General features: G+C 63.2%; 107 protein-coding genes (1 of these 107 only partly in view). 56 read left to right on the plus strand and 51 right to left on the minus strand.

Annotated features, from left to right (window positions below):
* Positions 1 to 171: 171 nt before the first annotated feature.
* Both CAF92_RS13830 and CAF92_RS13835 read right to left on the minus strand, forming a co-directional pair.
* Positions 172 to 1302 carry a methyltransferase gene (locus tag CAF92_RS13830; RefSeq protein WP_046616357.1) on the minus strand — a complete coding sequence of 377 codons (1131 nt, stop codon included), beginning with the start codon at positions 1300 to 1302 and terminating at the stop codon, positions 172 to 174.
* Between the two features lie 96 nt (positions 1303 to 1398).
* Positions 1399 to 2106 carry an autoinducer binding domain-containing protein gene (locus CAF92_RS13835; RefSeq protein ID WP_085601150.1) on the minus strand — a complete coding sequence of 236 codons (708 nt, stop codon included), beginning with the start codon at positions 2104 to 2106 and terminating at the stop codon, positions 1399 to 1401.
* Between the two features lie 212 nt (positions 2107 to 2318).
* On the opposite strand from CAF92_RS13835, the gene CAF92_RS13840 reads away from it, so the two are divergent.
* On the plus strand, positions 2319 to 3095 hold the full coding sequence (locus CAF92_RS13840) for a ferredoxin--NADP reductase (RefSeq protein WP_046616355.1): 777 nt from the start codon (positions 2319 to 2321) through the stop codon (positions 3093 to 3095).
* A 60-nt stretch (positions 3096 to 3155) separates the two neighbouring features.
* Here CAF92_RS13840 and mscL read toward each other — a convergent pair whose 3' ends face one another.
* Complete coding sequence (gene mscL, locus CAF92_RS13845; RefSeq protein WP_085601151.1) at positions 3156 to 3575, minus strand: large-conductance mechanosensitive channel protein MscL; 420 nt, start codon at positions 3573 to 3575, stop codon at positions 3156 to 3158.
* Between the two features lie 176 nt (positions 3576 to 3751).
* Between mscL and radA the strand changes: the two genes are divergently transcribed.
* A complete protein-coding gene (gene radA / locus CAF92_RS13850; RefSeq protein ID WP_085601152.1) occupies positions 3752 to 5122 on the plus strand; it encodes a DNA repair protein RadA in 1371 nt (456 codons plus the stop codon).
* Between the two features lie 176 nt (positions 5123 to 5298).
* Here radA and CAF92_RS13855 read toward each other — a convergent pair whose 3' ends face one another.
* Both CAF92_RS13855 and CAF92_RS13860 read right to left on the minus strand, forming a co-directional pair.
* The gene (locus CAF92_RS13855; RefSeq protein WP_046616352.1) at positions 5299 to 6816 is read right to left on the minus strand and encodes a nucleobase:cation symporter-2 family protein; all 1518 of its coding nucleotides are present in this window, start codon (positions 6814 to 6816) and stop codon (positions 5299 to 5301) included.
* Positions 6817 to 7079: 263 nt separating this feature from the next.
* Entirely contained in the window at positions 7080 to 7442 is a 363-nt protein-coding gene (locus CAF92_RS13860) for a PilZ domain-containing protein (protein WP_085601153.1), read from the minus strand.
* A gap of 178 nt (positions 7443 to 7620) precedes the next feature.
* Here CAF92_RS13860 and CAF92_RS13865 point away from each other — a divergent pair, with 178 nt between their 5' ends.
* The 3 genes from CAF92_RS13865 (at position 7621) to yjiA (ending at position 11022) form a co-directional block, all read left to right on the plus strand.
* The gene (locus CAF92_RS13865) at positions 7621 to 9687 is read left to right on the plus strand and encodes a carbon starvation CstA family protein (RefSeq protein WP_024087740.1); all 2067 of its coding nucleotides are present in this window, start codon (positions 7621 to 7623) and stop codon (positions 9685 to 9687) included.
* Between the two features lie 13 nt (positions 9688 to 9700).
* Positions 9701 to 9898: a YbdD/YjiX family protein gene (locus CAF92_RS13870; protein WP_013974210.1), complete on the plus strand. Its 198-nt coding sequence runs from the start codon at positions 9701 to 9703 to the stop codon at positions 9896 to 9898.
* Between the two features lie 146 nt (positions 9899 to 10044).
* Positions 10045 to 11022 (plus strand): GTPase, encoded by a 978-nt coding sequence (gene yjiA / locus CAF92_RS13875; RefSeq protein WP_046616385.1) that lies wholly within the window; start codon positions 10045 to 10047, stop codon positions 11020 to 11022.
* On the opposite strand, the gene CAF92_RS13880 is transcribed toward yjiA, so the two are convergent.
* Positions 10982 to 12469 (minus strand): methylenetetrahydrofolate reductase C-terminal domain-containing protein, encoded by a 1488-nt coding sequence (locus tag CAF92_RS13880; RefSeq protein ID WP_085601154.1) that lies wholly within the window; start codon positions 12467 to 12469, stop codon positions 10982 to 10984. The genes yjiA and CAF92_RS13880 overlap by 41 nt on opposite strands.
* 334 nt (positions 12470 to 12803) lie before the next feature.
* Between CAF92_RS13880 and metE the strand changes: the two genes are divergently transcribed.
* The gene (gene metE, locus CAF92_RS13885; protein WP_085601155.1) at positions 12804 to 15095 is read left to right on the plus strand and encodes a 5-methyltetrahydropteroyltriglutamate--homocysteine S-methyltransferase; all 2292 of its coding nucleotides are present in this window, start codon (positions 12804 to 12806) and stop codon (positions 15093 to 15095) included.
* A gap of 136 nt (positions 15096 to 15231) precedes the next feature.
* On the opposite strand, the gene CAF92_RS13890 is transcribed toward metE, so the two are convergent.
* Positions 15232 to 16410: an acetyl-CoA C-acetyltransferase gene (locus CAF92_RS13890; protein WP_046616348.1), complete on the minus strand. Its 1179-nt coding sequence runs from the start codon at positions 16408 to 16410 to the stop codon at positions 15232 to 15234.
* A gap of 176 nt (positions 16411 to 16586) precedes the next feature.
* Between CAF92_RS13890 and CAF92_RS13895 the strand changes: the two genes are divergently transcribed.
* Positions 16587 to 16853: a PepSY domain-containing protein gene (locus CAF92_RS13895; protein ID WP_046616347.1), complete on the plus strand. Its 267-nt coding sequence runs from the start codon at positions 16587 to 16589 to the stop codon at positions 16851 to 16853.
* On the plus strand, positions 16850 to 17383 hold the full coding sequence (locus tag CAF92_RS13900; protein WP_085601156.1) for a cytochrome b/b6 domain-containing protein: 534 nt from the start codon (positions 16850 to 16852) through the stop codon (positions 17381 to 17383). The genes CAF92_RS13895 and CAF92_RS13900 overlap by 4 nt, the downstream gene beginning before the upstream one ends.
* Positions 17384 to 17501: 118 nt before the next feature.
* Here the strand turns inward: CAF92_RS13900 and CAF92_RS13905 are convergent, their stop codons facing one another.
* The 4 genes from CAF92_RS13905 to CAF92_RS13920 are packed head-to-tail and all read right to left on the minus strand — an operon-like array spanning position 17502 to position 21636.
* A complete protein-coding gene (locus tag CAF92_RS13905) occupies positions 17502 to 18611 on the minus strand; it encodes an agmatine/peptidylarginine deiminase (RefSeq protein ID WP_085601157.1) in 1110 nt (369 codons plus the stop codon).
* Between the two features lie 3 nt (positions 18612 to 18614).
* Entirely contained in the window at positions 18615 to 19700 is a 1086-nt protein-coding gene (locus CAF92_RS13910; RefSeq protein WP_085601158.1) for an extracellular solute-binding protein, read from the minus strand.
* A 2-nt stretch (positions 19701 to 19702) separates the two neighbouring features.
* Positions 19703 to 20599, minus strand: a complete 897-nt coding sequence (aguB, locus tag CAF92_RS13915; protein ID WP_085601159.1) for an N-carbamoylputrescine amidase — start codon at positions 20597 to 20599, stop codon at positions 19703 to 19705.
* A complete protein-coding gene (locus CAF92_RS13920) occupies positions 20596 to 21636 on the minus strand; it encodes an agmatine/peptidylarginine deiminase (protein WP_085601160.1) in 1041 nt (346 codons plus the stop codon). The genes aguB and CAF92_RS13920 overlap by 4 nt, the downstream gene beginning before the upstream one ends.
* Before the next feature lie 135 nt (positions 21637 to 21771).
* Here CAF92_RS13920 and CAF92_RS13925 point away from each other — a divergent pair, with 135 nt between their 5' ends.
* The 3 genes from CAF92_RS13925 (at position 21772) to CAF92_RS13935 (ending at position 25109) form a co-directional block, all read left to right on the plus strand.
* On the plus strand, positions 21772 to 22632 hold the full coding sequence (locus CAF92_RS13925) for a LysR substrate-binding domain-containing protein (protein ID WP_085601161.1): 861 nt from the start codon (positions 21772 to 21774) through the stop codon (positions 22630 to 22632).
* A 251-nt stretch (positions 22633 to 22883) separates the two neighbouring features.
* On the plus strand, positions 22884 to 24095 hold the full coding sequence (gene fabV / locus CAF92_RS13930) for an enoyl-ACP reductase FabV (protein ID WP_046616345.1): 1212 nt from the start codon (positions 22884 to 22886) through the stop codon (positions 24093 to 24095).
* Between the two features lie 105 nt (positions 24096 to 24200).
* A complete protein-coding gene (locus CAF92_RS13935) occupies positions 24201 to 25109 on the plus strand; it encodes an alpha/beta fold hydrolase (RefSeq protein WP_085601162.1) in 909 nt (302 codons plus the stop codon).
* Between the two features lie 125 nt (positions 25110 to 25234).
* Here CAF92_RS13935 and CAF92_RS13940 read toward each other — a convergent pair whose 3' ends face one another.
* From CAF92_RS13940 to CAF92_RS13955, 4 genes are read right to left on the minus strand one after another with little or no spacing between them, the layout of a single operon-like run.
* Positions 25235 to 25576, minus strand: a complete 342-nt coding sequence (locus tag CAF92_RS13940) for a HopJ type III effector protein (RefSeq protein WP_085601163.1) — start codon at positions 25574 to 25576, stop codon at positions 25235 to 25237.
* A complete protein-coding gene (locus CAF92_RS13945; RefSeq protein ID WP_003260708.1) occupies positions 25569 to 25865 on the minus strand; it encodes a DUF1244 domain-containing protein in 297 nt (98 codons plus the stop codon). Before CAF92_RS13945 ends, CAF92_RS13940 begins: the two co-directional genes overlap by 8 nt.
* Before the next feature lie 9 nt (positions 25866 to 25874).
* Positions 25875 to 26612 carry a dihydromonapterin reductase gene (gene folM, locus CAF92_RS13950; protein WP_085601164.1) on the minus strand — a complete coding sequence of 246 codons (738 nt, stop codon included), beginning with the start codon at positions 26610 to 26612 and terminating at the stop codon, positions 25875 to 25877.
* 33 nt (positions 26613 to 26645) lie between these two features.
* The gene (locus CAF92_RS13955) at positions 26646 to 27206 is read right to left on the minus strand and encodes an antibiotic biosynthesis monooxygenase (RefSeq protein WP_046616342.1); all 561 of its coding nucleotides are present in this window, start codon (positions 27204 to 27206) and stop codon (positions 26646 to 26648) included.
* A 218-nt stretch (positions 27207 to 27424) separates the two neighbouring features.
* On the opposite strand from CAF92_RS13955, the gene CAF92_RS13960 reads away from it, so the two are divergent.
* Positions 27425 to 28360, plus strand: a complete 936-nt coding sequence (locus CAF92_RS13960; protein WP_085601165.1) for a MerR family transcriptional regulator — start codon at positions 27425 to 27427, stop codon at positions 28358 to 28360.
* On the opposite strand, the gene CAF92_RS13965 is transcribed toward CAF92_RS13960, so the two are convergent.
* Both CAF92_RS13965 and CAF92_RS13970 read right to left on the minus strand, forming a co-directional pair.
* On the minus strand, positions 28345 to 28962 hold the full coding sequence (locus CAF92_RS13965; RefSeq protein WP_046616340.1) for a hypothetical protein: 618 nt from the start codon (positions 28960 to 28962) through the stop codon (positions 28345 to 28347). The two genes, CAF92_RS13960 and CAF92_RS13965, sit on opposite strands and share 16 nt — an antisense overlap.
* Positions 28963 to 29018: 56 nt before the next feature.
* Positions 29019 to 29447, minus strand: coding sequence for a PAS domain S-box protein (locus CAF92_RS13970; protein ID WP_046616339.1), 429 nt, complete (start codon positions 29445 to 29447; stop codon positions 29019 to 29021).
* A gap of 128 nt (positions 29448 to 29575) precedes the next feature.
* Between CAF92_RS13970 and CAF92_RS13975 the strand changes: the two genes are divergently transcribed.
* Complete coding sequence (locus CAF92_RS13975) at positions 29576 to 30031, plus strand: flavodoxin (RefSeq protein WP_046616338.1); 456 nt, start codon at positions 29576 to 29578, stop codon at positions 30029 to 30031.
* Between the two features lie 127 nt (positions 30032 to 30158).
* On the opposite strand, the gene CAF92_RS13980 is transcribed toward CAF92_RS13975, so the two are convergent.
* Complete coding sequence (locus CAF92_RS13980; protein ID WP_085601166.1) at positions 30159 to 31055, minus strand: LysR family transcriptional regulator; 897 nt, start codon at positions 31053 to 31055, stop codon at positions 30159 to 30161.
* A 97-nt stretch (positions 31056 to 31152) separates the two neighbouring features.
* On the opposite strand from CAF92_RS13980, the gene CAF92_RS13985 reads away from it, so the two are divergent.
* The 4 genes from CAF92_RS13985 (at position 31153) to CAF92_RS14000 (ending at position 34433) form a co-directional block, all read left to right on the plus strand.
* Entirely contained in the window at positions 31153 to 31539 is a 387-nt protein-coding gene (locus CAF92_RS13985) for a CidA/LrgA family protein (RefSeq protein ID WP_085601167.1), read from the plus strand.
* Positions 31529 to 32215, plus strand: coding sequence for an LrgB family protein (locus CAF92_RS13990; RefSeq protein ID WP_046616335.1), 687 nt, complete (start codon positions 31529 to 31531; stop codon positions 32213 to 32215). The genes CAF92_RS13985 and CAF92_RS13990 overlap by 11 nt, the downstream gene beginning before the upstream one ends.
* A gap of 176 nt (positions 32216 to 32391) precedes the next feature.
* On the plus strand, positions 32392 to 33297 hold the full coding sequence (locus CAF92_RS13995; RefSeq protein ID WP_046616334.1) for an alpha/beta fold hydrolase: 906 nt from the start codon (positions 32392 to 32394) through the stop codon (positions 33295 to 33297).
* Between the two features lie 221 nt (positions 33298 to 33518).
* Complete coding sequence (locus tag CAF92_RS14000; RefSeq protein ID WP_046616333.1) at positions 33519 to 34433, plus strand: SDR family oxidoreductase; 915 nt, start codon at positions 33519 to 33521, stop codon at positions 34431 to 34433.
* 251 nt (positions 34434 to 34684) lie between these two features.
* Here the strand turns inward: CAF92_RS14000 and CAF92_RS14005 are convergent, their stop codons facing one another.
* Complete coding sequence (locus CAF92_RS14005) at positions 34685 to 35467, minus strand: IclR family transcriptional regulator (RefSeq protein ID WP_046616332.1); 783 nt, start codon at positions 35465 to 35467, stop codon at positions 34685 to 34687.
* A gap of 174 nt (positions 35468 to 35641) precedes the next feature.
* Between CAF92_RS14005 and hmgA the strand changes: the two genes are divergently transcribed.
* Genes hmgA through maiA form a run of 3 tightly spaced genes read left to right on the plus strand, consistent with a single transcriptional unit; the run spans position 35642 to position 38883 of the window.
* Complete coding sequence (gene hmgA / locus CAF92_RS14010; protein ID WP_085601168.1) at positions 35642 to 36943, plus strand: homogentisate 1,2-dioxygenase; 1302 nt, start codon at positions 35642 to 35644, stop codon at positions 36941 to 36943.
* Positions 36944 to 36946: 3 nt separating this feature from the next.
* Positions 36947 to 38239 (plus strand): fumarylacetoacetase, encoded by a 1293-nt coding sequence (gene fahA, locus CAF92_RS14015; RefSeq protein WP_085601169.1) that lies wholly within the window; start codon positions 36947 to 36949, stop codon positions 38237 to 38239.
* 11 nt (positions 38240 to 38250) lie between these two features.
* Positions 38251 to 38883, plus strand: coding sequence for a maleylacetoacetate isomerase (maiA, locus tag CAF92_RS14020; protein ID WP_085601170.1), 633 nt, complete (start codon positions 38251 to 38253; stop codon positions 38881 to 38883).
* Here maiA and CAF92_RS14025 read toward each other — a convergent pair.
* On the minus strand, positions 38877 to 39683 hold the full coding sequence (locus CAF92_RS14025; RefSeq protein ID WP_085601171.1) for a SirB1 family protein: 807 nt from the start codon (positions 39681 to 39683) through the stop codon (positions 38877 to 38879). The two genes, maiA and CAF92_RS14025, sit on opposite strands and share 7 nt — an antisense overlap.
* Positions 39684 to 39806: 123 nt before the next feature.
* Here CAF92_RS14025 and CAF92_RS14030 point away from each other — a divergent pair, with 123 nt between their 5' ends.
* Positions 39807 to 40826: a Glu/Leu/Phe/Val dehydrogenase dimerization domain-containing protein gene (locus CAF92_RS14030; protein WP_046616327.1), complete on the plus strand. Its 1020-nt coding sequence runs from the start codon at positions 39807 to 39809 to the stop codon at positions 40824 to 40826.
* 238 nt (positions 40827 to 41064) lie between these two features.
* Here CAF92_RS14030 and CAF92_RS14035 read toward each other — a convergent pair whose 3' ends face one another.
* The 3 genes from CAF92_RS14035 to CAF92_RS14050 form a co-directional block, all read right to left on the minus strand.
* The gene (locus CAF92_RS14035; RefSeq protein ID WP_016497959.1) at positions 41065 to 41328 is read right to left on the minus strand and encodes a YebG family protein; all 264 of its coding nucleotides are present in this window, start codon (positions 41326 to 41328) and stop codon (positions 41065 to 41067) included.
* Between the two features lie 110 nt (positions 41329 to 41438).
* Complete coding sequence (locus CAF92_RS14040) at positions 41439 to 41702, minus strand: DUF3077 domain-containing protein (protein ID WP_063913369.1); 264 nt, start codon at positions 41700 to 41702, stop codon at positions 41439 to 41441.
* Positions 41703 to 41858: 156 nt separating this feature from the next.
* Positions 41859 to 42101, minus strand: a complete 243-nt coding sequence (locus tag CAF92_RS14050; RefSeq protein WP_085601173.1) for a hypothetical protein — start codon at positions 42099 to 42101, stop codon at positions 41859 to 41861.
* Positions 42102 to 42548: 447 nt separating this feature from the next.
* Here CAF92_RS14050 and CAF92_RS14055 point away from each other — a divergent pair, with 447 nt between their 5' ends.
* Complete coding sequence (locus CAF92_RS14055) at positions 42549 to 43019, plus strand: phosphate-starvation-inducible protein PsiE (protein ID WP_046616326.1); 471 nt, start codon at positions 42549 to 42551, stop codon at positions 43017 to 43019.
* A gap of 3 nt (positions 43020 to 43022) precedes the next feature.
* Here the strand turns inward: CAF92_RS14055 and CAF92_RS14060 are convergent, their stop codons facing one another.
* The gene (locus CAF92_RS14060) at positions 43023 to 43313 is read right to left on the minus strand and encodes a DUF3509 domain-containing protein (protein WP_085601174.1); all 291 of its coding nucleotides are present in this window, start codon (positions 43311 to 43313) and stop codon (positions 43023 to 43025) included.
* A gap of 120 nt (positions 43314 to 43433) precedes the next feature.
* Entirely contained in the window at positions 43434 to 43781 is a 348-nt protein-coding gene (locus CAF92_RS14065; protein WP_003260689.1) for an HPF/RaiA family ribosome-associated protein, read from the minus strand.
* A gap of 233 nt (positions 43782 to 44014) precedes the next feature.
* Between CAF92_RS14065 and CAF92_RS14070 the strand changes: the two genes are divergently transcribed.
* The 6 genes from CAF92_RS14070 (at position 44015) to CAF92_RS14095 (ending at position 50389) form a co-directional block, all read left to right on the plus strand.
* Positions 44015 to 44320 carry a DUF3649 domain-containing protein gene (locus CAF92_RS14070; RefSeq protein ID WP_085601175.1) on the plus strand — a complete coding sequence of 102 codons (306 nt, stop codon included), beginning with the start codon at positions 44015 to 44017 and terminating at the stop codon, positions 44318 to 44320.
* A complete protein-coding gene (locus tag CAF92_RS14075) occupies positions 44317 to 45894 on the plus strand; it encodes a PepSY domain-containing protein (protein ID WP_085601176.1) in 1578 nt (525 codons plus the stop codon). The genes CAF92_RS14070 and CAF92_RS14075 overlap by 4 nt, the downstream gene beginning before the upstream one ends.
* Positions 45894 to 46220 (plus strand): DUF3325 domain-containing protein, encoded by a 327-nt coding sequence (locus CAF92_RS14080; protein ID WP_046616323.1) that lies wholly within the window; start codon positions 45894 to 45896, stop codon positions 46218 to 46220. The genes CAF92_RS14075 and CAF92_RS14080 overlap by 1 nt, the downstream gene beginning before the upstream one ends.
* Positions 46221 to 46242: 22 nt before the next feature.
* A complete protein-coding gene (locus tag CAF92_RS14085; RefSeq protein WP_178081793.1) occupies positions 46243 to 46800 on the plus strand; it encodes an RNA polymerase sigma factor in 558 nt (185 codons plus the stop codon).
* Positions 46797 to 47780, plus strand: a complete 984-nt coding sequence (locus CAF92_RS14090) for a FecR domain-containing protein (RefSeq protein WP_085601178.1) — start codon at positions 46797 to 46799, stop codon at positions 47778 to 47780. The genes CAF92_RS14085 and CAF92_RS14090 overlap by 4 nt, the downstream gene beginning before the upstream one ends.
* A 218-nt stretch (positions 47781 to 47998) precedes the next feature.
* Complete coding sequence (locus CAF92_RS14095; protein ID WP_085601179.1) at positions 47999 to 50389, plus strand: TonB-dependent receptor; 2391 nt, start codon at positions 47999 to 48001, stop codon at positions 50387 to 50389.
* 90 nt (positions 50390 to 50479) lie between these two features.
* Here CAF92_RS14095 and CAF92_RS14100 read toward each other — a convergent pair whose 3' ends face one another.
* Complete coding sequence (locus CAF92_RS14100) at positions 50480 to 51355, minus strand: helix-turn-helix domain-containing protein (protein WP_085601180.1); 876 nt, start codon at positions 51353 to 51355, stop codon at positions 50480 to 50482.
* Positions 51356 to 51557: 202 nt separating this feature from the next.
* On the opposite strand from CAF92_RS14100, the gene CAF92_RS14105 reads away from it, so the two are divergent.
* Positions 51558 to 52460, plus strand: a complete 903-nt coding sequence (locus CAF92_RS14105; protein WP_085601181.1) for a DMT family transporter — start codon at positions 51558 to 51560, stop codon at positions 52458 to 52460.
* Between the two features lie 134 nt (positions 52461 to 52594).
* Here the strand turns inward: CAF92_RS14105 and CAF92_RS14110 are convergent, their stop codons facing one another.
* Together CAF92_RS14110 and CAF92_RS14115 are read right to left on the minus strand one after the other, a co-directional pair.
* Positions 52595 to 53569, minus strand: a complete 975-nt coding sequence (locus CAF92_RS14110; RefSeq protein WP_085601182.1) for a D-glycerate dehydrogenase — start codon at positions 53567 to 53569, stop codon at positions 52595 to 52597.
* Positions 53570 to 53748: 179 nt separating this feature from the next.
* Positions 53749 to 54696: a LysR family transcriptional regulator gene (locus CAF92_RS14115; protein ID WP_085601183.1), complete on the minus strand. Its 948-nt coding sequence runs from the start codon at positions 54694 to 54696 to the stop codon at positions 53749 to 53751.
* Between the two features lie 191 nt (positions 54697 to 54887).
* Between CAF92_RS14115 and CAF92_RS14120 the strand changes: the two genes are divergently transcribed.
* From CAF92_RS14120 to CAF92_RS14135, 4 genes are read left to right on the plus strand one after another with little or no spacing between them, the layout of a single operon-like run.
* Positions 54888 to 56417 (plus strand): efflux transporter outer membrane subunit, encoded by a 1530-nt coding sequence (locus CAF92_RS14120; RefSeq protein WP_085601184.1) that lies wholly within the window; start codon positions 54888 to 54890, stop codon positions 56415 to 56417.
* Positions 56414 to 58591: an FUSC family protein gene (locus CAF92_RS14125; RefSeq protein ID WP_085601185.1), complete on the plus strand. Its 2178-nt coding sequence runs from the start codon at positions 56414 to 56416 to the stop codon at positions 58589 to 58591. Before CAF92_RS14120 ends, CAF92_RS14125 begins: the two co-directional genes overlap by 4 nt.
* Positions 58592 to 58595: 4 nt before the next feature.
* Positions 58596 to 58796, plus strand: a complete 201-nt coding sequence (locus CAF92_RS14130; protein ID WP_008097766.1) for a DUF1656 domain-containing protein — start codon at positions 58596 to 58598, stop codon at positions 58794 to 58796.
* Positions 58797 to 58806: 10 nt separating this feature from the next.
* Positions 58807 to 59667 (plus strand): HlyD family secretion protein, encoded by an 861-nt coding sequence (locus CAF92_RS14135; RefSeq protein WP_085601186.1) that lies wholly within the window; start codon positions 58807 to 58809, stop codon positions 59665 to 59667.
* Between the two features lie 67 nt (positions 59668 to 59734).
* Here the strand turns inward: CAF92_RS14135 and CAF92_RS14140 are convergent, their stop codons facing one another.
* Positions 59735 to 60187, minus strand: a complete 453-nt coding sequence (locus CAF92_RS14140; protein WP_046617098.1) for a universal stress protein — start codon at positions 60185 to 60187, stop codon at positions 59735 to 59737.
* 272 nt (positions 60188 to 60459) lie between these two features.
* On the opposite strand from CAF92_RS14140, the gene CAF92_RS14145 reads away from it, so the two are divergent.
* The 5 genes from CAF92_RS14145 to CAF92_RS14165 all read left to right on the plus strand — a co-directional run bounded on the left by CAF92_RS14145 (position 60460) and on the right by CAF92_RS14165 (position 66634).
* A complete protein-coding gene (locus CAF92_RS14145; protein WP_046617099.1) occupies positions 60460 to 61368 on the plus strand; it encodes a LysR family transcriptional regulator in 909 nt (302 codons plus the stop codon).
* A gap of 236 nt (positions 61369 to 61604) precedes the next feature.
* Positions 61605 to 63146, plus strand: coding sequence for an MFS transporter (locus tag CAF92_RS14150; RefSeq protein ID WP_085601187.1), 1542 nt, complete (start codon positions 61605 to 61607; stop codon positions 63144 to 63146).
* 28 nt (positions 63147 to 63174) lie between these two features.
* Positions 63175 to 64236 carry an HlyD family secretion protein gene (locus tag CAF92_RS14155; RefSeq protein WP_046617101.1) on the plus strand — a complete coding sequence of 354 codons (1062 nt, stop codon included), beginning with the start codon at positions 63175 to 63177 and terminating at the stop codon, positions 64234 to 64236.
* Entirely contained in the window at positions 64233 to 65684 is a 1452-nt protein-coding gene (locus tag CAF92_RS14160) for an efflux transporter outer membrane subunit (protein WP_085601188.1), read from the plus strand. Before CAF92_RS14155 ends, CAF92_RS14160 begins: the two co-directional genes overlap by 4 nt.
* A 155-nt stretch (positions 65685 to 65839) precedes the next feature.
* Positions 65840 to 66634, plus strand: coding sequence for an SDR family NAD(P)-dependent oxidoreductase (locus CAF92_RS14165; protein WP_085601189.1), 795 nt, complete (start codon positions 65840 to 65842; stop codon positions 66632 to 66634).
* 130 nt (positions 66635 to 66764) lie between these two features.
* On the opposite strand, the gene CAF92_RS14170 is transcribed toward CAF92_RS14165, so the two are convergent.
* Positions 66765 to 67577, minus strand: coding sequence for an SDR family oxidoreductase (locus CAF92_RS14170; RefSeq protein ID WP_085601190.1), 813 nt, complete (start codon positions 67575 to 67577; stop codon positions 66765 to 66767).
* Positions 67578 to 67728: 151 nt separating this feature from the next.
* Positions 67729 to 68193 (minus strand): multidrug transporter, encoded by a 465-nt coding sequence (locus CAF92_RS14175; RefSeq protein WP_085601224.1) that lies wholly within the window; start codon positions 68191 to 68193, stop codon positions 67729 to 67731.
* A 227-nt stretch (positions 68194 to 68420) separates the two neighbouring features.
* Between CAF92_RS14175 and CAF92_RS14180 the strand changes: the two genes are divergently transcribed.
* Complete coding sequence (locus CAF92_RS14180) at positions 68421 to 69578, plus strand: hypothetical protein (RefSeq protein WP_143516132.1); 1158 nt, start codon at positions 68421 to 68423, stop codon at positions 69576 to 69578.
* Positions 69579 to 69658: 80 nt separating this feature from the next.
* On the opposite strand, the gene CAF92_RS14185 is transcribed toward CAF92_RS14180, so the two are convergent.
* From CAF92_RS14185 to yaaA, 13 genes are all read right to left on the minus strand, one after another.
* Positions 69659 to 71113: a mannose-1-phosphate guanylyltransferase/mannose-6-phosphate isomerase gene (locus CAF92_RS14185; protein ID WP_046617045.1), complete on the minus strand. Its 1455-nt coding sequence runs from the start codon at positions 71111 to 71113 to the stop codon at positions 69659 to 69661.
* A gap of 35 nt (positions 71114 to 71148) precedes the next feature.
* Positions 71149 to 71796 (minus strand): alginate O-acetyltransferase AlgF, encoded by a 648-nt coding sequence (locus tag CAF92_RS14190; RefSeq protein ID WP_046617046.1) that lies wholly within the window; start codon positions 71794 to 71796, stop codon positions 71149 to 71151.
* A gap of 16 nt (positions 71797 to 71812) precedes the next feature.
* Positions 71813 to 72970: an alginate O-acetyltransferase gene (locus CAF92_RS14195; protein ID WP_046617047.1), complete on the minus strand. Its 1158-nt coding sequence runs from the start codon at positions 72968 to 72970 to the stop codon at positions 71813 to 71815.
* Positions 72971 to 72980: 10 nt separating this feature from the next.
* Positions 72981 to 74438 carry an MBOAT family protein gene (locus CAF92_RS14200; RefSeq protein ID WP_046617048.1) on the minus strand — a complete coding sequence of 486 codons (1458 nt, stop codon included), beginning with the start codon at positions 74436 to 74438 and terminating at the stop codon, positions 72981 to 72983.
* Positions 74439 to 74574: 136 nt separating this feature from the next.
* Entirely contained in the window at positions 74575 to 75678 is a 1104-nt protein-coding gene (locus CAF92_RS14205; protein WP_046617049.1) for a mannuronate-specific alginate lyase, read from the minus strand.
* A 7-nt stretch (positions 75679 to 75685) separates the two neighbouring features.
* Positions 75686 to 77128, minus strand: a complete 1443-nt coding sequence (locus tag CAF92_RS14210; RefSeq protein WP_085601192.1) for an alginate O-acetyltransferase — start codon at positions 77126 to 77128, stop codon at positions 75686 to 75688.
* A gap of 13 nt (positions 77129 to 77141) precedes the next feature.
* Positions 77142 to 78701 (minus strand): mannuronan 5-epimerase AlgG, encoded by a 1560-nt coding sequence (algG, locus tag CAF92_RS14215; RefSeq protein ID WP_085601193.1) that lies wholly within the window; start codon positions 78699 to 78701, stop codon positions 77142 to 77144.
* Between the two features lie 22 nt (positions 78702 to 78723).
* A complete protein-coding gene (locus tag CAF92_RS14220) occupies positions 78724 to 80202 on the minus strand; it encodes an alginate export family protein (protein ID WP_046617052.1) in 1479 nt (492 codons plus the stop codon).
* Complete coding sequence (gene algK / locus CAF92_RS14225) at positions 80199 to 81626, minus strand: alginate biosynthesis TPR repeat lipoprotein AlgK (RefSeq protein WP_046617053.1); 1428 nt, start codon at positions 81624 to 81626, stop codon at positions 80199 to 80201. The genes CAF92_RS14220 and algK overlap by 4 nt, the downstream gene beginning before the upstream one ends.
* Positions 81627 to 81638: 12 nt before the next feature.
* Positions 81639 to 82805: an alginate biosynthesis protein Alg44 gene (locus tag CAF92_RS14230; RefSeq protein ID WP_046617054.1), complete on the minus strand. Its 1167-nt coding sequence runs from the start codon at positions 82803 to 82805 to the stop codon at positions 81639 to 81641.
* Positions 82806 to 82841: 36 nt separating this feature from the next.
* Entirely contained in the window at positions 82842 to 84323 is a 1482-nt protein-coding gene (locus CAF92_RS14235) for a glycosyltransferase family 2 protein (protein ID WP_046617055.1), read from the minus strand.
* A 73-nt stretch (positions 84324 to 84396) separates the two neighbouring features.
* Positions 84397 to 85713: a nucleotide sugar dehydrogenase gene (locus CAF92_RS14240; protein WP_003257136.1), complete on the minus strand. Its 1317-nt coding sequence runs from the start codon at positions 85711 to 85713 to the stop codon at positions 84397 to 84399.
* Positions 85714 to 86580: 867 nt separating this feature from the next.
* On the minus strand, positions 86581 to 87360 hold the full coding sequence (gene yaaA, locus CAF92_RS14245; RefSeq protein WP_085601194.1) for a peroxide stress protein YaaA: 780 nt from the start codon (positions 87358 to 87360) through the stop codon (positions 86581 to 86583).
* A 137-nt stretch (positions 87361 to 87497) separates the two neighbouring features.
* Here yaaA and CAF92_RS14250 point away from each other — a divergent pair, with 137 nt between their 5' ends.
* The 5 genes from CAF92_RS14250 to moaE all read left to right on the plus strand — a co-directional run bounded on the left by CAF92_RS14250 (position 87498) and on the right by moaE (position 91688).
* The gene (locus CAF92_RS14250; protein WP_085601195.1) at positions 87498 to 88628 is read left to right on the plus strand and encodes a polysaccharide deacetylase family protein; all 1131 of its coding nucleotides are present in this window, start codon (positions 87498 to 87500) and stop codon (positions 88626 to 88628) included.
* Positions 88629 to 88993: 365 nt separating this feature from the next.
* Positions 88994 to 90388 carry a PhoH family protein gene (locus CAF92_RS14255; RefSeq protein ID WP_046617058.1) on the plus strand — a complete coding sequence of 465 codons (1395 nt, stop codon included), beginning with the start codon at positions 88994 to 88996 and terminating at the stop codon, positions 90386 to 90388.
* A 135-nt stretch (positions 90389 to 90523) separates the two neighbouring features.
* Complete coding sequence (gene moaC / locus CAF92_RS14260; RefSeq protein ID WP_003251775.1) at positions 90524 to 90994, plus strand: cyclic pyranopterin monophosphate synthase MoaC; 471 nt, start codon at positions 90524 to 90526, stop codon at positions 90992 to 90994.
* Complete coding sequence (gene moaD, locus CAF92_RS14265) at positions 90994 to 91239, plus strand: molybdopterin converting factor subunit 1 (protein WP_085601196.1); 246 nt, start codon at positions 90994 to 90996, stop codon at positions 91237 to 91239. Before moaC ends, moaD begins: the two co-directional genes overlap by 1 nt.
* Positions 91240 to 91241: 2 nt before the next feature.
* Entirely contained in the window at positions 91242 to 91688 is a 447-nt protein-coding gene (moaE, locus tag CAF92_RS14270; RefSeq protein ID WP_013974144.1) for a molybdopterin synthase catalytic subunit MoaE, read from the plus strand.
* Positions 91689 to 91825: 137 nt separating this feature from the next.
* Here the strand turns inward: moaE and rhlB are convergent, their stop codons facing one another.
* Both rhlB and CAF92_RS14280 read right to left on the minus strand, forming a co-directional pair.
* On the minus strand, positions 91826 to 93289 hold the full coding sequence (gene rhlB / locus CAF92_RS14275) for an ATP-dependent RNA helicase RhlB (protein ID WP_046616496.1): 1464 nt from the start codon (positions 93287 to 93289) through the stop codon (positions 91826 to 91828).
* A gap of 101 nt (positions 93290 to 93390) precedes the next feature.
* On the minus strand, positions 93391 to 94047 hold the full coding sequence (locus CAF92_RS14280; RefSeq protein WP_046616497.1) for an alpha/beta hydrolase: 657 nt from the start codon (positions 94045 to 94047) through the stop codon (positions 93391 to 93393).
* 331 nt (positions 94048 to 94378) lie between these two features.
* Here CAF92_RS14280 and CAF92_RS14285 point away from each other — a divergent pair, with 331 nt between their 5' ends.
* The 4 genes from CAF92_RS14285 to CAF92_RS14300 all read left to right on the plus strand — a co-directional run bounded on the left by CAF92_RS14285 (position 94379) and on the right by CAF92_RS14300 (position 98536).
* Positions 94379 to 95407 (plus strand): amino acid ABC transporter substrate-binding protein, encoded by a 1029-nt coding sequence (locus CAF92_RS14285; protein ID WP_046616498.1) that lies wholly within the window; start codon positions 94379 to 94381, stop codon positions 95405 to 95407.
* Positions 95408 to 95474: 67 nt separating this feature from the next.
* Positions 95475 to 96653 carry an amino acid ABC transporter permease gene (locus tag CAF92_RS14290; RefSeq protein WP_085601197.1) on the plus strand — a complete coding sequence of 393 codons (1179 nt, stop codon included), beginning with the start codon at positions 95475 to 95477 and terminating at the stop codon, positions 96651 to 96653.
* Positions 96654 to 96663: 10 nt separating this feature from the next.
* Positions 96664 to 97761, plus strand: coding sequence for an amino acid ABC transporter permease (locus tag CAF92_RS14295; RefSeq protein WP_046616500.1), 1098 nt, complete (start codon positions 96664 to 96666; stop codon positions 97759 to 97761).
* A 10-nt stretch (positions 97762 to 97771) separates the two neighbouring features.
* Entirely contained in the window at positions 97772 to 98536 is a 765-nt protein-coding gene (locus CAF92_RS14300; RefSeq protein WP_003251792.1) for an amino acid ABC transporter ATP-binding protein, read from the plus strand.
* Between the two features lie 124 nt (positions 98537 to 98660).
* On the opposite strand, the gene algW is transcribed toward CAF92_RS14300, so the two are convergent.
* Entirely contained in the window at positions 98661 to 99821 is a 1161-nt protein-coding gene (gene algW / locus CAF92_RS14305) for a Do family serine endopeptidase AlgW (protein ID WP_046616502.1), read from the minus strand.
* A gap of 168 nt (positions 99822 to 99989) precedes the next feature.
* Between algW and CAF92_RS14310 the strand changes: the two genes are divergently transcribed.
* The 4 genes from CAF92_RS14310 to CAF92_RS14325 all read left to right on the plus strand — a co-directional run bounded on the left by CAF92_RS14310 (position 99990) and on the right by CAF92_RS14325 (position 104354).
* Positions 99990 to 100748: a Nif3-like dinuclear metal center hexameric protein gene (locus CAF92_RS14310; protein WP_085601198.1), complete on the plus strand. Its 759-nt coding sequence runs from the start codon at positions 99990 to 99992 to the stop codon at positions 100746 to 100748.
* Positions 100749 to 100987: 239 nt separating this feature from the next.
* Entirely contained in the window at positions 100988 to 101905 is a 918-nt protein-coding gene (gene cysD / locus CAF92_RS14315; RefSeq protein WP_013974136.1) for a sulfate adenylyltransferase subunit CysD, read from the plus strand.
* Between the two features lie 15 nt (positions 101906 to 101920).
* Positions 101921 to 103822 (plus strand): sulfate adenylyltransferase subunit CysN, encoded by a 1902-nt coding sequence (cysN, locus tag CAF92_RS14320; RefSeq protein ID WP_046616504.1) that lies wholly within the window; start codon positions 101921 to 101923, stop codon positions 103820 to 103822.
* Positions 103823 to 103979: 157 nt separating this feature from the next.
* Positions 103980 to 104354, plus strand: coding sequence for a tail fiber domain-containing protein (locus CAF92_RS14325; protein WP_256573750.1), 375 nt, complete (start codon positions 103980 to 103982; stop codon positions 104352 to 104354).
* A gap of 169 nt (positions 104355 to 104523) precedes the next feature.
* On the opposite strand, the gene CAF92_RS14330 is transcribed toward CAF92_RS14325, so the two are convergent.
* On the minus strand, positions 104524 to 105003 hold the full coding sequence (locus CAF92_RS14330; protein WP_016498026.1) for an Lrp/AsnC family transcriptional regulator: 480 nt from the start codon (positions 105001 to 105003) through the stop codon (positions 104524 to 104526).
* 127 nt (positions 105004 to 105130) lie between these two features.
* Between CAF92_RS14330 and CAF92_RS14335 the strand changes: the two genes are divergently transcribed.
* The gene (locus CAF92_RS14335) at positions 105131 to 106327 is read left to right on the plus strand and encodes a methionine gamma-lyase (RefSeq protein ID WP_085601200.1); all 1197 of its coding nucleotides are present in this window, start codon (positions 105131 to 105133) and stop codon (positions 106325 to 106327) included.
* 144 nt (positions 106328 to 106471) lie between these two features.
* Here the strand turns inward: CAF92_RS14335 and CAF92_RS14340 are convergent, their stop codons facing one another.
* Positions 106472 to 106909: a YhcB family protein gene (locus CAF92_RS14340; RefSeq protein WP_025340565.1), complete on the minus strand. Its 438-nt coding sequence runs from the start codon at positions 106907 to 106909 to the stop codon at positions 106472 to 106474.
* A gap of 135 nt (positions 106910 to 107044) precedes the next feature.
* Between CAF92_RS14340 and CAF92_RS14345 the strand changes: the two genes are divergently transcribed.
* From CAF92_RS14345 to zapE, 3 genes are all read left to right on the plus strand, one after another.
* A complete protein-coding gene (locus CAF92_RS14345) occupies positions 107045 to 107680 on the plus strand; it encodes an alpha/beta hydrolase (protein WP_085601201.1) in 636 nt (211 codons plus the stop codon).
* 25 nt (positions 107681 to 107705) lie between these two features.
* Positions 107706 to 109055 carry a tryptophan--tRNA ligase gene (locus CAF92_RS14350; protein ID WP_046616508.1) on the plus strand — a complete coding sequence of 450 codons (1350 nt, stop codon included), beginning with the start codon at positions 107706 to 107708 and terminating at the stop codon, positions 109053 to 109055.
* A gap of 164 nt (positions 109056 to 109219) precedes the next feature.
* The gene (gene zapE / locus CAF92_RS14355) at positions 109220 to 110314 is read left to right on the plus strand and encodes a cell division protein ZapE (RefSeq protein ID WP_046616509.1); all 1095 of its coding nucleotides are present in this window, start codon (positions 109220 to 109222) and stop codon (positions 110312 to 110314) included.
* A gap of 33 nt (positions 110315 to 110347) precedes the next feature.
* On the opposite strand, the gene CAF92_RS14360 is transcribed toward zapE, so the two are convergent.
* The gene (locus CAF92_RS14360) at positions 110348 to 111268 is read right to left on the minus strand and encodes a GlxA family transcriptional regulator (protein ID WP_075047039.1); all 921 of its coding nucleotides are present in this window, start codon (positions 111266 to 111268) and stop codon (positions 110348 to 110350) included.
* A gap of 303 nt (positions 111269 to 111571) precedes the next feature.
* A protein-coding gene (locus CAF92_RS14365) for an NADP(H)-dependent aldo-keto reductase (RefSeq protein WP_046616510.1) crosses the window boundary here: on the minus strand, positions 111572 to 111651 show its end. The gene runs 961 nt beyond the window's last position; the window shows 80 of its 1041 coding nt (coding positions 962-1041); its start codon lies off the right edge, out of view — the gene reads right to left on this strand; the stop codon is at positions 111572 to 111574.

Consider the following 111651-nt stretch of genomic DNA (forward strand, 5'->3'; position numbering starts at 1 on the left):
TCATCCAACTGTTCGGGCTCTCGCCAAAGTGGAACGGTGAATGGCAGCTTGTGCTCCCACACGTGCTCAAGGCACCTCTGGCATTCAGCTTGCCATTCACCGCTCTCACTTCAGATTCTAATCCCCTCTCAAGACACAAGCTGGCTTGCCGGCGATAGGGCCAGAACAGGCTTACTTACGGGCTTTAAGGATGACGAACTTGGGCGTAGCCGCCACCTGCTCCACCCCCCGGAACAACCGCGCCAGCTTGCTGTGATAGCCCAGGTGCCGGTTACCCACGATATACAGCGCACCGCCTACCACCAACGCCTCACGCGCCTGCTGGAACATCCGCCAGGCGAGGAAGTCACCCACCACCTGCTGCTGGTGGAACGGCGGGTTGCACAGCACCACGTCCAGCGACTGCTTCTCCAACCCCGCCAACCCATCGGCTGCCTCGAACACTGCCGGGCGTTCGCCCAGCGCGGCCTGCCAGTTCTCGCGCGCCGATTGCACCGCCATGTACGACTCGTCGACCAGAGTGTACTGGGCATCCGGGTTGGCCAGGGCGCTGGCGATCGCCAATACCCCGTTGCCGCAGCCCAGGTCCGCCACCCGCGCGCGGCCCAGTTCGCGGGGCAGGTGCGGCAGGAATGCCCGCGTGCCGATATCCAACCCCTCACGGCAGAACACGTTGGCATGGTTGAGCAGCTCCAGCTCCAGCGCCGGCGCGTCGAGGCGGTAGCGGCTAGGGTAGGGCGAGCGGGCGACCGGCCGCTCGGCTACCGTCGCGGTCAGCAAGCGGGCCTTTTTCTGCGCCAGCGAGGCTTGCACCGGGCCGATGTACTTCTCCATGAGGTCACCGGCCGCCCTTGGCAGGTGCTTGATCATCGCCCCGGCAATCACCTGCGCACCGGGCGCCAGGTGGCCTTGCAGGCGAATCAGTTGTTCTTCGAGCAGGGCCAAGGTCTTGGGCACGCGCACCAGCACCCGGTCGAACGGGCCTTGCCAGTGTTCGCTGGCCGGCACGAACGGCACACTGTCAAATGGCAGGCCGTTGCGTGCCAGGTTCTTTTCCAGGGCCAGGTGCGCCAGGTGCGAATCGCCACTGCTGACTACCTGCAGCTTGCCCGCCAGGCTGGCGGCCAGGGCGCCGAAGCTGTCATTGAGCACCAGCACCCGGCACTCGGCCCGTGGGGCCTGTTCGTGCAGCTGCGCAAGCAGGTACTCGTCGGCGGCATCGAAAGCCTGCAGTGGGTCGTTGGCCTGTTCCGGCTGGCGGATCAGGTCGAGTTCGGCGTATGGGGTGGTCAACAGGGGCATGGCGTCTGGCTCGGGTACGAAACTGCCCGTTGCGGTTCGCCCCGGGCTTTGCCGGGCGATTCTACAGGGCTTTGCCCAAGGTCGCAGGTTTGACGGTCAGATCCAGCCACGCATGATGGCGATGGCGACGGCGCCAGCTTTGTTGGCGGCGTTGGTCTTGGTAATGACACTGCGGATGTGGAAGTTTATCGTGCTTTGCGACACTGACAGGATCTTGGCGCAATCGAGGGCGGTCTTGCCTGCGGCCGACCATCTCAGCACTTCCAGTTCCCGCTCACTCAACTTCGGCTGCGGCGGGCATAGTGCTGTGAGGTGATGTGCGCTGATCACCTCATGCAGGGTATGACAAAGCCACTGCACACTGCCGGCCTTTCTGTAGAGTTCGGCGATACTGATGGACTTTCTGGACCTGGCTACGCTTATCTGGCTTTCGTTGTGCTGCTGGTCGTGCAATGACTGCGTCCAGCCATGGCGCAAGCCGTTCTGACAGGCAGCTTTACGAAACTGCGGAACCTCGCGGTACAGTTCATCGGTCCACAGCACCGGCATGGTCGAGCCGTGGCTCGCATTGGCAGCCGAATCCTGCTTGTAGAGGTCATCGCGCTGGTAGCGCTCGATCCATTCATGGGGGTAGTTGCTGTACAGGAACAGGTGGGGTGTTTGCGTAGCGATCTGGATGCGAATGTTCAGCCCCAGGTACTCCATGCCCAGATCCTGCGCCATATGCACGGCCATGCCGAACAACTTCTCTGGGCAGCGTTCGCCGGCGAACGCACGAAGATAGTCGGGTTTCCAGTGGCGCATCTGAAACACTCCTTGAGCCGCAGGTCCAGTCCGTTTGGGTGCCCGGATGATTGTAGGAAAGGACCTACCAATGTGCTGAGATTTTTTTGTTATAGCGGTCAGGAACCGATGCGACTTCGGCAGGATCGCCGTGGATGAGGCCCTACAAAGCAGTGGTTTTTATCCGCGCCACTTTGCGCGACACTGTGCGCACGCCAAACCTGGAGCCCGATATGACCGCTAGCGCCGAAAAGTTCACCCGCCAGACCCTGCTCGATGTTCAGCCACTCACGCCGAACCTCTTCAGCCTGCGGGTTACGCGCGATGCAGGGTTCCGCTTTCGATCCGGCCAGTTTGCCCGCCTGGGCGTGACCAAGGCGGATGGCAGCGTGGTGTGGCGCGCCTATTCCATGGTCAGCGCGCCTCATGACGAGCACCTCGACTTTTTCTCCATCGTGGTGCCAGGCGGGGAGTTCACCAGCGAGCTGAGCCGACTGGGGGCAGGCGATACCCTGCTGATCGACCGCCAGGCCTTCGGCTTCCTCACCCTTGATCGCTTCGTTGGTGGTCGCGACCTTTGGTTGCTGGCGACCGGTACTGGCATCGCGCCGTTCATGTCGATCCTGCAGGACTTCGAGGCCTGGGAGCGTTTCGACAACATCAAGCTGGTGTATTCGGTGCGCGAAGCGAAAGAGCTGGCCTATGTGGATGAGATCGCCGGGCTGGAGCAGCGCGATTACCTGGCCGAATTCGCTGGCAAGTTGCAGTTCATTCCGGTAGTGACCCGGGAGCAGCATCCGGGGGCGTTGAACCAGCGTATCACCACGCTGATCGAGAACGGCGAGCTGGAAAAGGCGGCGGGTCTGGAATTGTCGCCGGAGCATTCGCGGGTGATGCTGTGTGGCAACCCGGAGATGATTGACGAAACACGCAAGGTGCTGAAAGCGCGGGACCTGCAGTTAAGCCTGAGCAAGCGGCCTGGGCAGGTGGCGGTGGAAAACTACTGGTAAGGCCATTGTGGCCGTTGTGAGAGCGGGCGTACCCGCTCCCGCAGCGTTTCCTGCATGACCTCAAGGCAAGCGGTTCTGGTTCTGCGCCTTGAGCAAGTCGCGGATCTCGGTCAGCAAGGTCTCTTCTGCAGTCGGCACAGGCGGGGCAGTCGGCGCAACAGCCTCTTCACGCTTGAGCCGGTTGATCGCCTTCACCCCCATGAAGATGGCAAAGGCCACGATCAGGAAGTCGATCACGGTCTGAATGAACTTGCCATACGCCAGCACCACCGCCGGAACGTCACCTTCGGCAGCCTTCAGGGTAATTGCCAGATCGCTGAAGTCCACGCCACCGATCAACAGGCCCAGTGGCGGCATGATTACGTCACCGACGAAAGACGAGACGATCTTGCCGAAGGCCGCGCCGATGATGATACCAACCGCCATGTCGACGACATTGCCTTTGACCGCGAAGGCCTTGAACTCACTGATCATGCCCATGTTTAGTTCCTTGTAACAAAAGGTAAGGTCTACGCATTGTAAGCCACTTAAACGCTTCATGCGTTGTGCTCAGGGTTTCTGACTACCGTTAGAACGAATAGTTTGTCGCATCCCGAGGCGCTCGAGGCACGTCCGGCTCGGCTATCATGGCGGTTTTTTCCAGGAGACCTCACCCCATGGCCAAAGCCAAGCGCTTGTATGGCTGCACCGAATGCGGTGCGACCTTTCCCAAATGGGCCGGGCAATGTGGCGAATGCGGGGCCTGGAACACCCTGGTCGAGACCATGATCGAAAGCGGCGGTGCCGCTGCGCCCAGTAGTGGCCGTGCCGGCTGGACCGGGCAGCAGGCGCAGATCAAGACCCTGGCCGAAGTCAGCGTCGAGGAAATCCCGCGTTTCACCACCAGCAGCACCGAACTGGACCGCGTGCTGGGCGGTGGACTGGTGGATGGCTCGGTGGTGTTGATTGGTGGTGACCCCGGTATCGGCAAGTCGACCATCCTGTTGCAGACCTTGTGCAACATTGCCACGGGCATGCCGGCGCTGTATGTCACCGGCGAGGAGTCGCAGCAGCAGGTGGCCATGCGCTCCCGGCGCCTGGGCCTGCCCCAGGACCAGCTCAAGGTGATGACCGAAACCTGCATCGAGACCATCATCGCCACGGCCCGTGTCGAGAAGCCCCGGGTCATGGTGATCGACTCGATCCAGACCATTTTCACCGAGCAACTGCAATCGGCACCCGGCGGCGTGGCCCAGGTGCGCGAAAGCACTGCGTTGCTGGTGCGCTACGCCAAGCAGAGCGGCACGGCGATCTTCCTGGTCGGCCACGTGACCAAGGAAGGCTCGCTGGCCGGCCCGCGGGTACTCGAGCACATGGTCGACACCGTACTGTATTTCGAAGGCGAGTCCGATGGCCGCCTGCGCCTGCTGCGGGCGGTGAAGAACCGCTTTGGCGCGGTCAACGAGCTGGGTGTGTTCGGCATGACCGACCGTGGCCTGAAGGAGGTGTCCAACCCCTCGGCGATCTTCCTCAACCGCACCCAGGAGGAAGTATCGGGCAGCGTGGTGATGGCGACCTGGGAGGGCACCCGGCCGATGCTGGTGGAGGTGCAGGCGCTGGTCGACGACAGCCACCTGGCAAACCCGCGCCGCGTGACCCTGGGCCTGGACCAGAACCGCCTGGCCATGTTGCTGGCAGTGCTGCACCGTCACGGCGGTATTCCCACCCATGACCAGGACGTGTTCCTCAACGTGGTGGGCGGGGTGAAGGTGCTGGAAACCGCCTCGGACCTGGCGCTGCTTGCGGCGGTGATGTCCAGCCTGCGCAACCGGCCCCTGGCCCATGGCCTGCTGGTGTTTGGCGAGATCGGCCTGTCCGGCGAGGTGCGGCCGGTGCCCAGTGGCCAGGAGCGTTTGAAGGAAGCCGCCAAGCATGGTTTCAAGCGGGCCATCGTGCCCAAGGGCAATGCGCCGAAAGAGCCGCCGGCGGGGTTGCAGGTGATTGCCGTTACCCGGCTGGAGCAGGCCCTGGACGCGCTGTTCGAATAATTCGTGGTCTGTACCGGCCTCTTCGCGGGTGAACCCGCTCCCACAGGTACCGCATCAGCTTCAGGATTGCGCAAACCCTGTGGGCGCGGGTTTACCCGCGAAAGGGCCGGTACAGGCAAAACGAAAAAGGGGCCGACGATGCGTATCGGCCCCCCACCTCACCGCTCAGTCAACAGTCAATGCTCGGCAACCGCACTGCGCCTGACCGTTTCATTGCCATGCTCGTCCATTTCCAGCATCGGCACTTCATTACCCTCGGCATCGAACAGCTTGCCATCCTTGAAGTAGTCGCCATCACGCAGCGCTGAAATGTCCGAGTACTGGATGGTGCGCTCGTACGCGGCGGCAAACACCGACTGCTGGTCTGAGTTGCCGGCGGTGAAGTGGTTGAAGATCAGGTTCAGCAGAATGGCCATGATCGCCGCCGAGCTGATGCCCGAGTGGAAGATGGTCTCGAACCAGTTCGGGAAGTGGTGGTAGAAGGTCGGTGCGGCAATCGGGATCATGCCGAAGCCCAGCGAGGCGGCGACGATGATCAGGTTGACGTTGTTCTTGTAGCTGACCTTGGACAGGGTGCGGATACCGCTGGCCGCCACGGTGCCGAACAGCACGATGCCCGCGCCACCTAGTACCGGAGTCGGGACCGCGGCAATCACCCGGCCCATGATCGGCAGCAGGCCGAGCACCACCAGGATCACGCCACCGGTGGCCACCACGTAGCGGCTCTTGACCCCGGTCACGGCTACCAGGCCGACGTTCTGGGCGAACGCGCTCTGGGTGAACGAGCCGAAGACCGGCGCCAGGATGCTCGATGCCATGTCGGCGCGCAGGCCGTTGCCAAGGCGCTTGGAATCGACCTTGGTGTCGATGATCTCACCCACGGCGAGGATGTCGGCCGAGGTCTCCACCAGGGTCACCATGATCACGATGCACATCGACAGGATCGCGGCGATGTGGAATTCCGGCATGCCGAAATGGAACGGCGTGGGGAAGGCGAACATTGGGCCTTCAGTGACCTTGCTGAAGTCAGCCATGCCCAGCGCCCAGGCGATCAGCGTGCCGACCACCATGGCCAGCAGGATCGACAGGCGCGAGATCGCCGCGCTGCCCAGTTTGCTCAGCAGCAACACGATGGCGAAGGTCAGGGCCGCCAGGCCGATGTTGGCCACGCTGCCGAATTCCGGCGAGGCGCTATTGCCACCCATCACCCAGCGAGCGGCCACGGGCATCAGGGTCAGGCCAATGGTGGTGATGACGATGCCGGTGACCAGCGGCGGGAAGAACTTGGTAATGCGCGAGAACACCGGGGTGATCAGAAAGCCGATCAGCGACGCTGCCATGACCGCCCCGAGCACGCCCGGCAGGCCGCCGCCGCCCTCGCTGCTGAGGATCGCACCCATGGTTGCCACGCCGGCGAACGAAACGCCCTGCACCAGCGGCAACTGGCAGCCGAAGAACGGCAGGCCGAGGGTCTGCAGCAGGGTGGCCAGGCCACCGGCAAACAACGAAGCGGCGATCAGCATGCCGATTTCGGCACCGTTCAGGCCCGCGGCCTGCCCCAGGATCAGGGGTACCGCGACGATCCCCCCGTACATGGTCAGCACATGCTGCAGACCATAGGCCAGGTTGGCACCAAGGCCGAGGTTTTCATCCTCGGGGCGCTTGGCGGGAGACGTGCTAGGGGACGTAGTCATGGAGCAGGCTCTCTGTTTATTGTTGTGGTGCTACTGTAGACACTTCCTACAAATGATTGCCACAAGAATTGTATACAATATTTTGATCGGAGCGCGCACAAGAGCGCCCGCAAGGTGTGCGAGAACCCAATGCAGAAGGCGTACCAACTTGTCAGATGCTGTGCTAGAGGGGTGTGTACAAAACGCTGCTACCCAGGCTTAAAGCTGTCTGGGTAGACAGGAAACACAAGGCGGGGAGGCCATTAGCTAGCTAAGAGATTTCATTATTCGATGAGTTCGCGCAGCTCACGCATCATTTCGGTGCTGTCGGCCACGTTCAATTCCACAAGACGGTGCAGATGGGTCATCGACTCGACGTCGATGTACAGGCAGATGAAGCCCAGGCGGTCCGTCTCCTCATGACGCAGTTCAACCTGCATCTCTACCCGTGCATCGGGGGCCAGGTGAATGATGGCATCGAAATCCTGGGTCAGGTCGGCATCCCAATTTGCCGGGCGTTCGATCAGCAAACCTTTGAGTGAAAGGTCCAGCAGCTTGGCAGGCCAGCGTTGCACGCCCTGGCGCAGCTCGGTGGGGGCGTCGAAGTCGATGCGCTGGAAACGGCGGCGTTCGTCGTGATCGCTCATGGGGTAGATCCTCGCGTAGGTCCTCAGGTGTCATCCTGACTATAGTTAGAGTGGTATGTACATCAGGTACCGCAATCTGGCCGCAGAGGCTCTAGACCAAAGCAAGTGTGGCAATGCGCGATGACTCGCCCTAGACTCGATGGGCGGTCTTTTCCAATCCACCAGCTGGAAGCAAACCATGAACAACAATAATAGCCTGCTACGCCACATTCCGTGGCTGGCGCTGGCAGTCATAGGAGCCTGTGCGCTGGGTGTGGTTGCCCTGCGTCGCGGCGAGGCGATCAATGCCTTGTGGATCGTGGTCGCGGCAGTGGCCATCTACCTGGTCGCCTATCGCTACTACAGCCTGTTCATCGCCACCAAGGTGATGCAGCTCGACCCACGCCGTGCCACCCCGGCGGTGCTCAACAACGACGGCCTGGACTACGTCCCGACCAACAAACACATCCTCTTCGGCCACCACTTCGCCGCCATCGCTGGCGCAGGGCCCCTGGTCGGCCCGGTGCTCGCCGCGCAGATGGGCTACCTGCCCGGCACGCTGTGGCTGATCGCCGGCGTGGTGCTGGCTGGCGCGGTGCAGGACTTCATGGTCCTGTTCCTGTCCACCCGCCGCAACGGCCGTTCGCTGGGCGACATGGTACGTGAGGAAATGGGCCGCATTCCGGGCACCATCGCCCTGTTCGGCTGCTTCCTGATCATGATCATCATCCTCGCGGTGCTGGCACTGATCGTGGTCAAGGCCCTGGCCGAAAGCCCGTGGGGCATGTTCACGGTGATGGCGACCATCCCGATCGCGATGTTCATGGGCATCTACATGCGCTACATCCGCCCGGGCCATATCGGTGAGATCTCGGTCATCGGCGTGGTGCTGCTGCTGGCTTCGATCTGGCTGGGGGGCCAGATTGCCGCGGACCCGACCTGGGGCCCGGCGTTCACCTTCACCGGCGTGCAGATCACCTGGATGCTTGTGGGTTATGGCTTCGTCGCCGCGGTACTGCCGGTATGGCTGGTACTTGCGCCACGTGACTATCTTTCGACCTTCCTCAAGATCGGCACCATCGTCGGCCTGGCCATCGGTATCCTGATCATCGCGCCCGAGTTGAAGATGCCGGCGCTGACCCAGTTCACCGACGGCACCGGCCCTGTGTGGAAAGGCACCCTGTTCCCGTTCCTGTTCATCACCATTGCCTGTGGCGCGGTATCCGGCTTCCACGCGCTGATTTCCTCGGGGACCACGCCAAAGCTGCTGGACAACGAAACCAACGCCCGCTACATCGGCTACGGCGGCATGCTGATGGAATCGTTCGTTGCCATCATGGCCATGGTCGCCGCCTCGGTGATCGAGCCAGGCGTGTACTTCGCCATGAACAGCCCGGCCGCGGTGGTCGGTGCCGATGTGGCGTCGGTTGCGCAAACGGTGAGCAGCTGGGGCTTCCTGATCACCCCTGAGCAGCTCGAGGCCACCGCCCGCGACATTGGCGAGCACACCGTGCTGGCCCGTGCTGGTGGTGCGCCGACACTCGCCGTGGGTATCGCGCAGATCCTGCACCAGGTGCTGCCAGGTGAAAATACCATGGCCTTCTGGTACCACTTCGCGATCCTGTTCGAGGCGCTGTTCATCCTCACCGCAGTGGACGCCGGCACCCGTGCCGGGCGCTTCATGCTGCAGGACCTGCTGGGCAGCTTCGTACCGGCGCTCAAGCGCACCGAGTCGTGGACTGCCAACCTGATCGGTACTGCCGGCTGCGTGGCCCTGTGGGGCTACCTGCTGTACCAGGGCGTGATCGACCCGCTGGGTGGCATCAACACCCTGTGGCCGCTGTTCGGCATCTCCAACCAGATGCTGGCCGGTATCGCCCTGATGCTCGGCACCGTGGTGCTGATCAAGATGAAGCGCCAGCGCTACGTCTGGGTCACCCTGCTACCGGCCGTGTGGCTGCTGATCTGCACCACCACCGCAGGCCTGATCAAGCTGTTCGACCCGAACCCGGCAGTCGGCTTCCTGGCCCTGGCCAAGAAGTACAGCACCGCACTGGACGCTGGCCAGGTACTGGCCCCGGCCAAGGACATCGGGCAGATGCAGCACGTGATCTTCAACGCCTACACCAACGCCGGCCTGACCGTGCTGTTCTTGGTGGTGGTGTTCAGCGTGCTGTTCTTCGCTGTAAAGGTCGGCTTCGCCGCCCTCGGCCGCAAGGAGCGCACCGACAAGGAAACCCCGTTCCAGGCCCTGCCTGACGCTTGAGAGGACTGCTGCAATGTTCAACGACCTGGGTCGACTGGGTAAGTACCTGGGGCAGGCCGCCCGCCTGATGGTCGGCATGCCCGACTACGACAACTACGTCGAGCACATGCAGACCAAGCACCCGGACAAGCCGGTCATGACGTACGAGGAGTTCTTCCGCGAACGCCAGGAAGCGCGTTACGGCGGCAAGTCCGGGCCCAAGTGCTGTTGAGCCACAAGCGTTAACCTGTCCCGGCCTCATCGCCGGCAAGCCGGCTCCCACAGGTACTCCACAGGCCTCAAGGTCTGTGCGGTATCTGTGGGAGCTGGCTTGCCGGCGATGAGGCCAGTGTTTTTTCCGCACAGGAGATGTTCTGCGTGCAGACGCCTATTCCCGTAACCGTACTCACTGGCTTCCTCGGTGCCGGCAAGACCACCTTGCTCAAGCACATGCTCAAGGCCGAGCACGGCCTGAAGATCGCCGTGATCGAAAACGAATTCAGCGAGGCCGGCATCGACAGCCAGCTGCTGGGCGACGAGCCGGTGCAGGTGATGACTTTGGCCAATGGCTGCGTGTGCTGCAGCATCCATGGCGACCTGACCCGCGCCTTGTACCTGCTGCTCGAACGCCTGGATGCCGGCGAGATCGCCTTCGACCGCCTGGTAATCGAATGCACCGGCCTGGCCGACCCGGCGCCGGTGGCACAGACCTTTTTCATCGACGAGGAACTGCGTGAGCGCTATATCCTCGACGGCATCATCACCCTGGTCGATACCGCCCACGCCGAACTGCACCTGACCCAGACCATTGCCCAGGCCCAGGTCGGCTTTGCCGATCGCCTGCTGCTGAGCAAGACCGACCTGGTCGAGCCCGCTGCGGTAGAGGCCTTGCGCGAGCGCCTGGCCCGCATCAATGGGCGGGCTGCGATCCGCGTGGTCGAGCATGGTCGCATCGACCTGGCCGAGCTGCTGGATGTACGTGGTTTCAACCTAAACCCCGACCTGGGCGCGAACTTGAAGCCAGCACTACGCCCGCTGCTCAAGCCCGCTACCCCGGATCGGATCTCCACCTTGGTGCTGCGCACGGAAAGCGCGCTGGACATAGACCGGCTCAGCGACTTCATGAACGAACTGCTGGAAACCCACGGCAAGCAACTGTTGCGCTACAAGGGCGTACTGAATATTGCCGGTGAAGCGCGCAAGCTGGTGTTCCAGGGCGTGCTCAAACTCTATGGCTTCGACTGGGACGCCGAGTGGGCCGAGGGTGAAACCCGCGAGAGCGTGATGGTGTTCATCGCCGACGAACTGCCCGAGGCTACGATTCGGGCTGGGTTCGAGGCGCTGGCTGCGAGCTGAACTGACGCGGCGTCTGGGCCTGGAACCACTGCGGCCATGAACTGCGGTGGCGTGTCTCGAGCTCGATGCACGGGATCAGGCGCTCGGTCAGTAGCTCCGTCTGCCGCATCGCCTTGGCGGTGCGGTACTTGACGCTGTGGATGCATTCGCGGTCGCCGAACTCGCAGCGGTTGAGCGCGGTGCCGCCGCAGGGGCCGTTGGCCAGGCCCTTGGGGCAGGTTTCCGGGCAGATGTACAGGGTGTCTTCCAGGCGGCAGCGGCCGCAGGTGTCGCAGCCTACCAGCGGGCGTTTCACCGCGTGTTCCACCTTGTGCAGCACCTGCGCGCCAAGCCGGGTAGCCCACATCGGCTGGCGCACCGCCCAGCCAAACGCCTTGCTCAGGCCATTGCGACGGCTGAACAGCAGCGAGTGCATGCCATGCATCAGGTGATAGCGCGCTTTCTCCTTGAACGAGGCATCGACCCGTGACTCGCCCTGGCGCCAGCTAGCCTGCGGCGGACTGAAGCTGACTGCCGGCAGGCCGGGCATCTGCCAGCTGGCCTGCCAGGCCGGCGCCCATTGTTCCAGCGTGTGGATTTGCGCCTGCCAGTGCTCGATGCGTGCCTCCAGGGCCAGCAGTTGCTTGAGTTCGTGAACCCCCGACAGATGCACGCCGGCGTAGCCCATCAGTTTCACGCCGATGATCTGCAAGGCCAGGCGGTCGACGCTGCGCGCCAAGGCAAAGGCCTTGGACTTCGCCGCTTCCGCTTCCAGCATGTCGCGCATGGACGGCGTGACGGTCACGCCGGCCACATGCTCGAGCATCGTCGCACGCCCGTGGGTGAGGCTCATCAGGCAGGCCAGCATCGGCCTGGGTGCGGCCTGGCGGCTCATCCAGTGCATCGCTTCCTGGTGTTTGCCTGCATCGAAACCCAGTTGCAGGGTGAGGAAATCGGCGCCTGCCGCCAGTTTTTTCTCGGCCTTGAAGTATTGGGCGCCGCCTTCTTCCTCGCAGTACTTGAACGGGTTGAGCGCCGCACCAAGCAGCCAGTGCGGGCAGGCCTGGCGGGCGATCTGCAGGGCTGCGACCGATTCCAGGTAGCGTACCGGGCGCTGGCCGGGCTGGTGGCCCGGCAGGCGGTCGCCGGTGAGCAGCAACAGTTGGTCGAGGCCGGCGGCATCCATGCGTTGCAGTTGGGCGAGCAGGTGGTGGCGTTCGCGGTCCTTGCCAGAGAAATGCGGCAGGGCGGGTACCGGGTTGCTGAACGAGGCGAGGGCGTCCAGTGGCGACATGTCCAGCGGGCTACCGACGCGGTCGCCGATGGCCACGGTCATCGGCCATCCGCACAGGTGCGCACGGGCCAGGATCGCCTCCATGGCGGCGAAGCGTTCTGCGGAGGGCTTGGGAACGAACTCCATGACGCAGACGAAGGTGTTTTCGCGCAGCGCGGTTTTCAGCAGGCTCATGGGGCCGGGTACCTGGTTTGGTCAGGGTGGCATTTTGCGGCAGAAGGCGAGGGAGGTCATGTCCGGATGCGCAGGCTGGTGCTCTGAATGAGACATTCGGGTTTGCCTGTGCCGGCCTCTTCGCGGGCTCGCCCGCTCCCACAGGTAATGCATGAACCTTGAAGCATGTGGGAACCCTGTGGGAGCGGGCATGCCCGCGAAGGGGCCAATACAGACAGAACAATTTCACGAACATGAGGAAACCTTGAGTTCATCTCAAATTTAATGAGTTTGTCTCAAGATGCCAGCGCCCGGAAAATCCCCTCATTAATTTATGCATGCTGAGGGACAAGACATGGCACTGGCACATAACCTGGGCTTTCCACGTATCGGCCGCGACCGCGAGCTGAAAAAGGCCCAGGAAGCCTTCTGGAAGGGTGAACTCGACGAAGCCGGCCTGCGCGCCGTCGGTCGCGAGCTGCGTGCCCGCCACTGGCAGGTGCAGAAAGACGCCGGCATCGAACTGCTGCCGGTCGGCGACTTCGCCTGGTACGACCAGGTGCTCACCCACTCGCTGACCTTCGGCGTGATCCCGCAGCGTTTCCGCAGCCACGACGCTGCCAGGCCAACCCTGCAAACCCTGTTCGCCATGGCCCGTGGCGCCGTGGGTGACAGCTGCTGCGGCGGCGCGCACGCCCAGGAAATGACCAAGTGGTTCGATACCAACTACCACTACCTGGTCCCAGAATTCACCGCCGACCAGCAGTTCGCCCTGAGCTGGGAGCAGCTGTTCGAAGAAGTGGCAGAAGCCCAGGCCCTGGGCCACGCGGTCAAACCGGTGGTGATCGGCCCGCTGACCTACCTGTGGCTGGGCAAGGCCAAGGGTGGCGATTTCGACAAGCTGGAGCTGCTCGACCGCCTGCTGCCTCTGTATGACCAGATTCTCAACCGCCTGGCTGCCCAGGGCGTGGAATGGGTGCAGATCGATGAGCCGATCCTGGCCCTGGACCTGCCTCAGGACTGGAAGAATGCCTACGAGCGCGTCTACAACATCCTTCAGCGGGCGCCACTGAAGAAGCTGATCGCCACCTACTTCGGCGGCCTGGAAGACAACCTGGGCCTGGCCGCCAACCTGCCGGTCGATGGCCTGCACATCGACCTGATACGTGCGCCCGAGCAGTACCCGACCATCCTCGACCGCCTGCCGGCCTACAAGGTGCTGTCGCTGGGCCTGGTCAATGGCCGCAACGTCTGGCGCTGCGACCTGGAAAAGGCGTTGGAGGTACTGCGCCATGCCCATGAGCGAATGGGGGAGCGGCTGTGGGTGGCGCCATCCTGCTCGCTGCTGCACAGCCCGGTGGACCTGGACCGTGAAGACCAGCTCGATGCCGAACTGCACAGCTGGCTGGCCTTCGCCGTGCAGAAATGCCAGGAAGTGGCGCTGCTGGCCAAGGCCATCAACGCCCCGCAAGCCGATGACGTGGCCGCCGCGCTGGCCCAAAGCCAGGCCGTGCAGGCCAGCCGCGCCGCTTCGCCGCGTATTCACAAACCAGCCGTGCAGGCCCGCCTGGCGGCCATCAAGCCCGCTGACAGCCAGCGTCAGTCGGCGTTTGCCCAACGTATCGTCAAGCAACGTGCGGGGCTCGACCTGCCGGCGTTCCCGACCACCACTATCGGTTCGTTCCCGCAGACCTCGGCGATTCGCCTGGCACGCCAGGCCTACAGGCAGGGCAAACTGACCGAGGCCGATTACGTCGACGCCATGCACAGCGAGATCCGCCATGCGGTGAAAATCCAGGAGGACCTGGGCCTGGATGTGCTGGTGCACGGCGAGGCCGAGCGCAACGACATGGTCGAGTACTTCGCCGAGCAGATCGATGGCTATGTGTTCACCCGCTTCGGCTGGGTGCAGAGCTATGGTTCGCGCTGCGTGAAGCCTGCGGTGATCGTTGGTGACCTGAGCCGGCCGAAGGCCATGACCGTGGAATGGATCAAGTACGCCCAGGGCCTGACCAGCAAGGTGATGAAGGGCATGCTGACCGGCCCGGTGACCATGCTGATGTGGTCGTTCCCGCGTGAGGACGTGAGCCGCGAAGTGCAGGCGCGCCAGTTGGCGCTGGCGATCCGCGACGAAGTGGTCGACCTGGAAGCGGCGGGTATCAGGATCGTGCAGATCGACGAAGCGGCTTTCCGTGAAGGCCTGCCGCTGCGCCACGGCGCCTGGGCCCATTACCTGGAGTGGGCCACCGAGGCCTTCCGCCTGTGTGCCTCGGGGGTGCGTGACGAAACCCAGATCCACACCCACATGTGCTACAGCGAGTTCAACGACGTGATCGAGTCGATCGCGGCAATGGATGCCGACGTGATCACCATCGAGACCTCGCGGTCGGACATGGAGCTGCTGGCGGCGTTCGAGCGGTTCGCCTACCCCAACGAGATCGGCCCGGGTGTGTATGACATTCACTCGCCACGGGTGCCGACCCGTGAGGAAATGGTCGAGCTGCTGCGCAAGGCTGCCCGGCGTATCCCGGCCGAGCGCCTGTGGGTCAACCCAGATTGCGGGCTGAAGACCCGTGGCTGGCCGGAGACCGAGGCAGCGTTGGTGAACATGGTCGCAGCTGCCCGTGAGCTGCGTACCACTGCCTGATTCTTCGCTGGCTGTACCGGCCTCTTCGCGGGTAAACGCGCTCCCACAGGGGCTCCATTGGATTCAGCTTCAGTGGGGTCCCTGTGGGAGCGGGTTTACCCGCGAAAGGGCCAGGCCTGTTCAATTCAATCTGTGATCAACGCTCGATTGCCAAGGCCACGCCTTGCCCGCCACCAATGCACAGAGTTGCCAGGCCCTTCCTGGCGTCCCGCTTGATCATCTCGTGCAGCAGGGTCACCAGCACCCGGCACCCGGACGCACCAATCGGGTGGCCAAGGGCAATCGCCCCGCCATTCACGTTGACTCGCGTGGCATCCCATTCCAGCGCCTTGCCCACGGCCAGGGCCTGCGCGGCAAAGGCTTCGTTGGCTTCGATCAGGTCCAGCTCGGCCAGTTGCCAGCCGGCCTTGTCCAGGCAGCGCTGGGTGGCCGAAACCGGGCCAATGCCCATGATCGCCGGGTCCACGCCGGCACTGGCATAAGCCGCGATCCTGGCCAGCACCGGCAGGCCCAGGGCCTTGGCCTTGGCGGCGCTCATCAGCAGCACGGCGGCGGCGCCATCATTCAGGCTCGAGGCGTTGCCGGCAGTGACGCTGCCATCCTTCTTGAACGCCGGGCGCAGTTTGCCCAGGGATTCGGCGGTGGTATCCGGGCGTGGCTGCTCGTCCCGCGCGAACACCTTGGGTTCTCCCTTTTTCTGCGGCAGCACGATCGGGGTGATTTCGTCATCGAAGCGGCCGGCCTCGATCGCCGCTACCGCCTTGCGCTGCGATTCGGCGGCAAAGGCATCCTGCTGCTCACGGCTGAGGCCGTACTGGTCCACCAGGTTTTCGGCAGTGATACCCATGTGGTAGTCGTTGAAGGCATCCCACAGGCCGTCGGTGATCATGCTGTCGATCAACTGGCCATGGCCCATGCGCTGGCCGGTGCGGGCCGACGGCATCACGTAGGGGGCAAGGCTCATGTTCTCCTGGCCGCCGGCGATGACTACCTCGGCGTCACCGCAGCGGATGGCCTGAGCGGCCAGGTGCAGCGCCTTCAGGCCCGAGCCGCAAACCTTGTTCAGGGTCATTGCCGGTACGCTGAAGGGCAGGCCGGCCTTGATCGCGGCCTGGCGTGCCGGGTTCTGCCCGGCACCGGCGGTAAGCACCTGGCCGAGGATGACTTCGTCGACCTGCGCCGGGGCCAGCCCGGTCTGCTCCAGCAGGCGCTTGATCACGGCGGCACCCAGGTCTACAGCAGGCACAGTGGCCAAGGCGCCCTGGAAGCTGCCGATGGCGGTACGGGTTGCGGCGACGATGACGACGTCGTTCATGTTGTTGTTCTCCGTGCGATGGGCGTAATGCCTCAAGCATCGATGGCTTTGGCTCATTTGTTAAGTTTGTTTTTCTTTGCGATTGATGTGCAAAGCAAATGAATGAGCGCAAAGCGGCCTGCAGAACTATGCTTAGGGATGAGCTTTTCCACTCATCTGAATGGAGTTCATGTCCCATGCGTACATTGATCGCCATGACCCTCCTGATTGGCAGCAGCACTGTGTTTGCCGCCACCGAATGCACCACCGCTGATAAAAGCACCTGGCAGGACCAGGCAAAATTCCAGGCGCAGCTCAAGGAACAGGGCTACAAGATCAACAAGTTCAAGGTCACCAAGGGTAACTGCTACGAGATCTACGGTTTCGACAAGGATGGCAAGAAGGTCGAGATCTACCATGACCCAGTGACGGGCAAGGCAGTCAAGACCGAGTACCACGATTGAACAGCGAAGGCACGGTACAGCTGTGGGACCCCCTGCTGCGGCTGTGCCATTGGTCGATTGCCGTGGTGTTCTTCGCCAACTACTTCTTCAACGAAGAAGGTGAAGACTGGCACCAGTGGCTGGGTTACTACGCACTGGCCGTTGTGGTGGTGCGTGTGATCTGGGGCTTTGTCGGGCCACGCAGCGCGCGTTGGGCCGACTTCTGGCCAACCCCGGCAAGCCTGATCGGGCATGCCCGGGCGCTGCTGCATGGGGAGCTTGACCATCACATGGGGCATTCGCCGATTGGCGCCCTGGTGATGGTGCTGATGCTGACCTGCATCGCCGGCCTGGGCCTTACCGGGTGGGCGTCGCAGGAGGTGGACGCGCTGTTTGGTGTCGACTGGCCGATGGACCTGCACAGCTGGCTGGCCAACGCGCTGCTGGCACTGGTTTGCGTGCATGTGCTGGCGGCCATCTACGAGAGCGTGCGCATGCGGGAAAACCTGCCTTGGTCGATGATCACGGGGCGCCGTCGGCACCGCGATTGACTGTGGCGGCCTCTTCGCAGGCTTGCCCGCTCCCACAGGAACTGCACAAATCTTGAGTCTTGTGGAGTGCCTGTGGGAGCGGGCAAGCCCGCGAAGAGGCCAGCACAGGCAGCATCTGCTACACCGCCGGGCACTGATGGGTCACACAGTGAATCCCCCCGCCCCCCGCAGCTATGGCATCGATATCCAGCTGCACGATATCCCGCCCCGGATACAACGCCGCCAGCAGCCCCCGCGCTTTCTCGTCCGCCGCCCCATCGCCAAACTGTGGCGCAATGATCGCGCCATTGATCACGAAGTAGTTGATGTACCCAGCGGCAAAGTCATCATTGCCTTTGCTGAACCTGTTGTTCCGCCCGTGCAGCGGCGGCGACACGACGTGCACCTGCAAGCTGCGGCCTTCGGCATCGGTGGCCCTCTTGAGGATCTCCAGGTGCTTGCGCGTCACGGCGTAGTCATATGAGTTCGTGTCGTTATCCAGGTTGGCAATCACCACCCCTGGCCTGACGAAGCGGGCATAGAAGTCCACGTGCCCGTCGGTGATGTCCTGGCCGGCGATGCCCGGTAGCCAGATGATCTTGCTCAGCCCCAGGCGCTCCTTGAGCTCCGCCTCGATCTCGGCCTTGCTCCAGCCCTTGTTGCGGTTGGCGTTGACCCAGCTGCTCTCGGTCATGATGCCCGTGCCGTGGCCGTCCACCTCTATGGCGCCGCCTTCACCCACCAGATCGCTGCGCTGGTAGCGGGCACCGGCCAGCGTGGTTACGCGCCTGGCCAGTTGGGCATCGTTGCTGTGACGTTGCTTGTTGCCCCAGCCATTGAAGTTGAAGTCCACCGCCGCCAGGGCTCCGTCATCATCGACGACGAAGTTGGCGCCGATGTCGCGCATCCAGATGTCGTCCAGCTCGCACTCGACGAAACTTGTGCGCTGGCTGGCACAGTGCTGCTCGGCCAGCTCGCGCTCGCTGGGCCGGCAGAACACCGTCACTGGCTGATAGCGCGCGATGGCCTGGGCGATGCGACCGAGGGCGGCCTGCACATCGGCGGTGAAGTCCTCCCAGATCGCATCCTGGGCGCCGAAGGCGATGAATGCGCGTTGCTGCGGCTCGCCTTCGTCCGGCATGAACCAGCGCCCCGGTTCTTCGGCGCGGGCCAGGCCCAGCGGCAGGCCGAGGCTGGCACCGAGGCCGGCGGCCAGCGAAAGTTGCAGGAAGGTTCTACGGCTTGGCATGGCTCAGTCCTGTGCAGTCTTGAAGCGGGTCCACACGCGCATGCGTACACGCATGTCGGCCTGTGGGATATCGCGGCCCGGGATCAGCCGGGCATAGGTGGCTTGGTCGAGGTAGATATCGGGGTTGTCGCGCATGCGCGGGTCCACTGCCTGGCGTGCCTTGGCGCTGGCGGTAGGGTAACCGGTGAAGTTGCTGATGGCCGCCATGTTCGCCGGGCGCATGACGAAGTTGATGAAACGATAGGCGTATTCCGGGTGCTTGGCATCGGCTGGGATGGCCATGGTATCCATCCACACCGTGGTGCCTTGGCGCGGCACGCGGTACTGGAAGTCGAGATGCTTGCCCGCGGCGTCGGCCGTACGCTGCGCCTGGATCACGTCGCCACTGTAGCCCAGTGACAGGCACAGGTTCTCGTTGACCAGTTCGGTCACTGGTTGCGACTGGAACTTGCGCACGTACGGGCGAATCGCCTTGAGCAGTTCGCTGGCTGCGGCCAAGTCTTCGCGCTTGGCACTGCGTGGCTCGCGGCCCAGGTAGTTGAGGACCACTGCCAGCACTTCGTCGGGTGAATCGATGACTGAAATACCGCAGTCGGCGAATTTGGCGGCCAGCTCCGGCTTGAACAGCAGGTCGAGGTTGTCCAGCGGTGCATCGGGCATGCGCTGGCGGACTTTGTCGGCATTCACCGTCAGGCCGATGGTGCCCCAGGTGTAGGGCACGGTCGCCTGGCTGGCCTTGGGGTACCGGGCGTGCAGCTGACGCAGCCCGGGCTCGATGTCGTCCAGGGCCTCCAGGCGGCTGTGGTCCAGTGGCTGCAGGCTGCCGGCGCGCATCAGGCGCTCGGCGACGGTATCACCGGGGAAGACCAGGTCGTAGCCACTGCGCCCGGACATCAGCTTGGCCTCGAGCACTTCGCTGCCATCCATCACGTCGTAGATCACCTGGATGCCGGTTTCGGCCGTGAACTGCTTGAGGGTGTCCTCGGCAAAATAGTCGGCCCAGTTGTACAGGCGCAGCACGGGCTGCTCGGCCTGAGCCTGGCAGGCGCAGACGGCCAGCGCCAAGGCGGCCAGAACGTGGCGTTTCATGCTCATGCCCTCAGGGTGTGTGGGTGGGTGCCGTCCAGGGTCAGCAGCGGTGCGTACATCTCCGGGCGGCGATCGCGGTAGATGCCCCAGCTCAGGCGGTCTTCCCGCATGCCGGCCAGATCCAGGTCGTGCAGCCAGATGCCAATGCTGTCGCGGTCGGCTTCGGCGAGCATGGCGCCCTTGTGGTCGCAGATGAACGACGAGCCATAGAAGCGCATGGCCAACGTTGCGTCGCTGGCGGCGACTTCTTCGCCCACGCGATTGGCCGCCACCACCGGCAACAGGTTGGCGGCGGCGTGGCCGCGCATGGCCACCTGCCAGTGGTCGCGCGAGTCCAGTTCGGCACAGCCGGGCTCGGAGCCGATGGCGGTGGGGAACAGCAGCACTTCGGCGCCCATCAGTGCCAGGCAGCGGGCGGTCTCGGGGAACCACTGGTCCCAGCAGATGCCGATGCCCAGGCGGCCGAAGGCGGTGTCCCAGACCTTGAAGCCGGTATCGCCGGGGCTGAAGTATTCCTTCTCCTGGTAGCCGATGGCGTTGGGGATGTGGGTCTTGCGGTAGACGCCAAGCAGGCGGCCATCGGCATCGGCCACGGTCAACGAGTTGAAGAAGGCATTGCCGGCGCGCTCGTACCAGCTCAGCGGCAGCACCACGCCCAGCTCACCGGCCAGTGCGGCGAAGCGCTGCAGGATAGGGCTGGCAGGGTAGGGCTGGGCGAGTGCCTGGTGCTGGTGGTCCTGTTCGATGCAGAAATACGGGGTGGCGAACAGCTCCTGCAGTAGGATCACCTGGGCCCCCTTGGCGGCAGCCTGGCGAACCAGTTGTTCGGCGCGGTCGAGGTTGCCAGGCAGGTCCCAGCTGCACGGCATCTGGGTGGTGGCGATGCGCAGCAGGCTCATGGCTGCACCTCGGGTTGTTGCTGGGTGATGCAATGGATGCCGCCACCGCCATGGGCGATGTGGTCGATGCGCACCGGTACGATCTCCCGGCCCGGGAAGGCGTGGGCCAGTTGCGCGGCGGCTTCCAGGTCGGCGGCGATGCCATAGGCCGGCATGATGATCGCGCCGTTGGCGATGTAGAAGTTGGTGTACGAGGCGCAGAATACCTCGGCGTCCTGGTCGACGGCGGCGCTGGCTTCATACAGGTCGAGCAGCTCGAAGTGCCGGCCTTGCGCGTCGGTGGCCAGTTCCAGGGCGCGGCGGTTTTCCCGCACGACTTCGGCGTACACCGAATGCTGATCATGGGTGGCGTCGACCAACAGCACGCCAGGGCGGGCGAAGGCGCATACACCATCGACGTGGCCGTCGGTCATGTCGCCGGTGATGTATTGTGGGTCGCCCGGTAGCCAGATGGTCTTGCGGATGCCCAGGTAGCGGGCGAAGCAGGCCTCGAACTCGGCCTTGCTCACGCCAGGGTTGCGGTTGGGGTTGAGCAGCACCGACTCGGTGGTGATCAGGGTGCCTTCGCCGTCCACATGAATCGCCCCGCCTTCGTTGCACAGCGCCGTGCTGAAGCCATCCAGGCCCAGGTGGTCGAGGATGCGCCGGCCGAGGCTGCGGTCCTGGCCGTGTTGCGACTTGCCCCCCCAGGCGTTGAAGCGCCAGCTCAGGCCGGCCAGGCCATGTTGAGGATGGCAGACGAAGCTTGGGCCGCTGTCCCGGCACCAGCTGTCGTCCACGGCCATTTCGACCAGTTCGATATTGGCGCCGCAGAGGGCACGTGCGCTCTGCAAGGCCGACGGGTCGACCACCATCTTCACCGGCTCGAAACGGGCGATGGCCGCCGCGACCCGAGCGTAGTCCTGCTGTACGTCGGCCAGGCGCACGTGCCAGCCGCTTTCCCACAGGGCCTGGTTGTGTGGCCAGACTATCCAGGTGGCAGCGTGGCGGGCCCATTCGGCGGGCATGCGCCAGCCGCTGTCGAGGGACAGGTGCATAGTGAACTCCGATCAATTAAGGATTTTTATCAACGAAGCCCGCCGTCGCGGGTGTTGGTGTCCATGCTATGGCTAGGATTGGCCTGCGACAAACGATAGATTTAGCGCACATCCGATCAGTAGGGCTTATCAATCATGCTCAAACACTGGCCACCCCTGAATGCCCTGCGCGGCTTCGAAGCCGCTGCGCGGCTGGGCAGCTTCCACAAGGCCGCCGAAGCGCTGAACCTGACCCAGTCGGCTATCAGCCAGCAGATTCGCAGCCTGGAAACCTACCTGGAGCAGCCGCTGTTCCACCGCAGTGGCCGCAGCGTGAGCCTGACCGACGCCGGGCATGACCTGCTCAGCACCACGCAGTCGCTGCTGCAGCACCTGGCGGTGGGCATTCGCCGGCTCGACCAGTACCGCAAGCCCAACCAACTGGTGGTCAACACCAGCCCGGCCTTTGCCAGGCACTGGCTGCTGCCGCGGCTGGCCGACTTTCACCAGCGCTGCCCGGATGTCGACTTGTGGCTGTTCACCAGTTTCGAGGTGCCGGACATGGCGACCGAGACCATCGACCTGGCCATCCGCGACGACCTCAGTGCCCAGGCCGAGTGCAGCTTCAACGTGCTGCACCAGGACCAGCTGTACCCGGCCTGCCACCCGGCGTTGCTGCAAACGCCGATGTTGCGGCGCACCACCTTGCATGGCGAGCGCGAGATGGACTGGAGCCACTGGCAGCTGGAGGGTGGCGAGGATGTGGGGCAGCAGGGCAAGGGGCTGAACTTTTCCGACCCCGGGCTGCTGCTGGATGCGGCGAGCGAGGGGTTGGGGGTGGCCCTGGTCAGCCAGTTGCTGGCGCGGCGGGCGGTGGAGGAGGGGCGCTTGCAGGCTTTGTCGGCGCAGCGCGTGCGTGGGCCGGCGTGGGCGTGTCTGGTGCATCGGGATAGCCAGGATGATCCGCTGGCCCGGCAGTTCCTGGAATGGCTGAAAGGGGCTCTCTTGTCAGATTGATGTTGCCTGCACTGGCTCTATCGCCGGCAAGCCAGCTCCCACAGGTCCCTCACAGGGCTCAAGTTTTGCGCCGTCTTTGTGGGAGCTGGCTTGCCGGCGATAGGGCCGGTACAGGTAATCCACCGTTTTGCATCCCCAAGATCACCCCGTAATATGTGTCGGATAACCTGCGGGGGTAGTCTCACCCTCTGATCAACCGGAATCGCCCATGGCGGCGCTTCCCCCGGCATAAACCTGACGAGGTACAGACATTGGCCATCATTCATCCTAAGGTCCGCGGTTTCATCTGCACCACGACTCACCCGAAGGGCTGCGAGCTCAACGTCCGTGACCAGATCGAAGCCACCCGCAAGCTGGGCGTGCGCGAGGATGGCCCGAAGAAGGTCCTGGTCATCGGTGCTTCCAGCGGCTACGGCCTGGCAGCCCGCATCACCGCGGCGTTCGGCTTCAAGGCCGACACCCTGGGCGTGTTCTTCGAAAAGCCAGGCACCGAGACCAAGGCCGGCACCGCTGGCTGGTACAACGCTGCAGCCTTCGACAAGTTCGCCAAGGCCGAGGGCCTGTACAGCAAGTCGATCAATGGTGACGCTTTCTCCGATGAAGCCCGTGCCAAGGTCATCGAGCTGATCAAGAACGAAATGGGCGGCAAGGTCGACCTGGTCATCTACTCGCTGGCCTCGCCGGTGCGCAAGCTGCCGCAGACCGGTGAACTGGTGCGTTCGGCCCTGAAGCCGATCGGCCAGCCGTACAAGTCGACCGCCATCGATACCAACAAGGACACCATCATCGAGGCCAGCATCGAGCCGGCTACCGAGCAGGAAATCGCCGACACCGTCACCGTCATGGGGGGCCAGGACTGGCAGCTGTGGATCGACGCCCTGGCTGGCGCCAACGTGCTGGCCGAAGGCGCCCGCACCGTGGCCTTCAGCTACATCGGCAGCGACATCACCTGGCCGATCTACTGGCACGGTGCACTGGGCCAGGCCAAGCAGGACCTGGACGAAACCGCCCTGCGCCTGGACAAGAAACTGGCCGGTGAAGTCAAGGGCGGCGCCAACGTGGCGGTGCTGAAGTCGGTGGTTACCCAGGCCAGCTCGGCCATCCCGGTGATGCCGTTGTACCTGTCCATGGTGTTCAAGATCATGCAGGAGAAGGGTGTTCACGAAGGCACCCAGGATCAGCTGGACCGCATGTACCGCGACCGCATGTACCGTGCCGACGGCGCGCCGGCCGAGGTCGACGAGAAGGGCCGCCTGCGCCTGGACGACTGGGAACTGCGTGATGACGTGCAGGGCGCCTGCAAGGCGCTGTGGCCACAGGTGACCACCGAGAACCTGTTCGAGCTGACCGACTATGCCGGCTACAAGAAGCAGTTCCTCAACCTGTTCGGTTTCGAGCGCGCTGACGTCAACTACGACGAAGACGTGGCTACCGATGTGAAGTTCGACTGCGTCGAGCTGTAATCGCTGTCGGCCTGTACCGGCCCTTTCGCGGGCAAGCCCGCGAAGAGGCCGGTACAGCCCAGGAATTTTTTGCTAGCTTTGGCGCACAACGACAGGGAATGTGCCATGAGCAGCCTCACCCAGCCCGCCACTGCCTTTCGCCACACCGCAGCCGACGGTTACAACCTCGGCGGCTTCCGCTGGCGCCACGCCCGACCTGACCCCCAGCGCCCGCTGGTGATCATCAATGCTGCCACCTCGGTACGCTGCCGCTACTACTCGCGTTTCGCCGACTACCTGTTCGCCCAAGGGTGCGATGTACTGACCTACGACTACCGTGGCATCGGCGAATCCCGCCCAGCCTCGCTGCGTGGCTTCCAGGCATCCTGGAGCGACTGGGGCCGGCTGGATTTCGAAGCCATGCTGGTGCATGCCGCAGAACATTTCCCCGGCCAGCCGGTGGATGTGGTGGGGCATAGTTTTGGCGGCTGCGCAGTGGGGTTGGCACCGTCGGCGAGCAAGGTACGCCGGGTGGTGATGGTTGGCGCGCAATTCGCCTACTGGCGCGATTACGCGGCTGACCAGCGCTGGCAATTGTTTGGCAAGTGGCATGTGATAATGCCGCTGCTCACCCGGGTGTTCGGTTATTTTCCCGGCAAGCGCCTGGGTTGGCTGGAGGACACGCCCTCCGGCGTGGTGCATGACTGGGCCACTCGTACCCCGCGCTATGAGCACCGACCCAGCGGGCGTGCACTGGAGGCACTACCATTCGCCCAGGTGCGGGCGGCGACGTTGGCCATCAGCCTGACCGATGACCCCTTTGGTACCGTGGCGGCGACCGAGCGTTTGCTGGGTTATCTGCAGGGCGCCGAGCGCCAGCACCTGCGCATTGCGCCTGTGGATATCTCGGTCGATGAAATTGGCCATTTCGCGTTCTTCCATGACCGCTTTCGCGAAAGTTTGTGGCCGGTGGCCTTGCAGTGGTTGCAGCAGGGTGGGTTGGCGGGTGAGGTCCCAGGAAGGATCATGGCTTGATGCTGTCTGCACCGGCCTCATCGCCGGCACGCCAGCTCCCACAGGGGGATGATCAGTTTGAAGGCAGCGGGGTACCTGTGGGAGCTGGCTTGCCGGCGAAAGGGCCGCGGAGCGGCCCCAAAATCTCAAGCCTTGCGCGCAAGCGGCAGCTCGGCAAACTTGACACCCGCCAGCCCATCCTTGATCAGCGCGCGGATATTGCCATGGTCGCTGCCCTCGGGCGTGGCCACCACGTCACGGTAGTGCTCGCCAAAGGCCAACAGCGCTTCCTGGTCGCTCAGCCCTTCCAGCAGCGCCAGGCCCAGGGTCTTGCACGAACCTTCGTTCTGCCCGGCCGCATTCGCCACGCCGCCATTGTCGAAGGCCTGTGGCTGGTAGCTGTAGTTGTCGGCAATGAACGCCAGGGTGTCGGCAAATACGTGTTGGCCGCTGGCCAGGCTGGCGCGCAGGGTGTTCAGGTCAGTCACGGGGTTTTCCTTTTTCGAACGCCGCTTGTTGGTCGGCGCTGGCTTCTTTCTGGTATTGGGCTTTCCACTCGGCGTAGGGCATGCCGTACACCGCTTCGCGGGCGTCATCCAGGCTCAGGTCGAGCTGGCGCTCGTCAGCCGCGGCCTTGTACCACTTGGACAGGCAGTTGCGGCAGAAGCCGGACAGGTTCATCAGGTCGATGTTCTGCACGTCGGTGCGCTTCTGCAGGTGTTCGACCAGGCGCCGGAACGCGGCGGCCTCGAGTTCGAGCTGTTGCTGTGGGGTCATGGGCTTCTCTCAGGTCATGCGGTTCTTCAGGTGGCGGCCACCGTTGATGACCACCTGGCTGCCGGTGCTGTACTGGCTGGCGAGCAGGTACTTGACCGTCTCGATCAGCGGGCCGGCGCCGGGTTCGAACTCCAGCAGGGCCTTTTTCAGCGTCTGCTGGCGGTAGGTTTCGTCACCCCCTTCCTTGAGGATAAGCAGCCCCGGCAGGATACCGTTCACATGCACCTTGGGCGCATATTTTTCGGCGAACGACAGCACCATGTTCTGCAACGCGGCCTTGGTCGCGGCGTAGCCGATGTGGCTTTTGCTGCCGCGTGAAGAGGTTTCGTCGCAAATGTGGATGATGTCGGCCTTTTCCACCTTGGCCAGCAGGTCGCCCAGGGCCAGGTTGAGGTGGTAGGGCGCTTCGACGTGCAGGCGGAACATGGTCTCGAGGTTGTCGAGGCCATCGTCGAGCCACAGTGAGGCGTTGTGGATGATCGCGCGCAAGCCGTCGTAATGGTTGTGCAGATAGTCGATCAGGGCCTGGCGGTCGGTCGCCTGGCACAGGTCGGCCTGGAACTGCACGATATTCGGGTGGGCCGCCTGTGGCTGGACGCTGCGGCTGGCACTGACCACCGTATGGCCGGCCTGTGCCAGTTCAAGGGCCAGGGCCAGCCCGACGCGCTGGCTGGCTCCGGTAACGAGAATGGGGCTGTTCATGTTCGGGGCGGTCAACTTGTCTGTCCTTTGGTTGCCGCCCAGCATACCCGAACTGTCTACCGCTTGTATGGCTTGGCCTCAGCGGCTGCGCAGGGCGCCAGCAGGGGCCGGTGATGCATGCAACCAGCCGGCCAGCAGGCGGGTGGAAAGGGGGATGAACAGATAGACCATCACCGGCGTCAGGCCCAGGGTGCTGAGCAGTACACGGGGCACCAGATCCAGCGCTGCCAGCCAGTGGCCGAACACCAGGTTGAACATCAATGAGACCGGAAAAAATGCCAGCCATATGGCCACGGCTTGCTTCCAGCGCGGGGGTTTTTGCACCATGTTGGTGCCGAACCAGTGGTCGATGCCGCTAACGCGCGCTTCTTTGGGGCGTTCGAACAGGCCGGTGCCACGCTGCAACCAGGCCCGGCGCGAGGCGGAATGCTCCCAGGCATGCAGGGTTGGCTCGTCGCTGAAACGGAAGATTATCTGGAATTCGTCGCTGTCGCGGGGTGGCGCGAGGATGCCCGAGCCAAGGTAGCCGGGGAAGTCGGTGGCCAGCTGTTCGCCTTCATGCAGCCAGGCCAGCAGGTCCTGGTAGCGGCCATGGGCGGCGCGGCGCGACACCATCAGGGTGACGGGTGGGGTAGACATCGTGTATCTCCTGGCAACGGGGCTGGCGGGTAGCCGGCCCCTTTGGCTGTGCGGCCCGGGGTGGTGGGCGACGCAGGCGTGCATGCAAGAATCGGGCGCGGATTATCGCCCATGCATGATCTTCGGCAACTGTCAGCCAGCAAACGGTTGCGGCCCAGCGTTTGGTATTGCCGTAGTAGACTAGTGTTCAACTTGGGAACACAGAGTACCCCTTGCAGATGAACGAACAGGGACTGAATCCGTTAATCGATGCGGGCCTGGCGCAGCAGGACCTGTTTCCAATCCGTGAGGTTTCCCGCCTGACTGGCGTCAATGCCGTGACCTTGCGCGCCTGGGAGCGCCGCCATGGCCTGATCCAGCCAACCCGCACCGACAGTGGCCACCGCTTGTATTCCCAAGCCGACATCGATGACATCCGTCGCATCCTTGGCTGGTTGGAGCGCGGCGTGGCGGTAAGCAAGGTTGCCAGCATCTTCGCGCGTGATCATGCCGTTGCCGGGCAGGCAGGTGGCGCGACGGGCGCCTGGGCGCGCTGGCAGCAGCAGATTCGCCAGGCGCTGCAACGTTTTGACCTGTCCGGCCTGGACCGCCTGTTCGATGAGGTGTTTGCCGCCTGCACCCTGGACCAGGTATTCAGTGAAGTGTTCATGCCGGTGTGGCATGACCTGGCGGCCGGGCAGGGCGGCTACGGGCAGACCAGCGAGTGGCTGTTTTTTGATCAGTTCCTGCGTGGCAGGGTGTCCGCCCGCTTGCAACTTGCCCGTGCACCGCGCAGCCGCATGGTGCTGTTGGCGCCATTGCCGGGGCAGTGCCACGAGTTGGATTTGCTGGTGACCAGCCTGACCTTGGGCAGCGATGAAGTTGGCGTTACGCCACTGGCGAGCGGGCAGCCGCTGGCAGAACTGGCACTGGTCTGCGAGCGCCTGAAACCGGATGCCATGGTGCTGTTCTCCCATCAGCCGCCCACGTCCGAACTCACCAGGCGCCTTACGCGCCTGGTGGCAGGGCTGGAATGCCCTTTATTACTGGCTGGTGAAGCGGCGGAACTGGCACAGGACAGCCTGGCTGGCAGCCCGATCGCCTGCCTGGGGGCGCAAAGTAGCGTGATGCGCCAGCGTTTGCGGCAGTTTCTGGCCGGTCAGCTAGATACCTGAGTGTGAAGCTCGGGGTGGGCCCGGCGGTGGGCCTGGAGGATGTAGTCGCGCAGGCGTTCGATCTCTTCGGCCGGGCTTTGGCTGAGGTCGTAGGCGGCCAGGTCCGGGCCGATGCGCCGGCCAAGCACGCCATGAAGTTCGATGGGTGGGATGCCGCCAGGGGCGAAGCGCAGGTCGAAGCGGGCTGGTGCCGCTGGCAGGCCACGAACTTCCAGCAATGTACCCTTGAACGAAATATCGCGAACCCACAGGCCACTTTCCTGCCCATGGGCATCGAGCAGTGCGCTCGGTTGCTCCATCGACAGGCGCCAGGGGCGCAGCATTGGGCCGTCCTCGTAGATTTCCGGTGAGCCCAGTTGCAGGTGCAGGGCATGGAACTCGTCTTCCACCAGTTGCAGCGGGAAGCTGATCTGCTGGTTGTTGAACTGGGCCTGCAGGGTTACCTGCTCGTTGGCCACCAAGCGGGTGAGCAAGCTCTGGATGCGTCGGTCGCCATTGACCAGAAGGCTCGACATGGGGTCGGCCAGGTTCAACTGTGGCGAATGCTGCATGTTCTGTATGAAATCCAGCTCGTCCTGGGTCAGGAGCGCTTCTGCTTGCATGATCGAACTCGATAGCGATTTCTTCAACGGGATTGACCGTGCGTGGCGAACTTGGTTCAGGTGCGTTCGTCGGGTTTCGGACGAACGCGCAGTTGCGCCAGTTCCCGCTCCAGTTCGACCTGGCGAGTAACGTCTTTCTGGATACCGATGAAGTAGGTGCGCTGTTCGGTGTCGTGCCTTACCGGGGTGATCGACAGTTCGTTCCAGAAAGAGCTGCCATCCTTGCGGTAGTTGCGCAGCACTTCGCGGCACGGGCGGCCTTCGGCCAGGGCCTTGCGGATGCGGGCGCGGCCAAGCTGGTCGCGGTCGTCGGCCTGCAGGAAGCGGCAATCCTGGTAGAGGATTTCGTCACGGCTGTAGCCGGTCAGGCGTTCGAAGGCCGCGTTCACGTAGATGAGGATGGTGTCGTCGCCTTCCTGTTCGGCGACCACGATGCCGTCATTGGACGCATCGACCATGGATTGCAATAGTTGCGCGTTGATCATGTTCGGGCCATTGAGCAAACAAGGGTGCGAAGCAGGGCTGAGGATGGTGACTTTGGTAGAGGCGGCCTTTTGCCAGCGCCGGATGCTAGTATCCTACGTTTTCACTCAGTTTCGGAATCCTCTCCCCGATGAAAGTCGCCATTATTTCCGGATCGGTCTATGGCACCGCCGAAGAAGTCGCCCGTCACGCTGAATCGCTGCTCAAGGCTGAGGGCCTGGAGGCCTGGCATGCGGCCCGCGCCACCTTGCAGGACCTTGAAGGTTTTGGCCCTGACGCCTTGCTGGCCGTGACCTCGACCACTGGCATGGGCGAATTGCCGGACAACCTCATGCCGTTGTACAGCAGCATTCGCGATACCCTGCCTGCGGCCTGGCGTGGCCTGCCGGGTGCAGTGATTGCGCTGGGTGACAGCAGTTATGGCGATACCTATTGCGGTGGTGGCGAGCAGATGCGCGAACTGTTTGCCGAACTGGGCGTGCGCGAAGTGCAGCCGATGTTGCGCCTGGATGCCAGCGAGACGGTGACTCCAGAGGCGGATGCAGAGCCGTGGTTGGCTGAGTTGGCGAGTACACTTAAAGCCTGACGGGTATTTTTCGCCTGTACCGGCCGCTTCGCGGGTGAACCCGCTCCCACAGCTACTGCACAGATTTCAGAGGCTGTGGTGTTCCTGTGGGAGCGGGTTTACCCGCGAAGAGGCCGGCAAGGGCAACTCATCCCTTGCTGCCGAGCATCGGCCACTCGCTCACCAACGCCAACCACGCCTGCGCCGCCCGTGACAGGTACGCCCCACGCCGCCAGATGAACGCGATATCCCAACGCAAATCCCCCGGCGAGCGCAGCGGCAAGCGCACCACACCGGGGCGCTCCAGCGCTTTCGCCACCACACGGGGCAGCAGCACCACGCCCTGGCCCGCCGCCGCCAGCGCCGCGAGGAAGTCCGCCTGGCCACTGCGCCCGCCTTCCTTGGGGGTAAAGCCCTGCTGCTGGCACGCCTTCAGCAATCGGTCATTGAGCACGAAGCTGCGCTGGTAAAGCAGGAACGGCGTATCCGCCAGCTGTTGCAGGTCCACACCGGCCTGGCCCGCCAGCGCGTGGCCTGCAGGCAACAGGGCATCCAGTGGTTCGTTGCAGAACGGCTGGTAGTCGAACGCCTCGTCACTGGGCGTCAGGCTTCCACCCAGTTCGAGTTCGCCACTCTTGACTGCCTGTTCGATGCTGCGGCTTCCGCCTTCGAGCAACTGGACCGCGATGTTTGGGTGACGCCGCCGATACTCGGCGAACAAGCCAGCGAACAGCGCGTCGCTCCCCAGCATCGGCAAGCCCAGGCGCAGTTCACCGCGGCCCATCTGGCTGAGGTCGTCCAGTTCGCTGAGCAGCGCCTGACGCTGGCGCAGCAAGGCTTCGCCGCGCTCCAGCACGATGCGCCCGGCAGCGGTCAGGTGCAGCTGCGAGGCCTGGCGCTCCAGCAGCGGCTGGCCCACATCTTGCTCGAGCTGGGCCACCTGTTTGCTCACCGCCGACTGGCTGATGTGCAGGGTCTGCGCCGCTTGGGTAAAGCCGCCGCGGTGGTCCACTTCGATAAAGCTGCGCAATTGTTTGAATTCCATTGATCGCAATTCCATTCTGGAATGGCATTCAGTCTAACAATTCGCTTCTGGCCTAGGCAGTCAAATCTTAAAATGAGGGCCTGTCGAGGACTCCCCCATGAAACCCGCGTTGTTGAAAAAATCCCTGCGCCTGCTCGCCGAGCTGGCGATCCTCTGTGCACTGTTCCTGCTCGGTGGCCAGCTTGCCAGTTGGCTGGGCTGGCCGATTCCCGGCGGGGTGATGGGCCTGGCATTGCTGCTGTTGCTGTTTGCCTCGGGTGTGCTAAAGCCCGCCATGCTGCAACTGGGCGCCGGCTGGCTGATGGCCGAGATGCTGCTGTTTTTCATCCCGGCGCTGATGAGCCTGCTCGATTACGGCGCCCTGATCCGTGACGAGGGCTGGCGCATCCTGCTGGTGATCGCCGTGAGCACCCTGATGGTAATGGTGGTGACAGCTTTGACCGTGGAACTGGTGTGCCGCTGGAGGTTGCGCCATGAGCCTTGAGCCCATGCCGCTGTTCTGGCTGGCCCTGACCTTGCTGGCTTATCTGGGCAGCCGCTGGCTGTACCGGCGTAGCGGGCGCTACCTGCTTTCGCCGCTGATCCTGGTGCCGGTACTGTTGCTGGCGGTAGCAGTGCCGCTGCACACCGCTTATGCCGAATACGCCCGCAACACTCACTGGCTGATGAGTGTGCTTGGCCCGGTGACCGTGGCTTTTGCGGTGCCGATCTGGCAGCAACGGGCCATGCTGGCGCGCCACTGGCCGGCACTGATGGTAGGCATGGTCGCCGGCAGCAGCGCTTCGATCGCCAGCTCCTGGGGGTTGGCTCATATGTTGGCGCTGGACAGCGCGACCACCCTGTCGCTGGTGCCGCGTTCGATCACCACGCCCTTTGCCATGCCTTTGGCCCATGACCTGGGTGGCGTACCGGAGCTCACGGCGGTGTTCGTGATGTTCACCGGCGTGCTGGGCGCCATGTTCGGCGGCGTGCTGCTGCGCTGGTTGCCGCTGCGCACGCCGCTGGCGCGGGGCGCGCTGTTCGGTGTCGGCGCCCATGGTGCCGGTGTCAGCCGGGCGCAGGAGGTAGGCCGCGAGGAAGGCTCGGTGGCCGGCCTGGTCATGGTCCTGACCGGGTTGTTGAACCTGTTCGCGGCACCGCTGCTGGCCATGCTGCTCTGACCGTTCGTGCCACTGACTCGCCAAGTCATCAAGCTGGCTGGCAACGCAAGTTCCAGCCCATGGGCTGCTGGCTAGACTCTGCCTCGACATAGAGAGCACATGTAAGTGCCGAGGTGACATGCAATGACCGCAGCCTTGCTCTATTCCACCAACACCACCTCACCGGGACCGTTCTGATGCCCATGGCCGAAATTCCATTGTGCGTCTGGCGTACCCGGGGACAGAGTTTCAGCTTCCGGGGCCAGAGCATCCGCTACTGGACCGCAGGGCAAGGAGAGCCCCTGCTTCTGTTGCACGGCTTCCCCACTGCCAGCTGGGATTGGCGCTACCTGTGGGGGCCATTGGCCCAGCGCTTCCGGTTGATCGCCTGCGACATGCTGGGGTTTGGTGATTCGGCCAAACCGGTCGATCACCTGTACAGCCTGATGGAGCAGGCCGACCTGCAGCAGGCCTTGCTCGCCGAGCTGAAGGTCGACCAGCCCGTGCATCTGCTGGCCCATGACTACGGCGGCAGTGTGGCGCAGGAACTGCTGGCGCGGCATCATGAACAGCGCGCCAACATCGCCAGCTGCGTGTTCCTCAACAGTGGGTTGTTCCCCGAAAGCTGCCGCATGCTGCTGATCCAGAAGTTGCTGCTCAGCCGTCTGGGCTGGCTGGTAGGGCGTTCGTTCGGGCGTGACGACCTGGTGCGCAGCGTGATCCAGGTCTACGGCTCTTGCACCCAACCCAGTGAAAGCGTGCTGGATGACTTCTGGAGTTTGATCGCCGCCAACCGTGGCACGCGCATCCTGCACAAACTGGTGGGGTACATGCCGGAGCGCAGGTTGCACCGCGAACGCTGGGTTGGCGCGATGCAGCACGAAGGCGTGCCGCTGCGCTTCATCAATGGCGTGGTCGACCCGCTGTCCGGCGCGCACATGGTGGAGCGCTACCGGCAACTGGTGCCGGAGCCGGACACCGTGCAGTTGCAGGGCATCGGCCATTACCCGCATACCGAAGCGCCGGTGCAGGTGCTGCGCCATTATCTGGCCTTTCGTGAACAACCGCTGAGCTGTTTCCAGAAGAAAGTGGCGTGGTCCTGACAGGGCCCCATCGCCGGCAAGCCGGCTCCCACAGGTACAGCGCAGGCCTGGAGGCCGGCGCGGGTTGGTGTGGGAGCTGGCTTGCCGGCGATGGGCCGCACAGCGGCCCCATAACCATCCTGCTGCGTTATTGCCAGGCATTCAGCCTGCGTGAGCTTGATTGCCCGCCCGCCGCTGGCGGCGGACACTCGGCTGATCTGAACCTGCCTGGAGCCATGAGCATGAGCGAGCCTGTCCGTCTGCAAGATCGCGTGGTGATCGTCACCGGAGCCGGGGGCGGCCTTGGCCGTGCCCATGCGCTGCTGTTCGCTGCGCGGGGGGCGCGGGTGGTGGTCAACGACCTCGGCGGCTCCACCCACGGGGAAGGTGCCAGCGCCTCCGCCGCCGACCGAGTGGTAGCAGAGATCCGCGCCGCTGGTGGCAGTGCCATTGCCAACCATGACTCGGTCAGCCACGGCGCGCGTATTGTCGAACAGGCCCTGGACAGCTTCGGCCGGGTCGATGTGCTGGTGAACAATGCCGGCATCCTGCGTGACAAGACGTTTCACAAGATGGAAGACAGCGACTGGGAGCAGGTGTATCAGGTGCATGTCGAGGGGGCCTACAAGGTCACCCGCGCTGCCTGGCCGCACCTGCGCGAGCAAAACTGGGGGCGGGTGATCTTCACCGCGTCCACGTCCGGTATCTACGGCAACTTCGGGCAGGCCAACTACGGTATGGCCAAGCTCGGCCTGTATGGGCTGACTCGTACCTTGGCGATCGAAGGACGCAAGCACGGTATCCTGGTCAACGCCATCGCCCCGACGGGAGGCACCCGCATGACCGAAGGCCTGATCCCGCCTCAGGTATTCGAGCGGCTCAAGCCAGAGCTGGTCAGCCCGCTGGTGGTGTACCTGGGCAGCGAGCAGTGCCAGGGCAGCGGTGAGCTGTTCGAAGTGGGCGGCGGCTGGGTGGGCAAGGTACGGTGGGAGCGTAGCCTGGGGGTAGGCTTCGATCCGCGTGAAGGCTTCACCCCGGAACAGGTGGCAGAGAACTGGGCACGGATTGGCGATTTCGACGGGGCAGTGCACCCGCAGGACAGCTTGCAGGCGTTGCAGCAGATGATGGCGAACTTGCAGAAGTATCCGCTGGGCTGAAACTTGTCTGCCGGCACGGGCGAAGAGTTTTTCAGGGCAGATAAAAAAGGCCGCTGCAAGCCGCAGCGGCCAATCGAGACGTCAGATCAAGGAGCTTCAAAATCTACGTCGGTGAACCTCGCAGGCCTGAAAGGCGGGGGGGAGAGCCCTTCATGCCGGCCAGTGAGTTAAGAATAAGCGCCTGATCCTGTAGGAAAAATAGCCGCTTATGACATTCACCTTTACGTATCGGGCAATAGTGCCGCAGGCGCTCAGCCGGCGGGCGTATAGCCCATGCGCCAGCTGGTTTCCCGCGCTGCCGCCAGCAGCCGTTGCGCCGCCGGGCCATGCTCGTCGGCATGGAAGATCGACGTCGGCCCGACCACGGTCATCACCGCGGCGATCTGCCCCATGGCATTGAACACTGGGGCCGACAACGCATCCACGCCCGGCATCAACAGCCCGTGCACATGGTGCAGGCCACGTTCACGAATGCCCTCCAGTACCGCCTGGTAGTCGGCGGCGCTGTGCTGCAGGGCGGCCAGTTCCCGGTCACGCAACTCCACGGTCTCGCGCTCGGGCAGGTAGGCGGCGAACACCAGCCCGGTAGACGACGTGAGCAGCGGCAGTACCGAGCCTATCTGCGTTACCACGGTGACCGCGCGCACCGCCGGCTCGATGCTGACCACTGTCGCGCCCTGGTTGCCCCATACGGCAACGAAGCAGCTCTCGTTCAGTTCATCGCGCAGCTGCGACAGCGGCAACGCGGCAATCTTCAGTACATCGATGCTGCCCAGCGCCGCCAGCCCCACCCGCAGTGCCTCCCGCCCCAGGCCGTAATGGTTGGTGGCCGCATCCTGCTCGGCAAAACCGCTGGCGATCAGTGCCTGAAGGTAACGGTGCACCTTGCTCGCCGGCATTTGCACATGTTCCGCCAGGCGTGACAGGGAAGTGGACGGGGAGAGTTCGGCAAGGGCCTTGAGGATGTCGGTGCCGACCTCCGCCGAGCGGACTTTCTGCTTGCCGTTGTCGGCGGGGGAGCTGGCTTTGGCCATGGACATCTTCTTCCGGATTCGTCGAGTCGCGCCTTTATAGCTTGACGCATTGCCCGTAGCAAATTACGTTATTCGTAATCTGATTACGATAAAAACAATGCAGACGCGCTGCCACCCCGCTCCGGGCCAGCAGCCAGCTGCCAGCAACGGCTCGGCCAGAGCCCGGAGGCATCGATGAATCGCGATACGTCACCCGACCTTCACTACCTAAGCGGCTTCGGCAACGAGTTTGCCAGCGAAGCGCTGCCAGGGGCCTTGCCGGTCGGGCAGAACTCGCCGCAGAAGGCGCCCTATGGGCTGTATGCCGAGCTGCTCTCGGGCACGGCGTTCACCATGACCCGCAGCGAGCTGCGCCGCACCTGGCTGTATCGTATTCGTCCGTCTGCCCTGCACCCGCGTTTCGAGCGCTTGGCGCGTCAGCCGCTGACCGGCCCGCTGGGGGCCATCACCCCAAACCGCCTGCGCTGGAACCCCCAGCCGATCCCCGTCGAAGCGACCGATTTCATCGAGGGCTGGCTGCCCATGGTGGCCAACGCCGCTGCGGATAAACCGGCCGGCGTGAGCATCTACATCTACCGCGCCAACCGTTCCATGGAGCGGGTGTTCTTCAACGCCGACGGTGAACTGCTGCTGGTGCCGCAACAAGGCCGCCTGCGCATTGCCACCGAACTGGGGGTGATGGAAGTCGAGCCGCTGGAAATCGCGGTTATCCCGCGTGGCATGAAGTTCCGCGTCGAACTGCTCGACGGCGAGGCCCGCGGCTACATCGCCGAAAACCACGGCGCGCCGCTGCGCATCCCGGACCTGGGCCCGATCGGCAGCAACGGCCTGGCCAACCCGCGCGACTTCCTCACCCCGGTGGCGCAGTACGAAGAGGTCGATGGCCCGGTGCAGCTGGTGCAGAAGTTCCTCGGCGAACACTGGGCCTGCGAACTGCAGCATTCGCCACTGGACGTGGTCGCCTGGCATGGCAGCAACGTGCCGTACAAGTACGACCTGCGCCGCTTCAACACCATCGGCACGGTCAGCTTCGACCACCCGGATCCATCGATCTTCACCGTGCTGACCTCGCCTACCAGCGTGCATGGCCTGGCCAACATGGACTTCGTGATCTTCCCGCCACGCTGGATGGTGGCCGAGAACACCTTCCGTCCACCATGGTTCCACCGCAACCTGATGAACGAGTTCATGGGCCTGATCAGCGGCGCCTACGACGCCAAGGCCGAGGGCTTCCTGCCGGGCGGTGCCTCGCTGCACGGGGTGATGAGCGCCCATGGCCCCGACGCCGAAACCTGCGAAAAGGCCATTGCCGCCGACCTGGCGCCGCACAAGATCGACAACACCATGGCCTTCATGTTCGAGACCAGCCAGGTGCTGCGCCCGAGCCTGCAAGCCCTTGAATGCCCGCAGTTGCAGGCCGACTACGATAGTTGCTGGGCCACCTTGCCGAGCACCTTCAACCCGAACCGGAGATAACCCATGAATCAGACCGCCATTGCCCGTAGCTGGGTCGAGCACGCCAACGGGCACAGCGATTTCCCGCTGCAGAACCTGCCGTTGGGCATCTTCAGCCGGCCGGGTGAAGCAAGGCGTTGTGGCGTGGCCATCGGCGACGCGATCCTCGACCTGGAGGCGGTGCTGGCCGCCGGGCTGTTCGACGGGGCCGCCAAGACTGCGGTCGAGGCCACCCGTGGTGGTGTCTTGAACGCATTCTTCGCCCTCGGCCGCGGTGCCCGCGTTGCCCTGCGCGAGCGCCTGCAGGTGCTGCTGGGTGAAAACAGCGAACACCAGACGGCACTGCAGGCCGCACTGTACCCGGCCAGCGACTGCCAGCTGCATGTGCCAGCGCAGATAGGTGACTACACCGATTTCTACGTGGGCATCGAGCACGCCACGAACGTGGGCAAGCTGTTCCGCCCCGACAACCCGCTGTTGCCCAACTACAAGTACGTGCCGATCGGTTATCACGGCCGCGCCTCGACCATCCGCCCGTCCGGCACCGATGTGCGCCGGCCCAAGGGCCAGACCCTGCCGGCCGGGCACACCGAGCCGAGCTTCGGTCCCTGTGCGCGCCTGGACTACGAGCTGGAGCTGGGTATCTGGATCGGTCAGGGCAACGACATTGGCCAGGCGATCCCGATAGGCGATGCCGCCGAGCATGTGGCCGGCCTGTGCCTGCTCAACGATTGGTCGGCGCGCGATATCCAGGCCTGGGAATACCAGCCGCTGGGGCCGTTCCTGTCCAAGAGCTTCATCACCACCATCTCGCCCTGGGTGGTTACCGCCGAAGCGCTGGAACCGTTCCGCTGTGCCCAGCCGGCACGCCCGGAAGGCGACCCGCAGCCACTGTCGTACCTGCTGGACAAGCGCGACCAGGCCGCAGGTGCTTTCGATATTGAGCTTGAGGTACTGCTGCTGACCGAGCAAATGCGCGAGCAGGGCCTCGCCCCACACCGCCTGACCCTGAGCAACACCCGCAGCATGTACTGGACCGTGGCGCAGCTGGTTGCGCACCACAGCGTCAACGGTTGCCAGCTGCAACCGGGCGACCTGTTCGGTTCTGGCACGCTGTCGGGCGCAACGCCAGGCTCGTTCGGCAGCCTGCTGGAGATCACCGAAGGCGGCAAGCACCCGGTGGAACTGGCCAGTGGCGAGGTGCGCAAGTTCCTCGAAGATGGCGACGAGATCATCCTGCGTGCTCGCTGCGTGCGTGATGGCGTGGCCAGCATCGGTTTCGGCGAATGCCGCGGCACGGTCATCGCGGCCAACTGAGGAGGCGGGGCATGGAGCTGTACACCTATTACCGTTCCACCTCGTCCTACCGAGTGCGTATTGCCCTGGCACTGAAGGGGCTGGCCTACCAGTCCCTGCCGGTCAACCTGTTGCAGGGTGAGCAGCGCGGTGCGGGTTATGTTGCGGTCAACCCGCAGGGCCGCGTGCCGGCCTTGCGCACCGATGGCGGCGAGCTGCTGGTGCAGTCGCCGGCGATCATCGAGTATCTGGAAGAGGTTTATCCACAGCCCGCACTGCTGCCAGCCACGGCCGAGGCGCGCGCCAAGGTGCGGGGTGTTGCGGCGATCATCGGCTGCGACATCCACCCACTGCACAACGTCAGTGTGCTCAACCGGCTGCGCCAGGCAGGCCAGGACGAGAGCCAGGTCAACCAGTGGATCGGCCACTGGATCAGCCAGGGGCTGGCGGCAGTGGAGCAATTGATAGGCGATCACGGCTTCTGCTTCGGTGATGAGCCGGGCCTGGCGGATATCTACCTGATCCCGCAGTTGTACGCGGCCGAACGCTTCAACATCGACCTCGACAGCTTCCCGCGCATCCTGCGGGTTGCCGCCTTGGCGGTGGGGCACCCGGCGTTCGCCCAGGCCCACCCAGCACAGCAGCCGGACAGCCCGGCTCAGTGAATGGAACGGTTCGCCGTCGGAAGCTTGCCAATACGTTCGGACAGTTTCAGGCGCTGGACCGGGTCATCCGTCAGCAGCAATGCATGCTCCAGGTCGAAGCGCTCGGCCTGAGGGCAATCCAGGTACTGGTAGAGCGAGGCGCGGGTCACATAGTCGCTGACCTGCACCGGGCCCAGCTGCATGACCCGCTCGGCATCGATCAGCGCCGCCAGGTGGTTGTCGTTGCTGATGTGCAACTGGCGCAGGTTGCGTGACAGGCGTTGCAGCATCTGCAACGGGCTGGCGGTGCGCATGTGCTCGGCGGTCAGCGCTACATGCGGGCCAAACTGGCGAGCCAGCAGCTCACGGCAATCGTTGGGGTACAGGCGCCGACCACCACAGGGGTCGAGGAGGTGATCGGCACCGGGTACACGCAGCAGGAAATGGCCGGGGAAGCCTACGCCCTCAAGGGGGATGGACAGGCGCCGGGCCAGTTCCAGGGCGAGGATGGCCAGGGTCAGCGGTTGGCCACGGCGGCGTTGCAGCACCTTGTCCATCATCGCGGCATGCGGGCGCAGCGGGTGATATTCATCCTGCTGGAAGCCCAGGGCATTGAGTTGGCGCAGCAGTGGCTGGGCCAGTTCGCACAGCGGCAGCATCGGCAGGTTGGCGCTGATCTCGCGCTGCAGGTCATTCAGATTGGCAAGGTTGATCGCGGGCTCGACGCTGCGGTCATGCTCGGCGGCAATCCATAATGCGGCTTCCAGCAGGGCGACGGGCTCGCGTTCCAGGCAGGCCAGGCAGGCTTGACGTGGCTTCATGGGCTTCTCCACACACGCTTGAGTATTAGCCGCGGCGCGCGGTTTCGTCCAGTGGTCCGGCGGCGGCGCCAGCCCAAAGGCCGTGCCTATACTGGAAGGAGCACCTCGTAGGGGAGCCTGTCGATGTTCGCTCTGATGCAAAGCACCCGTACCCAGTCGCTGCACTTGTTCACCGACCCGCCCACCGGCCTGAAGGCCGTGGTGGCGATCCACAGCGAACAACTGGGCCCGGCGATGGGCGGTTGCCGCTACCTGCCTTATGCCGACGATGAAAGCGCCATGACCGACGCCATTCGCCTGGCCCAAGGCATGAGCTACAAGGCGGCGCTGGCCGGCCTGCCACTGGGGGGCGGCAAGGCGGTGATCATGCGCAACCCGCATGTGGAAAACCGTGCCGCGCTTTTCGAGGCCTTTGGCCGCTTCATTGACACTTTGCAAGGGCGCTTCATCATTGCCGTGGACAGCGGCACCTCGACCCTGGACATGGACTGCATTGCCCAGAGCACACCCCATGTGACCAGCACCACGGCCTCGGGTGACCCATCACCGCATGCGGCGATGGGGGTTTTTGCCGGCATTCGTGCCACCACTTCGTTCCGTCTTGGCAGTGATGACCTGCAAGGGCTGCGGGTGGCGGTGCAAGGGCTGGGCAATGTCGGTTATGCGCTGGCGGAGCAACTGCACGCAGCGGGTGCTGACCTGCTGGTGAGCGATCTGGACCCTGGGCGGGTGCGGCTGGCGGTGGAGCAGTTCAATGCCCATCCGGTGACCAATGATGCATTGATCAGCACCCCTTGCGACATCTTTGCCCCTTGCGGCGTGGGGCCGGTGTTGAACGGGCAGAGCGTGATGCAGTTGCGTTGCGCGGCAGTGGCGGGGGCGGCGAACAACCAGCTGACTACCTTGCAGGTAGCCGACCAGTTGGAGTCGCGCGGGATACTGTATGCACCCGATTACGTGATCAATGCCGGTGGGTTGATCTACGTGGCGCTTACCCATCGTGGCGAAGACCTGGGCACCATCACTGCGCACCTGGCGCGTATACCTTCACGGCTGACCGAAGTGTTTGGCCATGCCCAGGCAGAGAAACGCTCGCCGGCGCGGGTAGCGCAGATGCTGGCGGAGCGATTGCTCTACGGCTGAAGTAATTTGTGTTCTTGCACTGGCCCCATCGCCGGCAAGCCAGCGCCCCCCTGTCGCGCCGACTTGTAGGAGCAGCCTTGCGCTGCGAAGAGGCCATTACTGCCGAAGAATATCTGCTGCTCAACTACCCTCTTCGCAGCACAAGGCTGCTCCTACAGGGCAATGAGGTGACCTGAACAATGGAGCAAGCCATGTACCCCCCTGTGGAGCTTGCTGGCGATGAGGCCAGTGCAGGCAATTACTCGGCCGCTGGCGCTTCGAGCAACTCGGCCAGTGCATCCGGCTGGCTCTTGAATGCCCGGGCGAATACATCGCGGTTCTTGGCCATGTAGATACCGGCTTCCTCGACCTGCTGCTCGGTCAGCGAGGGCACTGCCTTGTGCAGTACTTCGGCCAGGCGCTCGGCCAGTTCGAGCATCTTGTCGTGACGGTCTGCTTCGGCCTTATCCATGAACAAGCGCTCCGGGTCGCGGCTGCTGCGGTACACCACTTCGACGGCCATTCATCACCTCTATGCCTTTTGCTGGTTGCGTTTCGATTTACTGTATCTATATACAGTAATGGCAATGTTGATTGCTTCGCAAGCAGAAATTGTAGCGTGGTGCAGAGGGCTTACTGCTTCATGCCCAACTCAGCATCATCCATCAGCGCCTTGGCCATCGCGCTCAAGTAGTGCGCAGCCCAGATCATCATCGGTTTCTCGTCCATCAGGCCGGTGATGGTCAGTTCGCGTACATAGCCCATCAGCTCTGATGACTGCTCGCGGGCGTCCCGGCAAGGGATGCCTGGCTCGATGCGGAAGAGTGGGTGGGTGCCGTTTTCACCTTGGAAGAAGGTGGTTTTGCCGACGGTGAATTGGGTGTCTTCTGTGGTCATTTTTGAATCCCCTGAAAATTCTCGACTGCGTGGACGGGCCCTTTCGCGGGTGAACCCGCTCCCACAGGTACTGCATCTACCTCAAGGCCTGTGGAGATCCTGTGGGAGCGGGTTTACCCGCGAAGAGGCCAGCCCAGACAACGCAACACTCAAACCTCAGTGCAAAGTCCGAGGCTCAGCGGGCATCTGCACCTGAACTAGTGCCGATTCAAGCAAAGCCCGCAACGTCTCTAGCTCATGCATTGAGGTCATCATCAAAATCGATGCTGGCGACTTGGGCTGAAGCAACAAGGCCTGATGCACCACGGTGGCTGCGCACAACGCATAGTCCGTAGCCTGGATCAGGGTGTCTTCAAGGGAATGGGGGGTGTGGGGTGGATCGGGGACTACTTTCAGCATGATGAAGGCCTGTTCAAGTTTGGGCCACCACCTCCTGCTGTCAAACAGGAAGGCGGCAGCTGTGCATGGGTTGACAGACCGGTGAACAGAACCAAAAGCCGGCGCACACGAGGTGCCCCATGACAGCTGCCATAAAGGCAAAGCCATGTGGTTAGTTCAGGGCGGCCTGTCAAAGCCGGTCGCTGTTTGGCAGCGACGATCCGAGACTAGTGCTCATCCCCGAACACCACAATGGCAGGGAGTATCTTTGGGAAATGCCCTACAAGGAAGGGGTTAAATCTGATTTTTCCCAGCACAGGGCCGTGTTTCTGGCAACTTGCCACGCCTCAAGGTGCCTTGCGGCAATCGGTCGCCTTCCAAGGCAGGGGCCTGGCCCTTTAACTGCATGGCACAAGCGTCACAGTGGTGACGCATCATCCTTCAAGACGTATCGGGGAATGGAACATCGTGAACATCAAATGGGCAGAAAAGCTGCGCAAGGGCCTGCACGGCTCGGCCGACTCGCTGGGCAACCTGTGCGTCGAGGCATTCCATTACCTGGCGCTGTTCGGCATTGGCGCGATCACCGCCTATGCGGCGGTGATGACGTTCCTGGACATGCTCGGCAAGGGCGGGGTCAGTGTCGATGACATCCTGCTGCTGTTCATCTACCTGGAGCTGGGGGCGATGGTCGGTATCTACTTCAAGACCAACCACATGCCTATTCGCTTCCTGCTGTACGTGGCCATCACTGCGCTGACCCGCCTGCTGATCGGCGATGTCTCGCACCACAAGGCGCCGGACGTAGGGCTGTTGTACATCTGCGGTGGCATCCTGTTGCTGGCGTTCGCGATCCTGGTGGTGCGCTATGCCTCGTACCGTTACCCCTCGACCAAGGTACTGGATGCCAACGGCAAGGAAGTGGAGGAGGGCAAGTAGCCCTCAGTTGGCGATGAAGTGGCGTGGCTCGCGGCGGGCGTCACGGGTCAGCGCGGCCAGCACCTGCAGGGGGTTCTGGCTGTGTTCGATGGCCAGGCCCAGGCGGATGCTGTCGATCACTCGCTGCAGGCGCACCGGGTCATTGCGCTGGGCCTGGGTGATGAGGCGCTTGGCGACCACGCCAGCGTCGTCGGACAAGGTCAGCATGATGCTGCCGTCGAGGTTTGCAATGCTCAGGTTGACCCGGTATTCGGGGGCGAATGCAGCGCTGATTCGTTCGAATGGGTTATTCATGGTCATGCTTCTGCGGTGAATGAGTGCAGAAGTTGACCGGGGAAATTACCTGTTGGTTCAGCGCCATCGATCGATACAAACGAAAACGCCCGGCATCAGGCCGGGCGTTTGCATTGCCGATCAGGCGTCCGGGTCACTCAGTTCCAGGGCTCCGCGCTTGCTGCGCAGCTTGCCGTAGAAGTGTTCCAGCGCGTGGTTGAGCTTGGTGGCTGCACCATCTACCGCCTGGTCCAGCGAAGTAGCTGTGTGGGTCACGGAAATCGGTTGGTGGCCTTTGGGGCGAGCCTCCATCTGGCAGCGTTTGTCATGCGGTCCGGGCTTGGCGCCGTTCTCGTCGCGCAGGTGAACCTCGATGCGGGTGAGGTCGTCTTCGTAACGTTCCAGCGAGTTCTGCAGTGTGCTGCGGACCCACTGGTCGAGCCGGGCGTTGCCTTCGAAATGGTTGCTGCTGTTGACCTGGATTTGCATGATTCAATCCTTATTCAGCTTGCTCGCATGGGAGACGCGCCTAGGCCTTTGAGACCCTTGGAATTTCTGCGCCTCTTGACTCTAAGGTCAGGCAACGGCGAAACGAATTCAAGCCCTTTTTGAAAATAAATTTCTTGTTGCATTCAAGGCGGCAGGCGGCTCATCGGGCAGGCTTTGCTTATGAGAATTGAAATCATTATTATTGCAGCCCCGAAAACGCCCGGACCTTCGCCATGACGCGCAAAACCGCCGGTCCCTCGCTCAGCTATCGCCTGGCCGTGACTTCACGTAGCTTGGCCGCGCTGCTGGGCGGCTACCTGCTGGCGTCCGTGGCCAGCGTCTGTATTGCCCTGGTAGCGCCACTGCCACAGGTCGATGCCACGCTCACCGGCCTGCTGCTGTCATTCGTCTTCTACCTGCTGGCATTCATCTGGTGCTTCGCCTGCCGCAGCGCTTTGCGCGCCTGGCTGGGCGTGCTGGCGCCAAGCGTGCTGCTGGGAGTGATCAGCGGGTTGGCCTACTGGATGAAAAACCCATGAAAGAGGGCTTCCGCCAGGCCATGGCCTGGCTGCACACCTGGACCGGCCTGATCTTCGGCTGGCTGTTGTTCGCCATCTTCCTCACCGGCACGCTGTCGTATTTCAAGGAAGAAATCACCCACTGGTCGCAGCCAGAAGTGCGCAGCCATGCACTCGACCCGACCCATAGCCTGGAGGTGGCTCAGCGGTACCTGCAGGACAACGCCGGGCATTCGGGCACCTGGCTGATCCGCATGCCCAACGCTCGCGAGGCCGCCTTGAGCGTGGGTTATCGCGACCCCAATGGCGGGCCACGCGGCTTCGTCACCAAGACCCTCGATACCCAGACCGGCCAGCCGGTGGAGGCACGCGACAGCCGCGGTGGCGAGTTCTTCTACCGCTTCCACTTCCAGCTGCAGATGCCATACCCCTTCGGCCGCTGGCTGTCGACGTTCTGCGCCTTCATCATGCTGCTGGGGCTGGTCACCGGCATCATCACCCACAAGAAGATTTTCAAGGAGTTCTTCACCTTCCGCCCCGGCAAGGGCCAGCGCTCGTGGCTGGACGGGCACAACGCCATTGGCGTGCTGGTGCTGCCGTTCCACCTGATGATCAGCTACAGCAGCCTGGTGCTGTTCATGTACATGGTGATGCCGGCGGGCATCATGGCCAGCTACGGCAATGACACCGGCAAGTACTTCAACGACCTGTTTGGCCGTAACAATGCGCCCAAGGCCGCTCATGTGGCCGCGCCGCTGGTACCGTTGCCGAGCTTGTACGCCAAGGTGCAGGACATGCAACCGGGCGCGCGTATCGGCCGTATCCAGGTGGAAAATGCCGGCGACAGCAATGCCCGTGTCACCTTTACCCAGTCCGCGGCCGACCATGTGGCCTATCGGCGCAGCGCCAACTGGACCTTCGATGGCGCGAGCGGTGTGCTGCTTAACCAGGGCAAGCCGGAGAGCGGGGCGATGATGACCGCCTTCAGCTTTGCCGGCCTGCACATGGGCAATTTCGCCGGCCCCTGGCTGCGCTGGCTGTATTTCTTCTTTGGCGTGGCCGGTACCGCGGTGATCGGTACCGGGCTGGTGATGTGGCTGGGCAAGCGTCAGCTCAAGCATGCCAGGAGCGAGCGCCTGCCGGGCGAACTGCGCCTGGTCGAGGTGCTCAACATCGCCAGCATGAGCGGCCTGTTGCTGGCCGTAGCGGGCTTTTTCTGGGCCAACCGCCTGATCCCGATGGGTGTCGAAGGCCGGGCCGACTGGGAGGTCAATGCCTTCTTCAGCGCCTGGGGCCTGTCGCTGTTGCACGCTGTGCTGCGCAGTGGGCGCCGGGCATGGGGCGAGCAACTGGCTCTGGGCGCGCTGGCCTTTGCCTTGCTGCCGCTGCTCAACGGCCTTACCACCGGCCAAGGCCTGAACCATTCGCTGCCGGCGGGGGACTGGGCCATGGCCGGCTTCGACCTGACCGCGTTGGGCACCGGCCTGTTTTTGGCCTGGCTGGCCGGGAAGATGTTGCACAGCCCGAAGCCTGTGGCCAAACGGGCCCCTCGTGCAGCGAGGAAACCAGGCACTGAAACGGCGGAGGCGAGCTGATGCTGGGTAATGCACTGATCGCTTACGCCGGCTTCGTTGCCCTGTGCCTGGCCATGGAGAAGCACTTCGTCGACCTGCTCGGGCACAAGCCACGCCCCGGGCAGTTGCGGCTGTTGCGAAGCGCCGGCTGGCTGCTGCTGGTGCTGTCGCTGGTGTTCAGCGTGCACCTGCGTGGCTGGGCCCATGGCCTGGTGGAGTGGACTGCAGTGATGATGGCTGGGGTGACCCTGTGGGTGTTCGGCCTGCCATACCAGCCCCGCCTGTTGCTGGGCCTGGCGGCCGCCAGCGTGGTGCTGGGGCCGTTGCTGGCCCTGTTCGCCGAGTGACCAGGTGAGCGAGCCGGGCGACATGGTCGAGGCGGATGCCGAAAGCGGCGGCGGGCGTGCGCGCTTCGTCCAGGTGTTCCAGGCCCAGCGGGCACGCATGGAGGCCCTGGTGAGCCGCCGGGTCGGCTGTCGGGCCACGGCATCGGACCTGGTCCAGGAACTGTTCCTGCGCTTCTGGCGTCGCCCCGAGGTCAAGGTCGAGGCGCTGGACACCTACCTGCTGCGTTGCGCCGGCAACCTGGCCATCGACCACCTGCGCAGCGAAGGCAGCCGCGAGCGCGTGGCCGAAGCTGTGCTGCCGCTGGATGAAGCGGCCATGGCCCAGGCCCCGGAACAGGCTGTGGAGGTCGATCACGACTTGCAGCGCATCGACGCTGCCTTGCGCGCCTTGCCCGAGCGTACCCGGCAGATCTTCCTGCTCAATCGTATCCACGGCTGCAAGTACGGCGAGATCGCCAAGGCCATGCAACTGTCCCAGAGTGCTGTGGAAAAGCATATGATGCGCGCCCTCGAAGCGTGCAAGGCGAGTGTGGCCGAGCCCGCGTCCACCCTACGCCGGCCAGGGAGTGCCCGTCGATGAGCCGTTTACCGCCGATCACCGAGGCGCAGTCCCGGGCCGCGTTGCAGTGGCTCAGCCGTATCAACGAACAGCCTGAGCAAGCCGAGGGCGCGGGGTTCAAGCGCTGGCTGCTGGCCGATCCCGGGCACCGTGAGGCCTACGCCCAGGCCCAGCTGCTGTGGCAGAACAGCGCCATCCCGGCGGCGCGTCTGGCCGCTGAAGAACAGGCAAGCCTGCAACGTTATCTGGATGCGATGGCCAGGCCACCGGCCAGGCACCCCTGGCTGCAGCGGGCTGCAGCGCTGGCGGTGGCTGCCTGCCTGGTACTGGCCGTGGGCATTGCTGGTGGCTGGCACCCGGGCTTGTGGCTGCAGGACCTGCAGGCCGACTACAGCAGTGCTGATCAAGTTCGCCAAGTGACCTTGCCCGACCAGTCGCAGGTGATGCTGGATGCGGGGAGCGCGATTGCGGTCGATTTTGCGCAGGGCGAGCGCCGCGTGCGGTTGTTGCATGGCGCGGCGTTCTTCCAGGTCACGCATACCGGCGCGCCATTCGTGGTGGAAGCTGCTGGTGGCGAGGTGCGCGTGCTGGGTACCCAGTTTGAAGTGCGCAAGCAGGGCGAGGGCGCCCAGGTCACGGTGCAAAGCGGGCGGGTGGCGGTGAGCCCGGTGCCGGGCGCCGCAGCACGTGAACTGACGGCCAACCAGCAGGCGACCTACGCTGGCGGCAGAGTCGGCGACACTCTGACGGTGGCCAGCGACAACCGCCTGGCCTGGCGCCAGGGCTGGCTGAATTACTACCAGGTGCCGCTGGCGCAGGTGGTCGAGGACCTGGGGCGTTACTACCCGGGGCGCATTCTGTTGCTCGATGATGAGTTGGGGCAGCGCAAGGTCAGTGGCAGTTTCCCGGTGGCCGCGCCATTGCTGGCGCTGGATTCGCTGGGCAAGGTGATGGGCTTTTCGCGGCAGACTGTGCTGGGGCGGTTGACTGTCATCAGGTAGCTGCCTGTGCCGGCCTCTTCGCGGGCTTGCCCGCTCCTACAGGGACTGCACAAGTCTCGAATCCGGTGCAGTCCCTGTGGGAGCGGGCAAGCCCGCGAAGAGGCCGGCACATGCAAAAAATTTTTCAGGCAACGGGTGAGGTAACAGGACGTGGCATCCGTGTAATGAGTGGAAGTGCGATTCATTCGCAGTCATATCCCTCTCACAGGTCAGCGTCCATGAAGTTCACCCCGCGTTGCGTCTCTCTCTGGCTCGGCCTTTCCGCGCTCCCGGCATTCGCTGTCGCCCCCCTGGCCTGTGCCGCCGAGCAGCAGCAGGCGTATACCTTCGCCCAGCCGGCGCAACCCCTTGCCCAGGCACTCGACACCTTCAGCCGCACCACTGGCCAGAGTGTGATCTACACCTTGGAACTGCAAGGCGTGCAGGCGCCGGCGCTGAACGGCAGGTTCAGCGCTGAACAGGCCTTGCAACAGCTGCTGGGCACTACCGGGCTGGCCTGGCGCCGCGTCGATGCACGTACGCTCACCCTCGAAGCAGTGGACACCTCCGGCGCCCTCAACCTGCAGGCCACCACCGTGACCTCGCAACTGGACGACTACAGCTACCAGCCCCCGGCCACGGCCTCGATCATGCGCGGGCAAGGCCCGAGCCAGGACATCCCCCAGGCCATCAACGTGGTACCGGCCCAGGTCATCCGTGACCAGGCCCCGCGCAACCTCGATGACGCCCTGGCCAATGTCAGCGGCATCACCCAGGGCAACAATTTCGGTGGCACCTCCGACACGGTGATGAAGCGCGGCTTCGGCGACAACCGCGACGGCTCGATCATGCGCGATGGCATGCCCATCGTGCAGGGCCGCAGCCTCAACGCCAGCACCGAGCGGGTCGAAGTGCTCAAAGGCCCGGCCTCGCTGCTGTACGGCATCCAGGACCCCGGCGGGGTGATCAATGTGGTCAGCAAGCGCCCGCAACTCGAGCAGTACAACGCCCTGACCGTGCGTGGGTCCACCTATGGTCGCGGCAAGAATGGCAGCGGTGGCGGGTTCGACAGCACCGGTGCGCTGGGCGACAGCAACTTCGCCTATCGCCTGATCGTCGACCACGAAGATGAAGACTACTGGCGCAACTACGGTGTGCACCGCGAATCGCTGGTAGCGCCGTCGCTGGCCTGGCTGGGCGAAGACACCCAGGTGGTACTGGCCTACGAGCACCGCGAATTTCTCTACCCCTTCGACCGTGGCACGGCGTTCGGCAACAACGGCCACCCGCTGGACATCCCGGCCACGCGGCGCCTGGACGAACCCTTCAACGACATGGAGGGGCGTTCCGACCTGTACCGTCTGGAAGTCGACCACCAGCTGGCCGATGACTGGAAGCTGCACTTCGGCTACAGCTTCAACCGCGAAACCTATGATGCCAGCCAGGTGCGGGTGACCGGCGTGAATGAAAAAACCGGCACGCTGTCGCGCAGCATCGACGGCACCCACAACGCCATGAGCCGTGACCAGTTCGCCACCCTGAGCCTGGCCGGCAATGTGGAACTGGCCGGGATGCAGAATGACCTGCTGTTCGGTGTCGATCATGAAGACCGCAAGATTTTCCGCGGTGACATGATCCGGCAGACCGCCCAATCCACCTTCAGCTATACGAATCCGGTCTACGGTCAGGAAGTGGAGGGTACCACCGTAAAAGCCAGTGACAGCGACCAGACCGACAAACTACGCACTGACGCGTTGTTCGTGCAGGACGCGCTGCACCTGGATGATCACTGGATCCTGGTGGCCGGTGCGCGCTTCCAGCAGTTCGACCAGTACGCTGGCCGTGGCCGCCCGTTCAAGGCCAACACCGACATCAATGGCCAGGCGTGGGTGCCGCATGCAGGTATTGTCTACAAGGTGGACGAGCAGCTGTCGTTTTATGGCAGCTATAGCGAGTCGTTCAAGCCCAACTCCACCATCGCGCCGCTGGTCGGCAATGTGGTGCTTGACTCGTCGGTGGCGCCAGAAGAGGGCAAATCGTGGGAACTGGGCGCCAAGCTCGACATACCGGGCCGCCTCACGGGTACCCTGGCGTTGTTCGATATCACCAAGCGCAACGTGCTGGTTTCCAACTTTGATACCAGTACGCGCGAAACGGTGTACAGCAATGCCGGAGAGGTCAGCTCACGGGGTGTCGAGCTGGACCTGACGGGGCAGTTGAGCGAGCGCTGGAGCCTGATTGGCAGCTATGCCTTCACCGATGCTGAAGTGACCAAAGACCCGGCCCTCAAGGGCAACCGCCTGCAGAACGTGGCTCGGCACAGTGGTTCGCTGTCGGCGGTGTATGACTATGGCAGCCTGTTTGGCGGCGACCGCCTGCGTTTGGGGGCCGGTGCGAGATATGTTGGCGAGCGCGCTGGTAACTCGACCAACACTTTCGACCTGCCGTCCTATACCGTGGCCGATGCCTTTGCCAGCTACGAGACCAGGCTCGACGAGCACAAGGTGCTGTTGCAACTGAACGTGAAGAACCTGTTCGACAAGGTTTATTACAGCTCGGCGGTGAACCAGTACTTTGTGGCCATTGGCGATGCGCGGCAGGTGAGCTTGTCCAGTACCTTCGAGTTCTAGGCCAGCCTGTCCCGGCCTCTTCGCGGCTAAAGCCGCTCCCACAGTTACTGCACTGCCCTTGAGGGTGGCGCGGTCCCTCTGGGAGCGGCCTTAGCCACGAATGGCCAAACGGTATTCGCCAGGCGTTGCACCGACCGCCTGGCGGAACCGGTTGCTGAAATGGCTGGCACTGGCAAACCCGCACAAAAGGGCAATCTCCCCCAGCGGCATCCCGCCCAGCCGCAGCATTTGGCAGGCCCGATGCAGCCGCCGGGCCAGCAGGTACTGGTGCGGTGGCAGCCCGAAGCTGGCGCGAAACATGCGCGCAAAGTGGTATTCGGACAGGTTGCAGCGCAGGGCCAGCTCGCCCAAGGTAATGGGCTGGTCCAGGTGCGCTTCGATGTAGTCGACCAGTTGCCGGCGCAGGCTCGGTGCCAGCCCGCCTTTCAGGCGCAGGCCCTGGCGCAGCCCGACCTGGTTGAGCAGCGCATGGTCGACGATCTCGTGCGCCAGGCTGCTGGCCAGCAAGCGTTCGCCAGGTTCATCCCAGTCCAGGGTTATCAGCTGGCGAAAGCGCTTGGCCTGCTGCGGGTCATCGAGAAAGGTCGCCTCCTGCAGTTGCAGCTCACGCGGTTCACGGTCGAGCAGGCGCACGCAGCCCAGAGCGAACTGCGCCTCGCTGACATACAGGTGCGCCAGGCGGATCGCGCCATTGACCACCCAGTTCGATTCCTGCCCGGCCGGCATCACGCACAGCTTGTCGGGTGCCCCTTTTTCGCCGGGGCGCTGGCGGCGAAAGGTACCGGTGCCGTCGGCGATGTAGCACGACAGGGTGTGATGGCTCGGTGCCTGGTAATCGCGGGCATCGTCGCGGTTGCTCCACAACGCTGCCGCCAACCCGTCGCCCAGGTGCGCGCTCAGCTCCAGCCGAGCGTGGGGCGAGGCGTGCATGGCGTTGAACACTTGCAGTTGGGTGAGTGGCGTCATGGGTGGTTCCTCTTGCCAGCCATCCTACTGCGCCTTGGGCAGGCTTACAGCTACCCGAGGGACAAATGCGCAAGTTTGTGCAAGCGCGTGGGTGTTCGACAGGAGAACACTGAAATGCCTCGGCGAGGGCTGCGCCCTCGATTCGCGGCTTTAGCCGCGAAGCGCCGGGCACCGATCCTGAAAGGCCCAAGGAACCGCCGCCATGAACCTGTCACTCTACCTGTTAACCGTCCTGATCTGGGGCACCACCTGGATCGCCCTGAAACTCCAGCTGGGTGTTGTCGCCATTCCGGTCTCGATCGTCTACCGCTTCGCCTTGGCTGGGCTGATCCTGTTCGCCTTCCTGTTGCTCACCCGTCGGCTGCAGCCGATGAACCGGCGTGGCCACCAGATCTGTCTGGCCCAGGGCCTGTGCCTGTTCTGCGTCAACTTCATCTGCTTCCTCAGCGCCAGCCAGTGGATTGCCAGCGGCCTGATCGCCGTGGTGTTCTCCACCGCCACCCTGTGGAATGCACTCAATGCGCGGATCTTCTTCGGCCAGAAAATCGCCGGCAATGTGCTCGGCGGCGGCGCCTTGGGGCTACTTGGTCTGGGCCTGCTGTTCTGGCCCGAGCTGTCCCACCACGCGGCCAGCCGCGAAACCCTGTACGGCCTTGGCCTGGCGCTGCTCGGTACGCTGTGCTTCTCGGCCGGCAACATGCTGTCGAGCATGCAGCAGAAGGCCGGGCTCAAACCCATGACCACCAATGCCTGGGGCATGGTCTACGGGGCGGTGATGCTGGCGGTGTTCTGCGTGGTCAGCGGCGTGCCATTCAGCATGGAGTGGAACGTGCGGTACATCGGCTCGTTGCTGTACCTGGTGGTGCCGGGCTCGGTGATCGCCTTTACCGCCTACCTGACCCTAGTCGGGCGCATGGGGCCGGAGCGGGCAGCTTACTGCACGGTGCTGTTCCCGTTGGTGGCGTTGAATGTGTCGGCAGTGGCCGAGGGGTATCAGTGGACGGCACCGGCCTTGTTGGGGTTGGTGGCGGTGATGGCGGGGAATGTGCTGGTGTTTCGCAAGCCCAAGGCCAGGGTGGCTGAGGGTGTAGTGGTGGCCAAATAGGTGATGGGTTGCCTGTGCCGGCCCTTTCGCGGGCTCGCCCGCTCCCACAAGTACTGCACAGGCCTTTAGGGCGGTGGTGTACCTGTGGGAGCGGGTGAGCCCGCGAAAGGGCCAGGGCAGGCAGCAGCGGGCGATCAGCCCTTCCACACCTGCGGGTTCACCAGATCCCGCGGCCGCTCACCCAGCAGCGCTGCACGCAGGTTGTCGATTGCCCGGTTGGCCATGGCCTCGCGGGTTTCGGCAGTGGCCGAACCAACATGCGGCAAGGTCAGGGCATTGGGCAGCTTGAACAGCGGCGAATCGCTCAGCGGCTCTTTCTCGTACACATCCAGGCCCGCACCGCGAATGGTGCCGTTCTGCAGCGCCTCGATCAGCGCAGCCTCGTCCACCACCGGCCCGCGGGCGATGTTGATCAGGAACGCGCTCGGCTTCATCAGTTGCAACTCACGCGCACTAATCAGCTTGCGGGTGGCATCGGACAACGGCACCACGATGCAGACAAAGTCGGCTTCGCTCAGCAGTTGCTCCAGGCTGCGGAACTGTGCCCCCAGCTCTTGCTCCAGTGCGGTCTTGCGGCTGTTGCCGGAATAGATGACCGGCATGTTGAAACCGAACCGGCCACGGCGGGCAATGGCGGCACCGATGTTGCCCATGCCGACGATGCCCAGGGTCTTGCCGTGCACATCACTGCCGAAGTGGGCCGGGCCTACGGTAGCTTGCCAGTTGCCGGCCTTGGTCCAGGCGTCCAGTTCGGCGGTGCGGCGGGCGCAGCCCATGATCAGCGAAAAGCCCAGGTCGGCGGTGCTTTCGGTCAGCACGTCGGGAGTGTTGGTCAGGGCGATGCCGCGTTCGTTGAAGTAGTCCAGGTCGTAGTTGTCGTAGCCGACCGACACGCTGGATACCACTTCCAGCCTGGCCGCTCCTTCGAGTTGCGCCCGGCCGAGCTTGCGGCCAACGCCGATCAGGCCCTGGGCTTCGGGCAGGGCTTCGTTGAACTGGGCGTTGATATCGCCGAGCTTGGGGTTCGGCACGATCACGTTGAAGTCTTGCTGCAGGCGTTCGGCCATGGCCGGGGTGATACGGCTGAAGGCCAGGACGGTCTTTTTCATCGGGCAACTTCTCTGCAAGGCGGTGGGGCGGTGGTGGTTTCTTCGCGGGTGAACCCGCTCCCACAGGTATTGCACAGGCCTGGAAGGCAGTGGTGTACCTGTGGGAGCGGGTTTACCCGCGAAGAGGCCGGCAATGGTTAGCAACCTACCATTGTCCGCCCCCGCAATGCAGCAGCTTTTTAATTGGCGATCATCACCTGATGGGTTTTCAGGTCTGCCTCATGGGCTGCCAGAATCTCCGGCAGCGAGTTGCGCAGGTACTCGACCCAAGTCTTGATCTTGGCATCCAGGTACTGCCGCGACGGGTAGATGGCGTACAGGTTCAGTTCCTGCAGCCGGTACTCGGGCAGCACCCGTACCAGGCTGCCATCGCGCAGGCCATCGATGGCCGAATAGATCGGCAGCACGCCCACGCCCATGCCGCTGCGAATCGCAGTTTTCATGGCATCGGCAGTATTGACCATGAACGGCGAGCTGGTGATGTTGACCATTTCCTGGCCTTCCGGCCCGTCGAACAGCCACTTTTCCAACGGGATCACCGGGCTGACCATGCGCAGGCAGGCATGCTTGAGCAGGTCGGAAGGCTTGTGCGCAACGCCGTGGCGGGCAATGTAGGCGGGCGAGGCGCAGACGATGCTGTAGGTGATGCCCAGGCGCTGGGACACGAACCCGGAGTCGGGCAGTTCGGTGGCCAGCACGATGGAAACGTCATAGCCCTCGTCGAGCAGGTCGGGCACGCGGTTGGCCATGGTCAGGTCGAAGGTCACGTCCGGGTGCGATTCGCGGTAGCGGGCGATGGCGTCGACCACGAAGTGCTGACCGACCCCGGTCATAGAGTGCACCTTCAATTGCCCGGCCGGGCGGGCATGTGCGTCGCTTGCCTCGGCCTCGGCTTCTTCGACATAGGTAAGAATCTGTTCGCAACGCATCAGGTAGCGCTTGCCGGCTTCGGTCAGCGCAATGCGGCGGGTAGTACGGTTGAGCAGCCTTGTTTGCAGATGGGCTTCCAGGTTGGAGACCGCCCGCGACACGTTCGCGGTGGTCGTATCCAGTTGCCCGGCGGCAGCGGTAAAGCTGCCAAGTTGGGCTACGCAACTGAAAGCACGCATGTTTTGCAGGGTGTCCATGGGTCACTCTCGATGTAGAGGACAAAATTGTGTCACGAAGTAACGTAAAAGAGATGAAAAGTTGCCTTCGACCAAAGGCGGATTATCGCTGTTTTGGTAACAAAGATTCGCAGGAATCCACGCTTATCGCCAGTGCTGCCGCCCCCTAGAATTGCCCGGCCCCTCCAACTCTTCCTCGGGAAATCGCAGCTGTGCCGCGTCGCATCATCAGAACGCTCAGTGCGTTCAGTGCCTGTGCCCTTGCCCTCACCTTGAGCGGCTGTATCGGAACCTGGGGCATTGCCCCGCAAAGCAAGACGCTGCAAGCCAACAACCTGAACACCGACGCGGCCATACGCGAAGCCGCGACCGACGCCCACTGGCCCGACCAGCAGTGGTGGCACGCCTATGGCGACCCACAGCTGGACCGCTGGGTTGCCCTGGCCGTGGCCGGCAGCCCAAGCCTGGCCATGGCTGCGGCGCGGGTACGCGAAGCCAAGGCCATGGCCGGCGTGGTCGAGTCGGCGGAAAAACTCCAGGCCAATGGCCAGGCCACGCTCAAGCGTCACAACTGGCCTGAAGACCAGTTCTACGGGCCGGGCGCGCTGTCCGGTGCCAATACCTGGGACAACAACGCCGCCATTGGCTTCAGCTATGCACTCGACCTGTGGGGCCGCGAACGCAATGCCAGCGAGCAGGCCGTGGATCAGGCGCACATGAGTGTGGCCGAAGCCCGCCAGGCGCAGCTGGAGCTGCAGAACAACGTGGTGCGCGCCTACATCCAGCTGAGCCTGCACTTCGCCCAGCGCGATATCGTCAAGGCCGAGCTGGACCAGCAGGAGCAGATTCTGGCCTTGGCCAAGCGCCGGCTGGATGCAGGCATCGGTACTCATTTCGAAGTCAGCCAGGCCGAAGCGCCGTTGCCGGAAACCCATCGCCAGCTCGACAGCCTCGACGAAGAAATTGCCCTGGCCCGTAACCAGCTGGCCGCCCTGGCAGGCAAGGGCCCGGGGGAAGGCGCACAGTTGCAGCGCCCGAGCCTGGCCCTGGCCGCGCCGCTGAAGCTGCCGTCGAATCTGCCGGCCGAACTGGTCGGCCAGCGCCCCGACGTGGTCGCCAGCCGTTGGCAGGTGGCCGCCCAGGCGCGGGGTATCGATGTTGCCCATGCCGGCTTCTTCCCCAACGTAGACCTGGTCGGCAGCCTCGGCTTCATGGCAACCGGTGGTGGCCCGCTGGAATTCCTCACCGGGCGCAAGTTCAACTACAACGTCGGCCCGGCCATCAGCCTGCCGATCTTCGACGGCGGCCGCCTGCGCTCGCAGCTGGGCGTGGCCTCTGCGGGCTATGACATGGCAGTGGCGCGCTACAACCAGACCGTGGTCGGTGCGCTGAAGAACATCTCCGACCAGCTGATTCGCCGTGAGTCGATGAAAGAGCAGTCGCACTTCGCCGCTGAGTCGGTCGCGGCTGCGCAGAAAACCTACGACATCGCCATGGTCGCCTTCCAGCGTGGCCTTACCGACTACCTCAACGTGCTCAACGCCCAGACCTTGCTGTTCCGCCAGCAGCAGGTGCAACAGCAGGTGCAGGCCGCCCGCCTGATTGCCCATGCCGAGCTGGTCACTGCCTTGGGCGGCGGCTTGCAGGCTGGCCAGGACGTGCCGAAAGAGGAGCGCCAGGCCGCACCGAAAACCCCGGCCACCCTGGCCATTTTCGACAAGAAGCCGGATAACGCCGAATGAGCACCTCAAGTTTGCCCGTGCGCTGGCTGCAGAGCCTGGAATGGCGCCGGGGCTTCTTTGCCTGGGCACGCACCGACGGGGTGACCTGGGTGTACATCTTCAAGGTGCTGGCCGCCGCGTTCATCACCCTGTGGCTGGCCATGCGCCTGGAGCTGCCCCAACCGCGCACGGCGATGATCACCGTGTTCATTGTCATGCAGCCGCAAAGCGGGCATGTGTTCGCCAAGAGCTTCTACCGGGTGCTCGGCACCCTGGCCGGCTCGGCGATGATGGTGGCGCTGATCGCCATATTCCCGCAGAACACCGAGCTGTTCCTGCCCAGCCTGGCCCTGTGGGTAGGCCTTTGTTCGGCCGGTGCCATGCGCTACCGCACCTTCCGCGCCTATGGCTTCGTGCTGGCCGGCTACACCGCGGCGATGATCGGCCTGCCGGTGCTGGAACACCCTGACCAGGCGTTCATGGCGGCGGTATGGCGGGTGCTGGAAATCGCCCTGGGCATTCTGGTGTCGACCTTCGTCAGCGCGGCGATTCTGCCGCAGTCGGCCAGTGCCGCCATGCGCAACGCCCTGTATCAGCGCTTTGGCGTGTTCGCCGGAGTGGTGGTCGAGGCCCTGCGCGGCGAAAGCCAGCGGGACCGCTTCGAGAGCAGCAACGTGCGCTTCGTCGCTGAAGCAGTGGGCCTGGAGAGCCTGCGCAACGTAACCGCCTTCGAAGACCCGCACATGCGCCGGCGCTCTGGTCGCCTGGTGCGCATGAACAGCGAGTTCATGGCCATTACCACACGCTTCAATGCCCTGCATCGTTTGCTGGAGCGCCTGCGCGCTCGCGGCCCGCTGCAGATCGTCGGCGCCATCGAGCCGGGCCTGAACACCCTCGTGGAGCTGTTGCAGCCCTACGTGGGCCGGGCGCTGACCGACGCCGATGCGCTGCGCCTGACCCTGGAGCTGGCCGCTTACAAGGAAGGCCTGCAGGCACAGGTGCGCGGCCTGCGCGCCGAGTACCTGGCAACCGAGCCGAGCGAGTCCGACCTGCTCGACTTCCACACCGCCTTCGAGCTGCTCTACCGCTTCGTCGACGAGATGTACAGCTACGCCGAAACCCACGCCTCGCTGGCCGCGCACCGGCACGAGCGCGAGCAGTGGAGTGAGCCCTATGTGGCGCAGACCAGCTGGTTGGTATCGTTGGCCGCCGGTGTGCGCGCCTCGGCGGTGCTGTTGCTGCTGGGCAGCTACTGGTTGTTCAGCGACTGGCCCAGCGGCGCCATGATGACCCTGATCGCCACCGTCACCGTGGGCCTGTCGGCGGCCTCGCCGAACCCCAAGCGCATGTCGTTCCAGATGGCCTGCGGCACGGCGATCGGTGCCTTCGTCGGCTTCTTCGAAACCTTTTTCGTGTTCCCCTGGATCGACGGTTTCCCGCTGCTGTGCATGGTCCTGGCGCCGGTGTTCGTGTTGGGTGCGTTCCTTTCGTCACGGCCGGCCTATGCCGGCTATGGCATAGGCCTGCTGGTGTTCTTCGCCATCGGTTCGGTGCCGAACAACCTCACCGTGTATGACCCATACACCTTCATCAACGACTACATCGGCATGGTCATCGGCATGTTCGTCTGTGCCGCTGCCGGAGCGATCATCCTGCCGCCCAACAGCCGCTGGCTGTGGAGCCGCCTGGAGCAGGAACTGCGCGAGCAGGTGCTGTTCGCCATCAGCGGCCGCCTGCGCGGCATCGGTACCGCCTTCGAAAGCCGCACCCGAGACCTGCTGCACCAGGCCTATGGCCTGGCAGCCGGCAAGCCGCAGGTACAGAGCCAGTTGATGGGCTGGATGTTCACCGTGCTGGAAATCGGCCACGCCATCATCGAGCTACGCAAGGAACAGGCCCGTGCGCCGGTGCACCCGGCCTACGCCGAGTCGCAGCCCTGGCGCCAGGCGATCCGCGTGATGGGCCGTGCCCTGACCCGGTTGTTCCTGCAGCCCAGCGCCAGCAACCACGAACGCGCGCTGGTGGCGGTGGACCACGCCATCTCCCGCGTGCAGGCAACCGACGAGCCCTTCGCCCGCCACTTCGACACTTCGGTGCTGCGCCGCGCGCAAAGCTACCTGCACTTCATCCGTTCTTCCCTGCTCGACCCACAGTCGCCGTTGGCACCGGCGAAAGGACTGCACGATGCTCCGTGAAACCATGCCCCGTGAAATCGCTTTCCATGGCGTGTACATGCCCACCATGACCTTGATGTTCCTGTTCGCCCTGGGCCTGGCCTGGGGCCTGGACCGGTTCATTGCCAGCCATGATGGCTACCGCTTCTTCTGGCACCCGGCGCTGCTGCGCCTGAGCCTGTTCGTCTGCCTGTTCGGCGCTTTGGCGCTGTCGCTCTACTGGTGAGAATCCTTCGATGAAAAAGTTCTTCAGCCTGATCGCCACCCTGTTGGTGCTTGCCGCTGCCGTGGTGATCGGTCGCCAGTTGTGGCTGCACTACATGACCACGCCCTGGACCCGCGACGGCCGTGTGCGTGCCGACATCATCAACGTCGCTGCCGATGTGCCTGGCTATGTGGTGGACGTGCCGGTCAAGGACAACCAGCGGGTGAAGAAGGGCGACCTGCTGATCCAGATCGACCCCGAGCACTACCAGCTGGCGGTCGACCAGGCCAAGGCGCTGGTCGCTTCGCGCAAGGCCACCTGGGAGATGCGCAAGGTCAACGCCAAGCGCCGTGCCGACATGGACAACCTGGTGATCTCCAAGGAAAACCGCGACGACGCCAGCAACATCGCCAACTCCGCCCAGGCGGACTACCAGCAGGCCCTTGCCGAACTGGCCGCCGCCGAACTGAACCTCAAGCGCACGCATATCGTGGCCACGGTGGACGGCTACGTGACCAACCTGAATATCCACAAGGGTGACTATGCGCGTACCGGTGAAGCGGTGATGGCGGTGGTCGACGAGAACTCGTTCTGGGTGTACGGGTTCTTCGAGGAGACCAAGCTGCCGCATGTGAGGGTGGGTGACCAGGCCGAGCTGCAGATGATGAGCGGCGAGCGCATCAAGGGCCACGTGGAGAGCATCGCCCGTGGCATCTATGACCGCGACAACCCACAGAGCCGCGAGTTGATTGCCGATGTGAACCCGACCTTCAACTGGGTGCGGCTGGCGCAGCGGGTGCCGGTGCGCATTCATATCGATGAAGTGCCGGACGGGTTTTTGCTGGCAGCGGGGACGACTTGTACGGTGGTGGTGAAGCCGAGTTCGCCTTGATAAATATGTCGCCTGGGATCAAGCGCTGCGCGGGCGGCGTTCGATCTCAGGCGATACACCTCTCAAGTCATGCACTCGCCGCCCCCACCAACACCGGCACCTTCACCCGATCAATCACCTTCGCGCTGATCGACGGGTCCAGCATCCGCCCCAGCCGTGACAGGTGGCGGTGGCCCATGATGATCAGTTCACAATTCAGTTCCTGCGCCTTGGCCACGATTGCCTCGACCGGCTGCCCGGCCACCATGCAGCCCCGGCTGGCGAAGCCGGCTTGCTGCAACTCGCGCACCGCCTCGGCCACCGCCTGGTCGGCCTGGTGCTGCTCTTCGCAGGCGGCGGGGTATTCTTCCAGTTCTTCCGCGGTGTAGGGCGCGGGTTGATCGTGGACGGCGAAGGTAGAGTCGATGGCCAGCAGCACATGCAGTTCGTGTTCGCCGGGGCGGCAGTAATGGCGGGCGAGGGTGAGCAGGGCAGTGGATGCAGGGGAGGCGTCGATGGCGATCAGGACAGGGCTGGGCATGTGGAATCCTTGTTTCAGGCTGGCTAAGCATTTGCCTGTACCGGCCCTATCGCCGGCAAGCCAGCTCCCACAGGTACCCCGCATTGCCCAAGGCCTGTGTTGAACCTGTGGGAGCTGGCTTGCCGGCGATAGGGCCAGTACAGGCACTGCAAATCTTATGACCCAATCACCGTCCAAAATAAATGCCCCACCACGCACGAGCGCATTGCGTCTGGTGCATTCCACCAACCTGCTACCATCGCCATTCCTCACAGCTGTAACGGAAAACGGCCATGCAACTCCCGGACATGAACCTGCTCGTCGCCCTCGATGCCCTGCTCGACGAGGGCAGCGTGGTCGGCGCGGCGCAGCGCATGAACCTCAGCCCGGCGGCGATGAGCCGGACCCTGGGGCGTATCCGCGATGCGTTGGGTGACCCGATCCTGGTGCGTGCCGGTCGCGGCCTGGTGCCGACACCGCGGGCGCTGGCCCTGCGCGAGCAGGTGGCGGCGTTGGTGGAGCAGGCCGGCGAGGTCTTCCGCAGTGCCGACGAGGTCGACCTGCCCAAGCTCGACCGGGCCTTCAACATTCGCACCAATGACCTGTTCATCGCCCTTTACGGCGCCCAGTTGCTGCGGCGCATGCACGAGCAGGCGCCGCGCACGGTGCTGCGCTTCGTGCCGGAAAGCCCCGGCGGCGATGACGACAGCGTGCTGCGCGACGGACGTACCGACCTGATCATCAGCTCGACCGTGGACCTGGGCCCGGAGATCAAGGTGCAGAGCCTGTTCCAGACCTACTACGTGGGCCTGGCGCGGCGTGACCACCCAATCTTCGAGCAGCCGATCACGCCGACCAGTTTTGCCAGTTATCCACAGATCAGCGTGTCCCGCCGTGGTCGGGCCAACGGGCCGATCGATGTGGAGCTGGCCAACTTCAAGGTGCAGCGGCGGGTGGCGCTGATCACCCCGAGCTTTCACTCGGCGCTGTTCTCGCTGCCGGATTCCGACCTGATCCTGCCGATGCCGGCGAACATCCTCAACAGCGTGCACAAGCTTGGGCTGCCGCTGCGCTCGTTCCAGATCCCGGTGCCGCTGGAGCGGGTGAACGTGCTGCAGGCATGGCACCCACGGTTTCACAATGACCCGGCGCATCGCTGGTTGCGGCAGACCCTGAAGGCTTGCTGCAGTGTCGACCCTTGAGTGATGTTCTGCCTGGGCCGGCCTTTTCGCGGGTGAACCCGCTCCCACAGGGATATCACAGGTCTTGAGAGGTGCACTGTACCTGTGGGAGCGGGCGCGCCCGCGAAGCAGGCGACTCGATTTTGAGGTGGATTGCGCCTGACGCAACATAAACCTACCGATAAGTCAGTTTTCGTCAGCATTCGACCTTCTTAGACTTGCTCCAGTCGCAAATTTGTTGCTGGAGATGTCTGCCCATGAGTTCCCTGTCCGCCCAGTCTGCCGCGATTGCCGCCGCCCCCGCGCCGGCCGCGCCTGCGCAGACTGCGTTCGGCCTGCAGGTAGTGGTCGGGCTGTTCGGTGTGCTGCTGGCCGTGCTGTGCGCGGGCCTCAACGAGTCGGTAACCAAGATCTCCCTGGCCGATATCCGTGGTGCCATGGGCATCGGTGCCGACGAAGGCGCCTGGCTGCTGGCGGTCTACAGCGCCGCTTCGGTCTCTGCCATGGCCTTCGCGCCATGGCTGGCCACCACGTTCTCGCTGCGGCGCTTCACCATGAGCGCCATCTGCCTGTTTGCCGTGCTCGGCCTGCTGCAACCGTTCGCCCCAAACCTGCACAGCCTGACGTTGCTGCGTGTACTTCAAGGCTTCGCCTCTGGCGCCTTGCCGCCCATGTTGATGAGCGTTGCCCTGCGCTTCCTGCCACCGGGCATCAAGGTTTATGGCCTGGCCTGCTATGCCCTCACCGCCACCTTCGGCCCCAACCTCGGCACGCCGCTGGCAGGGTTGTGGACTGAATACGTCGGTTGGCAGTGGGCGTTCTGGCAGATCATCCTGCCTTCGGCGCTGGCCATGTTCTGCGTCGGTTGGGGCCTGCCGCAGGACCCGCTGCGCCTGGAGCGCTTCAAGCAGTTCGACTGGCGCGGCCTGCTGCTCGGCCTGCCGGCCATCAGTTGCATCGTGCTGGGCCTGTCGCTGGGTGACCGCTGGGGCTGGTTCGATTCGCCGCTGATCTGCTGGCTGCTCGGCGGTGGCCTGCTGTTGCTGGTGCTGTTCATGTTCAACGAATGGTCCGAGCCGCTGCCGTTCTTCCAGTTGCGCATGCTGTCGCGGCGCAACCTGAGTTTCGCCCTGGTGACCCTGGCCGGTGTGCTGATCGTGCTCTCGGGTGTTGGCAGCATTCCGTCAGCCTACCTGGCGCAGATCCAGGGCTACCGGCCTGCGCAGACCAGCCCGCTGATGATGCTGGTGGCCATGCCGCAGCTGATCGCCCTGCCGCTGACGGCGGCGCTGTGCAACATCCGCGCGGTGGACTGCCGTTGGGTACTGGGCATCGGCCTGGCGATGCTGGCGGTGTCCTGTGTCGGCAGCAGCCTGCTGACCAGCGAGTGGATCCGAGGCGACTTCTACCCGTTCTACCTGCTGCAGGTGTTCGGCCAGCCAATGGCAGTGCTGCCGCTGCTGATGCTGTCCACCAACGGCATGACCCCGCAGGAAGGCCCGTTCGCCTCCAGCTGGTTCAACACCGTCAAGGGCCTGGCCGCGGTGGTCGCCGGTGGCCTGCTGGACGCCCTTGGCACCCTGCGCCGGCACTTCCATTCCAACCACCTGGTGGACAGCCTGGGCAACGCCCCGCTGGTCGACGATAACGCAGCCGGCCTGGCCAGGCGCATCCACGATCAGGCGTTGGTGCTGACCTCGGCCGACCTCTACCTGGTCATGGCCTGCATTGCCGTGGCCCTGATCTGCCTGATTCCTTTCGTGCCTACCCGGGTCTATCCGCCGCGCGCGGTGGCTTGAACCCTGGATGAATTCGAGAACCACTGAAATGACCAACAACCGCAAAACCCTGTTCATCGGCTCGGTGCTTGCCGTGGCCGTCCTGGCCGGCATCGTCGGCCCCTGGATGTTCGGCAGCGACCATCGCCAGAGCACCAATGACGCCTATGTGATCGCCGACTACACAGTGGTCGCGCCCAAGATCGCCGGCTTCATCAAGGAGGTGCTGGTGGAGGACAACCAGCAGGTCAAGGCCGGCCAGTTGCTGGCGACCATCGATGACCGTGACTACCAGGCCGCGCTGGATGCCGCGAAGGCGCAGTTGCTGGTGGCCCAGGCACAAAGCGCCGATGCCCGTGCCACCCTCGAGCGCCAGGCTTCGCTGATCGCCCAGGCTGAGGCTGCAGTCAAAGCGGCCCAGGCCGAAGCTGCGTTCGCCGATCATGAGGTCAACCGCTACAGCCGTCTGGCCGAGCAGGGTGCCGGCACAGTGCAGAACGCCCAGCAGGCGCGCAGCGGGGTCGACCAGGCCCGCGCACGCCTGGCCAATGCCCAGGCGGCACTGGTAGCGGCGCGCAAGCAGGTGGATATCCTTGCCGCCCAGGTTGCCAGTGCCGACGGCCAGCTGAAACGCGCCGAGGCGGGGCTGGAAAAGGCCCAGCTCGATTTGTCCTACACCCGCATCACCGCGCCGGTGGACGGCATGGTCGGCGAGCGCGCCTTGCGTGTGGGTGCCTACGTCAACCCGGGCGCCCGCCTGCTGTCGGTGGTGCCATTGCAACAGGCCTATGTGGTAGGCAACTTCCAGGAAACCCAGCTGACCCACGTACAGCCTGGCCAGGCCGTGAGCATCAGCGTCGATACCTTTGCCGGCGAGAAACTGCAGGGCCATGTGGACAGCATCGCTCCGGCCACCGGCGTGACATTCGCTGCGGTCAAGCCCGACAACGCTACCGGCAACTTCACCAAGGTGGTACAGCGCATTCCGGTGAAGATCGTTTTCGATGATGGCCAGCCGCTGCTTGCCCGCCTGCGCGTAGGCATGTCGGTGGAGGCGACCATCGACACCCGTGGCGACAAGCTGGACGGCAAAGAGGTAAGCGCACGATGAAACCGGCATCACGCTTGAGCCCTTTGCTGCTGGCCGCATTGATGGCTGGCTGCACCCTGGGCCCGGACTTCCAGCGCCCTGACAGCCAGGCACCGCAACAGTGGGCGCCGCTGCAAGGCGAGGTGGCGGCCAGCCAGCCGCAGGCCGAACCGCTGGAACTGCGCTGGTGGGAGAGCTTCCACGATGCCCGCCTGAGTGCCTTGATCCAGCGTGTTGCCGAGCGCAACCTGGACCTGCAGATGGCCAGCGCCCGCCTGCTGCAAAGCCGCGCCCTGCGCAGCACCGTGGCAGCCGACCAAGTACCGTCGGTGGACGTGAACGCCGGCTACAGCCGCGCGCGCAACAGTGCCGAAGGCCTGAGTGACCCGTCCGGCAAGGCGGGCAAGGAAGCCTTCAACCTCTGGCAGGGCGACCTGGTGGCCGGTTGGGAGCTGGACCTGTGGGGCCGTGTGCGGCGCCAGGTCGAGGCTGCCGATGCCACGGTCGAGGTAGCCGAGAACGACCGCCGCGGCGTGTTGCTGGCATTGCTTTCGGAAACCGCCGGCAACTACATCCAGCTGCGCGCCGTGCAGCACACCATCGATGTGACCCGCGACAACCTCAAGGTCGCCCAGCACAGCCTGAAGTTGTCCGAAAACCGCCAGGCCGAAGGTGTCGCCACGCGTCTGGACGTGGCCCAGGCCAATGCCCAGGTCGCCTCGATCGAGTCTCGCCTTCCAACCCTGGAAGCGCGGCGCGATGACCTGATCAACGCCCTCAGCCTGCTTGCCGGCGAACCGCCGCGCAGCCTGCAGGCCGAGTTGCTGCAGGGCGGCGAACTGCCTGCGCCGCAGCAGAAGTTCGCCATTGGCTTGCCGTCCGAACTGGCCGAGCGCCGCCCGGACATTCGCCAGGCCGAGGCCCGCCTGCATGCCGCCACTGCCAGCATTGGCGTGGCCAAGGCTGACTTCTACCCCAGCATCCGGCTGTCGGGCAATGTCGGGTTCCAGGCCATGCAGCTGTCCGATTTCGGCGCCTGGGATTCGCGCCGTTTCGCCTTTGGGCCGCAGCTGTCGCTGCCGATCTTCGAGGGTGGCCGGCTCAAGGGCACCCTGGAACTGCGCGAGGCGCAGCAGCAGGAAGCGGCGCTGAACTACCGCAAGGTGGTGCTGGGTGCCTGGCATGAAATCGACGATGTGCTACGCCTGTACAACGCCAGCCAACTGCGCCGCGACCACCTGGCCGAGGCGGTGCGGCAGAACCGCATCGCCCTGGAAACTGCCCAGCGCCAGTATGTGGAAGGGGCGGTGGACTTTCTCAATGTGCTGACGGTGCAGGGTGCCCTGCTGGCCAGCGAGGAACAGTGGATCGACAGTTCGGCGGCGGTGTCGCAGGCGCTGGTGGGGCTGTACAAGGCCCTGGGTGGTGGCTGGCAGGCGTTTGATGAGCAGCCAGCGAAGAAAGCATAAAGACGGGGGCCGCGTTGCGGCCCATCGCCGGCAAGCCAGCTCCCACAGGTACAGCGCTGGCCCCAGGCACAGTGCAATTCCTGTGGGAGCTGGCTTGCCGGCGATGGGCTGCAAAGCAGCCCCCTGCGATTCCCCAGACAGATGAGGAGGCACAGATGCACATTTCCCTGAACGGCAAGCGCGCCATCGTCAGCGGCTCCACCGCGGGCATCGGCCTGGCCATCGCCATCGGCCTGGCCGAAGCGGGGGCCGAAGTGGTCCTCAACGGACGCACCCAGGCCCGGGTCGACGAAGCTCTCAAAGTTGTGCGCGAACGCCTGCCACAGGCGTGCATCATCGGCATCGCTGCCGACCTGGGCACCCAGGCTGGTGCGCAGCAGCTTTTCGACCAGGTGCCGCACACCGACATACTGGTCAACAACTTGGGCATCTTCGAGCCCAAGCCGTTTTTCGAGATCGAGGATGAGGACTGGCAGCGTTTCTTCGACGTCAATGTGCTCAGCGCCGTTCGCCTGTCGCGCCACTATGCCCAAGGCATGGCCGAGCGCAAATGGGGGCGGGTGGTGTTCCTGTCCAGTGAGTCAGCGCTGCAGATTCCGAGCGAGATGATTCATTACGGCATGACCAAGACTGCGTTGCTGGCGGTGTCGCGCGGGTTGGCCGAGACGCTGGCTGGTACCGGGGTGACGGTGAATTCGGTGCTGCCGGGGCCCACACGCTCGGAGGGGGTGGGTGATTTCTTTGCCAAGCTGGCCGAGGAGCAGGGGGTGTCGACTGAAGAACTGGAAGCCAACTTCCTGGCTGAGCACCGGCCGACCTCGCTGATCAAGCGGCTGGCGACGGTGGAGGAGGTGGCGAACATGGTGGTGTACCTGGCGTCGATGCAGGCCAGTGCTACCACCGGGGCTGCCTTGCGGGTGGATGGCGGGGTGCTGCGTTCCATTGCCTGATCTGTTTTGCCTGTACCGGCCTCTTTGCGGGTAAACCCGCTCCCACAGGGATCGCACAGGACTCAAATTCTGTGGGGTACCTGTGGGAGCGGGTTTACCCGCAAAGAGGCCAGCACAGGCTACCCATCAATCAGAGCGGGCGCAGTAGGCCAAACCGCTTGCGTAGCGCCCAGTCCAGCACCCGCCGTGGCAGTAACCGGGCCATCAACGGCAACGCCATGCTGCCATTGCCCAACCGCACCATCGCCGGCACCGGCGACTTCCCGACCGCCGCCAGCACGCCCTGGGCAAACACTGCCGCCGAGGTGGGCTTGTCCTGCGAAGCCCGTGCCCGTGCCTGCACGTGCTCGCGCAACGGCCACCACGCCGAGTCCGCCGCCAGCACCTGCTCGGCCTGACGCTGGGCATTGCTGGCGAACTGCGAGGCAATCGCCCCAGGCTGCACTTCCATCACCCGCACCCCAAACGGCGCCAATTCCAGGCGCAATGCATCGCTCAGTGCATGCACGGCTGCTTTCGAAGCGCAGTAGGCGCCGGCAAACGGCGTGACCAGCACGCCTGATACGCTGCCGATGTTCACCACCAGGCCCCGTGAGCGGCGTAGCTGTGGGAACAATGCGCGAGTAACGCCGACCACGGCGAATACGTTGGTTTCGAACTGCTGGCGCAAGGCATCCACACCGCCATCGAGCAGCGGGCCCATGGCGCCGTAGCCGGCGTTGTTGATCAAGATATCGAGGTTTACCAGTTCCTCGGCCAGGCGGGCCAGCGCTTCGCTGTCGTTCACATCAAGTTGCCGGGCGGTGAAGCCGGCGGCGTTCAGTTGCTCGACATCCTCAGGTTTGCGGGCGGTGGCCCAGACGTGGTGGCCGGCATCGCGGAAGGCGTCGGCCAGGGCGCGGCCGATGCCGCTGGAACAACCGGTGATCAGGACGGTGGGCATGGTTGGGGCCTGTTGTCAGGGGAAGTTGGTGTTGCCTGTGCCGGCCCTTTCGCGGGCTTGCCCGCTCCCACAGGTACTCCACAGCTCTTGAGTACTGTGCAGTACCTGTGGGAGCGGGCAAGCCCGCGAAAGGGCCGGCACAGGCGATACATTAGTTGGCAAACGCACCTTGCAGGTGCTCTGCACGAAACTCCAGGGTCTGCGGCCGGTACCCAGAGCGCAGTGGCGGCAGTGGCAGGCAGTCTTTCCACTCGGCCCCCGGCTGTAGTTCACCCGGCCCACGGTAGCGCGGGGCGTTGTAGGTGTTCTCCGCCAGGTTCACGGTATCGCCCGGCGCATACGCGGCCACCCGCCAGCGCAGCTCGGTCAGCGGCACGTCGTTGCCGTTCTTCATGCGCACCTGCAGGGCGCGGTCGGCGGGGCAGTGTTCGGGGGCGTAGGCCAGGCGCAGGTCCAGGCGGGCCAGTTGCGAGGTTTCGCGGGTGTCCTGCCAGATGACGAACAAGGCCACCAGGCCCAGGCCACAAACCGCGGCCAGCGAGATCGGCAAGGCCTTGGCCGGGTAGCGCAACAGCAGCACCAGCCAGGTGAGGATGAGGAAGGCGCCGATGATCATGAAGGCGGGCAGACCTTGGTTGCGCGGGGTCTGACCATCGTAGCTCATAACAACAACGCTTCAAAAGCCTGATGTGTCTGGATCAATCAGCCAGCAGAAGAGTTTGATGGGTTATGACGCTGGGTAGGAGTATTGATTCAGGCATTACCTGGTATTTTTGATAGGTTACAACCCTCTGGTTATTGATTAGTTTCAATCTGTATGTATCGATAATCGGAGTGGAAGAAATGGAAAATTTCAGCGAAAAATGGACTGAGATTGAATTCGCTATTCCTGAGGGAGCTGTCTCGTGGGGGGCGGCAAGGTTGCGAGACGGAAATTATTATGTGGCGGCATCGTCGCAGTGTGAGATTTATGTGCTGCGGTATGACGATCGAGGAAGTCTGGATATATCCTTCGGCGAGCAAGGGATAGTGAAATTTCCAAATTCTGATCGTTTCGGCACTAGGTTTTCTTTCAGTCTGCAAGAAAATGCGGTCATGCTGTCCTGTCTGGCAGGTGAAACTGGTAATTATAGTAAATTTCTGCTCTGCAAGCTTGACGTCGATACCGGGGCGTTGGATCCGGGCTTCGGGGATAAAGGTGTAAAAGTTGTGCCGATACCCCAGGCGAACCAGACCACCCTTGTTGAGGCTGGTGTCAATCGAGCCCCGCAGTTACCGGATGGTAAGCATCGACAACTCGTATCTCATGGGATGGCTCAATTTGAATTGACAGGTGAGCTGGACACGGCATTCAACGAAAACGGGGTGCTCAGAAGTTTTCCCAAGTCAAGTTACGAATATCAGACAATGAATATCATGTCTTACACGAGTGCCGGTAAGCATGAAGGTTTCTTGATGAGTGGCTTCTTCAACCATGAAGGCTATGGCCGTGGCTGGGTGGGAGCCATCGATAGTGAAGGTAAATTATTGCGCGATTTCGATGGCGATGGTGAAGTCCATTTCATGAAGCTCCCAGATCAAGAACTCACCAATCTGGTAATGGAGCCGATGTTGCAGGTCGACGATTATCTGTATGTGGCTGGCAGTGGAGGACGAGAGCTGTATCCAAGGTTCATCTATCGTCTGCATCGGGATGGCAGAATAGATGAAAGTTATAACGATGGTAAGCCAGTATTTTTGGAAGTTGGAAAGGCCAAGGTTTTTCACCTGGTTCAAGACGGCGACGGCATTCTCATCGGGGTATGGGGTGTTGAAGCGACGGGTGGGGTTATTCGATGCGATGCCGCTGGTAAGCGAGACCTGTCATTCGGCCAGGGCGGTTGGTTGAACATGCCCGTGAAATACATGGATCCCGTATCGTTGACCATAAGGGAATATGAAGGCTCCAGGATTGTGGAAGTATTGAGTCACAGTTATCTCTTGCGTCACCGGATCGAATAGAAACAGCTGAGCAGGGCTCGGGCAGCCCTGGCCTGGATGGTTCCCAGCCATTGCATGGTGCAACGGCTGGGATGCCACTTTTACTGCGCGATGGTCTTCACCGAAACACCCCGTTCGATCGGAGTGGAGGTACGCCCGTAAACATCTTCGAAGCGCTCGATGTCATCCTCGCCCAGGTAACTGCCGGACTGCACTTCGATGATCTCCAGCGGGATCTTGCCCGGGTTGCGCAGGCGGTGCACCGAGGCGATCGGGATGTAGGTGGACTGGTTCTCGGTCAGCAGGAACACGTTCTCGTCACAGGTCACCTCGGCGGTACCGGACACCACGATCCAGTGCTCGGCGCGGTGGTGGTGCATCTGCAGCGACAGGCTGGCGCCCGGCTTGACGGTGATGTGCTTGACCTGGAAGCGGCCGCCCATGTCCACCGAGTCGTACGAGCCCCACGGGCGATACACTTCCAGGTGGTTCTGGGTTTCGCTGCGGCCCTGCTCGTCGAGGGTCTTGACCATCTGCTTGACGCCCTGGACCTTGTCCTTGTGGGCAATCATCATGGCGTCCTTGGTCTCGACCACCACGATGTTCTCCAGGCCGATCACCGACACCAGCTTGCCGTTACCGTGGATCATGCAGTTGTGGCTGTCCTGCACCACCACGTCGCCCTTGGTGACGTTGCCGTTGTCGTCCTTCTCGTGCACTTCCCACAGCGACGACCAGCAGCCCACGTCGCTCCAGCCTGCCGACATCGGCACCACGCAGGCGCGCTGGGTCTTTTCCATCACCGCGTAGTCGATGGAGTTGTCCGGGCAGCAGGCGAAGGTGGCTTCGTCGATGCTCAGCACATCACCGTCTTCCTGGCTGCGCTCCAGGGCCAGCACGCAGGTGTCGTAGATGTCGCCGTCGTGTTTTTTCAGCTCTTCGAGGAAGCGGCTGGCACGGAACAGGAACATGCCGCTGTTCCAGAAGTAACCGCCGGCCTGGACGAACTCGGCGGCGCGTTTTTCATCGGGCTTCTCGACGAACTGCGCCACGCGCGCCACGCCTTCTGGCAGCAGGGCGTCCTGGCTGGAACGGATGTAGCCGTAGCCGGTTTCCGGCTTGGTTGCCGGCACGCCGAACAGCACCATCTCGCCACGCTCGGCGGCCACGGTGGCCAGGGCCAGGGCGCGTTGCAGGGCCTTCTGGTCCTCGATCACGTGGTCAGCGGGCAGCACCAGCATCAGCTCGTCGCGGCCTTCGTTGATCAGTTTCATGGCAGCCATGGCCACGGCCGGCGCGGTATTGCGGCCGAACGGTTCCATCAGGATGCCTTGGGTTTCCAGCTTCAGCGCGGCCAATTGCTCTTGCACGATGAACTTGTGGTCCTTGTTGCAGACCACGATCGGGGTGTCCATGCCTTCGAACACCAGGCGCTCGAGGGTTTGCTGGAACAGCGTGTGTTCACTGGTCAGGGCCAGGAACTGCTTGGGGAACTGCTTGCGCGACAGAGGCCACAGACGGGAACCGCTACCACCAGAAAGAATTACCGGGATCATCATGTTTCTCCAATAGTCGTTGAGAGGCAGGGGAATCAGTTGCTAGCCACGGGGCGAGTTACCCACACCGGCGACAAGGCGTTGCCGGAACCCGTTACGTACAGCACTGCGGCTTCGCCGCGCTCCAGGGCGACGGGTTTGACGTCACCCACTTTCTTGTCTCCTTGGTACAGCGCCAGGTTGACCTTGACCGGGTTGATTTCGCGTTCGCCACGGCCGTTGGCGGCAACGGGCTTGACCACTTCGGTCTTGCCGTCGGCGGTCTTCAGGGTCAGTTGCTGGTCACTGAGGTTCTGCACACGAACCAAGGCTTTCTGCTTGTTCTTGAACGGCGGCTCTTCGATCAGCTGCGGGTTGCCGCTGGCGCTGTTGACCAGGGTGTAGTACTTGTCCGCAGCCAGCTTGACCGGCACGCTCTTGCCGCCGACCTGGGCGGTGTAGTCACCCCCTGGCAGGAAGCTGAAGTCGCTGCTGCCCTGGGCGCCAACCTGCTTGATCTGGGTGTTGCCGACCGAGGCTGCAGCCGGTGCGCTGGAAGCGTTGTACAGGCGCACGAAGGTTGAGCCTTTTGGTGCGCTCGGGCCGTACAGCGCGGCGTCGGCACCGGCGAAGGCCTGCATGGAGGCCAGGGACAGGCCGGCTGCGAGGGTGAGGGCTTTGGCAATGGAAGTCTTGGTAGTCATATGTATGTTCCTCTGATTAGTGGTTAGTCCGGGTGGACGACAAAGCCAGGTTTTCTTCGGATTTACGGGTGTTCTTCAGCTGGGCGATCCACTGCGGATCGAAGCTGCTGAGGTCGTTCTTCATTGGCAGATAACGTTCGGGGAATTCCCACACCACCACCTGGGGTGCGGCGTTCTTGAAGGCATCGCTTTGCAGGTACTTGAGCATCGGCAGCAGCGGGCCATGGCCGTCTTCGGCATAGTTGGCCACGTCGCTGCGCAGGGCCTGCTGCAGCGCGCCGAGGAAGTTCCAGTGCGGGTTGGCGCTGTAGCTGGTGCCCACCAGGGCAACCGGGATCTGCTTGTCGGCGAACAGTGCGTCACCGGCTTCACCTTCGGCCTCGACAGGGCGAGTGGTGCGTTGCTGCAGGTTGTCCGGGGCCGGCAGCAGGTTGCTGAACAGCGGGTCCAGTGGCAGGAAGTTGGTCAGGTCACCCTTGTATGGCGCGGTGCTGCCGGCTTCGGTGATGAACGCCTGCGGGTCGCCGTTGAGCAGGCTCTGGCGGCTGACCGCCTCGGCCACGGCCTGCGCCGCCACTTCGGCACCCATTGGCGTCCAGTGGGTGTCGGTGCGCAGGAACACTTGGCCGCGGGCCTTGGCCTGTTCCATGGGTGCCATCAGGTCCGGAGCGAACACGTTGGCCTGGCGCACCTGGGCATGGAACTGGTTGTACAGGTCGTCATGCAGGCTGGTCGGCAGTTCCTTGCCCAGGTACTCGGCGTACACCCGCGCCTTGGCCGGCACGATCGCCAGCACCAGCTGGCTGCCGTGCTGCTGCAGGGTGTCGCGCACGCCACGGATCAACGCCAGGTTTTCCTGCATCAGCTGCTCGGCACCGGCGGTGGGCTTGAACTCCTCGTCACTGAACAGCCACTGGTCGCGGCCCAGCACCACGCCGGGGCGGCCTTCGTTGAACAGCTTGAAGTCCATCGCCGCCCACAGGTTGGTGCCCAGGCGCTTGATCGGGAACTGCTCGTCGTAATGGGTCTCGGCGGCCTTGGCCAGCTTGCCGTTGAGCAGGGTCATCTGCTCGGTACGCTGGAAGCTTTGCAGGCCACCGGTGGACCAGACGCCCATGCCCACCAGCAGGCCGAGGAACGACAGCGAATAGGTAATGCGTAATGTCCGGGTCATGTCATCAACCTCAGAACTGGAAGTAAAGGAACGGCGAGTAGCTCTGCGCCGAAAGCTTGAGGATCGAGGCCACGAACAGCAGCAGCACCAGGGCGCGGGTCATCACCCGGGTCCAGTCCAGGCCGATCGAACCGTCGCTGTTGACCTCCACCGGGGTGGCCTTGGGCGTTGGCCTGGCGTTGCGGTAGAAGTCGCGCAGGCCGAAGAACGCAAGGGTGATGTAGGCGACAACCAAGGTGGCTACCTGCAGGCCGGTGAGCTGGGCACGGTTGAGTTCCGACAGCTGCCATTCACCGAAGCTGAACATGGCGCCATACATGCGGCCGGCCACTTCCAGGTTCTCGGCACGGAAGATCACCCAGCCGACCACCACCAGCAGGAAGGTGAATGCCCACTTCACCGGGTTGAAACGCTGGGGGTTGGTGTCGATGCCCAGCGCGCGCTCGATGGCCAGCCACATGCCGTGCCAGGCGCCCCAGATGATGTAGGTGAAGTTGGCGCCATGCCACAGGCCGCCCAGCAGCATGGTCAGGAACAGGTTGCGGTAGGTGTTGAAGGTGCCTTTGCGGTTACCGCCCAGGGTGATGTACAGGTAGTCGCGCAGCCAGGTCGACAGGCTGATGTGCCAGCGCCGCCAGAACTCGGTGATCGACTGGCTGATGTACGGCTGCTTGAAGTTCTCCATGAAGCGGAAGCCCATCATCAGGCCCAGGCCGATGGCCATGTCGCTGTAGCCGCTGAAGTCGAAGTACAGCTGCGCGGTGTAGGCCAGGGCGCCGAGCCAGGCATCGCCGGTGGTCGGGTTCTGCAGGGCGAAGCAGTGGTCGGCCACTACCGCCAGGGTATCGGCGATGAACACTTTCTTGATGAAGCCCTGCATGAAGCGGGTGCAGCCTTCGGAGAACTTGTCCAGGGTATGGGTGCGGTTGTTGAACTGGTCGACCAGGTCCTTGAAGCGCAGCACGGGGCCGGCGATCAGGTGCGGGAAGATCGCCACGAACGCCGCGAAGTCGATCAGGTTGCGGGTGGCCGGGGTATCGCCGCGGTACACGTCGATGATGTAGCTGATCGACTCGAAGATGTAGAACGAGATACCGATCGGCAACAGCACGTGGGTGAGGATGAACGGCTCCAGGCCGAACGAAGTTATGATCGCGTTGAGGCTGTCGACACCGAAGTTGGCGTACTTGAAGTAGCCGAGGATCGCCAGGTCGACACCGACGCCGAGCAGCAGCCAGCGCTGCGCGGGCTTGGTACGCACACCGGCAGCGCCGACTTTCAGGCCGATCCAGTAGTTCCACAGGGTGACCCCGGCAAACAGGGCCAGGAAGTCCACCCGCCACCACGCGTAGAAGATGTAGCTGGCGACCAGCAGCAGCAGGTTGCGATAACGTTGCCCGCTCAAGTAGTACAGGCCGAGGAAGATCGGCAAGAACAGGAACAGGAACACGTTGGACGAGAAGACCATCCCGGTTCTCCTTTTTGTTCACAGCATCCGGGGCAAAGCGCCCCCCAAACCCCCCAGCGAAAAACCGGGAGGCAACTTAGGTCCCTGTGGTAGCGGGCAAGCCCGCTGCCACAGGTTCACTCCCAGATGGGAGGTGTCACTTCTTGCTCTTTGCGCTCGGGTCGTAGACCCGTGTCACGTCGCCGCCGAGCCTGAAGCTGTTGAACGGCTGCATGTCGTGCTTGCGCTCCAGGGTGTCACCGACGCAGTGGTACAGCGCGCACCAGGGTTCGAGCCATGAATACTTGCTGTCGATCTTCAGGTCGGTCATGTCCTGCTTCTCGCCGGCGCGTGCCTTGAATTGACTCGGGTCGCGTACACCGGCCAGCACGCCTTCGCCCAGACGCTGCAGGGCGAAGTTGTTCTCGCTGCGCAGGTCGACACCATTGGCCTGGGCGAAGCTGGCGATCATCGCCAGCGGCGGCAGGGCGTAGTTGTGATACGCCAGGGCGCGCTGCTTGCGCTTGATCTCGTTGGGCAGGAAGCCCTGTTCATCCACCTGGTTGGCGCCGACCTTGTATTCCTTCACCGCCCAGTCGAACAGGTCGCGGCGGTCGGTGGCCACGGCGGTAGCCATCACCGACCAGGCCGCCCAGTAACTGTGGTTGTTGATCTTCTCCAGTGGCAGGTCGCTCCAGTCGCGCACGGTCTGTTCAGCGAGGCGGGCGAACCACTTCTCGATCAGCTCGGCCTCTTCCCGGTGCGCGGCCAGCGGCTGCGAGTTGGAAAACTTGAGGCGCAGCCAGGACCCGCTCATGCTGCCCAGCGCCCACTTGCGCATGGATTTGCCGGTGTGGTTGTAGTCGGTGGACATCAGCGCATCGGCACGTGCCCATGAGCCCAGCCAGGTGAGCGCGCAATCCAGCTGGGCCGGGCGGCCGTCACGCATGTACTGGCCGACCATCTTGCTCACGCCCTTCTCGAGGGTGGTGATGCCCTCGGTCGACTTGCGAAAGGCCTTTTCCGAGGCTACGTTGAGCGTCGCCCGAGCCTTGTCCGAACCTTCGTACTTGCTGCGGAACTGCAACGCGCCGGTGTACGGCTTTGGCGCCGGCTCGCAATGGAAGTTGCCGTCTCCGGTCTTGAGCTTTTCAATGCCCTCGTAATAACCCTGCGGGGGCACCAGCGCGGCCTGCGCGGCGCCGCCGAACAGGGCCAGGGTGAGCAGGGCAGGGCGGAAGATTCGCTTGAGCATGGTCATGGTCGCCTCACTGGCCGGCCTGCGCGGTCTGCGCGGGCACGGCGAAGTTGTTGCGTTTGCAGAGCTTGGCTTCGACCTTCTGGGTACCGCTTTCCGGCCCCTGCACCTCGAACGCCAGCAGGCTCTGGCTGGCCCAGTCCTCGTCTTCGCGCATCTGGAAGACGAAGCGCCCGTCGGTGTCGGAGGTTTCCGGTTTTTCCAGCTTGATGTCCTCGTGGCGACCGTTGAGGTACCAGAGGGTGGCCTGCAGCACCTTCACCGACGGGTCTTCGAACTTGACGTCCATCTGGATGTTGCGGTTGATCAGGTCTTTGATCACGCCGCCCTTGCCGTTGACCATCAGCTCGTTCTTGCCGGGCTTGAGGGTGGCGCTGGCGCTCATCAGGGCCGGGCGGTCATCGCAGCCGTCGTCGAGCAGACCAAGGATTTGTCGCCAGATGGTTTCCTGGTCCAGGCGATACAGCGGGGAGAATTCCCAGATCAGGATCTTCGGCGGGTTCTTCTGGAATTCCTCGCTGCCCAGGTACTGGATCATCGAGCCTTCCAGGCCGCCGCCGGGGAAGGCGACGTTCAGTACATCGGCACCAATGTACTGTTGCAGGAAACCCGCGAAGTTGTAGTTCTTGCCACTGTGGCTGGTACCCACCAGGGTGATCTGCGCGTTGCCGGCGTCACCGAACAGGTCGTCACCGCCACTGTCGGAGCCTTTGGGCTCGGTGGCGAACTGGTCCATGTACTGGACGGCGTAGCTGGTGCCACAGAGCTGACCGGCGACGTTATGCAAGGTGCCGGTCTTGCCCATGCGCCCGGACTTTTTCGTTTCGAATTCCTTGCGCGGGATGCCTTCGAAGGCCGGCATCTTGTGCACGGTATCGGCCACGATCCTGGCAGCGCGCTCGGCGCCGTAAGGCGTCCAGTGCTGGTCGCCACGGAAGTAGAAGTCCTTGCCCTGGTCGGCAGCGGCCAGCTGTTCGTTGGTCAGCGGCGACAGGTCGGGTACGTTGTAGCCCATGCTGGCAAAGCGCTTGAGCATGGCCTGGTAGTTGCCCAGGGCCTTCTGGTAGTCGAAGGCAGCCTTTTCCGCCGGGTTGAGCATGTTGCGGTTCACCAGGCCACGGGTCGGCTGGTACACCACCACCAGCTCCACGCCGCGCTTCTTGAACGCGTCGTGCACTTGCTGCAGGCGCTTGTAGCCGGCCGGGGTGGTATTGAACTCGGTGCGCAGGTCTTCGCGGGTACGGAACAGCCAGTCGCCCTGAGCCTGCACCAGCGTGGTGAAGTTCTGCTGGTAACGGGTTGTGTAGCGGCTTGGGTCATGCGCTTCAGGGCACAGCTGGCAGCAAGGCTCGGCGCTGAAGGTAGGGGCCTTGACGTCTTCGGCGCGCACGCCCTGGCTGATCGCCAGGAGGGCGGCGGACAGGCCCAGCAGTTTAATCAGATGTGGGGTCATGGTCTGGGCTTCCTTAATCGATCATTTCGGTCTGGCGTTCGACCGGGTCGATCAGCACAGCCTTTTGCTGGCGTACCAGCAGGTCGAGGATTTCGTCCTGGCGTTCGCCCAGAACGCCGTTGAGGCTGATACCGCTGGCCTTGCGCGGGGCGAGCATGGACACCTTGTACAGCTCGACCGACAGCGGCGAGTCGATCGACAGGGGGCCGGAGCCGTTGGCCGACAGTTCGCCACCGACCAGGATCAGCGACACCTTGGTGTCGAACGGGTCGAGGGCGATGTCGCGGTCGGTGTTGGACAGGTCCTTGATGTGGCCGTACACGCCGACCAGACCGTTGGCCATGGCGACGTTTTCGTACAGGCGGATGTTCACGCTGTTACGCACGCGGATGCCGTGGCGGCGGTTGTTGATCAGCTTGTTGCCCCAGATCAGGTTGTCGCCACTTTCGTACAGCGTGATGCCGTCGGTGTGGTTGCGGTAGATCTCGTTGTAGGCGATCAGGTTGTTGACGCTGTTGCGGTCGATCACCACGCCCGAGAGCTTGTTGTCGAAGCTCTTGTTGTTGATGATCCAGCTGTCGTTGACTTCACGCGAAACGATGATGCCGTGCTTCTTCTTGGTGCCGTACACCGTGTTGCCGGCGATGATCAGCCGGTGCGAGCGGTCGTGCGGGTCGATGCCGTAGACGATGTTGTCGCGGTAGGTGCTGTCCTTGACCACGAAGTCCTGGGTCTCGTAGCAGTAGAAGCCGTACCACATGTCGCTGAACTCAGAGCCGATGATCCAACCGGTGGGTTCCGGGCGGCCCATGCGCTTGGCCATGTTCGGCGTGTACTGTGAGATGCTCACGCCGTACGATTTGGACTTGGCGTAGCCGAAGCTGGCCATCTTGGTGTTGACGATGTAGGTCTCGGTACCGCCCCACGACAGCAGGAACGGGCGGAATTCCTTGGGCGAGCGGAAGGTCGCCGGGCCATTTTCCTTTTCCCGCCAGCCGGTCACCTGGGTGTCGGTGACGAACAGCTTGCCGTCGTTGACCAGGAACGAACCGCCTTCCTGGGACAGGCGCAGCTGCTTGACCTTGCCGTCGATCTCGAGGATGCCCTTCTGCCCGACCACGATCGGCAGGCGCGCCAGGTACACACCCGGCTCGACTTCGCTGAGGTACTGCTTGGGTACCTTCTTGCTCAGCTCGACCAGGTCGACATGGCCGTCATCGATGAAGATCGCCTGTGGAATGCCATGCTGGCGCTGGACCCACTCGGCCGCCTTGTTGTCGCCGCCGACGAATTCCTTGAGGGTATCCTCCTGGAACATGCGGCGCAGGCTGACCTTGCCCTTGTGGCGGCGGTCGATTTTCTTCTGCACCGCATCAAAGGTGTAGCCGGTCAGGTCAGGCAGCTTCGGCGGGTCCATGTGCAGCGGCTCGATCGGCGCGCTGGAGACCGTGTAGGTCTTGGCCTGCTGCAGTTCCTTGGCGATCACCTGGGGCTCTGCGGCAGCCACCAGGCCGCTGGCCAGCAGCAAGGCGCTGGCCAACAGGCTGTGACGTAAGTGCGGGTGAAGGTTCATAACGGTAAGTCCTCTACCGGCCTCAGAAGCGCCAGATCACGTCGACGAAGGCGCGGTGCATGTACGAGTCCGCTTCCTTGCCATAGGCATCGCCCGGCTTGAACACGCCAGCACGCAGGCGCACCAGGGCAGATGGCTCGTCGATGGCCTGGCTCATCGAAGCCGGCAGCAGGCCTTGCTTGAAGTACTTGGTCACGACCACGTCCATTTCCTGGCCAAGGTCTTTTTCTCCATCGACCAGCGGGCGGTTCACGCCGTTGTCGTTGACCACCGCGTTGATGCCGCTGGAACCGATGTTCTGGTTGCCATCGACACGCCAGAACTTGTGGTAGATGAAGCTGGCGTCGTAGTCGTCGCGCAGCTGCCAGGAGGCGAACAGGGTGGCCGCCTGCAGGTTGCCCAGCTCGCCGCGGAAGGCTTCACCGAAGCGGTGCACGCGCGAACGGGTACCGGTGTAGTTGGAGCGGTTGCTCTCCAGGCCGGTCTGCTCGTAGTTGCTCGAACCGTCGTCGCCACCACCGCCACTGCCACGGGCGTAGGCCGCACCGACCTGCCATTGCGGGTCGAGGCGCAGGCGGATGCCGAGGTCGGTGGCCCAGGCGTTGACATCACCACTCTGCTTGCCGGTGGCCACGGTGTCGTCGCCGACCACCTGGCTGCTGAGGGTGTCGCGGTCACCGGTCAGCCAGGTGACGCTGCCCCAGTAGTTGACGGTGTGGTCGTTGCGCCAGTTGTAGGCGTCGCTGTTGGCTTCCAGGCCCAGCCAGGTGAGGTCGCCGGTGCGGGTCTTGTCCAGCGCATCGACGGTTTCGCCCGGGTTCTTCAGGCTGCCGCCGTCGTGGGTGTGGTGGGCGCGTACACCAACCCAGTGGCCAGGGGTCCACTGCGTGGCGACATTGCCGTAGACGTGCGTACGGTCCTTGTCTTCGGGGGCCAGCTCGGTGAGGTCGGTGCGGTATTCGCTGAAGCGTTGGGCAACGCCCAGGTCGGCCTTGAGCAGGGTGGTGTCGAAGGTCCAGTTCAGCGCCTCGATGTTGGTGTCGCGCCACATGCCATCGTCGCTGCGCAGGCGCTGGCGGCCGAAACGCAGCTGCTCGCCGGGATAGGCGGTGAGGCCGCTGTAGCCGACCCAGAATTCGCGCATGGCCAGGTAGCTCTTGTCCTGCTCACGGCCGTCGGCGGCGGTGTCGGTCGTGGTGCCGTCGTCGTTCTGGCGCAGAGTGTCGGTTTCGATGGTGTCGGTCGCGGTGACGGCTTGGCCCATGGCATAGGCGCTCCAGTTGCCACGCTCGCCATATACCCAAGGGCGCAAGTCGAGACCCAGGCCGTTGACGTCGCCGCCGGAGCGGGTGCCCAGATCACGGTCGTCTTCCGACTGGCCGGTGATCTTCACATCCAGGCCGAAGTTCTTTTCAGCGGTCATTTCCGCCAGGGTCGGGCAGGACCACAGCAGGGCGAAGCTCAGGCCGATGCCGGCTTTCACGAAGGGATTGAGCGTCATAGCGAGTCCTCACCGGTTACTTCTTTTTCATCGTCTTGCAGGGCTTCGATGGCCAGGGTGCTGTTGGCGCCTTGCGCCATGCTGCCGCGTGCCTGCTTCTCTTGTGCCAGCAGTTGCTGGGCCTGGCTGCGCTGGTCAGGCGTAAGTTGCTGGTCGAGCTGCTGCAGCAGTTCAGCGGACTGCGGCGACGGGTTGGCCTGGGCCAGCTGGGCGAATACCCAGGCGTTGCCCGGTTGCGGGCGAATGCCATGGCCTTCGCTGAACAGCTGGGCCAGGGCATAGTCGGCACTGTTCTGCCCACCACGGGCGGCGGCCAGCAGGTTGTCGACGGCCTTTTGTGGCTCGACGTTGCCCAGGTAGCCGCGGCGGTACAGCTGGCCCAGGTAGTAATGGGCGCTGACTTCGCCTGCGTCGGCGGCAGCCTGCAGGTGTTGTTCGGCTTTGGCCGCGTCCGCAGGCACGGTCTTGCCTTCGTAGTACAGGCGGCCCAGCAACAGTTCGGCGCGTGGCTGTTCGGCTTCGCGGCCCTTGTCGATGTAGGCCATCAGCTGGTCGGTATCGCCCAGCTCTGGGAAGTCGTACACCAGTTGCGCCAGGCTGACCCAGGACGCCGGGTTGGCCGGGGCCACCTGTTCGAGCAGGTCCTTGGCGGTTTTCTCGTCGGTCTGGCCGAGGCTGCGGTCAGCCAGGACCCGGGCAACGCTGTCTACCCGGGTGGCCGGTACTGCGCCACGGGCGTAGGCAGCCTTGAGCTGGCCGAGCAGGGCAGCCTGCTGGTCGGCCTGGCCACGCTTCTGGTACACGGTGGCCAGTTCGACGTAGCAGATGTCGGTGCTGTTCAGCGCGGCCTTGCAGATTTTTTCCACTTCGCCCAGATGCTGGTCGTAGGTGCCCTGGGTGCGGTACAGCAGCACCTGGGCCAGGCCCGCTTCCGGGTTGCCGGCGGCGCGCCATTGGTCGATCTGCTGCTGCGCGTTGACCTTGGGGAAGCTCTGCGGGTAGGTCAGGTAGAGCATCGCCAGCGGGATCAGGGTGTTGCTTTCGCCCTGCTTGGCGGCTTGCTTGAGCAGTGTTTCGGCTTCTTCGCGCTCGGCCTGGGTGCTGTCGGGCTTGGCCACCAGCAGGCGGCCAAGGCGCGCCTGGGCACGCGGCGAAATGGCGGCCGCGGCGCGGTAGGTAGCCTCGGCTTCCTTGATTTTCGCCGGATCGCGGGTGGCAACCTTGATGTCGGCCAGGCCCACTTGCGCTTCGCTGTAGCCCAGGTCGGCCAGCGCCTTGTAGTTGCGCTCGGCCAGTGCAGTGTCACCGCGCTTCATGGCTTCGTTGGCCAGGCGCTGGTCGGGCAGGCCCGCACAGCCGGCCAGGGTGATGGCAGCAGCCAGGGCACACAGGCCCAGGCTGGCGCTTTTCTTGTGGGGAATCATGTTGTGATCCTCTTACAGCCCACGGGCCATGGCTTTGTCGATCAGCCAGTTCAGCGATGGGCCACGGTCGCTGTTGACCGAAGCCGGGCGACCGGCGAGTTCGGCGGGCAGGGCGCTGTCAGGTTTGATCTGCACACGGATGTCGGCGGCCAGGTCTTCGCTGTTGAGGCTGGCGCTGCTGACGATCTGGCCGGTGCGTACTTCGTCTTCGCCGGCTACCTGGAAGTTGACCCGGGTGCCTGGCTTGACCTCGTCGAACTGGCGGTAGGTGAAGCGCGCCTCGATCATCGGGTTGGTGGTACGCGGGATCAGCTGGAAGATCGGCTGGCCCTTGGCGGCGTACTGGCCGTTGTCGACCAGCTGGCGGGCAACCACGCAATCACACGGGCTGGTGAGGGTGCCGGACAGCTGCTTGCCGAACAGTTCCTCGATCTTCGCCGGCTCCAGCTGTGCGTCTTCCAGGTTGCCCTTGAGCATGTCCAGCATGCTGGTGGTGAAGCTGGCCAGTGGTGCGCCCTTGGCGATCTGGCCACCGCTTTCGACCAGGCTGTTCACGGTGCCGTCGCGCGGCATGGTGACGTTGGTGGTGGGTACCGCGACCACGCCGGCTTCGGCATGGCTTACGAAGTACATGCCGTACAGCGACTTGGCGATGAAGCCGAAGGCGGCGACACCGACTACGAATACACCGAGGGTGACGGTGACTGCCTTGAGGCGGCCGAAGGCGCTCAGGCCACTGCCGCCATCCTTCTGCTTGCGTGCCTTGGTGAAGTTGTCGCGCTGCAAGGTGCTGAGCACATCGCCGGCAGTGATCAGTTCACCCGAGAGGTGCGAGGTGATGATGTGGCGCAGCGTGGCGATGTCGCGTGGCTCGAGGTTCTGGAACTGCGCGCCGGTACGGCCGCTGTCCGGGTTGTAGGAGCGCACCTGGAACTCGATGTCCATCGACAGGCCGAGGTTGTCGACCGTGAACTGCAGCCGCCCGCGGAGCACGTCGCCAACCGACAGTGGTTGCTTGGTGTGGAAACTCAGGCCTCCGGCGGAAAGATCGTCGACCTTCACATCGTGGGCTTGGCGCTGAGGGTCGAGGAAGCGCAGCTTGGCGGGGATGCGTACCCGGGCGTGCTGGCGCTGGGCTTCGGACTCATGCACGACGTTGACGTTCACGGCGGTATTCATGTGGTTTGTTCCTGTTAGTTCCGATCCGGGTTGGGCTCACACGACCATGAACAGCACAGCGACGAAGATGCTGGCAGCCGAGAAGGTCATGGTCCGCGAGGACCAGGTGTTGAACCATTGTTGAAAGCTGGCGAGGTCACGCTTGAGGGCAGTGGGCTGACGCGTCCAGGACTGCTTGTCGAGGCGGAAGAACACGTAGATCTTCATCAGCGCGCCGATGATCTGGTTGTAATAGAGAATCAGCGGGTAGGCCGGGCCCACGTTATGGCCGGAGCACAGCAGCATGATGGTGAGGATCAGACGGGTGATGCCGATCCACAGCAGGTACACCAGCAGGAAGCCCATGCCGAACTTGAGGCTGGCGATTACCGCCACGGTCAGGCCCAGCAGGCTGGTCCACATCGACACGCGCTGGTCGAACAGCACGATGCTGGTGAACAGGCCCAGGCGGCGCAGGCCGAGGCCCAGCGCGCGGGAGTTCTGCCGCAGGTTGTTGCCGTACCAGCGGTACATCAGTTTGCGGCTGGCCTTGAAGAAGCTCTTCTCCGGCGGGTGCTCGACCGTGTTGATGGCGGCGTCCGGCACGTAGAAGGTGTCGTAGCCCAGGCGCATCAGGCTGAACCAGCTGGACTTGTCGTCACCGGTGAGGAACTTGAAGCGGCCCAGGCGCCAGTGCATCAGCGAGTCGCTTTCGACGTCGGCGATGAACTCGGGGTTGGTCACCACGCTGGCGCGGAACATCGACATGCGCCCGGTCATGGTCAGCACGCGCTTGGACAGGGCCATCGAGCACATGTTGATGTGGCGCTGGGCGAAGCGCAGCTTGTGCCACTCGCTCATGATGTAGCCGCCACGCACTTCGCAGAACTCGTTGGTGGTCAGGCCGCCGACGTTGGGGAACAGCTTGAACCACGGCACGGTCTTGCGTACCACGCCATCGCCCAGCACGGTGTCGCCGTCGATGACCGCCACCACGGCGTTCTCGTCCGGCAGCATGCGCGAGATGGCACGGAAACCGTAGGCCAGGCCGTCACGCTTGCCGGTACCGGCGATGCGCACGATGTCCAGCTTCACGTGGGCGGGCGGGTTGTATTTGGCCCACAGGCTTTTCACCAGCAGTTCGTCCGACATCTCCACCAGCGAGCAGACCACGGTGGTGGGGAAGCCACAGTTGATCGCCTCGCGAATCACCGAGCTGTACACCTGGGCGGTGGTCAGCGCTTCGATGCGGAAGCTGGTCACCATCAGGTAAACGTGGGACGGGTCGGCGTCCTTGCCCATTTTCTGCACCTTGCGGCGCAGGTACGGGTACACGCCGTAGAGGAAGATCATGCCGCGGATGAAATGGGTGGCGCCCATGGAATAGCGCCAGATGCCGACTGCGCCGACCAGGAAGATGAAGTGCTTCGACTGCGAGTCGAAGATATCGGCTGGCAGGGCCAGGGCGATCAGCATGAGCAGACTCATGTAGAGCAGCCAACCGGCGCACTGCAACAGCACTGTCTGGATCCTTTGCATGTTCAGCATCCGTCGAGAATTCGGGAAAAGGTGGGCAGCGGGGGTGGGGAGGCCCCCGCTGCCCGGCCAGCACTTACCAGCAGATGCCTTCGGTACGGCTGGTGGCGCAGGTCGGTTTGCTCATGAAGCCGACCAGGTCGATCACGTGCTTGCCGGCCGGCGCTTGCTGGGCCAACGCACGGAACTGCTCGTCACGGTTGCCCAGGACGATGATGTCGGCGTTGTCGATCACCTTCTGGAAGTCGGCGTTGAGCAGCGACGACACGTGCGGGATCTTCGACTCGATGTAGTCCTTGTTGGCGCCGTGGACGCGGGCGTACTGGACGTTCTCGTCGTAGATGTCCAGCTGGTAGCCCTTGCCGATCAGGCGTTCGGCCAGTTCCACCAGCGGGCTTTCACGCAGGTCGTCGGTGCCGGCCTTGAAGCTCAGGCCGAGCAGGGCGACCTTGCGCTTGTCGTGGGCTTCGATCAGTTCGAAGGCGTTCTGCACCTGCGATTCGTTGCTGCGCATCAGCGAGTCGAGCAGCGGTGCGCGTACATCGAGGCTGGCGGCGCGATAGGTGAGGGCGCGCACGTCCTTGGGCAGGCACGAGCCGCCGAAGGCGAAGCCAGGGCGCATGTAGTACTGGGACAGGTTCAGTACTTTGTCCTGGCAGACCACGTCCATCACGTCACGGCCATCCACGCCTACGGCCTTGGCGATGTTGCCGATCTCGTTGGCGAAGGTGACCTTGGTGGCGTGCCACACGTTGCAGGTGTACTTGATCATCTCGGCCACTTCGATCGGCTTGCGGATGATCGGTGCGTCGAGCTCTTCGTACAGGGCCTGCAGGATGTCGCCGCTGGCGCTGTCCAGTTCGCCGATGACGGTCATCGGTGGCTGGTCGTAGTCCTTGATCGCGGTGCTTTCACGCAGGAATTCCGGGTTGACCGCGACGCCGAAGTCGACGCCGGCTTTCTTGCCCGAGCAGTCTTCGAGGATCGGGATCACCACGTTCTTCACGGTGCCCGGCAGCACGGTGCTGCGTACCACGATGGTGTGGCGGCGCTCGCTGTCACGCAGCACGTAGCCGATTTCGCGGCACACCGACTCGATGTACTCGAGGCCCAGGTCGCCGTTCTTCTTGCTTGGGGTACCCACGCAGATCATCGATACGTCGCTGGCACGGATGGCTTCGGCGAAATCGGTAGTACCGCGCAGGCGGCCGTTGGCGATGCCCTGTTGCAGCAGTGCTTCCAGGCCAGGTTCGACGATGGGCGACTTGCCCTGATTGATCAGGTCGATCTTGGTGCTGGACACATCCACACCGATCACTTCATGGCCTCGCGCCGTCAGGCAACCTGCACAGACCGCACCCACATAACCCAAACCAAAGATGCTGATACGCATCGCTATCACCTCATGTGTTTATCACGTCGGCACCTCCGGAGAGAGCCGGACTGGGTTGATTAACAACAGTTTTCGGGCGCACGGATCCATGGCGAAATGCACACTTCGCCGAGCGCAGGCAAAATAAATCCGGAGCGCAAAAAGTTATGCACTCAAATGTGGCAGTAAAAAGCCATTAATTAAAAAACGTGCCCTGAAATGCAGCCGTCTTTATTGCAAGGCGCTACATGGCGCTTTGCTGTGCTTGTTTTTTCAAGTGGAAAAATCCTTTGAAATCAACCACTAGGACGAATTGAAAGGGACGCGTCTCTCCTGCATGGACAGGCTCTTCGGGGGGTGCCCGTCATACCTGTCGAAGTTGTTGGGCTGGTAGTGGATACCTGCCGTTGTCATCTGTAAGTCATCTCTCACAGCCCGGGGGCAGGAAAATCGTTACGGCACTATGAGCGATTCGTCGTAGCAGAAGTTCCGGGGTGGGTTCGGTGTGGATGAAAGATTTCTAAATATTTTTTCAGTGGCGGACAATTTCAATCTGATAGCACACGGGTGTTTTGCCCCGATATATAAAGGGCGAAACTGTTGCGAGATATTTTTATGCCAGCATCGAAAAATATTTTGAAAAATTCGTCAAAAAAGCTACGAACGGTCTTATGGCGTTTGGCTATAAGTGGCAGAGTGTCGATTTTTTGGCGTCGGATTTGTGGCGTGATGGCGATGTGAAGAGCGCCCTGTTGCGGGGCAGGAGAGATGCGTAAATGGCTGCTGGCCTCTTTGCGGCTAAAGCCGCTCCCACAGGTAGTGCACTGGTCTTGCGTTCAGTGAAGTACCTGTGGGAGCGGCTTTAGCCGGGAAGAGGGCGTGACAGGATCACTCGGAAGGATGATCCCGCAGGAACACCAGGTGGTCCGGCTTCGACTGCTCGGCACTGTAGTAGTACCCCTGCACATCGAATTGCTTGAGTTGCTCCGGGTCGCTGATGCGCTGCTGGATGACGAAGCGGCTCATCATCCCTCGCGCCCTCTTGGCGTAGAAGCTGATGATCTTGTACTGGCCGTTCTTCAGGTCCTTGAAGTCGACGTTTATCACCCGGGCCTTCAGCGCGCTGCGTTTCACCGCGCTGAAATACTCGTTGCTGGCCAGGTTCAGCAGCACGTCATCGCCCTGTTCGGCCAGGGCCTGGTTCAGCCATTCGCTGATGCGTGTGCCCCAGAAGGCGTACAGGTCCTTGCCGCGGGCGTTGGCCAGCTTGGTGCCCATTTCAAGGCGGTAGGGTTGCATCAGGTCGAGCGGGCGCAGCAGGCCATACAGGCCCGAAAGCATGCGCAAGTGCTGCTGGGCATAGTTGAAATCGTCATCGCCCAGGCTCTCGGCATCAAGGCCGGTGTACACGTCGCCCTTGAACGCCAGCAGCGCCTGCTTGGCATTGGCCGGGGTGAAGTCCGGGGTCCAGCTGCCGAAGCGCGCTGCATTCAGGCCGGCGAGCTTGTCGGACAGGTGCATCAGTTCGCTGATCTGCGCTGGCGACAGGTCGCGCAGCTGCTGGATCAGTTCCTGGGAGTCGTCCAGGTACTGGGGCAGGGTGAAACGCTCGGTCACCGGCGGGGTGTCGTAGTCGAGGGTCTTGGCGGGTGAAATCACCGTCAGCATCGGGTCGGCTCCTGGCATCGTTGGCCGGGAATTCTACGGGCTGTACGGTGCAAGTCCAAACTATGGCGACGATAGTCACAGACCATGGCCGGTGCAGAGGCTATAGTGCGCGTTTCGCCGTTGCGGAGCCTTCAACCGTGCGTATTGCCTCTGCCTTGCTGGCCGCTCTGCTGAGCCTGGCCGTGCAGGCCGCCCCGTCATCACCCCAGGTGAGCCTGGACCGCGGCCTGTGGCCCGAACAGCTGGACAGCCCGGCGTTGTTCGATGTGGCCTCGCGGGCCGAGATCCTCTCCTTCGCCCAGGTACTTCACGAAAGCGAACTGCTGGACGACGCGGCGCTGGCGGCACGCCTGGGGCTACGGCAAGTCAACCTGCAGAAGGTGCGCCAGGCGCGGGCGCGCATGTGGCAGCGGTTGTGGGAAGGCTATCAACAGGCGCAGCGCAGTTGCGAGCAGGATGCGTCGTTCTGCTATCCGGTGACGTCGATGGCGGAGTTGCGCACGCAAGCGGCGACGTTCGCTGCCGATGTCGGCACTTTCTACACTGGTTGGATCGAGCCTAGCCACCAGTTCCATGTGCGTTACCTGGACGAACAATTGCGCAAGGCGGCGTTGCTGCCGCAGACCAGCAGCGAGGTCGAGCGGCTATCCTCGCGTGAGCGCAATGGGGATGAACTGAACGACCGAATGTTCCTGCTGACCTTCGTCGGCGGGCCAGGGCCGGATGGCGGCAGCACCGACCTGCTGGCGGATTACCTGCGTCGGCAAAAGCTTGAAGGCACGTTCTTCGTGCTCGGCAACCGCCTGCAGCAGCGCCGCGATGCCGGCGCGGCAGATACCTTGCGCAAGCTCTATGCCGGGCAGTGCGTGGGGGTCCAGGGTTGGGAGTACCGCTCCCACGCGCAGTGGACAGGCTGGCAGGACTCGCTGCGACGCAGCCAGGCGCGGGTGCAAGCCGACCTGCCGGAGCAGTATGTGCCATTGTTCCGGCCGCCTTATGGGCAGCGTCGGGCCGATGGCGAGGCGTTCATGGCCAGCCAGCAGTTGCAGGTGTCGTTGTGGGACATCGATGCACAGGATGACGGCGCACTGAGCGCCGAGGCCTCTGCCCAGCGGGTGCTGACCTTGATGCTGCTGTGGCGCAAGGGAGTGATCCAGTTCCATGACAGCCTGCCCAAGGCACAGCCGGCGGTAGAGTGGTTGTTGCGCAATACGGCGCAGAGCGGGATTGGTTGGGAAGATTGCCAAGGATATGCCAACCAGGGGTGATAGGGGGCTGCTACGCAGCCCATCGCCGGCAAGCCAGCTCCCACAGGTACCGTGCATGGCCAGCTGGCGATGGCCCCTGCAAGGCCAGCCTGATTTTTGACTGTAGTCCTCACACGCCCCCTCGCCAACCCCTGTTCGTCATTTGGAAAAATAAACTTCACCTGCACGTAAAAAGACTTTTTCTAGTCATCATTTTTGCGGTATGAAGAAACCAGACAGCCGATTCCTGCAGCACAGGTGGCGTCATCCAGGCCCACCTAGCCAGGTTCGCTTCCCGCCCGTAACAACGCGGATACGGGGACAGCGGCAGTCACTCTGCGGCGTAACAGACCACGCCGTGTGGCTTCGACATAAGGTGACCGAGTATGGATGACCAAGGACGCAACCCTTCCTCCAGCAAGCCTATCCTGTATGTGCTCGATACCAACGTCCTGATTCACGACCCCAACGCGTTACTGAACTTCGAGGAGCACCATGTCGCCATCCCGATGACGGTGCTGGAGGAACTCGACAAGCTCAAGACCGGCAAACAGAGCATCGCCGCCGAATGCCGCCAGGCCATTCGCCTTATCGACCAGACCCTTGGTGACTCCTCGCCCAGCGATGTCGAGCAGGGCGTGCCGATTCAGCGTGGCAAGAGTGGGCCCAAGGGCTTCCTGTCCATCCTGATGACTCCGCGCAACGAGCCGAACAAGCTGCTGCCGGAAAACCTCAACGACAACATCATCATCAACCAGTTGCTCGAAGTACGCGCCCGGCGCACCGACCTGGACGTTGTGCTGGTCACCAAAGACATCAACATGCGCCTGAAGGCGCGTGCCTGTGGCATCGCGGCCGAGGACTACAGCACCGATCAGTTGGTCGATGACGTGTCCTTGCTGTCCAAGGGCTACCATTCGGTCACCGGCTCGTTCTGGGACCGGGTGAGCAAGGTCGATACCCGTCAGGAGCGTGGCCGCACCTGGCACCGCGTGCAATTGATCGACAACCTGCCGGCGGTTCACGTCAATGAGTTCATCATCGATGAACAGGGCTTCGTCGGCTGGATCAAGGGTATCCGCAACGATGAGCTGCTATTGCTCGACCTGCACCAGGAGCCGCTGCTGCACCAGGAAGCGTGGGGTCTGAAGCCGCGTGACATCCACCAGAGCCTGGCGCTGTTCGCCCTGCTCGACCCGGATATCCACCTGGTCAACCTGACCGGCGCAGCCGGTTCCGGCAAGACTATCCTGGCCCTGGCTGCGGCGATAGAACAGACCATGGTCAGCAAGCGCTACCGACGCATCATCGCCACCCGCAGCGTGCAGGGGCTGGATCAGGAGATCGGCTTCCTGCCGGGCACCGAGGCCGAGAAGATGGAACCCTGGCTGGGTGCCATCACCGACAACCTCGAAGCCTTGCACATGGATGACGAAAGCACCCATGGCAGCGTCGAGTACATCCTTGAGCGCGTGCCGTTGCAGTTCAAGTCGCTGAACTACATCCGTGGCCGTAGCTTCCAGCAGAGCCTGATCCTGATCGACGAGTGTCAGAACCTGACGCCGCACCAGATGAAAACCATCATCACCCGTGCGGGTTCCGGTTCCAAGGTTGTCTGCCTGGGCAACCTGGCGCAGATCGACACCCCCTACCTGTCCGCGACCAGCTCGGGCCTGACCTACCTGACCGAGCGCTTCAAGGACTTCCCCCATGGCGTGCATATCACCCTGCAGGGCGTGCCACGCTCGGTGCTGGCCGAGTACGCCGAGTCGCATCTGTAACCCTCGGTGCCGGGCGGTTCTCCGCCCGGCCTCTTCGCGGGCGTGCCCGCGAAGAGGCCGGCCCGGTTGACGCACCCTCTGCTCAAACCTGACTCACAGGTTTACACTGCGAATTCCCTTCACAGGAGCAGAGCAGTGCTGACACATCTTGATTCCCAGGGGCGGGCCAACATGGTCGACGTCACTGAAAAGGCCGTGACCGAGCGCGAGGCCACCGCCGAGGCGCGGGTGCGCATGTTGCCGCAGACCTTGCAGATGATCGTCGACGGTGAACACCCCAAGGGCGACGTGTTCGCCGTGGCGCGCATTGCCGGGATCCAGGCGGCGAAGAAGACCAGCGACCTGATCCCGCTGTGCCACCCGCTGATGCTGACCAGCGTCAAGGTCGAGCTCAGCGCCGAAGGGCAGGACGCCGTGCGTATCGTCGCCCGATGCAAGCTGGCCGGGCAGACCGGCGTGGAGATGGAAGCGCTGACCGCCGCCAGCGTGGCTGCGCTGACGATCTATGACATGTGCAAGGCTGTGGATAAAGGCATGGTCATCGAACAGGTGCGCCTGCTGGAAAAACTCGGTGGCAAGAGCGGCCACTACAAGGTGGAGGCGTGATGAAGGTCAAGGTGATGTACTTCGCCCGTTACCGCGAACTGCTGGGCGTGGATGCCGAGCGGGTGGAGGGTGCGTTCAAGGTGCTCGACGATGTGCGCCAGGCCTTGGTGGCCAAGGGCGGGCAGTACGAAGTGCTGGCCGAGCAGAACCTGATGTGTGCGCGCAACGAAGAACTGTGCAAGCTCAATGAACCGCTGGAAGAGGGCGATGAAGTGGCATTCTTCCCGCCGGTGACCGGAGGCTGAACATGGCTGTGCGAGTACAGGAGGGCGCGTTCGATCCGGGGGCCGAGACCAACGCCATGCACGCGGCGAATGTCGGCGTGGGCGCGGTGGTCGGTTTTGTCGGCTACGTGCGGGATTTCAACGATGGCCGCGAAGTGGCGGGGATGTTCCTCGAGCACTATCCGGGCATGACCGAAAAGGCCTTGGCCAAGATCGTGGTCGAGGCCGAGCAGCGCTGGCCGTTGCTCAAGGTGGAGGTGCTGCACCGCATCGGTGCACTGGAGCCGGGTGAGCCGATCGTGTTCGTAGGTGTGGCCAGTGCCCATCGGCAGGCGGCGTTCGATGCCTGCAACTTCATCATGGACTACCTCAAGACCCGGGCGCCGTTCTGGAAGAAGGAAAATACCCAGGAAGGGGCGCGGTGGGTAGAAGGGAAGCAGAGTGACCAGGATGCCGCCGAGCGCTGGTAGATCCTTGTTTGATGGCCGGGGAGGAGCCCCGGTTCGCGGGAGAACCCGCCCACACAGGTACTGCACAGGTTTCGAAAGCTGTGCAGTACCTGTGGGAGCTGGCTTGCCGGCGATTGGGCTGCAAAGCAGCCCCAGCATCAGTGATGCTTGCGCGGCACCGGCTTCAGCAGCTCATCCGGCGGCATTTCACACTTGATCTTGCGCCCCAGCAGCTCTTCGATCGCCGGCAGCTGGTACGAGTCATCCTCACCGGCAAAGCTGATCGACACACCACTGGTGCCTGCACGGCCAGTCCGGCCAATGCGGTGCACGTAGTCGTCCGGGTCTTCCGGCAGGGTGAAGTTGATCACGTGGCTGATGCCATCGATGTGGATGCCACGCCCCGCCACGTCGGTGGCCACCAGCACAGTGATGCGCCCTTCGCGGAAGTTCTCCAGGGTGCGGATACGCTTGTGCTGCGGCACGTCGCCCGACAGCTGCGCGGCATTGATGCCGTCGCGCACGAGTTTTTCCTCGATGCGCCGCACTTCGTCCTTGCGGTTGGCGAATACCATCACCCGTTCCCACTTGTTCTGGGTCACCAGGTTGAACAGCAGCTTGTACTTGTCGCTGCCGGCCACCGCATAGACGTGCTGCTCCACCGTTTCGCTGGCAACGTTCTCCGGCTCGATCTCGACGATGGCCGGGTTCGTGGTCCACTGCTTGGCCAGGTTCATCACATCGTCGGTGAAGGTGGCGGAGAACAGCAGGGTCTGGCGCTCGCTTTTCGGCGGCGTCTGGCGAATGATCTGACGCACCTGGGGGATGAAACCCATGTCGAGCATGCGGTCGGCTTCGTCCAGCACCATCACCTCGACCATGTCCAGGTGCACCTCACCGCGCTGGTTGAAGTCCAGCAGGCGGCCCGGAGTGGCCACCAGGATGTCGCAATGGCGCGCTTCCAGGGCCTTGAGCTGCTTGTCGAAGTCCATGCCGCCGACGAAGCTCATCACGTTCAGGCCGGTGTACTTGGTCAGGGCGATGGCATCCTTGGCGATCTGCACCACCAGCTCGCGGGTGGGCGCGATGATCAGCGCGCGTGGCTCGCCCATGTAGCGTTCCTTCGGCGGCGGCGTCTGCTGCAGCTGGGAAATGATCGAGATCAGGAACGCTGCAGTCTTGCCGGTACCGGTCTGGGCGCGGCCGATGGCGTCCTGGCCACGCAGGGTATAACCCAGCACCTGTGCCTGGATCGGCGTGCAGTACGGAAAGCCCAGGTCGTGGATGGCGTGCATCAGCTCGTTGGATAGCTTGAAGTCGTGGAAGCGGGTCTTGCCTTCCTGCGGCTCGACCACGAAGTCCTCCGGTTTCCACAGGCTGGCCTGTGGCTTGGGCTTGCGCTCGCGACGCGGTTTGTCCTTGGCCGGCTTGTCGGCGGCTGGCGTAATGGTGGCAGGCTGCTCGGCCAGGGGGGCGTGGGTGGCGCGTGAGGCGGCCGGTTTTGCCGCAGGCTGGGCCTCGCTGGCGGGGGCGGGCGCAGGCGGCGTCACGCTGGCAGCAGGAGCGACGGCCTGTGGCGCGGCGTCTCCCTTGCCGAAGATTTTCTTGAGTGCCTTGAGCACGATCGTCTCGTCAACTGGTTAAGGAATGTACGCCGGGCAGTGTAATGCAAGATTCAGGCGCGGCGTAGTGGAATAGCCTTACAACTACATGCGGCCCTGGCTTATTGCAATTGCTTGCTCAGCCAGTCGTGGATGTCGCTCAACTCTTCCACCACCACTTCATGTTCCATCGGGTATTCGTGCCAGCGGGCGGCTACGCCCCAGGTATTCAGGTACTCGAAGGCGGTGCGGCCCATCGCGGGGATCACCACCGGGTCGTGCACGCCGTGCAGGCACAGGGCCGGGGTGCGTTGCTGGCAGGCGCTCAACTGATGCTGGTCGTTGAAGGTAGGGGCGTAGGTGGACAGGGCGATCACCCCACCCAGTGCTTCTTGCCACTTTATATAGGCAGTGTGCAGCACCACCGCGCCGCCCTGGGAGAAACCGGCCAGGAAGATCCGCGACAGGCTGATGCCTTTGGCCTGCTCGGCCTTGATCAGGGCAATGAGCTGCTCGGCCGATTCTTCCAGCTGCGCCTCGTCAATGGCGCGGGCCGGGGTCATGGCCTTGATGTCGTACCAGCTGGGCATGGCGTAGCCGCCGTTGATGGTTACCGGGCGGGTTGGAGCCTGGGGCATGACGAAACGGGTGCTGAGCAGGCGTTCCTGCATGAATTCGGCCACTGGTAGGAAGTCGTAACGGTCGGCACCCAGGCCGTGCAACCAGATCACACAGGCGTCTGCGGTTTTCTGCGGTTCGAGAATCAGCGGATTGGTCATGACTGCTCCGAAAGTGTGCGGGTCTTGTTATGGCGTGCGTGAAAAGAAGGCGCTGGAAATGATTGTCGGAAAAAGAATGTCGCAACGATACAACTTTCCCTACTTGACTTGCGCTTAAACGCTACAGCCAGAAATTTTGGTACGCGCTTTGCAATTCCACCAACGATGCAAAGGGCAGGCCGTGACGGTAACACCCTTTGCACGCGAAGGCTGTCACAGAACAGTCCATTGCGCCATTGACCCAATAACAAGCCAACACGGGTCGGATACGCCTCAAAAGGGTGCGGTGCAATTCCGGCTCGATACAACAAGAGCGATTTGGAGGTTGTGAATGAAGATGTTGAAAACCACCCTGGCAGTCCTGGCCGCTGCTGCCGCGCTGGGCGCCGTGAGCAACGCCCAGGCCGGCGCCACCCTCGATGCGGTAAAGAAGAAGGGCTTCGTCCAGTGTGGCGTGAGCGACGGTCTTCCAGGGTTCTCGGTACCTGATGCACAGGGCAAGATCATTGGTATCGACGCTGACGTCTGTCGCGCCGTGGCTGCCGCCGTGTTCGGCGATGCCACCAAGGTCAAGTTCAGCCAGCTCAACGCCAAGGAACGCTTCACCGCCCTGCAGTCGGGCGAAGTCGACGTGCTGTCTCGCAACACCACCTGGACCAGCTCGCGCGATGCGGGCATGGGCCTGGTATTCGCCGGTGTTACCTACTACGACGGCGTCGGCTTCCTGGTCAACAAGAAACTGGGTGTTTCCAGCGCCAAGGAGCTCGATGGCGCGACCATCTGCATCCAGGCCGGTACCACCACCGAGCTGAACGTGTCGGACTTCTTCCGCGCCAATGGCCTGAAATATACCCCGATCACTTTCGATACCTCTGACGAAAGCGCCAAGTCGCTGGAGTCCGGTCGTTGCGACGTGCTGACCTCGGACAAGTCGCAGCTGTTCGCCCAGCGTTCCAAGCTGGCCGCGCCGGCCGACTACGTGGTACTGCCGGAAACCATTTCCAAGGAACCGCTGGGCCCGGTGGTGCGCAAAGGCGACGAGGAATGGTTCAGCATCGTCAAGTGGACCCTGTTCGCCATGCTCAACGCCGAAGAGGCGGGCATCACCTCGAAGAACGTAGAGGCCGAGGCCAAAGGCACCAAGAACCCGGACGTCGCCCGCCTGCTGGGTGCGGACGGTGAGTACGGCAAGGACCTCAAGCTGCCCAAGGACTGGGTAGTGCAGATCGTCAAGCAAGTCGGTAACTACGGCGAAGTGTTCGAGAAGAACCTGGGCCAAAGCACCGACCTGAAGATCGACCGTGGCATGAACGCCCTGTGGAACAACGGCGGCATCCAGTACGCGCCACCTGTGCGCTGATGGCTGCACCCTGCGGCGGCATCCCGCCGCCGCAGGCTGTTCGGAACCCTACTGTCCGGGGCACTTCATGCAAAATCGAATCGGCGCACAAAAGGGTTTATCCCTGAGCGATCCACGTGTGCGCGCGTGGCTGTTCCAGATCCTCACGATAGTCTTCGTGGTCGGTCTGGGCTGGTATCTGTTCCACAACACGCAAACCAACCTGCAACACCGGGGCATCACCTCGGGCTTCGACTTCCTCGACCGCAGTGCCGGCTTCGGCATCGCCCAGCATCTGATCCCCTACGTGGAATCCGACAGCTATGCGCGGGTGTTCGTCATCGGCCTGCTCAATACCTTGCTGGTGACCTTCATCGGCGTGGTACTGGCGACCATCCTCGGCTTCATCATCGGTGTGGCGCGGTTGTCGCCGAACTGGATGATCAACAAGCTGGCGACCGTGTATGTGGAAACCTTCCGCAACATCCCGCCGTTGCTGCAGATCCTGTTCTGGTACTTCGCAGTGTTCCTGACCCTGCCGGGACCGCGGGGCAGCATCAATATCGACGACACCTTCTTCATCAGCAACCGTGGCCTGAACATGCCCGGCGCATCCATGGCCGAAGGCTTCTGGCCGTTCGTCGTGGCGCTGGTCCTGGCGCTGCTGGCCATCGTGGCGATGGTGCGCTTTGCCAACAAGCGCTTCGACGAGACCGGCGTGCCGTTCCACAAGTTCTGGGTGGGGCTGGCAATGTTCATCGCCATTCCGGGCGTTTGTGCACTGCTGTTCGGCAGCCCTGTGCACTGGGAAGTGCCGCAATTGAAAGGATTCAACTTCGTCGGTGGCTGGGTACTGATCCCCGAGTTGCTGGCGCTGACCCTGGCGTTGACCATCTATACCGCTGCGTTCATCGCCGAGATCGTGCGCTCTGGTATCCGTTCGGTCAGCCATGGCCAGACCGAGGCCGCGCACTCGCTTGGCCTGCGCGAGGGGCCGACCCTGCGCAAGGTGATCATCCCCCAGGCACTGCGGGTGATCATTCCGCCGCTGACCAGCCAGTACCTGAACCTGGCGAAGAACTCATCGCTGGCAGCCGGTATCGGCTACCCGGAGATGGTCTCGCTGTTCGCCGGTACCGTGCTCAACCAGACCGGCCAGGCTATCGAGGTGATCGCCATCACCATGAGTGTCTATCTCGCCATCAGCATCAGCATTTCGCTGCTGATGAACTGGTACAACAAGCGCATTGCGCTGATCGAGCGGTGAGGATACGCCCGTGAATGCCCATGTTTTCAAACCTGACATGCCGCCACCGGTGAAAACCGTCGGCGTGCTCGCATGGATGCGTGCCAATCTGTTCTCCAGCTGGCTCAACACGCTGCTCACCCTGTTTGCCATCTACCTGGTATGGCTGATCGTGCCACCGCTGCTGCAGTGGGCGTTGCTTGACGCCAACTGGGTCGGCACCACACGCGCCGACTGCACCAAGGAGGGCGCCTGCTGGGTGTTCGTGCAGCAGCGCTTCGGCCAGTTCATGTATGGCTACTACCCGGCCGAGTTGCGCTGGCGCGTGGACCTCACCGTGTGGCTTGCCGTGCTTGGCGCCGCGCCGCTGTTCATCAAGCGTTTCCCACGCAAGGCCTTCTACGGCCTGGGCTTTCTGGTGCTGTACCCGCTGCTGGCCTACACCCTCCTGCACGGGGGCGTGCTGGGCCTGGAAAACGTACCGACCAGCCAGTGGGGCGGGCTGATGCTGACCCTGGTGATCGCCACCGTGGGCATTGTCGGCGCATTGCCGCTGGGCATCCTGCTGGCCTTGGGGCGGCGCTCGAAGATGCCGGCGGTGAAGGTGGTGTGCGTGACCTTCATCGAGTTCTGGCGTGGCGTGCCGCTGATCACCGTGCTGTTCATGTCATCGGTGATGCTGCCGTTGTTCCTGCCTGAGGGCATGAGCTTCGACAAGCTGTTGCGGGCGATGATCGGCGTGATCCTGTTCCAGTCGGCGTACATCGCCGAGGTGGTGCGTGGTGGCCTGCAGGCCATCCCCAAGGGCCAGTACGAAGCTGCCGCGGCCATGGGCCTGGGCTACTGGCGGGCGATGGGCCTGGTGATTCTGCCGCAGGCGCTCAAGCTGGTGATCCCCGGCATCGTCAACACCTTCATTGCCTTGTTCAAGGACACCAGCCTGGTGATCATCATCGGCCTGTTCGACCTGCTGAACAGCGTCAAGCAAGCCGCCGCCGACCCGGCCTGGCTGGGCATGGCTACCGAGGGCTACGTGTTCGCCGCCCTGGTGTTCTGGATTTTCTGTTTCGGTATGTCCCGCTACTCCATGCATCTGGAGCGCAAGCTGGACACTGGCCACAAGCGTTAGGAGTTTCGAAATGAGTGAAGCGATCAAGCAGCCTGCCGGCCCCGAAGGCATCATCCAGATGCAGGGCGTGAACAAGTGGTACGGCCAGTTCCATGTGCTCAAGGACATCAACCTGAACGTGCGCCAGGGCGAGCGCATCGTGCTGTGCGGGCCGTCCGGCTCGGGCAAATCCACCACCATCCGTTGCCTCAACCGCCTGGAAGAGCACCAGCAGGGGCGCATCGTGGTCGATGGTGTGGAGCTGACCAACGATCTCAAGCAGATCGAGGCCATTCGCCGCGAAGTGGGCATGGTGTTCCAGCACTTCAATCTGTTCCCGCACCTGAGCATCCTGGAAAACTGCACCCTGGCGCCGATGTGGGTGCGCAAGATGCCACGGCGCAAGGCCGAGGAAATTGCCATGCACTATCTGGAGCGGGTGCGTATTCCGGAGCAGGCGCACAAGTACCCAGGGCAGTTGTCCGGTGGCCAGCAGCAGCGTGTGGCGATTGCCCGCGCGTTGTGCATGAAGCCGAAAATCATGCTGTTCGACGAGCCGACCTCGGCGCTGGACCCGGAAATGGTCAAGGAAGTGCTCGATACCATGGTGGGCCTGGCCGAGGATGGCATGACCATGCTCTGCGTGACCCACGAGATGGGCTTTGCCCGGACCGTGGCGAACCGGGTGATCTTCATGGACAAGGGCGAGATCGTCGAGCAGGCGGCGCCGGATGACTTCTTCGACCGGCCGCGCAGTGACCGGACCAAGTTGTTCCTGAGCCAGATCCTGCATTGATGCTATTGGGGCCGCTTTGCGGCCCATTTGCAGCACAAGGCTGCTCCTACAAAAGCGAATTTCGCCGCCTCTTGCAGGAGCAGCCTTGTGCTGCGAAGCAGCCCCTGGAGACCAGATCGAAGCCTTACTTCTCTTCCTTGGCGACTGCCGGCGCCGGTGGCGGCCGCAGCCCCACCTCGGCGATCAGCTTAAGCTGCTGCCCATTGCGCATCACTTCGATGGTGATCTTCTCGTTGGGCTTGATCCGCGCCACCTGGTTCATCGACTTGCGGCCATCGCCGGCCGGCTCGCCGTTGATGCTCAGGATCACGTCACCCAGCTGCAGCCCGGCCTTGGCCGCCGGCCCTTCGCGGAAGATACCCGCCACCACGATGCCCGGGCGGTCCTTCATGCCGAACGATTCAGCCAGTTCCTGGCTCAGCGGCTGCACTTCGATGCCCAGCCAGCCACGGATCACCTGGCCGTGCTCGATGATCGACTTCATCACCTCCAGTGCCAGTTTCACCGGGATGGCGAAGCCGATGCCCTGTGAACCGCCGGACTTGGAGAAGATCGCCGTGTTGATACCGATCAGGTTGCCGTTGGCATCCACCAGCGCACCACCAGAGTTGCCCGGGTTGATCGCGGCGTCGGTCTGAATGAAGTCTTCGTAGTTGTTCAGGCCCAGCTGGTTGCGGCCAGTGGCGCTGATGATGCCCATGGTCACGGTCTGGCCGACCCCGAACGGGTTGCCGATGGCCAACGACACGTCGCCGATGTGAATGTTGTCGGAGCGGCCGATGGTGATCGCCGGCAGGCTCTTCAGGTCGATCTTCAGCACCGCAAGGTCGGTCTCCGGGTCGCTGCCGATGACCCGGGCCAGGGTTTCGCGGCCATCCTTCAGGGCTACGACGATCTGATCGGCGCCGCTGGTGACGTGGTTGTTGGTCAGCAGGTAGCCCTCGGGGCTCATGATCACCGCCGAGCCCAGGCTTGATTCCCAGCGGCGCTGCTTGGGCAGGTTGTCACCGAAGAAACGGCGGAACTGCGGGTCTTCGAACAGCGGGTGGGCGCTCTTGTTCACCACCTTTGTGGTGTACAGGTTGACCACCGCCGGGGCGGCCAGGGTCACGGCGTCGGCGTAGGATACCGGGCCCTGCATGATCCGCGAGGTCTGCGGCGCCTGCTGGAGGTTGACGTCCTGGCTGGGGAGGCCGACCCACTCCGGGAAGCGCTGGATGATCAGCATGGCGATCAGTACGCCGGTAAGCAGGGGCCAGCCAAAATAACGCAAAGCCTTGAACATGAATGAATCCTGGAAAGAGCCGGGGACGGTGACCGTGCGGTGGGGCATGAGCGCGCGCGATCATACACCGGTTCCCCCAGTGCCGGCGACGGCCCATAATGGCCGGCATTATACGGGCGTTGCATGGGCGTTGTGCCCGAGAAAAACGCAGATTTCGAGGAGATTTTCATGGCCGTCGCTCTGAACACCCTGGTCGAGGAAGCCGAGCGTTACCTGGGCAGCGCGAAGATCCAGGATTATTGCCCCAATGGCCTGCAGGTCGAAGGCCGGCCGCAGGTCAGCCGAATCGTCAGCGGCGTTACCGCCAGCCAGGCGCTGCTGGATGCGGCGGTCGAGGCCGAGGCCGACCTGGTGCTGGTGCACCATGGCTACTTCTGGAAGGGTGAGAACCCTTGCATCACCGGCATCCGGCAGCGCCGGCTGAAGACCCTGTTGAACAACGACATCAGCCTGCTGGCGTTCCACCTGCCGCTGGATGTGCACCCGGACGTGGGCAACAACGTGCAACTGGCGCGGCAGCTGGACATCACCGTCGAAGGGCCGCTGGACCCGGAGAACCCCAAGGTGGTCGGCCTGGTCGGCTCGCTGGCCGAGCCGATGACCGCGCTCGACTTTGCCCGACGGGTGCGTGAGGTGCTGGGGCGTGAGCCTCTGCTGGTCGAAGGTGAGCTGATGATTCGCCGGGTCGGCTGGTGCACGGGGGGCGGGCAGGGCTACATCGACACCGCGATCGCGGCCGGGGTAGACCTTTACCTGACCGGCGAGGCGTCGGAGCAGACCTACCATAGTGCTCGCGAGAATGGTGTCAGCTTCATTGCCGCCGGGCACCACGCCACCGAGCGGTATGGGGTGCAGGCGCTGGGGGATTACCTGGCGCGGCGCTTTGCCGTGGAGCACCTGTTCATCGATTGCCCGAACCCGATCTGACATCGGCGTCGCCTTCTTCGCGGGCGCGCCCGCTCCCACAAGGGCTCCGCTGCACCTGTGGGAGCGGGCGTGCCCGCGAAGGGCCGCAGAGCGGCCCCAATTCCAGCCCAAACCCCCAGTCATATCGTTAGACTTTTTCGATCTAGCCAGCCTCCTAAATAGAAGCAGCCGCTGTGATAAAGTGGCTCGCTCGAACACGGCCCGCAGGCCGTCCATAAGATCGTTTTTCGTGAGTAGCCATGGTCGACAAACTGACGCACTTGAAACAGCTGGAGGCGGAGAGCATCCACATCATCCGCGAGGTGGCCGCCGAGTTCGACAACCCGGTGATGCTGTACTCGATCGGCAAGGATTCCGCCGTGATGCTGCACCTGGCGCGCAAGGCCTTCTTCCCGGGCAAGTTGCCGTTCCCGGTGATGCACGTCGACACTCAGTGGAAATTCCAGGAGATGTACAGCTTCCGCGACAAGATGGTCGAGGAAATGGGCCTGGAGCTGATCACCCACGTCAACCCCGAGGGTGTGGCGCAGGGCATCAACCCGTTCACCCATGGCAGCTCCAAGCACACCGACATCATGAAGACCCAGGGCCTGAAGCAGGCGCTGGACAAGCATGGTTTCGATGCCGCCTTCGGTGGTGCGCGCCGCGACGAAGAGAAATCGCGGGCCAAGGAGCGCGTGTACTCGTTCCGTGACAGCAAGCACCGCTGGGACCCGAAGAACCAGCGCCCGGAACTGTGGAACGTTTACAACGGCAAGGTCAACAAGGGCGAGTCGATCCGCGTCTTCCCGCTGTCGAACTGGACCGAACTGGACATCTGGCAGTACATCTACCTCGAAGGCATCCCGATCGTGCCGCTGTACTTTGCCGCCGAGCGTGAAGTGATCGAGAAGAACGGCACCCTGATCATGATCGACGACGAGCGCATCCTCGAACATCTCACCGACGAAGAGAAAGCGCGCATCGTCAAGAAGAAGGTGCGTTTCCGTACCCTCGGCTGCTACCCATTGACGGGTGCTGTCGAGTCGGAAGCCGAGACCCTGACGGACATCATCCAGGAAATGCTCCTGACCCGTACGTCCGAACGCCAGGGCCGTGTCATCGACCACGATGGCGCCGGTTCCATGGAAGACAAGAAACGCCAAGGCTACTTCTAATTTCAGGGTTACTCCATGTCGCACCAATCTGATCTGATCAGCGAGGACATCCTCGCCTACCTGGCCCAGCACGAGCGCAAGGAACTGCTGCGCTTCCTGACCTGCGGCAACGTCGACGATGGCAAGAGCACCCTGATCGGGCGCCTGCTGCACGACTCGAAGATGATCTACGAGGACCACCTCGAGGCCATCACCCGTGATTCGAAGAAAGTCGGCACCACCGGGGAGGAAGTCGACCTGGCACTGCTGGTCGACGGTCTGCAGGCCGAGCGCGAGCAGGGCATCACCATCGATGTCGCCTACCGCTACTTCTCCACCGCCAAGCGCAAGTTCATCATTGCCGACACCCCAGGCCATGAGCAGTACACCCGCAACATGGCTACCGGTGCGTCCACCTGCGACCTGGCGATCATCCTGGTCGACGCCCGCTACGGCGTGCAGACCCAGACTCGCCGCCACAGCTACATTGCCTCGTTGCTGGGCATCAAGCATATCGTGGTCGCGGTCAACAAGATGGACCTCAAGGGCTTCGATCAGGATGTCTTCGAGTCGATCAAGGCCGACTATCTGAAGTTCGCCGAAGCCATCAAGCTGACCCCGAGCAGCCTGCATTTCGTGCCGATGTCGGCGCTCAAGGGCGACAACGTGGTCAACCATAGCGAGCGTTCGCCGTGGTACGCCGGCCCTACGCTGATGGAAATCCTCGAAACCGTCGAAGTGTCGGCCGACCGCAACTTCACCGACCTGCGCTTCCCGGTGCAGTACGTCAACCGTCCGAACCTGAACTTCCGTGGCTTCGCCGGCACCATCGCCAGCGGTGTGGTGCACAAGGGCGACGAAATCGTCGTGCTGCCGTCGGGCAAGAGCAGCCGCGTCAAGTCCATCGTCACCTACGAAGGCGAGCTGGAAAACGCAGGCCCTGGCCAGGCCGTGACCCTGACCATGGAAGACGAGATCGACATCTCCCGTGGCGACCTGCTGGTGCATGCCGACAACGTCCCGCCGGTCACCGACCAGTTCGACGCCATGCTGGTGTGGATGGCCGAGGAACCGATGCTCCCGGGCAAGAAATACGACATCAAGCGCGCCACCAGCTACGTACCGGGCTCGATTGCCAGCATCACCCACAAGGTTGATGTGAACACTCTGGAGCAGGGCGCTGCCAGCGCGCTACAGCTGAACGAAATCGGCCGCGTCAAGGTGTCCCTGGACGCCTCGATCGCTCTGGACGGTTACGACAGCAACCGCACTACTGGTGCGTTCATCGTCATCGACCGCCTGACCAATGGCACCGTTGGCGCTGGCATGATCATCGCCCCTCCAGTCCTGCCGCACGGCAGCACCGGCCATCATGGCAAGCTGTGCCATGTGGCCACAGAAGAGCGTGCCCTGCGCTTCGGCCAGCAGCCTGCCACCGTGTTGTTCAGCGGCCTGTCCGGCGCTGGCAAGAGCACGTTGGCCTACGCCGTGGAGCGCAAGCTGTTCGACATGGGCCGTGCGGTGTACGTGCTCGACGGCCAGAACCTGCGCCACGACCTGAACAAGGGCTTGCCACAGGACCGCGCCGGCCGCACCGAGAACTGGCGCCGCGCCGCCCATGTGGCGCGCCAGTTCAACGAAGCCGGTCTGCTGACCCTGGCAGCGTTCGTGGCCCCGGATGCCGAAGGCCGCGAACAGGCCAAGGCGTTGATCGGCAAGGAGCGCCTGGTGACCGTTTACGTCCAGGCCTCGCCGCTGGCCTGCCGTGAGCGTGACCCGCAAGGCTTGTACGCTGCTGGTGGCGACAACATCCCGGGCGAAAGCTTCCCGTACGATGTGCCGCTGGACGCAGACCTTGTGATCGACACCCAGGCCACCAGCGTGGACGAGGGCGTGAAACAGGTGCTGGACGTGCTGCGTCAGCGTGGCGCGATCTAAGCGCCAGACTGCAAGAGAAAACCCGCTTCGGCGGGTTTTTTTATGGGGTAACTAGAGGCGCATTGCCTTTTCCTGCGCTAACAAGCAAGAAGTCCGACTATTGCGTAGAAGACCGTTCACTCACCCTGTGTGCTCCTACAATCAAGGAGACGCAACGGTGAAAATCACCAACCATTTTGCAGCATTGACACTGATATTGGCTGTTGGGTTATCGGGCTCGGCAAGTGCCGACTTGGGTTCCAAATGCTGCCCGTTCAGTGATGCACGCCTGAAGACGGATGTAAAGGAACTGCTGAATTCCACCGACACCCTGTTGAAGATTCACGGCGTGCGGATGAAGTGGAAAGAGTCCGGTCGAGATGATATCGGTGTGATCGCCCAGGATGTGCAGAAGATCTATCCGGAGCTGGTACATGAAAAGGACGGCCTGCTGACAGTGGATTACGAAAAGCTGGTTGCGCCGTTGATCGAATCTGTTCGCGAACTGGATCGTCGAATAACGGCTCTGGAAAAATCCAGCACCTCGCACTAGTCGCTGGACAGAGCAAGCCAGGCGCTGATCTGCGAGGAGTGCCTGGTGTTCGCTGTAACATTTCAAGCGTCTATCAGGTCGAGCACCATAAAAAACCGAAAAGTTGCCCTATAAAAAAATGTCGAGTCGAATCGGGCAACGAAGTGCCATTTCCGTGACGATAGTCAGTTCAAATATGTTTTTCCGATACCGGAATTACCCGCCGTTCCTTCACCGCCTTATAGGAAAAGCTCGAATAGATCTCCTTCACCCCCGGCAACCGCTGCAGCACTTCCCGGGTGAACTCCCCAAACGACTCCAGATCCCGCGCCAGAATCTCCAGCAAGAAGTCGTAGCGCCCGGAGATGTTGTGGCAGGCGACAATCTCGGGAATTTCCATCAGCCGCTGCTCGAACGCCAGCGCCATGTCCTTGGTGTGCGAGTCCATCATGATGCTGACGAACGCGGTCACGCCAAACCCCAGCGACTTGGGCGACAGGATGGCCTGGTAGCCGGTGATGTAGCCGTTGTCCTCCAGCAATTTGACCCGCCGCCAGCACGGCGAGGTGGTCAGCGCTACCTGGTCGGCAAGTTCGGCAACGGTGAGGCGGGCGTTGTCCTGCAGGGCAGCGAGCAGGGCGCGGTCGGTGCGGTCGAGGCTTGAAGGCATGTTTTGCCCTCCTGGTCCGGTAATTGTTGTTTTTGTTCCAGAAAGCACGCGTATGCGTGGGTCATTTTGGAAAAATTCGGGCAGCTCGGTGGCATAAGCTTATAGCAAACCACAAGAGGCTGTTGCCATGCGCGACTCCCATAACAACACCGGTTTTTCCACACGGGCCATTCACCATGGCTACGACCCGCTTTCCCACGGTGGCGCCCTGGTGCCGCCGGTGTACCAGACCGCTACTTATGCCTTCCCCACCGTGGAATACGGCGCTGCGTGCTTTGCCGGGGAGGAGCCTGGGCATTTCTACAGTCGCATCTCCAACCCTACCCTGGCCCTGCTGGAACAGCGCATGGCCTCGCTGGAGGGCGGTGAGGCGGGGTTGGCACTGGCATCGGGCATGGGGGCCATCACCTCGACGATCTGGACCCTGCTGCGCCCCGGTGATGAGCTGATCGTCGGGCGTACTTTGTACGGCTGCACCTTTGCCTTCCTTCACCATGGCATTGGCGAATTCGGGGTGAAGATCCGCCATGTAGACCTGAACGATGCCAAAGCCCTGAAAGCGGCGATCAACAGCAAAACGCGGATGATCTATTTCGAAACGCCGGCCAACCCCAACATGCAGCTGGTGGATATCGCTGCGGTGGCCGAGGCGGTGCGCGGGCATGATGTGCATGTGGTGGTCGACAACACCTACTGCACACCCTACCTGCAGCGGCCGCTGGAGCTGGGGGCGGACCTGGTGGTGCATTCGGCGACCAAGTACCTCAGTGGCCACGGTGATATCACTGCCGGGCTGGTGGTGGGGCGCAAGGCGTTGGTCGACTGCATTCGCCTGGAAGGGCTGAAGGACATGACCGGGGCGGTGCTGTCGCCCCACGATGCAGCGCTGCTGATGCGCGGGATCAAGACCCTGGCCCTGCGCATGGACCGCCATAGTGCCAATGCCCAGCATCTGGCGGAGTTTCTGGCTCGGCAGCCGCAGGTGGAGCTGATTCACTACCCGGGGTTGCCGTCGTTTGCCCAGTACGAGCTGGCGCAGCGGCAGATGCGTTTGCCGGGCGGGATGATCGCATTCGAGCTCAAAGGGGGTATCGAGGCCGGGCGCAGGTTCATGAATGCCCTGCAACTGTTTGCCCGGGCGGTGAGCTTGGGCGATGCCGAGTCACTGGCGCAGCACCCGGCGAGCATGACCCATTCCAGCTATACGCCGCAGGAGCGGGCGCATCACGGGATATCGGAGGGGCTGGTGCGCTTGTCGGTGGGGTTGGAAGATGTGGAGGACCTGCTGGCGGATGTCGAGCAGGCGCTGGAGGCTTGCAGCTAGGTTGCCTGGGCCGGTCTCTTCGCGGGTCAGGCGTAGTATTTGAAACCTGCGCCGACCCTGTAGGAGCGGGTTCACCCTCGAAGAGGCCAGTGAATCCAGCCCACAAAAAAGGCCTCTTGCGAGGCCTTGTTCATGTTCGGCAGATCAGCGCTTGAGCCCGTAGCTCTCGTCGAGCATGCCCGGCGAGTTCGGCGCTTTCGGCGCGTAGTCGCGCGGCACTTCGGCGGTGTCTTTCGGAGGGGTCAGGCGGTCACGTGGGCCCTGGCTGCCTTCGGAATGCAGGGCGGCCAGCAGGCGCTGACGGGTCACGTCGTCGAGGGCCAAGGTATTGGCGCCGTCGGCCAGGTGATCCTGGACGTCCTGGTAGCTCTGGGTCAGTTTCTTGACCAGCACGGCAGTGCTGTTGAAGTGGGTGACCACTTCGTTCTGGTAGCTGTCGAAACGCTTCTGGATATCATCCAGCTGACGCTGGGTGCTGCTCGGCGCGGCATTGGGCAGCAGGCGAGCGACGACGAAACCGACCACCACGCCGATGACCAGGGCCAGGGTCGGCAACAACCAAACAAGGAGCGAGAGTTCCACGAGTCCTTCCTCTATAAACGGCTTTGCTTTACGTTAACGGCTCAGACCTGCGCTGTATACCGCGAGCGATCGCAAATCAGAACAGAATTCCTCACCTAGACGAATCGACCCCTCCCGAGGTCACGGAGTAGTGCCTTGCTTGTCCGCGAAACCCCCTTGTTCATCGATGGCCCCAGCGGCCAGCTGGAAGCCTTGTATCTGGATGTGGCCAACGCACGTGGTGCGGTGCTGATCTGCCACCCCAACCCTGTCCAGGGCGGCACCATGCTCAACAAGGTGGTCTCGACCCTGCAACGCACTGCCCGTGATGCCGGTTACGTGACATTGCGGTTCAACTATCGTGGCGTCGGGCAGAGCGCCGGCACCCATGACATGGGCGCTGGCGAGGTGGACGATGCCGAGGCCGCTGCGGCCTGGCTGCGCGAAAAGCATCTGGGCCTGCCGCTGGTGCTGATGGGCTTCTCGTTCGGTGGCTTCGTCGCCATCAGCCTGGCCGGCCGCCTGGAGGCCGCCGGGGTAGAGCTGCAGCAGCTGTTCATGATCGCCCCGGCGGTCATGCGCCTGACGGCGGAATTCCCCTTGCCGCAGCGCTGCCCGATTACCGTGGTGCAGCCGGACGCCGACGAAGTCGTCGCGCCGCAGCTGGTTTACGATTGGTCCGACAGCCTGTCGCGCCCCCATGAGCTGCTGAAAGTGGCAGAATGCGGACACTTCTTCCATGGCAAGCTGACCGATCTGAAGGATCTGCTGCTGCCGCGCCTTTCGAACTGAGCCAAGCCTGAATAAGCGAACACCCATGACCACGCGCATTCTTACCGGTATCACCACCACCGGCACTCCGCACCTGGGCAACTACGCCGGCGCCATCCGCCCGGCGATCCGTGCCAGCCAGCAGCCCGGTGTCGACTCGTTCTACTTCCTGGCCGACTACCACGCCCTGATCAAGTGCGACGACCCGCTGCGCATCCAGCGTTCGCGCCTGGAAATCGCCGCCACTTGGCTGGCCGGTGGTCTCGATCCGGACAAGGTCACCTTCTACCGCCAGTCCGATATCCCGGAAATCCCCGAACTGACCTGGCTGCTGACCTGCGTCAGCGCCAAGGGCCTGCTCAACCGCGCGCACGCCTACAAGGCCTCGGTGGACAAGAACCTGGAAAACGGCGAAGACCCGGATGCCGGCGTGACCATGGGCCTGTACAGCTACCCGGTGCTCATGGCCGCGGACATCCTGATGTTCAACGCCAACAAGGTGCCTGTCGGCCGTGACCAGATCCAGCACGTGGAAATGGCCCGCGACATTGGCCAGCGTTTCAACCACCTGTTCGGCCAGGGCAAGGACTTCTTCGCCCTGCCGGAAGCGGTGATCGAGGAGAGCGTGGCGACCCTGCCGGGCCTGGACGGGCGCAAGATGTCCAAGAGCTACGACAACACCATCCCGCTGTTCACCAGCGCCAAGGAAATGAAAGACGCCATCTCGCGCATCGTCACCGACTCGCGTGCGCCTGGCGAAGCGAAAGACCCGGACAACGCGCATCTGTTCACCCTGTACCAGGCCTTCTCGACGCCGGCGCAGTGCGCCGAGTTCCGTGAAGAGCTGCTACAGGGCCTGGGTTGGGGGGAGGCCAAGCAGCGCCTGTTCCAGCTGCTGGACGGCCAGTTGGCCGAGAAGCGCGAGTACTACCATCAGCTGATCGCCCGCCCGGCGGACCTGGAAGATATCCTGCTGGCCGGTGCCGCCAAAGCCCGCAAGATCGCCACGCCGTTCCTCGAGCAGCTGCGCGAGGCCGTTGGCCTGCGTTCGTTCCGCAGCAGCGTGCAGGCCAGCACCGAAGTGAAGAAAAAGGCCGCCAAGAGCGCGCGTTTCGTCAGCTTCCGCGATGAAGACGGCAGCTTCCGCTTCCGCCTGCTGGCCGCTGACGGTGAACAACTGCTGCTTTCGCGCAGTTTCGCCGACGGCAAGAGCGCCGGCGCCGTTAGCAAGCAGTTGCAGCAAGGTGGCGAGGCAGATGTGCGCGTCGAAGGCCTGGGCTTCGGCCTGTGGCTGAACGGCGAACAAGTTGCCGACGGGCCGCAGTTCGACAGCGCCGAAGCCCGTGATTCAGCCATCGAAAGCCTGCGTGCAGCGCTTGCGCCTCAACCGGACTGAGGCATTTCGCCTGTAGGAGCGGGTTTACCCGCGAACACCGGCAAAGCTGGTGCCATCCAGCACTTTGTTGGTCTGGATGAGGCATATTGACGCAAGTCTGATTGCCATTAAGCGGGCCTGTCGCTACAGTGACGGCCCGTTTTTTGTTGCCTCGCTAACGAATCATGACGCCCCTAGAACGATATCAAGCAGATCTGAAACGTCCCGACTTCTTCCATGACGCGGCGCAGGAAACTGCGGTGCGTCACCTGCAGCGCCTGTACGACGACCTGGTGCACGCGCAGAACAACAAGCCGGGCGTGTTTGGCAAGCTGTTCGGCAAGAAGGAGCAGACCCCGGTCAAGGGCCTGTATTTCTGGGGTGGGGTAGGGCGCGGCAAGACTTACCTGGTCGATACCTTCTTCGAGGCGCTGCCGTTCAAGCAGAAGATGCGTACGCACTTCCACCGCTTCATGAAGCGTGTGCACGAGGAAATGAAAACCCTCAAGGGCGAGAAGAACCCGCTGACCATCATTGCCAAGCGCTTCAGTGAAGAAGCCAAGGTGATCTGCTTCGATGAATTTTTCGTGTCGGACATTACCGACGCGATGATCCTCGGCACCCTGATGGAAGAGTTGTTCAAGAACGGCGTATCGCTGGTGGCTACTTCCAACATCGTGCCGGACGGCCTGTACAAGGACGGCCTGCAGCGCGCGCGCTTCCTGCCGGCCATTGCCATGATCAAGCAGTACACCGATGTGGTGAACGTCGACAGCGGGGTCGACTACCGCCTGCGTCACCTGGAGCAGGCCGAGTTGTACCATTACCCGCTCGATGAGGCTGCGCACCAGAGCCTGCGCGCAAGCTTCAAGGCGCTGACCCCTGAATGCACCCAGGCGGTCGAGAACGACGTGCTGATGATCGAGAATCGCCCGATCAATGCCCTGCTTACCTGTGACGACGTGGCCTGGTTCGACTTCCGCGCCCTGTGCGACGGCCCCCGCAGCCAGAACGACTACATCGAACTGGGCAAGATTTTCCATGCCGTGCTGTTGAGCAACGTCGAGCAGATGGGCGTCACTACCGACGACATCGCCCGCCGCTTCATCAACATGGTGGACGAGTTCTACGACCGCAACGTCAAGCTGATCATCTCGGCCGAAGTGGAGCTGAAGGACCTGTATACCGGTGGGCGCCTGGCGTTCGAGTTCCAGCGTACCCTGAGCCGCTTGCTGGAAATGCAGTCTCACGAGTTCCTGGCGCGGGCGCACAAGCCTTGACATTCCCGGGGCCGCAAAGCGGCCCCATTCGCCTCAAGCCTCTTGCATGAACTGTTGCCGATACTGGTTCGGCGACAGCTCGGTATGCTGGCGGAACAGCCGCGCAAAGAAACTGGCATCGTCATATCCGACCTCATAGCTGATGGTCTTGATGCTCTTGCGCGTACTCGACAACAAGCCCTTGGCCGTCTCGATCCGTAGCCGTTGCAGGTAGTGCAGCGGCTTGTCACCCGTCGCGCCCTGGAAGCGGCGCATGAAATTACGAATGCTCATGCCGTGGTTGCGGGCCACGTCCTCGAAGCGGAACTTGTCTGCGAAGTGTTCTTCCAGCCAGTGCTGGATCTGCAGGATGATCAGGTCCTGGTGCAGCTTCTGCCCGCCAAAGCCCATGCGCCCGGGGGTGTAGTTGCGCTGCACTTCGTAGAGGATGTCGCGGGATACGGCGCGGGCCACGTTGGCCCCACAGAAGCGTTCGATCAGGTAGATGTACAGGTCGCAGGCCGAGGTGGTGCCGCCGGCGCAGTACAGGTTGTCCGCGTCGGTCAGGTGCTTGTCCTGGTTCAGCCGGATCTTCGGAAAGCGTTCGGCAAAGCTGTTGAAGAAGCGCCAGTAGGTGGTTGCTTCCTTGCCGTCGAGCAGGCCGGACTCTGCCAACCAGAACACGCCACTGGCCTCGGCGCACAGCACAGCGCCACGGGCATGCTGTTCACGCAGCCACGGCAGCACCTGTGGATAACGTTGCAGCAGGTTGTCGAAGTCGTCCCAGAAGGCCGGGAGGATGATCACATCGGCGTCGTCCAGGCCGCCTTCGACTGGCAGCTGCACATTGCTGAAGCTGTCCACGGGCTGGCCGTCCGGGCTTACCAGGCGGATCTCGAACATGGGCTGAAGGCCCAGGCCCAGCTGCTTGCTGTAGCGCAAGCTGGCGAGGTGGAAGAAATCCTTGGCCTGCATCAAGGTCGAAGCGAACACCTTGTCAATGGCCAGGATGCTGACGCGCCGCAGCGACGCGGAGGGTTGGGTAAACATCATTGTCATTGTTCTTATAGGGTAGAGTGGTCAATCACCGGCTGGATCGTCTTATTTTTTGGCGATTGTGTCTAGCCTGTGCAAGAGAGGGTGAGTGCCAACCTGTAGGAGCAGCCTTGCTGCGAAGAGGCCGGGCTGAAGATTGCCTGCGCAAGCAATGGCCTCTTCGCAGCACAAGGCTGCTCCTGCAGGTGCCCCACAGGCCTTGAAGTGGGCACAGGGTCCGGCTCAAGGCGCTGGGTTCGGTTGCTCCTGGTGAATTGCCTCGATCGCCGCCAGTAGTTCATCACTGAGGTTCAGCTCGAGGC

This window comes from Pseudomonas sp. B10(2017), assembly GCF_002113295.1.
In the GTDB taxonomy this organism is placed as follows: domain Bacteria; phylum Pseudomonadota; class Gammaproteobacteria; order Pseudomonadales; family Pseudomonadaceae; genus Aquipseudomonas; species Aquipseudomonas pudica.

What these genes read in the sequence shown, in the direction of transcription:
- CAF92_RS14100 (WP_085601180.1), bottom strand. Translation starts at nt 51,355, where the DNA reads ATGACGCCACTCACCCAACTGCAAGTGTTCAACGCCATGCACGCCTCG.
- moaD (WP_085601196.1), top strand. Translation starts at nt 90,994, where the DNA reads ATGAAGGTCAAGGTGATGTACTTCGCCCGTTACCGCGAACTGCTGGGC.
- CAF92_RS14150 (WP_085601187.1), top strand. Translation starts at nt 61,605, where the DNA reads ATGAGTTCCCTGTCCGCCCAGTCTGCCGCGATTGCCGCCGCCCCCGCG.
- CAF92_RS14040 (WP_063913369.1), bottom strand. Translation starts at nt 41,702, where the DNA reads ATGACCACAGAAGACACCCAATTCACCGTCGGCAAAACCACCTTCTTC.
- CAF92_RS13970 (WP_046616339.1), bottom strand. Translation starts at nt 29,447, where the DNA reads ATGATCAACGCGCAACTATTGCAATCCATGGTCGATGCGTCCAATGAC.
- CAF92_RS13920 (WP_085601160.1), bottom strand. Translation starts at nt 21,636, where the DNA reads ATGCACCTGTCCCTCGACAGCGGCTGGCGCATGCCCGCCGAATGGGCC.
- maiA (WP_085601170.1), top strand. Translation starts at nt 38,251, where the DNA reads ATGGAGCTGTACACCTATTACCGTTCCACCTCGTCCTACCGAGTGCGT.
- CAF92_RS13955 (WP_046616342.1), bottom strand. Translation starts at nt 27,206, where the DNA reads ATGTCTACCCCACCCGTCACCCTGATGGTGTCGCGCCGCGCCGCCCAT.
- CAF92_RS14115 (WP_085601183.1), bottom strand. Translation starts at nt 54,696, where the DNA reads ATGGACACCCTGCAAAACATGCGTGCTTTCAGTTGCGTAGCCCAACTT.
- zapE (WP_046616509.1), top strand. Translation starts at nt 109,220, where the DNA reads ATGACGCCCCTAGAACGATATCAAGCAGATCTGAAACGTCCCGACTTC.
- algG (WP_085601193.1), bottom strand. Translation starts at nt 78,701, where the DNA reads ATGAACCTTCACCCGCACTTACGTCACAGCCTGTTGGCCAGCGCCTTG.
- CAF92_RS13830 (WP_046616357.1), bottom strand. Translation starts at nt 1,302, where the DNA reads ATGCCCCTGTTGACCACCCCATACGCCGAACTCGACCTGATCCGCCAG.
- CAF92_RS13890 (WP_046616348.1), bottom strand. Translation starts at nt 16,410, where the DNA reads ATGAACGACGTCGTCATCGTCGCCGCAACCCGTACCGCCATCGGCAGC.
- CAF92_RS14180 (WP_143516132.1), top strand. Translation starts at nt 68,421, where the DNA reads ATGGAAAATTTCAGCGAAAAATGGACTGAGATTGAATTCGCTATTCCT.
- CAF92_RS14350 (WP_046616508.1), top strand. Translation starts at nt 107,706, where the DNA reads ATGACCACGCGCATTCTTACCGGTATCACCACCACCGGCACTCCGCAC.
- folM (WP_085601164.1), bottom strand. Translation starts at nt 26,612, where the DNA reads ATGCTGGGCGGCAACCAAAGGACAGACAAGTTGACCGCCCCGAACATG.
- CAF92_RS13880 (WP_085601154.1), bottom strand. Translation starts at nt 12,469, where the DNA reads ATGAGCCTGCTGAAAACCGCGCTGCGCGAAAACACCTTCGTCTGCGTC.
- CAF92_RS14000 (WP_046616333.1), top strand. Translation starts at nt 33,519, where the DNA reads ATGAGCGAGCCTGTCCGTCTGCAAGATCGCGTGGTGATCGTCACCGGA.
- CAF92_RS14160 (WP_085601188.1), top strand. Translation starts at nt 64,233, where the DNA reads ATGAAACCGGCATCACGCTTGAGCCCTTTGCTGCTGGCCGCATTGATG.
- CAF92_RS13935 (WP_085601162.1), top strand. Translation starts at nt 24,201, where the DNA reads ATGAGCAGCCTCACCCAGCCCGCCACTGCCTTTCGCCACACCGCAGCC.
- CAF92_RS14240 (WP_003257136.1), bottom strand. Translation starts at nt 85,713, where the DNA reads ATGCGTATCAGCATCTTTGGTTTGGGTTATGTGGGTGCGGTCTGTGCA.
- algW (WP_046616502.1), bottom strand. Translation starts at nt 99,821, where the DNA reads ATGTTCAAGGCTTTGCGTTATTTTGGCTGGCCCCTGCTTACCGGCGTA.
- CAF92_RS14255 (WP_046617058.1), top strand. Translation starts at nt 88,994, where the DNA reads ATGGATGACCAAGGACGCAACCCTTCCTCCAGCAAGCCTATCCTGTAT.
- CAF92_RS14280 (WP_046616497.1), bottom strand. Translation starts at nt 94,047, where the DNA reads ATGACCAATCCGCTGATTCTCGAACCGCAGAAAACCGCAGACGCCTGT.
- metE (WP_085601155.1), top strand. Translation starts at nt 12,804, where the DNA reads ATGGCACTGGCACATAACCTGGGCTTTCCACGTATCGGCCGCGACCGC.
- CAF92_RS13960 (WP_085601165.1), top strand. Translation starts at nt 27,425, where the DNA reads ATGAACGAACAGGGACTGAATCCGTTAATCGATGCGGGCCTGGCGCAG.
- CAF92_RS14230 (WP_046617054.1), bottom strand. Translation starts at nt 82,805, where the DNA reads ATGAATACCGCCGTGAACGTCAACGTCGTGCATGAGTCCGAAGCCCAG.
- CAF92_RS13905 (WP_085601157.1), bottom strand. Translation starts at nt 18,611, where the DNA reads ATGCCAAGCCGTAGAACCTTCCTGCAACTTTCGCTGGCCGCCGGCCTC.
- CAF92_RS14185 (WP_046617045.1), bottom strand. Translation starts at nt 71,113, where the DNA reads ATGATCCCGGTAATTCTTTCTGGTGGTAGCGGTTCCCGTCTGTGGCCT.
- CAF92_RS14210 (WP_085601192.1), bottom strand. Translation starts at nt 77,128, where the DNA reads ATGACCCCACATCTGATTAAACTGCTGGGCCTGTCCGCCGCCCTCCTG.
- CAF92_RS14220 (WP_046617052.1), bottom strand. Translation starts at nt 80,202, where the DNA reads ATGACGCTCAATCCCTTCGTGAAAGCCGGCATCGGCCTGAGCTTCGCC.
- CAF92_RS14095 (WP_085601179.1), top strand. Translation starts at nt 47,999, where the DNA reads ATGAAGTTCACCCCGCGTTGCGTCTCTCTCTGGCTCGGCCTTTCCGCG.
- CAF92_RS14140 (WP_046617098.1), bottom strand. Translation starts at nt 60,187, where the DNA reads ATGCCCAGCCCTGTCCTGATCGCCATCGACGCCTCCCCTGCATCCACT.
- CAF92_RS14050 (WP_085601173.1), bottom strand. Translation starts at nt 42,101, where the DNA reads ATGCTGAAAGTAGTCCCCGATCCACCCCACACCCCCCATTCCCTTGAA.
- CAF92_RS14300 (WP_003251792.1), top strand. Translation starts at nt 97,772, where the DNA reads ATGAGTGAAGCGATCAAGCAGCCTGCCGGCCCCGAAGGCATCATCCAG.
- CAF92_RS14290 (WP_085601197.1), top strand. Translation starts at nt 95,475, where the DNA reads ATGCAAAATCGAATCGGCGCACAAAAGGGTTTATCCCTGAGCGATCCA.
- CAF92_RS13990 (WP_046616335.1), top strand. Translation starts at nt 31,529, where the DNA reads ATGAGCCTTGAGCCCATGCCGCTGTTCTGGCTGGCCCTGACCTTGCTG.
- CAF92_RS13945 (WP_003260708.1), bottom strand. Translation starts at nt 25,865, where the DNA reads ATGACCCCACAGCAACAGCTCGAACTCGAGGCCGCCGCGTTCCGGCGC.
- CAF92_RS14335 (WP_085601200.1), top strand. Translation starts at nt 105,131, where the DNA reads ATGCGCGACTCCCATAACAACACCGGTTTTTCCACACGGGCCATTCAC.
- CAF92_RS14110 (WP_085601182.1), bottom strand. Translation starts at nt 53,569, where the DNA reads ATGAAAAAGACCGTCCTGGCCTTCAGCCGTATCACCCCGGCCATGGCC.
- CAF92_RS14025 (WP_085601171.1), bottom strand. Translation starts at nt 39,683, where the DNA reads ATGAAGCCACGTCAAGCCTGCCTGGCCTGCCTGGAACGCGAGCCCGTC.
- CAF92_RS14360 (WP_075047039.1), bottom strand. Translation starts at nt 111,268, where the DNA reads ATGCAGGCCAAGGATTTCTTCCACCTCGCCAGCTTGCGCTACAGCAAG.
- CAF92_RS14090 (WP_085601178.1), top strand. Translation starts at nt 46,797, where the DNA reads ATGAGCCGTTTACCGCCGATCACCGAGGCGCAGTCCCGGGCCGCGTTG.
- fahA (WP_085601169.1), top strand. Translation starts at nt 36,947, where the DNA reads ATGAATCAGACCGCCATTGCCCGTAGCTGGGTCGAGCACGCCAACGGG.
- CAF92_RS14165 (WP_085601189.1), top strand. Translation starts at nt 65,840, where the DNA reads ATGCACATTTCCCTGAACGGCAAGCGCGCCATCGTCAGCGGCTCCACC.
- CAF92_RS14310 (WP_085601198.1), top strand. Translation starts at nt 99,990, where the DNA reads ATGGCCGTCGCTCTGAACACCCTGGTCGAGGAAGCCGAGCGTTACCTG.
- CAF92_RS14065 (WP_003260689.1), bottom strand. Translation starts at nt 43,781, where the DNA reads ATGCAAATCCAGGTCAACAGCAGCAACCATTTCGAAGGCAACGCCCGG.
- CAF92_RS14195 (WP_046617047.1), bottom strand. Translation starts at nt 72,970, where the DNA reads ATGACCCGGACATTACGCATTACCTATTCGCTGTCGTTCCTCGGCCTG.
- CAF92_RS13985 (WP_085601167.1), top strand. Translation starts at nt 31,153, where the DNA reads ATGAAACCCGCGTTGTTGAAAAAATCCCTGCGCCTGCTCGCCGAGCTG.
- CAF92_RS14190 (WP_046617046.1), bottom strand. Translation starts at nt 71,796, where the DNA reads ATGACTACCAAGACTTCCATTGCCAAAGCCCTCACCCTCGCAGCCGGC.
- CAF92_RS14205 (WP_046617049.1), bottom strand. Translation starts at nt 75,678, where the DNA reads ATGACCATGCTCAAGCGAATCTTCCGCCCTGCCCTGCTCACCCTGGCC.
- hmgA (WP_085601168.1), top strand. Translation starts at nt 35,642, where the DNA reads ATGAATCGCGATACGTCACCCGACCTTCACTACCTAAGCGGCTTCGGC.
- CAF92_RS14005 (WP_046616332.1), bottom strand. Translation starts at nt 35,467, where the DNA reads ATGGCCAAAGCCAGCTCCCCCGCCGACAACGGCAAGCAGAAAGTCCGC.
- radA (WP_085601152.1), top strand. Translation starts at nt 3,752, where the DNA reads ATGGCCAAAGCCAAGCGCTTGTATGGCTGCACCGAATGCGGTGCGACC.
- CAF92_RS13870 (WP_013974210.1), top strand. Translation starts at nt 9,701, where the DNA reads ATGTTCAACGACCTGGGTCGACTGGGTAAGTACCTGGGGCAGGCCGCC.
- aguB (WP_085601159.1), bottom strand. Translation starts at nt 20,599, where the DNA reads ATGAGCCTGCTGCGCATCGCCACCACCCAGATGCCGTGCAGCTGGGAC.
- moaE (WP_013974144.1), top strand. Translation starts at nt 91,242, where the DNA reads ATGGCTGTGCGAGTACAGGAGGGCGCGTTCGATCCGGGGGCCGAGACC.
- CAF92_RS14105 (WP_085601181.1), top strand. Translation starts at nt 51,558, where the DNA reads ATGAACCTGTCACTCTACCTGTTAACCGTCCTGATCTGGGGCACCACC.
- yaaA (WP_085601194.1), bottom strand. Translation starts at nt 87,360, where the DNA reads ATGCTGACGGTGATTTCACCCGCCAAGACCCTCGACTACGACACCCCG.
- CAF92_RS13965 (WP_046616340.1), bottom strand. Translation starts at nt 28,962, where the DNA reads ATGCAAGCAGAAGCGCTCCTGACCCAGGACGAGCTGGATTTCATACAG.
- CAF92_RS13895 (WP_046616347.1), top strand. Translation starts at nt 16,587, where the DNA reads ATGCGTACATTGATCGCCATGACCCTCCTGATTGGCAGCAGCACTGTG.
- algK (WP_046617053.1), bottom strand. Translation starts at nt 81,626, where the DNA reads ATGATTCCCCACAAGAAAAGCGCCAGCCTGGGCCTGTGTGCCCTGGCT.
- CAF92_RS13995 (WP_046616334.1), top strand. Translation starts at nt 32,392, where the DNA reads ATGCCCATGGCCGAAATTCCATTGTGCGTCTGGCGTACCCGGGGACAG.
- CAF92_RS14080 (WP_046616323.1), top strand. Translation starts at nt 45,894, where the DNA reads ATGCTGGGTAATGCACTGATCGCTTACGCCGGCTTCGTTGCCCTGTGC.
- CAF92_RS13910 (WP_085601158.1), bottom strand. Translation starts at nt 19,700, where the DNA reads ATGAAACGCCACGTTCTGGCCGCCTTGGCGCTGGCCGTCTGCGCCTGC.
- CAF92_RS14030 (WP_046616327.1), top strand. Translation starts at nt 39,807, where the DNA reads ATGTTCGCTCTGATGCAAAGCACCCGTACCCAGTCGCTGCACTTGTTC.
- CAF92_RS14125 (WP_085601185.1), top strand. Translation starts at nt 56,414, where the DNA reads ATGAGCACCTCAAGTTTGCCCGTGCGCTGGCTGCAGAGCCTGGAATGG.
- CAF92_RS13855 (WP_046616352.1), bottom strand. Translation starts at nt 6,816, where the DNA reads ATGACTACGTCCCCTAGCACGTCTCCCGCCAAGCGCCCCGAGGATGAA.
- CAF92_RS14070 (WP_085601175.1), top strand. Translation starts at nt 44,015, where the DNA reads ATGACGCGCAAAACCGCCGGTCCCTCGCTCAGCTATCGCCTGGCCGTG.
- CAF92_RS13835 (WP_085601150.1), bottom strand. Translation starts at nt 2,106, where the DNA reads ATGCGCCACTGGAAACCCGACTATCTTCGTGCGTTCGCCGGCGAACGC.
- CAF92_RS13925 (WP_085601161.1), top strand. Translation starts at nt 21,772, where the DNA reads ATGCTCAAACACTGGCCACCCCTGAATGCCCTGCGCGGCTTCGAAGCC.
- mscL (WP_085601151.1), bottom strand. Translation starts at nt 3,575, where the DNA reads ATGGGCATGATCAGTGAGTTCAAGGCCTTCGCGGTCAAAGGCAATGTC.
- CAF92_RS13980 (WP_085601166.1), bottom strand. Translation starts at nt 31,055, where the DNA reads ATGGAATTCAAACAATTGCGCAGCTTTATCGAAGTGGACCACCGCGGC.
- cysD (WP_013974136.1), top strand. Translation starts at nt 100,988, where the DNA reads ATGGTCGACAAACTGACGCACTTGAAACAGCTGGAGGCGGAGAGCATC.
- CAF92_RS14145 (WP_046617099.1), top strand. Translation starts at nt 60,460, where the DNA reads ATGCAACTCCCGGACATGAACCTGCTCGTCGCCCTCGATGCCCTGCTC.
- CAF92_RS13860 (WP_085601153.1), bottom strand. Translation starts at nt 7,442, where the DNA reads ATGAGCGATCACGACGAACGCCGCCGTTTCCAGCGCATCGACTTCGAC.
- CAF92_RS13840 (WP_046616355.1), top strand. Translation starts at nt 2,319, where the DNA reads ATGACCGCTAGCGCCGAAAAGTTCACCCGCCAGACCCTGCTCGATGTT.
- CAF92_RS14170 (WP_085601190.1), bottom strand. Translation starts at nt 67,577, where the DNA reads ATGCCCACCGTCCTGATCACCGGTTGTTCCAGCGGCATCGGCCGCGCC.
- CAF92_RS14075 (WP_085601176.1), top strand. Translation starts at nt 44,317, where the DNA reads ATGAAAGAGGGCTTCCGCCAGGCCATGGCCTGGCTGCACACCTGGACC.
- CAF92_RS13865 (WP_024087740.1), top strand. Translation starts at nt 7,621, where the DNA reads ATGAACAACAATAATAGCCTGCTACGCCACATTCCGTGGCTGGCGCTG.
- CAF92_RS14285 (WP_046616498.1), top strand. Translation starts at nt 94,379, where the DNA reads ATGAAGATGTTGAAAACCACCCTGGCAGTCCTGGCCGCTGCTGCCGCG.
- CAF92_RS14130 (WP_008097766.1), top strand. Translation starts at nt 58,596, where the DNA reads ATGCCCCGTGAAATCGCTTTCCATGGCGTGTACATGCCCACCATGACC.
- CAF92_RS14060 (WP_085601174.1), bottom strand. Translation starts at nt 43,313, where the DNA reads ATGAATAACCCATTCGAACGAATCAGCGCTGCATTCGCCCCCGAATAC.
- CAF92_RS14135 (WP_085601186.1), top strand. Translation starts at nt 58,807, where the DNA reads ATGAAAAAGTTCTTCAGCCTGATCGCCACCCTGTTGGTGCTTGCCGCT.
- cysN (WP_046616504.1), top strand. Translation starts at nt 101,921, where the DNA reads ATGTCGCACCAATCTGATCTGATCAGCGAGGACATCCTCGCCTACCTG.
- CAF92_RS14175 (WP_085601224.1), bottom strand. Translation starts at nt 68,193, where the DNA reads ATGATCATCGGCGCCTTCCTCATCCTCACCTGGCTGGTGCTGCTGTTG.
- CAF92_RS14035 (WP_016497959.1), bottom strand. Translation starts at nt 41,328, where the DNA reads ATGGCCGTCGAAGTGGTGTACCGCAGCAGCCGCGACCCGGAGCGCTTG.
- CAF92_RS14330 (WP_016498026.1), bottom strand. Translation starts at nt 105,003, where the DNA reads ATGCCTTCAAGCCTCGACCGCACCGACCGCGCCCTGCTCGCTGCCCTG.
- CAF92_RS14085 (WP_178081793.1), top strand. Translation starts at nt 46,243, where the DNA reads ATGGTCGAGGCGGATGCCGAAAGCGGCGGCGGGCGTGCGCGCTTCGTC.
- CAF92_RS13975 (WP_046616338.1), top strand. Translation starts at nt 29,576, where the DNA reads ATGAAAGTCGCCATTATTTCCGGATCGGTCTATGGCACCGCCGAAGAA.
- CAF92_RS14235 (WP_046617055.1), bottom strand. Translation starts at nt 84,323, where the DNA reads ATGCAAAGGATCCAGACAGTGCTGTTGCAGTGCGCCGGTTGGCTGCTC.
- CAF92_RS14155 (WP_046617101.1), top strand. Translation starts at nt 63,175, where the DNA reads ATGACCAACAACCGCAAAACCCTGTTCATCGGCTCGGTGCTTGCCGTG.
- CAF92_RS14200 (WP_046617048.1), bottom strand. Translation starts at nt 74,438, where the DNA reads ATGGTCTTCTCGTCCAACGTGTTCCTGTTCCTGTTCTTGCCGATCTTC.